This is a genomic window from Gordonia crocea (assembly GCF_009932435.1).
GTDB lineage: Bacteria > Actinomycetota > Actinomycetes > Mycobacteriales > Mycobacteriaceae > Gordonia > Gordonia crocea.
Genome location: NZ_BJOU01000001.1, coordinates 1,812,658 through 1,926,852, shown reverse-complemented (window position 1 = coordinate 1,926,852; position 114,195 = coordinate 1,812,658). Strand labels below are relative to the sequence as shown.

At 69.1% G+C, this 114,195-nt stretch carries 106 protein-coding genes, 2 tRNA genes, 3 rRNA genes and 1 pseudogene (2 of these 112 cut by a window edge); 35 read left to right on the top strand and 77 right to left on the bottom strand.

Features of this window, described 5'->3' with window-relative positions; genetic code table 11:
• The 6 genes from nbrcactino_RS09105 to nbrcactino_RS09080 form a co-directional block, all read left to right on the top strand.
• Positions 1–499: the end of an acyl-CoA dehydrogenase family protein gene (locus tag nbrcactino_RS09105; RefSeq protein WP_161927067.1), read on the top strand. It extends 710 nt beyond the left edge of the window; the window shows 499 of its 1,209 coding nt (coding positions 711–1,209); its start codon lies off the left edge, out of view; it ends in the stop codon at positions 497–499.
• A gap of 1 nt (position 500) precedes the next feature.
• Positions 501–1,760 carry an SfnB family sulfur acquisition oxidoreductase gene (locus nbrcactino_RS09100; RefSeq protein WP_161927066.1) on the top strand — a complete coding sequence of 420 codons (1,260 nt, stop codon included), beginning with the start codon at positions 501–503 and terminating at the stop codon, positions 1,758–1,760.
• A gap of 47 nt (positions 1,761–1,807) precedes the next feature.
• On the top strand, positions 1,808–2,998 hold the full coding sequence (locus nbrcactino_RS09095) for an LLM class flavin-dependent oxidoreductase (protein WP_161927065.1): 1,191 nt from the start codon (positions 1,808–1,810) through the stop codon (positions 2,996–2,998).
• Between the two features lie 29 nt (positions 2,999–3,027).
• A complete protein-coding gene (locus tag nbrcactino_RS09090; protein WP_161927064.1) occupies positions 3,028–3,534 on the top strand; it encodes a flavin reductase family protein in 507 nt (168 codons plus the stop codon).
• Positions 3,531–3,995: a hypothetical protein gene (locus nbrcactino_RS09085; RefSeq protein WP_161927063.1), complete on the top strand. Its 465-nt coding sequence runs from the start codon at positions 3,531–3,533 to the stop codon at positions 3,993–3,995. Before nbrcactino_RS09090 ends, nbrcactino_RS09085 begins: the two co-directional genes overlap by 4 nt.
• A gap of 91 nt (positions 3,996–4,086) precedes the next feature.
• Entirely contained in the window at positions 4,087–5,304 is a 1,218-nt protein-coding gene (locus tag nbrcactino_RS09080) for an oxygenase MpaB family protein (protein ID WP_161927062.1), read from the top strand.
• A gap of 6 nt (positions 5,305–5,310) precedes the next feature.
• On the opposite strand, the gene nbrcactino_RS09075 is transcribed toward nbrcactino_RS09080, so the two are convergent.
• Together nbrcactino_RS09075 and nbrcactino_RS09070 are read right to left on the bottom strand one after the other, a co-directional pair.
• Positions 5,311–5,745, bottom strand: a complete 435-nt coding sequence (locus nbrcactino_RS09075; protein WP_161927061.1) for a DUF1622 domain-containing protein — start codon at positions 5,743–5,745, stop codon at positions 5,311–5,313.
• 47 nt (positions 5,746–5,792) lie between these two features.
• Positions 5,793–6,068, bottom strand: a complete 276-nt coding sequence (locus tag nbrcactino_RS09070; protein WP_161927060.1) for a DUF2277 domain-containing protein — start codon at positions 6,066–6,068, stop codon at positions 5,793–5,795.
• A 64-nt stretch (positions 6,069–6,132) separates the two neighbouring features.
• Here nbrcactino_RS09070 and nbrcactino_RS09065 point away from each other — a divergent pair, with 64 nt between their 5' ends.
• A complete protein-coding gene (locus nbrcactino_RS09065) occupies positions 6,133–6,729 on the top strand; it encodes an ASCH domain-containing protein (protein ID WP_161927059.1) in 597 nt (198 codons plus the stop codon).
• Here nbrcactino_RS09065 and nbrcactino_RS09060 read toward each other — a convergent pair.
• Positions 6,726–7,817, bottom strand: a complete 1,092-nt coding sequence (locus nbrcactino_RS09060) for a PQQ-dependent sugar dehydrogenase (protein WP_186343325.1) — start codon at positions 7,815–7,817, stop codon at positions 6,726–6,728. The two genes, nbrcactino_RS09065 and nbrcactino_RS09060, sit on opposite strands and share 4 nt — an antisense overlap.
• Before the next feature lie 14 nt (positions 7,818–7,831).
• Positions 7,832–8,143, bottom strand: coding sequence for a 4a-hydroxytetrahydrobiopterin dehydratase (locus tag nbrcactino_RS09055; protein ID WP_161927058.1), 312 nt, complete (start codon positions 8,141–8,143; stop codon positions 7,832–7,834).
• A 108-nt stretch (positions 8,144–8,251) separates the two neighbouring features.
• Here nbrcactino_RS09055 and nbrcactino_RS09050 point away from each other — a divergent pair, with 108 nt between their 5' ends.
• Complete coding sequence (locus nbrcactino_RS09050) at positions 8,252–8,881, top strand: alpha-ketoglutarate-dependent dioxygenase AlkB (protein ID WP_161927057.1); 630 nt, start codon at positions 8,252–8,254, stop codon at positions 8,879–8,881.
• A gap of 9 nt (positions 8,882–8,890) precedes the next feature.
• On the opposite strand, the gene nbrcactino_RS09045 is transcribed toward nbrcactino_RS09050, so the two are convergent.
• The gene (locus tag nbrcactino_RS09045) at positions 8,891–9,265 is read right to left on the bottom strand and encodes a YidH family protein (RefSeq protein WP_161927056.1); all 375 of its coding nucleotides are present in this window, start codon (positions 9,263–9,265) and stop codon (positions 8,891–8,893) included.
• Positions 9,266–9,410: 145 nt separating this feature from the next.
• Here nbrcactino_RS09045 and nbrcactino_RS09040 point away from each other — a divergent pair, with 145 nt between their 5' ends.
• The 3 genes from nbrcactino_RS09040 (at position 9,411) to nbrcactino_RS09030 (ending at position 13,845) form a co-directional block, all read left to right on the top strand.
• The gene (locus nbrcactino_RS09040; RefSeq protein WP_161927055.1) at positions 9,411–11,243 is read left to right on the top strand and encodes an alkyl/aryl-sulfatase; all 1,833 of its coding nucleotides are present in this window, start codon (positions 9,411–9,413) and stop codon (positions 11,241–11,243) included.
• Between the two features lie 68 nt (positions 11,244–11,311).
• On the top strand, positions 11,312–12,130 hold the full coding sequence (locus tag nbrcactino_RS09035) for a mycofactocin-coupled SDR family oxidoreductase (RefSeq protein ID WP_161927054.1): 819 nt from the start codon (positions 11,312–11,314) through the stop codon (positions 12,128–12,130).
• 236 nt (positions 12,131–12,366) lie between these two features.
• On the top strand, positions 12,367–13,845 hold the full coding sequence (locus tag nbrcactino_RS09030; RefSeq protein WP_161927053.1) for a catalase: 1,479 nt from the start codon (positions 12,367–12,369) through the stop codon (positions 13,843–13,845).
• Positions 13,846–13,872: 27 nt separating this feature from the next.
• On the opposite strand, the gene nbrcactino_RS09025 is transcribed toward nbrcactino_RS09030, so the two are convergent.
• Positions 13,873–14,220 carry an MFS transporter gene (locus tag nbrcactino_RS09025; protein ID WP_186343376.1) on the bottom strand — a complete coding sequence of 116 codons (348 nt, stop codon included), beginning with the start codon at positions 14,218–14,220 and terminating at the stop codon, positions 13,873–13,875.
• Between the two features lie 68 nt (positions 14,221–14,288).
• Here nbrcactino_RS09025 and nbrcactino_RS18560 point away from each other — a divergent pair, with 68 nt between their 5' ends.
• Positions 14,289–14,570 carry a Rossmann-fold NAD(P)-binding domain-containing protein gene (locus tag nbrcactino_RS18560; protein ID WP_443093402.1) on the top strand — a complete coding sequence of 94 codons (282 nt, stop codon included), beginning with the start codon at positions 14,289–14,291 and terminating at the stop codon, positions 14,568–14,570.
• A gap of 206 nt (positions 14,571–14,776) precedes the next feature.
• Here the strand turns inward: nbrcactino_RS18560 and nbrcactino_RS09015 are convergent.
• From nbrcactino_RS09015 to nbrcactino_RS08800, 44 genes are all read right to left on the bottom strand, one after another.
• Positions 14,777–14,850 (bottom strand) — tRNA-Pro (locus tag nbrcactino_RS09015).
• A 78-nt stretch (positions 14,851–14,928) separates the two neighbouring features.
• Complete coding sequence (locus nbrcactino_RS09010; protein WP_161927051.1) at positions 14,929–15,741, bottom strand: SDR family NAD(P)-dependent oxidoreductase; 813 nt, start codon at positions 15,739–15,741, stop codon at positions 14,929–14,931.
• Between the two features lie 16 nt (positions 15,742–15,757).
• Positions 15,758–16,561, bottom strand: coding sequence for a heme ABC transporter ATP-binding protein (locus nbrcactino_RS09005; protein ID WP_161927050.1), 804 nt, complete (start codon positions 16,559–16,561; stop codon positions 15,758–15,760).
• The gene (locus nbrcactino_RS09000) at positions 16,558–17,622 is read right to left on the bottom strand and encodes a FecCD family ABC transporter permease (RefSeq protein ID WP_371864517.1); all 1,065 of its coding nucleotides are present in this window, start codon (positions 17,620–17,622) and stop codon (positions 16,558–16,560) included. Before nbrcactino_RS09000 ends, nbrcactino_RS09005 begins: the two co-directional genes overlap by 4 nt.
• Positions 17,619–18,662 carry a heme/hemin ABC transporter substrate-binding protein gene (locus nbrcactino_RS08995; protein WP_161927048.1) on the bottom strand — a complete coding sequence of 348 codons (1,044 nt, stop codon included), beginning with the start codon at positions 18,660–18,662 and terminating at the stop codon, positions 17,619–17,621. The genes nbrcactino_RS09000 and nbrcactino_RS08995 overlap by 4 nt, the downstream gene beginning before the upstream one ends.
• 19 nt (positions 18,663–18,681) lie before the next feature.
• The gene (locus tag nbrcactino_RS08990; protein ID WP_161927047.1) at positions 18,682–19,164 is read right to left on the bottom strand and encodes an MTB12 C-terminal domain-containing protein; all 483 of its coding nucleotides are present in this window, start codon (positions 19,162–19,164) and stop codon (positions 18,682–18,684) included.
• Positions 19,165–19,223: 59 nt separating this feature from the next.
• The gene (gene der / locus nbrcactino_RS08985) at positions 19,224–20,663 is read right to left on the bottom strand and encodes a ribosome biogenesis GTPase Der (RefSeq protein ID WP_161927046.1); all 1,440 of its coding nucleotides are present in this window, start codon (positions 20,661–20,663) and stop codon (positions 19,224–19,226) included.
• Positions 20,660–21,346, bottom strand: coding sequence for a (d)CMP kinase (gene cmk / locus nbrcactino_RS08980; protein ID WP_161927045.1), 687 nt, complete (start codon positions 21,344–21,346; stop codon positions 20,660–20,662). Before cmk ends, der begins: the two co-directional genes overlap by 4 nt.
• Complete coding sequence (locus tag nbrcactino_RS08975; protein WP_161927044.1) at positions 21,343–22,416, bottom strand: pseudouridine synthase; 1,074 nt, start codon at positions 22,414–22,416, stop codon at positions 21,343–21,345. Before nbrcactino_RS08975 ends, cmk begins: the two co-directional genes overlap by 4 nt.
• Before the next feature lie 5 nt (positions 22,417–22,421).
• Positions 22,422–23,123: an SMC-Scp complex subunit ScpB gene (gene scpB / locus nbrcactino_RS08970; RefSeq protein WP_161927043.1), complete on the bottom strand. Its 702-nt coding sequence runs from the start codon at positions 23,121–23,123 to the stop codon at positions 22,422–22,424.
• Positions 23,120–23,965: a segregation and condensation protein A gene (locus nbrcactino_RS08965; protein ID WP_161927042.1), complete on the bottom strand. Its 846-nt coding sequence runs from the start codon at positions 23,963–23,965 to the stop codon at positions 23,120–23,122. The genes scpB and nbrcactino_RS08965 overlap by 4 nt, the downstream gene beginning before the upstream one ends.
• Positions 23,962–24,858, bottom strand: coding sequence for a ParA family protein (locus nbrcactino_RS08960; protein WP_161927676.1), 897 nt, complete (start codon positions 24,856–24,858; stop codon positions 23,962–23,964). The genes nbrcactino_RS08965 and nbrcactino_RS08960 overlap by 4 nt, the downstream gene beginning before the upstream one ends.
• Before the next feature lie 74 nt (positions 24,859–24,932).
• Positions 24,933–25,838, bottom strand: coding sequence for a site-specific tyrosine recombinase XerD (gene xerD, locus nbrcactino_RS08955; RefSeq protein ID WP_161927041.1), 906 nt, complete (start codon positions 25,836–25,838; stop codon positions 24,933–24,935).
• A 26-nt stretch (positions 25,839–25,864) separates the two neighbouring features.
• Positions 25,865–26,503 (bottom strand): NUDIX domain-containing protein, encoded by a 639-nt coding sequence (locus nbrcactino_RS08950; RefSeq protein WP_161927040.1) that lies wholly within the window; start codon positions 26,501–26,503, stop codon positions 25,865–25,867.
• 5 nt (positions 26,504–26,508) lie between these two features.
• Complete coding sequence (gene pyrG / locus nbrcactino_RS08945) at positions 26,509–28,230, bottom strand: CTP synthase (protein ID WP_161927039.1); 1,722 nt, start codon at positions 28,228–28,230, stop codon at positions 26,509–26,511.
• Positions 28,231–28,345: 115 nt separating this feature from the next.
• Entirely contained in the window at positions 28,346–29,263 is a 918-nt protein-coding gene (locus nbrcactino_RS08940) for a copper transporter (protein ID WP_161927038.1), read from the bottom strand.
• Between the two features lie 16 nt (positions 29,264–29,279).
• A complete protein-coding gene (steA, locus tag nbrcactino_RS08935; RefSeq protein WP_161927037.1) occupies positions 29,280–30,464 on the bottom strand; it encodes a putative cytokinetic ring protein SteA in 1,185 nt (394 codons plus the stop codon).
• A 162-nt stretch (positions 30,465–30,626) separates the two neighbouring features.
• Positions 30,627–31,460 (bottom strand): YsnF/AvaK domain-containing protein, encoded by an 834-nt coding sequence (locus tag nbrcactino_RS08930; protein ID WP_161927036.1) that lies wholly within the window; start codon positions 31,458–31,460, stop codon positions 30,627–30,629.
• Positions 31,461–31,569: 109 nt separating this feature from the next.
• Positions 31,570–32,064 (bottom strand): YsnF/AvaK domain-containing protein, encoded by a 495-nt coding sequence (locus nbrcactino_RS08925; RefSeq protein WP_161927035.1) that lies wholly within the window; start codon positions 32,062–32,064, stop codon positions 31,570–31,572.
• Between the two features lie 90 nt (positions 32,065–32,154).
• Positions 32,155–33,933, bottom strand: coding sequence for a DNA repair protein RecN (gene recN, locus nbrcactino_RS08920; RefSeq protein ID WP_161927034.1), 1,779 nt, complete (start codon positions 33,931–33,933; stop codon positions 32,155–32,157).
• Positions 33,934–34,923: an NAD kinase gene (locus nbrcactino_RS08915; protein ID WP_228460748.1), complete on the bottom strand. Its 990-nt coding sequence runs from the start codon at positions 34,921–34,923 to the stop codon at positions 33,934–33,936.
• Positions 34,924–34,978: 55 nt separating this feature from the next.
• Positions 34,979–35,872: a TlyA family RNA methyltransferase gene (locus nbrcactino_RS08910; protein WP_161927033.1), complete on the bottom strand. Its 894-nt coding sequence runs from the start codon at positions 35,870–35,872 to the stop codon at positions 34,979–34,981.
• Positions 35,873–35,875: 3 nt separating this feature from the next.
• Positions 35,876–36,148 carry a hypothetical protein gene (locus nbrcactino_RS08905; protein ID WP_161927032.1) on the bottom strand — a complete coding sequence of 91 codons (273 nt, stop codon included), beginning with the start codon at positions 36,146–36,148 and terminating at the stop codon, positions 35,876–35,878.
• A gap of 11 nt (positions 36,149–36,159) precedes the next feature.
• Complete coding sequence (locus tag nbrcactino_RS08900) at positions 36,160–38,274, bottom strand: HAD-IIA family hydrolase (RefSeq protein WP_161927031.1); 2,115 nt, start codon at positions 38,272–38,274, stop codon at positions 36,160–36,162.
• Positions 38,275–38,387: 113 nt separating this feature from the next.
• Positions 38,388–38,504 (bottom strand): 5S ribosomal RNA (gene rrf / locus nbrcactino_RS08895).
• Between the two features lie 95 nt (positions 38,505–38,599).
• Positions 38,600–41,730: ribosomal RNA gene (locus nbrcactino_RS08890) — 23S ribosomal RNA — on the bottom strand.
• A 383-nt stretch (positions 41,731–42,113) separates the two neighbouring features.
• Positions 42,114–43,634 (bottom strand): 16S ribosomal RNA (locus tag nbrcactino_RS08885).
• The 16S, 23S and 5S rRNA genes sit together here, the layout of an rRNA operon.
• A 445-nt stretch (positions 43,635–44,079) precedes the next feature.
• Complete coding sequence (gene tyrS / locus nbrcactino_RS08880; protein WP_161927030.1) at positions 44,080–45,357, bottom strand: tyrosine--tRNA ligase; 1,278 nt, start codon at positions 45,355–45,357, stop codon at positions 44,080–44,082.
• Positions 45,354–45,572, bottom strand: coding sequence for a Trm112 family protein (locus tag nbrcactino_RS08875; RefSeq protein ID WP_161927029.1), 219 nt, complete (start codon positions 45,570–45,572; stop codon positions 45,354–45,356). Before nbrcactino_RS08875 ends, tyrS begins: the two co-directional genes overlap by 4 nt.
• Before the next feature lie 68 nt (positions 45,573–45,640).
• Positions 45,641–48,634, bottom strand: coding sequence for an AMP-binding protein (locus nbrcactino_RS08870; protein WP_371864516.1), 2,994 nt, complete (start codon positions 48,632–48,634; stop codon positions 45,641–45,643).
• A gap of 88 nt (positions 48,635–48,722) precedes the next feature.
• Positions 48,723–50,162, bottom strand: coding sequence for an argininosuccinate lyase (argH, locus tag nbrcactino_RS08865; protein WP_161927028.1), 1,440 nt, complete (start codon positions 50,160–50,162; stop codon positions 48,723–48,725).
• Complete coding sequence (locus tag nbrcactino_RS08860) at positions 50,159–51,358, bottom strand: argininosuccinate synthase (RefSeq protein ID WP_161927027.1); 1,200 nt, start codon at positions 51,356–51,358, stop codon at positions 50,159–50,161. Before nbrcactino_RS08860 ends, argH begins: the two co-directional genes overlap by 4 nt.
• Before the next feature lie 78 nt (positions 51,359–51,436).
• On the bottom strand, positions 51,437–51,907 hold the full coding sequence (locus nbrcactino_RS08855; protein ID WP_161927026.1) for an arginine repressor: 471 nt from the start codon (positions 51,905–51,907) through the stop codon (positions 51,437–51,439).
• On the bottom strand, positions 51,904–52,839 hold the full coding sequence (gene argF, locus nbrcactino_RS08850) for an ornithine carbamoyltransferase (protein WP_161927025.1): 936 nt from the start codon (positions 52,837–52,839) through the stop codon (positions 51,904–51,906). The genes nbrcactino_RS08855 and argF overlap by 4 nt, the downstream gene beginning before the upstream one ends.
• Positions 52,836–54,059, bottom strand: a complete 1,224-nt coding sequence (locus nbrcactino_RS08845) for an acetylornithine transaminase (RefSeq protein ID WP_161927024.1) — start codon at positions 54,057–54,059, stop codon at positions 52,836–52,838. The genes argF and nbrcactino_RS08845 overlap by 4 nt, the downstream gene beginning before the upstream one ends.
• The gene (argB, locus tag nbrcactino_RS08840; RefSeq protein WP_161927023.1) at positions 54,056–54,961 is read right to left on the bottom strand and encodes an acetylglutamate kinase; all 906 of its coding nucleotides are present in this window, start codon (positions 54,959–54,961) and stop codon (positions 54,056–54,058) included. The genes nbrcactino_RS08845 and argB overlap by 4 nt, the downstream gene beginning before the upstream one ends.
• Positions 54,958–56,175 (bottom strand): bifunctional glutamate N-acetyltransferase/amino-acid acetyltransferase ArgJ, encoded by a 1,218-nt coding sequence (gene argJ, locus nbrcactino_RS08835; protein ID WP_161927022.1) that lies wholly within the window; start codon positions 56,173–56,175, stop codon positions 54,958–54,960. The genes argB and argJ overlap by 4 nt, the downstream gene beginning before the upstream one ends.
• Positions 56,172–57,209, bottom strand: a complete 1,038-nt coding sequence (gene argC, locus nbrcactino_RS08830; protein ID WP_161927021.1) for an N-acetyl-gamma-glutamyl-phosphate reductase — start codon at positions 57,207–57,209, stop codon at positions 56,172–56,174. The genes argJ and argC overlap by 4 nt, the downstream gene beginning before the upstream one ends.
• A 14-nt stretch (positions 57,210–57,223) precedes the next feature.
• Positions 57,224–58,561, bottom strand: coding sequence for a methyltransferase family protein (locus nbrcactino_RS08825; RefSeq protein WP_161927020.1), 1,338 nt, complete (start codon positions 58,559–58,561; stop codon positions 57,224–57,226).
• A gap of 3 nt (positions 58,562–58,564) precedes the next feature.
• Positions 58,565–59,551: a hypothetical protein gene (locus tag nbrcactino_RS08820; RefSeq protein WP_161927019.1), complete on the bottom strand. Its 987-nt coding sequence runs from the start codon at positions 59,549–59,551 to the stop codon at positions 58,565–58,567.
• Positions 59,552–59,560: 9 nt separating this feature from the next.
• Positions 59,561–60,691: a metallophosphoesterase gene (locus tag nbrcactino_RS08815; protein ID WP_161927018.1), complete on the bottom strand. Its 1,131-nt coding sequence runs from the start codon at positions 60,689–60,691 to the stop codon at positions 59,561–59,563.
• A 7-nt stretch (positions 60,692–60,698) separates the two neighbouring features.
• Positions 60,699–63,179: a phenylalanine--tRNA ligase subunit beta gene (gene pheT, locus nbrcactino_RS08810; protein ID WP_161927017.1), complete on the bottom strand. Its 2,481-nt coding sequence runs from the start codon at positions 63,177–63,179 to the stop codon at positions 60,699–60,701.
• Positions 63,180–63,237: 58 nt separating this feature from the next.
• Positions 63,238–64,302 carry a phenylalanine--tRNA ligase subunit alpha gene (gene pheS / locus nbrcactino_RS08805; RefSeq protein ID WP_186343324.1) on the bottom strand — a complete coding sequence of 355 codons (1,065 nt, stop codon included), beginning with the start codon at positions 64,300–64,302 and terminating at the stop codon, positions 63,238–63,240.
• A gap of 11 nt (positions 64,303–64,313) precedes the next feature.
• The gene (locus tag nbrcactino_RS08800) at positions 64,314–65,684 is read right to left on the bottom strand and encodes an acyltransferase family protein (protein WP_161927016.1); all 1,371 of its coding nucleotides are present in this window, start codon (positions 65,682–65,684) and stop codon (positions 64,314–64,316) included.
• 140 nt (positions 65,685–65,824) lie between these two features.
• Here nbrcactino_RS08800 and nbrcactino_RS08795 point away from each other — a divergent pair, with 140 nt between their 5' ends.
• From nbrcactino_RS08795 to nbrcactino_RS08775, 5 genes are all read left to right on the top strand, one after another.
• The gene (locus nbrcactino_RS08795) at positions 65,825–67,438 is read left to right on the top strand and encodes a sigma-54-dependent Fis family transcriptional regulator (protein WP_161927015.1); all 1,614 of its coding nucleotides are present in this window, start codon (positions 65,825–65,827) and stop codon (positions 67,436–67,438) included.
• Positions 67,439–67,589: 151 nt separating this feature from the next.
• A complete protein-coding gene (locus nbrcactino_RS08790; RefSeq protein ID WP_161927014.1) occupies positions 67,590–69,089 on the top strand; it encodes an aldehyde dehydrogenase family protein in 1,500 nt (499 codons plus the stop codon).
• Positions 69,090–69,139: 50 nt separating this feature from the next.
• On the top strand, positions 69,140–70,255 hold the full coding sequence (locus nbrcactino_RS08785; RefSeq protein WP_161927013.1) for an NDMA-dependent alcohol dehydrogenase: 1,116 nt from the start codon (positions 69,140–69,142) through the stop codon (positions 70,253–70,255).
• Positions 70,256–70,357: 102 nt separating this feature from the next.
• Positions 70,358–71,215: a hypothetical protein gene (locus tag nbrcactino_RS08780; protein WP_161927012.1), complete on the top strand. Its 858-nt coding sequence runs from the start codon at positions 70,358–70,360 to the stop codon at positions 71,213–71,215.
• Between the two features lie 134 nt (positions 71,216–71,349).
• Positions 71,350–73,098 carry an HNH endonuclease signature motif containing protein gene (locus tag nbrcactino_RS08775; protein WP_161927011.1) on the top strand — a complete coding sequence of 583 codons (1,749 nt, stop codon included), beginning with the start codon at positions 71,350–71,352 and terminating at the stop codon, positions 73,096–73,098.
• Between the two features lie 19 nt (positions 73,099–73,117).
• Here nbrcactino_RS08775 and nbrcactino_RS08770 read toward each other — a convergent pair whose 3' ends face one another.
• The 4 genes from nbrcactino_RS08770 to infC form a co-directional block, all read right to left on the bottom strand.
• Positions 73,118–73,909 (bottom strand): TrmH family RNA methyltransferase, encoded by a 792-nt coding sequence (locus nbrcactino_RS08770; RefSeq protein ID WP_161927010.1) that lies wholly within the window; start codon positions 73,907–73,909, stop codon positions 73,118–73,120.
• Positions 73,910–73,938: 29 nt separating this feature from the next.
• Positions 73,939–74,319 carry a 50S ribosomal protein L20 gene (gene rplT / locus nbrcactino_RS08765; protein ID WP_161927009.1) on the bottom strand — a complete coding sequence of 127 codons (381 nt, stop codon included), beginning with the start codon at positions 74,317–74,319 and terminating at the stop codon, positions 73,939–73,941.
• Between the two features lie 66 nt (positions 74,320–74,385).
• Positions 74,386–74,586, bottom strand: a complete 201-nt coding sequence (rpmI, locus tag nbrcactino_RS08760; protein WP_161927008.1) for a 50S ribosomal protein L35 — start codon at positions 74,584–74,586, stop codon at positions 74,386–74,388.
• A gap of 85 nt (positions 74,587–74,671) precedes the next feature.
• A complete protein-coding gene (infC, locus tag nbrcactino_RS08755; protein ID WP_161927007.1) occupies positions 74,672–75,316 on the bottom strand; it encodes a translation initiation factor IF-3 in 645 nt (214 codons plus the stop codon).
• 230 nt (positions 75,317–75,546) lie between these two features.
• Here infC and nbrcactino_RS08750 point away from each other — a divergent pair, with 230 nt between their 5' ends.
• Positions 75,547–75,900: a DUF1844 domain-containing protein gene (locus tag nbrcactino_RS08750; protein ID WP_161927006.1), complete on the top strand. Its 354-nt coding sequence runs from the start codon at positions 75,547–75,549 to the stop codon at positions 75,898–75,900.
• A 24-nt stretch (positions 75,901–75,924) separates the two neighbouring features.
• On the opposite strand, the gene nbrcactino_RS08745 is transcribed toward nbrcactino_RS08750, so the two are convergent.
• The gene (locus nbrcactino_RS08745; protein WP_161927005.1) at positions 75,925–76,722 is read right to left on the bottom strand and encodes a class I SAM-dependent methyltransferase; all 798 of its coding nucleotides are present in this window, start codon (positions 76,720–76,722) and stop codon (positions 75,925–75,927) included.
• A gap of 28 nt (positions 76,723–76,750) precedes the next feature.
• On the opposite strand from nbrcactino_RS08745, the gene nbrcactino_RS08740 reads away from it, so the two are divergent.
• Positions 76,751–76,957, top strand: a complete 207-nt coding sequence (locus tag nbrcactino_RS08740) for a hypothetical protein (protein WP_161927004.1) — start codon at positions 76,751–76,753, stop codon at positions 76,955–76,957.
• A gap of 25 nt (positions 76,958–76,982) precedes the next feature.
• Here nbrcactino_RS08740 and uvrA read toward each other — a convergent pair whose 3' ends face one another.
• A complete protein-coding gene (uvrA, locus tag nbrcactino_RS08735; RefSeq protein WP_161927003.1) occupies positions 76,983–79,862 on the bottom strand; it encodes an excinuclease ABC subunit UvrA in 2,880 nt (959 codons plus the stop codon).
• A gap of 98 nt (positions 79,863–79,960) precedes the next feature.
• Between uvrA and nbrcactino_RS08730 the strand changes: the two genes are divergently transcribed.
• The gene (locus tag nbrcactino_RS08730) at positions 79,961–80,662 is read left to right on the top strand and encodes an MBL fold metallo-hydrolase (protein WP_161927002.1); all 702 of its coding nucleotides are present in this window, start codon (positions 79,961–79,963) and stop codon (positions 80,660–80,662) included.
• A gap of 77 nt (positions 80,663–80,739) precedes the next feature.
• Positions 80,740–83,037 carry an ATP-binding domain-containing protein gene (locus nbrcactino_RS08725; protein WP_161927001.1) on the top strand — a complete coding sequence of 766 codons (2,298 nt, stop codon included), beginning with the start codon at positions 80,740–80,742 and terminating at the stop codon, positions 83,035–83,037.
• Here nbrcactino_RS08725 and nbrcactino_RS08720 read toward each other — a convergent pair.
• The 3 genes from nbrcactino_RS08720 to uvrB form a co-directional block, all read right to left on the bottom strand.
• Positions 83,034–83,516, bottom strand: coding sequence for a hypothetical protein (locus tag nbrcactino_RS08720; RefSeq protein ID WP_161927000.1), 483 nt, complete (start codon positions 83,514–83,516; stop codon positions 83,034–83,036). The genes nbrcactino_RS08725 and nbrcactino_RS08720 overlap by 4 nt on opposite strands.
• 50 nt (positions 83,517–83,566) lie before the next feature.
• A complete protein-coding gene (locus tag nbrcactino_RS08715) occupies positions 83,567–84,013 on the bottom strand; it encodes a universal stress protein (RefSeq protein WP_161926999.1) in 447 nt (148 codons plus the stop codon).
• 172 nt (positions 84,014–84,185) lie between these two features.
• The gene (gene uvrB / locus nbrcactino_RS08710; RefSeq protein WP_161926998.1) at positions 84,186–86,336 is read right to left on the bottom strand and encodes an excinuclease ABC subunit UvrB; all 2,151 of its coding nucleotides are present in this window, start codon (positions 86,334–86,336) and stop codon (positions 84,186–84,188) included.
• A 52-nt stretch (positions 86,337–86,388) separates the two neighbouring features.
• On the opposite strand from uvrB, the gene nbrcactino_RS08705 reads away from it, so the two are divergent.
• Positions 86,389–86,931, top strand: coding sequence for a ribonuclease FAU-1 family protein (locus nbrcactino_RS08705; RefSeq protein ID WP_161926997.1), 543 nt, complete (start codon positions 86,389–86,391; stop codon positions 86,929–86,931).
• Entirely contained in the window at positions 86,928–87,515 is a 588-nt protein-coding gene (locus tag nbrcactino_RS08700) for a TetR/AcrR family transcriptional regulator (RefSeq protein ID WP_161926996.1), read from the top strand. Before nbrcactino_RS08705 ends, nbrcactino_RS08700 begins: the two co-directional genes overlap by 4 nt.
• Here the strand turns inward: nbrcactino_RS08700 and coaE are convergent.
• On the bottom strand, positions 87,487–88,410 hold the full coding sequence (coaE, locus tag nbrcactino_RS08695) for a dephospho-CoA kinase (protein ID WP_161926995.1): 924 nt from the start codon (positions 88,408–88,410) through the stop codon (positions 87,487–87,489). The genes nbrcactino_RS08700 and coaE overlap by 29 nt on opposite strands.
• A 192-nt stretch (positions 88,411–88,602) precedes the next feature.
• On the opposite strand from coaE, the gene nbrcactino_RS08690 reads away from it, so the two are divergent.
• A complete protein-coding gene (locus tag nbrcactino_RS08690; protein WP_161926994.1) occupies positions 88,603–89,460 on the top strand; it encodes an SDR family oxidoreductase in 858 nt (285 codons plus the stop codon).
• Positions 89,461–89,485: 25 nt separating this feature from the next.
• Here the strand turns inward: nbrcactino_RS08690 and nbrcactino_RS08685 are convergent, their stop codons facing one another.
• From nbrcactino_RS08685 to rpsA, 3 genes are all read right to left on the bottom strand, one after another.
• Positions 89,486–90,082: an isochorismatase family protein gene (locus tag nbrcactino_RS08685; protein WP_161926993.1), complete on the bottom strand. Its 597-nt coding sequence runs from the start codon at positions 90,080–90,082 to the stop codon at positions 89,486–89,488.
• 118 nt (positions 90,083–90,200) lie between these two features.
• Positions 90,201–90,692 (bottom strand): ferritin, encoded by a 492-nt coding sequence (locus nbrcactino_RS08680; RefSeq protein WP_161926992.1) that lies wholly within the window; start codon positions 90,690–90,692, stop codon positions 90,201–90,203.
• Between the two features lie 149 nt (positions 90,693–90,841).
• Positions 90,842–92,302 (bottom strand): 30S ribosomal protein S1, encoded by a 1,461-nt coding sequence (gene rpsA / locus nbrcactino_RS08675; protein ID WP_161926991.1) that lies wholly within the window; start codon positions 92,300–92,302, stop codon positions 90,842–90,844.
• A 211-nt stretch (positions 92,303–92,513) separates the two neighbouring features.
• On the opposite strand from rpsA, the gene nbrcactino_RS08670 reads away from it, so the two are divergent.
• The 3 genes from nbrcactino_RS08670 to nbrcactino_RS08660 are packed head-to-tail and all read left to right on the top strand — an operon-like array spanning position 92,514 to position 94,302.
• A complete protein-coding gene (locus tag nbrcactino_RS08670) occupies positions 92,514–93,035 on the top strand; it encodes a 2'-5' RNA ligase family protein (RefSeq protein ID WP_161926990.1) in 522 nt (173 codons plus the stop codon).
• Positions 93,035–93,475 (top strand): hypothetical protein, encoded by a 441-nt coding sequence (locus nbrcactino_RS08665; RefSeq protein ID WP_161926989.1) that lies wholly within the window; start codon positions 93,035–93,037, stop codon positions 93,473–93,475. The genes nbrcactino_RS08670 and nbrcactino_RS08665 overlap by 1 nt, the downstream gene beginning before the upstream one ends.
• The gene (locus nbrcactino_RS08660; protein ID WP_161926988.1) at positions 93,472–94,302 is read left to right on the top strand and encodes a class I SAM-dependent methyltransferase; all 831 of its coding nucleotides are present in this window, start codon (positions 93,472–93,474) and stop codon (positions 94,300–94,302) included. Before nbrcactino_RS08665 ends, nbrcactino_RS08660 begins: the two co-directional genes overlap by 4 nt.
• A 15-nt stretch (positions 94,303–94,317) precedes the next feature.
• Here the strand turns inward: nbrcactino_RS08660 and nbrcactino_RS08655 are convergent, their stop codons facing one another.
• From nbrcactino_RS08655 to nbrcactino_RS08625, 7 genes are all read right to left on the bottom strand, one after another.
• Positions 94,318–95,379, bottom strand: a complete 1,062-nt coding sequence (locus nbrcactino_RS08655) for an isocitrate/isopropylmalate dehydrogenase family protein (protein WP_161926987.1) — start codon at positions 95,377–95,379, stop codon at positions 94,318–94,320.
• An 88-nt stretch (positions 95,380–95,467) separates the two neighbouring features.
• Complete coding sequence (locus nbrcactino_RS08650) at positions 95,468–96,220, bottom strand: amino acid ABC transporter ATP-binding protein (RefSeq protein ID WP_161927672.1); 753 nt, start codon at positions 96,218–96,220, stop codon at positions 95,468–95,470.
• 5 nt (positions 96,221–96,225) lie between these two features.
• Positions 96,226–97,116, bottom strand: coding sequence for an amino acid ABC transporter permease (locus nbrcactino_RS08645; RefSeq protein ID WP_371864514.1), 891 nt, complete (start codon positions 97,114–97,116; stop codon positions 96,226–96,228).
• 4 nt (positions 97,117–97,120) lie between these two features.
• Positions 97,121–98,002: an ABC transporter substrate-binding protein gene (locus nbrcactino_RS08640; protein WP_161926986.1), complete on the bottom strand. Its 882-nt coding sequence runs from the start codon at positions 98,000–98,002 to the stop codon at positions 97,121–97,123.
• 1 nt (position 98,003) lies between these two features.
• Positions 98,004–100,754 (bottom strand): DNA polymerase I, encoded by a 2,751-nt coding sequence (polA, locus tag nbrcactino_RS08635; RefSeq protein WP_161926985.1) that lies wholly within the window; start codon positions 100,752–100,754, stop codon positions 98,004–98,006.
• A 72-nt stretch (positions 100,755–100,826) separates the two neighbouring features.
• Entirely contained in the window at positions 100,827–102,134 is a 1,308-nt protein-coding gene (locus nbrcactino_RS08630; protein WP_161926984.1) for a branched-chain amino acid ABC transporter substrate-binding protein, read from the bottom strand.
• A 15-nt stretch (positions 102,135–102,149) separates the two neighbouring features.
• Positions 102,150–102,740, bottom strand: coding sequence for an ANTAR domain-containing response regulator (locus nbrcactino_RS08625; RefSeq protein WP_228460745.1), 591 nt, complete (start codon positions 102,738–102,740; stop codon positions 102,150–102,152).
• Positions 102,741–102,835: 95 nt separating this feature from the next.
• Here nbrcactino_RS08625 and nbrcactino_RS08620 point away from each other — a divergent pair.
• From nbrcactino_RS08620 to nbrcactino_RS08595, 6 genes are all read left to right on the top strand, one after another.
• A tRNA-Leu gene (locus nbrcactino_RS08620) sits at positions 102,836–102,912 on the top strand.
• A gap of 318 nt (positions 102,913–103,230) precedes the next feature.
• Positions 103,231–104,004: an enoyl-CoA hydratase gene (locus nbrcactino_RS08615; RefSeq protein ID WP_161926982.1), complete on the top strand. Its 774-nt coding sequence runs from the start codon at positions 103,231–103,233 to the stop codon at positions 104,002–104,004.
• 64 nt (positions 104,005–104,068) lie between these two features.
• On the top strand, positions 104,069–104,680 hold the full coding sequence (locus nbrcactino_RS08610) for a hypothetical protein (protein ID WP_161926981.1): 612 nt from the start codon (positions 104,069–104,071) through the stop codon (positions 104,678–104,680).
• A gap of 71 nt (positions 104,681–104,751) precedes the next feature.
• Complete coding sequence (locus nbrcactino_RS08605; RefSeq protein ID WP_186343323.1) at positions 104,752–105,030, top strand: hypothetical protein; 279 nt, start codon at positions 104,752–104,754, stop codon at positions 105,028–105,030.
• 1 nt (position 105,031) lies between these two features.
• On the top strand, positions 105,032–106,723 hold the full coding sequence (locus nbrcactino_RS08600; RefSeq protein ID WP_161926980.1) for a cytochrome c biogenesis protein CcdA: 1,692 nt from the start codon (positions 105,032–105,034) through the stop codon (positions 106,721–106,723).
• Positions 106,724–106,832: 109 nt separating this feature from the next.
• Positions 106,833–107,414 carry a YdcF family protein gene (locus tag nbrcactino_RS08595; protein WP_161926979.1) on the top strand — a complete coding sequence of 194 codons (582 nt, stop codon included), beginning with the start codon at positions 106,833–106,835 and terminating at the stop codon, positions 107,412–107,414.
• 39 nt (positions 107,415–107,453) lie between these two features.
• On the opposite strand, the gene nbrcactino_RS08590 is transcribed toward nbrcactino_RS08595, so the two are convergent.
• Together nbrcactino_RS08590 and nbrcactino_RS18355 are read right to left on the bottom strand one after the other, a co-directional pair.
• Positions 107,454–108,641 (bottom strand): AMP-binding protein, encoded by a 1,188-nt coding sequence (locus nbrcactino_RS08590; RefSeq protein ID WP_161926978.1) that lies wholly within the window; start codon positions 108,639–108,641, stop codon positions 107,454–107,456.
• Positions 108,642–108,673: 32 nt separating this feature from the next.
• A pseudogene (locus nbrcactino_RS18355) lies at positions 108,674–108,907 on the bottom strand (AMP-binding protein); the annotation flags it as partial.
• Between nbrcactino_RS18355 and nbrcactino_RS08580 the strand changes: the two are divergent.
• Positions 108,898–109,749 (top strand): extracellular catalytic domain type 1 short-chain-length polyhydroxyalkanoate depolymerase, encoded by an 852-nt coding sequence (locus nbrcactino_RS08580; protein ID WP_161926976.1) that lies wholly within the window; start codon positions 108,898–108,900, stop codon positions 109,747–109,749. The pseudogene nbrcactino_RS18355 and the gene nbrcactino_RS08580 overlap by 10 nt on opposite strands.
• 59 nt (positions 109,750–109,808) lie before the next feature.
• Positions 109,809–110,966: a hypothetical protein gene (locus nbrcactino_RS08575; protein ID WP_228460744.1), complete on the top strand. Its 1,158-nt coding sequence runs from the start codon at positions 109,809–109,811 to the stop codon at positions 110,964–110,966.
• A 3-nt stretch (positions 110,967–110,969) separates the two neighbouring features.
• Here the strand turns inward: nbrcactino_RS08575 and nbrcactino_RS08570 are convergent, their stop codons facing one another.
• From nbrcactino_RS08570 to nbrcactino_RS08550, 5 genes are all read right to left on the bottom strand, one after another.
• Positions 110,970–111,434: a hypothetical protein gene (locus nbrcactino_RS08570; RefSeq protein ID WP_228460743.1), complete on the bottom strand. Its 465-nt coding sequence runs from the start codon at positions 111,432–111,434 to the stop codon at positions 110,970–110,972.
• Positions 111,435–111,477: 43 nt separating this feature from the next.
• Complete coding sequence (locus tag nbrcactino_RS08565) at positions 111,478–112,260, bottom strand: ABC transporter permease (RefSeq protein WP_161926974.1); 783 nt, start codon at positions 112,258–112,260, stop codon at positions 111,478–111,480.
• Positions 112,257–112,991, bottom strand: coding sequence for an ABC transporter ATP-binding protein (locus nbrcactino_RS08560; RefSeq protein ID WP_161926973.1), 735 nt, complete (start codon positions 112,989–112,991; stop codon positions 112,257–112,259). The genes nbrcactino_RS08565 and nbrcactino_RS08560 overlap by 4 nt, the downstream gene beginning before the upstream one ends.
• Entirely contained in the window at positions 112,988–113,458 is a 471-nt protein-coding gene (locus nbrcactino_RS08555; RefSeq protein ID WP_161926972.1) for an MTB12 C-terminal domain-containing protein, read from the bottom strand. Before nbrcactino_RS08555 ends, nbrcactino_RS08560 begins: the two co-directional genes overlap by 4 nt.
• A gap of 102 nt (positions 113,459–113,560) precedes the next feature.
• Positions 113,561–114,195, bottom strand: the final stretch of a protein-coding gene (locus nbrcactino_RS08550; RefSeq protein WP_161926971.1) for an AMP-dependent synthetase/ligase. The gene runs 1,192 nt beyond the window's last position; the window shows 635 of its 1,827 coding nt (coding positions 1,193–1,827); its start codon lies off the right edge, out of view; its stop codon occupies positions 113,561–113,563.

Here is a 114,195-nt window from a genome sequence, read left to right as displayed (position 1 = left end):
GCACTGGCAGCTGGCGTTCGTGAACTTCTACATCGGCACCGCGCAGGGCGCCCTGGAAGAGGCCTTGGACTGGACCAAGCTCAACGCCAGCGCGTGGGAGACCTCGGGTCTCGAGGTGGCCACCGACGACCCCTACATCCTGGAGTTGGTCGGCGAACTGACCGCGCAGACGACCGCTGCCGCCTTGCTGGCCGACCGGGCCGGCGACGCCCTGCAGGCGGCGTTGGACTTCGGCCCCGAGCTGACGGCCGAGCAGCGGGCGGAGACGGCGGTGGCCATCGCCGAGGCGAAGTACCTGACGACGAAGGTGTCGCTCGAGGTGGCCTCGCGGCTGTTCGAGATCCAGGGGGCGCGCGCCACGACCAGTGCCTACGGCTTCGACCGGCACTGGCGCAACCTGCGCACCCACACAGTCCACGACCCGGTTGCCTACAAGGCCCGCGAGGTCGGCGACTGGGAGCTGAACCGCCGCGCACCGCAGTTCTCGCTGTACAGCTGAGATGACCGAGCTGACCAGCGCGGGCGCCCCGTCGGAGACGCGGCGGATCGCCGACGACGCCGAGGCGCTCGAGGTCGCCAGGTCGCTCGCACCCGCCTTCGCGGCGGGTGCGGGCGACCGCGACGCCCTCCGGGTCCACCCGCATGACAGGGTGGCGGCCCTGTCGGATTCCGGCCTGTTGGCAATCACCGTTCCGGCGGAGTTCGGCGGTGCCGACGTCGGCCTGGAGACGCTGGCCCGCGTGGTGGCCATCATCGCCGCCGCCGACCCGTCCCTGGCCCAAATCCCGCAGAGCCACTTCACGTTCCTCGAAGCCCTCCGGCGCGGCGGTTCCCCCGACCTGGCCCGACGCATCTACCCGCGCATCCTCGACGGTGCCCGGTTGGCCAACGCCCAGACCGAGCGGTCCGGGAAGACCGTGGCCGAGGACTCGACGACGCTGCGCGACACCGGCGACGGCCTACTCCTGTCCGGGGTGAAGTACTACTGCACCGGGGCACTGCACGCCGACATCCTCGCCGTCCGCGCCGTCGACCACACCGGTGGCTCGTCGACGGGGCAACCGGCGCGCAAGGTCATCGCCTACGTCCCGGCCGACGCGCCCGGGGTGACCATCGTCGACGACTGGGACGGCTTCGGCCAGCGCACGACGGGCAGCGGAACGGTCAGTTTCGACCGGGTCGCGGTCAAGCCGACCCACGTCCTCGACTTCACCGCACTGCTCGCCGAGCCGGGAACCTATGGTGCCCGCGCCCAGCTGGTCCATTCGGCGATCGACACCGGTATCGCCCGCGGGGTCCTCGACGCCGCCGCCGTGGCGGTCGCCGGGGCGCGGCCGTGGTTCGAGTCCGAGGTCGGTGCGGCCGCCGACGATCCGTATCTGATCGCCCGCGGCGGCGAGGTCGAACTCGCCGTGCGCGGCGCCGAGGCGTTGCTGCTGACCGCGGCGCGGCGGATCGAAGAGGCCGACGGCGGGCTCGCCGAGCCGGGGATCGACGACGAGGCGTTCCGCAGCCGCGTCGCCGAGGCCTCTCTGGCCACCGCCGCGGCCAAGGTCGCCGCCGGCCGGGCGGCCCGCCAGGCGTCGTCGGACCTGTTCGACTTCGGCGGCACCCGCGCGGCGTCGGAGAAGGCGAATCTGTCCCGGTTCTGGCGTGACGCGCGCACCCACACATTGCACGATCCGGAGCGGTGGAAACTCCACCACCTCGGCCGCTGGGCCCTGGGCCGGCACCGGCCGCCGTGGCACACCTCGCTGTGAGCCCGGCCCCTCCCCATCCGCTACCAACCGAAAGCACCCACGCACCGATGTCAGTCAAACTGCACTGGTTCCTCCCGACCTACGGGGACTCCCGGTCGATCGTCGGCGGTGGACACGGCGTCCCCACCGAGTCGGCGGGCGGACTCCGCGACGCCACCGTCGGGTACCTCTCCTCCATCGCCCGGGCGGCCGAGGACTTCGGCTTCGACGCGGCGCTGACCCCGGCCGGGCCGTGGTGCGAGGACGCGTGGATCACCACGGCGATGGTGGCGCGCGAGACCGAGCGCCTGGGCTTTCTGCTGGCCCTGCAGCCCGGTTTGATCAGCCCCACGTTGGCCGCCCAGATGACCGGGACCTTCACCAAGCACGCGCCGGGGCGGTTGCTGATCAACATCGTCACCGGTGGCGAGGCCGCCACCCAGCGCGCCTACGGCGACTCGCTGGACAAGGCGGCCCGCTATGCGCGCACCGACGAGTTCCTCGACGTCATCACCGCCCTGTGGCGCGGCGAGACGGTGAACCATCGCGGCGAGCACCTGCAGATCGAGGGGGCCTCGATCCCAACGCTGCCGGTGCCCGCGCCGCCGATCTACTTCGGCGGCTCGTCGGCACCGGCCGGGCCGGTCGCGGCCCGCCACGCCGACGTCTACCTCACCTGGGGCGAACCACACGCCGCGGTCGCCGCGAAACTCGAGTGGATCCGCGGTCTCGCGGCGGCCCAGGGACGGACGGTGCGATTCGGTATCCGCCTGCACGTCATCGCCCGCGACACCGCCGAGGCCGCGTGGGCCGAGGCCGCCCGGCTGCTGTCCGACCTCGACGAGGATGTTGTCCGGTCCGCGCAGGAGGGGCTCGCCCGCAGTGAGTCGAGCGGGCAGGCCGCCATGCGCGAGCTCCATGCGGCCCACCGCGCCGACGGGAGCTGGCGCGATCCGCGCTCGCTGGAGATCGCCCCCAACCTGTGGGCCGGGGTGGGTCTCGTACGGGGCGGCGCCGGCACCGCCCTGGTCGGCAGCCATCGCGAGGTCGCCGACGCGATCGAGTCCTACGCCGCGCTCGGGATCGACGAGTTCGTGCTGTCGGGCTATCCGCACCTCGAGGAACTGTTCTGGTTCGGCGAAGGCGTGATCCCCCAACTCATCGCGCGCGGGGTCTTCGACGGCGGCCCGACCCACACCGACGACCCGCGCCTGGGTGCGGGCCTGCATTCGCCGTTTGTCCCGACAGCGGCGAGCTGACAAGCGTGACCACCGAGAAAGGAAACCCCGTGTCTGCACCCACCGTTGCCCGTACCGACCCGTCCCAGTTGCGCCGGGCCTTCGCGCACTTCCCCTCCGGCCTTGTCGCCGTGGCCGCCCTCGGCCCCGACGGCCCCGTGGGGCTCCTCGTCTCCTCGTTCACGTCGGTGTCGCTGGACCCGCCGCTGGCCTCGGTCAACATCGGCCGCTCGTCGTCGACACTGCCCCACCTGCAACGCCAAACCCATTGGGGAATCAGTGTTCTCGGCCGCGACCAGGTCGGCGTGGCAGACAACTTCCGACGCCCGTCCGACGAGCGCTTTGCCGATCTCGGCTGGAGCTCGACCATCGACGGGGCGGTGCACCTGCACGGCGCCGCCGCCGGGTTCACCACCAAGCTCGACCGGCTGATCCCGGCCGGCGACCACTCGATCGCCCTGCTCGAGGTCCTCGACCACTTCGCCGCCGACGACGCGACGCCCCTGGTCTTCCACCGCAGCCGAATCCGCCAGATCGACAGCGAGGGCGCGGCATGAGCGCGGCGGCCGGATCGGTCGCCGGGCTGCGCATCGCCGTCGAGTTCCCCGGCGATCCCCGCGAGTGGGTGGAGCTCACCCCCGATGCCCCCGGGCAGACCGAGCGGTTCCGCGCCCCGACGCTGCGGGACGCGGCGGCCCGGACGGCCCGATCGACCCACGCCTCTTTCGTCGACCTCGACGTGTTCCTCGCCGAGTCGGTGCCCGACGCCTTCGCCGGGCTGGCCGCGCGGCGCCCGGGCTGGTCGCCCGGGACGCGCACCGAATCGCTGGTCCACGCCGGCACCCCGTCGACGCTGGCCGGGTTGTTGTTCGACATCTGGACCGCCCGGGTCGCCGACGGCGTCGTCCTGCGCTCCGACGACCCGTTGGCCCTCTCGCGCCAGATCGTCGGCGACGTGCTCCCGCTGCTGAGCGCCCGCGGCCTCCCCGCCCAGACCCGCTCCACCGCGGTCGCCTGACCTGCGCGAGAGGGGGTCTGCGGCCGCCCTGAACCCCGAGCACCGCGCGACCCGGCCCGGCGACCACGGGCACGTACTACGGTCGGTAGTCATGGTCGAGTTGACGGTTTCCCCCGCCCATCAGCGGCTGCGCGACCGCGTCGCGCGGTTCACCGGCGTCGACCTGCTGCCCGAGGACGCGGTCCAACGCGTCTTCGCCCGCGATCACACCCGCGGCGACCCGGTGGCCGAACGGTTCGTCGCCGAGACCTACCACGGCGAGCTCGGCCCAGACCGGTCCCGGGAACTGCTCGACCACGCGTTGCGGGTCGGCATCGCCAACGTGCCCGACGCACCCGAGTCGATGCGGGAGCTGTTCGCCGATTTTGAGACCGTCCCCGACTGGGTCGACCCCGACCTCGTCGAGACGGGGGCGGCGGTGTGGCGCCGGTGGGGCTACAGCCTGGGCGCGGTCGGCAACGCCGGGACCATGGACACCTACACCGAGGGATCGTTGGCCGTCCCGCTCTCGCTGTCGGGCGGGTATGCCGGGGCCAGTGCGCTGCACCGGTATCTGGAAACCACCCGCTGGTGGCTCGAGGTCTGCCGGCCCGGCGCGGCGCTCACCCCCGGGTCGACCGCCCGCGAGGTGTCGCTGAAGGTCCGGGTGATGCACGTGTCGGTGCGCGCCCGGGTCGCCGAACACCCCGAATGGGACGCAGCGGCCCACGGACTGCCGATCAGCCAGAGCGAGATGATGCTCACGCTGCTCGGCGGCAGCGTCGGTCCGGCCGTCGGGCTGTTCGCGCTGGGCTTCCTGACCTCCCCCGCCGAAATGCGCGCGGTCCTGCATTTCAACCGCTACCTCGGGCACCTCGTCGGCTGCCAGGTCGACGACATGTTCCCGACCACCGTGGCCGACGGCCTGCGGCTGCTCTACTACTTCGACGCCACGCGCAAGCACGACTCGGGTCCGCTGGGCCCCGAACTCGTCGAGGCGTTCGTCCCCTCTTTCGAACCCGGTCCGCAGGTGCGCGGCCGGGCACGACTGCGCGCGCTCTACCACCTGCACCTGCAGGCCGGCTACACCCGGCTGTTCATGCTGCCGTGGAACCGGCGGCACTACCGGTTGCCCAGCGGTCTGCCCGGATTGGCCCTCCTCGTCGGCCGCGCACCGTTCGTCGCCGTGGTCGAGACGGCCCGGCGCCTGTCCCCCGCACTCGACCGGCATTGGCAACGCCACCAGATGCGGCGGTGGCGGCGCTGGCACGCGTGGCACCTCGGGCAACGCGAGGAACGGTTCGACGCGGCGCGCGAGTTGCGCCGCTGACGCCGCTCAGTCCCGACCGGCGTCGGGGGTCTTCGCCACGTTGGGCCGGCCGCGCTCCCGTTCCTGCGCGACCGCGGCGGTGAGGACCGCGGCCCCCGATTGCGTGAGGACCCGCTTCCACGGCAACGTCCCGTCGATCTCGATCTGGATCGACATGCTCAGCACGGTTCGCAACAAAACGATGACCGCGAGGACACCCACGTTTTCCAGCGACGGTTCGGAGGTGATGGTGCGGATGAGGTCGGCGGCCACCAGGATCTCCAGGCCGAGCAGGATGGCGCCGCCCAGCGACGTCCGCAACAGCGCGAAGCTGCCGCCTTGACCGCGCAACAGCCGCACCGCGGCCAACGCGAAGGCGACGATGAATCCCACCACCATGGCGATGACACCGGTGATCTCGAATCCGTCGGCCACACCGTCGAAGATCTGGTGCATCGTCATCCCCGGATCCTATCCGGAGTCCGACGATTCGGACAGCGGATCGGCCGTCAGCCGGCGTAACGCCCGGATGCGACCGCGCGGGCCCGCTTCTTGGCCGCCTCCTCCTCGCGGTTTTTCGGCGGCGCGTGGGTCACCAGGTCGTCCAGCAAATGCTGTGTCGTATGGGCGATCTCGGCCACGGCCGCGTCGAACGCCGCCTGGTTCGCCTTGGAGGGTTTCGTCGTCCCGGCCACTTTCCGGACGTACTGGAGCGCGGCTGCATGGACCTCGTCGGAGGTCGCCGGCGGGTCAAAGTTGTGCAGGGTGTGGATGTTGCGGCACATAACCCGACGCTACGCCGGGACGACAGTGGCGACAACGCTTCGCCGCGGTGTCACAATCACAACCGTGCTCATCAAGAACGCCATTGCCAGCGGGATTCGGGCGGGCACGGTACGGGCCCAGTACCGGTGCTGGGACGCGCCGCGGGTCACGGTGGGCGCGACACAACTGACCGCGGCCGGCTTGGTGCGCGTCACCGGTGTGTCTCTCGTCGACGACCTGGACCGCCTCACCGACCCGGAGGCCCGCGCGGCGGGGATGGCCGATGCCCCGACCCTGCGGGCGGCACTGCGCAAGAGCACCCGGGGCGCACGCGTCTACCGCATCGACCTCGAGTGGGCGGGCGAAGACCCCCGCGCCGTCTTGCGCGAGCAGATACCCGACGACGAGCAATGCGCATCCCTGTACCAACGGTTGTCGCGTCTGGACCGCCGACCGTCGGGCGAGTGGACCCGCGAGGTCCTCGAATGGATCCGCGATCATCCGCACGTGGTGTCCACCAGGCTGGCCGAGGAGCGCGCCACCGACCGGGCCGCACTCAAGACCGACATCCGCAAGTTGAAGGCGCTCGGCCTCACCATCAGCCACGACGTCGGCTACGAGCTGTCGCCGCGCGGCATCGCCTATCTCGCCTGGCTGGACTCGCGCCACGGTACCGACTAGCCCAGGGAAATCCCGATGATGCGGTCGTCGCCGGCCCCGGGGCTGCCGCGCCCGTCGGTGTTGTTGGTCAGCACCCACACCTGTCCGTCCGGTGCGAGGACGACATCGCGCAGGCGGCCGAACTCGCCGGCGTGGAGTTCGGCGACCCAGCGCGGTCGGGTCAGCGAAACCGTCCGCAGCCGCTCACCCCGCAGGTTGGCGATGACCACCTCACCGCCGACGACGGCAATACCGCTGGGACTCGCGTCCTCCGGCGGCCACGTCTGGAGCGGGTCGGTGAACCCGTCGCGGCGCCCCACCCCCTCCACCGACGGCCAGCCGTAGTTGCGCCCGGGTTCGATGCGGTTCAACTCGTCGGCCCGGTCGGCGCCGAACTCGGAGGCGTACATCGTGCCGTCGGGCGCCCACGCGATTCCCTGCACGTTCCGATGGCCCAGCGTGTACACCACCGAACCGCCGAACGGGTTGTCCGCCGGCGCTTCCCCGCTCGGCGTCATCCGGAGGATCTTGCCGGCCAACGAGTCCGGGTCCTGTGCCGACCGTGGTCGTCCGGCGTCGCCGGTCGTCGCATACAGCATCCCGTCGGGACCAAAGGCGATCCGCCCGCCGTTGTGGGTGGCCGCCGCCGGGATCCCGCTCAACACGGTCCGCATCCGGCCGAGGGACAGGTGGCCGGGTGCACCGACGAGGCGGAAGGCCACGATCCGGTTCTGCGTGCCCGCCGTGTGGTAGGCGAACAGTTCCCGGTTGTGCACGGCGATACCGAGCAGTCCACCCTCCCCGGTGCCGTGCACCCCCGGCACGGTGCCGACCACGCGGGTGTGCCCGTCGACGAGCTCCAGCACCCGTGCGGTGTCGCGCTCGCTGATCAAAGCCGTGCGTCCGGCGAAGGCGATGGACCACGGCGCGGCCAACCCCATCGCGACCACCCGGTACTGTGCCGCCGGCGGCGACGAGGGTTCGACCTGCCCCGTCACGTCCGGCGGCGGGGCGTCGGTGGCGCAGCCGCCCATCACCAGGATGCAGACGAGCACGAGCCCGACGCCGAACCTGGCCAGAACTGCCGACGACCCACTCACCCCTCCCATTGTGCTCGGTCCGCTCAGTTGGCACCGATACCCAGCTCGCGGGCGATCTGGTCGATGGCGGCGGCCAACGCCGTGTCCGCGTCGGTCAGCCCGCCCACGGCGTGCGTGGTCACCGCCAATGCCACCGTGCCGTAGCGCAATCCGATATCGGGATGGTGGTCGGCGGCCTCGGCGGCCGCGACGATGCGGGTGACGAATTCCAGGCCGCGCACCATCGTGCCGGTCCGGTACCGGGCGACCAGGGAATCATCGACCACCCGCCACGGCGCGGGTACCGCCTGTTCCGCCGCCGCCGCGCTGAGCGGTCTGTAGTGGTGCTCGACCATTGCCGTCCTCCGTTCGCCGCCTCACCAGATCTGCCATTAGCCATCATGACCGAGGGACACACCGGCGTCGATCGCCCATATGTTCGATTCGCGGCGTAGGCTTGCCCTATGACGACGGCAGGGTTCCAAGACACGCTCTTCGGCGCGACGGCCGACGAACCGACCCTGGGCGGGCTCGACACCACCCGCCGCGTGCCGCTCGACGACACCGCCTGGGTGGACCTGCGCCCGGGGTGGCTGACGGGTTCGGCGGCGGTGTTCGACCACCTGCTCGCCGCGGTCGCGTGGCGCCAGGAGACGCGCCGGATGTACGACCGCGTCGTCGCGGTCCCGCGCCTGGTCGCGCACTACACCGAGGGCGACCCGCTCCCCGATCCGCTCGTGACGCAAATGCGCGACGCGCTGAGCTCCCACTACGCCGCGGACCTGCCCGACGGGTTCGCCACGGCCGGACTGTGCTGTTACCGCGACGGCAACGACAGCGTCGCCTGGCACGGCGACCGCATCGGCCGCGGGCGCCACGCCGACACCCTGGTGGCGATCGTTTCCCTGGGGACGCCCCGCTCGCTGCTGCTGCGCCCGCGAGGCGGCGGCACCTCACGGCGGTTCCCGCTGGGGTCGGGCGACCTGCTCGTGATGGGCGGGTCCTGCCAGCGCACCTGGGACCACTGCGTTCCCAAGGAGGCCGCCGCGGCAACCCGCATCAGCATCCAGTTCCGGCCGCCCGGGGTCTGGTAGTCCGGGGCGCTACTGCCAGACGACGAACCCGAGCGCGATGGCGACGAGCACCGCCACCAGCACCATGATGGCCACCGGGCCGGGCATCGGTTCCCCCGCGGCCAGGGCCCGGGTCACCCGCCGCCACCGCACCACCCCGACGACGGCGGCCGCGGCACCGACCAGGACGAGCGCGGTCCCGATGACGACCCGGACGCGCGCGCTCTCGAACGGGTCGAAGATGTGCAGGACCGCCACGCCCGAGGCGATGAACCCCATCGCGGTGCGCAGCCACGCGAGCATCGTCCGCTCGGCGGCGAGGGTGAACCGCGCGTCGACGGCCCCCGGGAGAAGCGCCGCGGAACCATCGTCGCCGGTGTCGGATCCGGTTTCGGAGTGACCCATAGCGCTCAGCATGACACGGCCGGGCGGGCGATTGCCCCGCAAACGGATACCAGTCTCGGCCAACCGCTTCGGGCGCCCGTCGGGCTGTGCGACGCTGAGACTGCCCCGCCCCGATCGATCGAGACGAAGCCAAGGAGCACCGGCCATGTCAACGCCCCCCGTCTACCCCTTCGACGACGAGCAGGACTTCACCGACGCCGACCGCGGACTCATCGCCACCCTCGACGTCGGCGCGATCACCGATGCCACCGGCCGGCCGGTCTGGGATCTGCAGGCCTACGACTTCCTCGACGCCGCCGCCCCCGGCACGGTCAACCCCAGCCTGTGGCGCCAGTCGCAGCTGTGCGCCAAACACGGCCTCTACGAGGTCACCGAGTCCATCTATCAGATCCGCGGCTTCGACCTCTCCAACATGACCGTGATCGAGGGCGAGCGCGGCATCATCGTCATCGACCCGCTGATCAGCACCGAAACCGCCGCGGCCTCCCTGGCGCTCTACCGCGAGCACCGCGGGGACCGCCCGGTCACGGCCGTCATCTACACCCACTGCCACGTCGACCACTTCGGCGGCGTCAAGGGCGTCACATCGCAGGAGGCCGTGGATGCCGGCGAGGTGGCGATCATCGCGCCGCAGGGCTTCATGGAGCCGGCCATCGCCGAGAACCTGTATGCCGGAACGGCGATGAGCCGGCGGGCCACCTACATGTACGGCACGATGCTCCCGAAGAACGCCCGGGGCGGGGTCGGCGCGGGCCTGGGCCAGACCACCTCGACCGGCACGGTCACCCTGATCCCACCGACCGTCGATATCACCGAGACCGGCCAAGAACTGACCGTCGACGGGGTGCGCATCGTCTTCCAACTGGCGCCGGGCACCGAGGCACCGGCCGAGATGCACTTCCACTTCCCCGACCTGCGCGCCCTGTGCATCGCCGAGAACGCCACCCACACGCTGCACAACCTCGTGACGCTGCGCGGCGCGGTCGTCCGTGACCCCCACGCCTGGGCCCAGTACCTCGGCGAGGCGATCGCCCTGTTCGGCGAGCAGACCGACGTCGTGTTCGCCTCGCACCACTGGCCCACCTGGGGACGGGAACGGGCGTTGGGCTTCCTGCAGACGCAGCGCGAGATGTACGCCTACCTGCACGACCAGACGCTGCGGATGCTCAACCGCGGCTTCACCGGGATCGAGATCGCCGAGCAGTTCCAGATGCCGCCGAACCTCGACGCGGCCTGGAATACCCACGGCTACTACGGGTCGGTCAGCCACAACGTCAAGGCGATCTACCAGCGCTATCTCGGGTGGTTCGACGGCAATCCGGCCCGCCTGTGGCAGCACCCGCCGGAGGCCGCGGCCAAGCGGTACGTGGAGTTCATGGGCGGCGCCGACGAGGTGGTCCGCAAGGCGCGGGTGTGCTTCGAGGAGGGCGACTACCGCTGGGCCGCACAGGTTCTCGACCACGTCGTCTTTGCCGACCCCGAGCACGAGGCGGGCCGCGCACTGCTCGCCGACACCCTCGAGCAGCTCGGCTTCGCCGCGGAGAACGGCACCTGGCGCAACTTCTACCTGTCCGGGGCCATGGAACTGCGCAGCGGGAACTTCGGCACCGCAACCGATTCCAGCGGCACCGACATCGTCTCCCGGCTGGAACCGGAGATGTTCCTCGACGCGCTCGCGATCCAGATCGATGCCCCGCGCGTGTGGGACCTCGACGTGACCGTGCGCTGGGTCTTCGGGGCCAAGCGCCTCCTCACCCGTCTGCACAACGGGGTACTGCTGCGCGACGCGGATCGGCCCGACGCCGCCGCCGACGCCACGATCTCGGTCCCCGAGGGCGCACTGATCCACCTAGTGACCGGCGACATGGCCGCAGCCGCGCAAGCCGGGCTCACCGTCGAGGGCGACGCCGAGGTGCTGGCCCAGGTCCTGGGCGGCACCCAGCCCCCGGACCCGAACTTCAACATCGTCACGCCCTGACCCCATCGATCACCCACGACATCAACCACCGACGCCATCAACCAACCGACGACAAGGGGGGAGAAAGAATGACCGGACGACTCGACGGACAGGTGGCACTGGTCACCGGCGCGGCACGAGGACAGGGACGCGCGCACTGCGTGCGGCTGGCAAGCAAAGGCGCCGACATCATCGCCGTCGACATCGCCGGTCCGCTGCCGGCGGACGTGCCCTACGAGTCGGCGACGCCGGCGGACCTCGCCGAGACCCAACGCCTCGTCGCAGAGACCGGCGCCACCATCATCACCGCACAAACCGACGTCCGCGACCTCGACGCCCTCAAGCGGGTCGTCGACGACGGAGTGGCCCGGCTCGGCAAGCTGACCATCGCCGTCGCGAACGCCGGCATCTGCATCCCGGTGATCTGGGACCAGACGACTCCCGAACTCTTCGACGACGTGATCGGCACCAACGTGCGCGGGGTGTGGAACACCGTCATGGCCTCGGCGCACCACATCATCGACGCCGGCGGCGGCTCGATCATCCTGATCAGCTCCTACGCGGGCAAGAAGGTCCAGCCGTTCATGGTCCCGTACACCACCAGCAAGCACGCCGTCACCGGCATGACCCGGGCGTTCGCCGCCGAACTCGGCCAATACAACGTGCGCGTCAACAGCGTGCACCCCGGTGGCGTCGCGACGCCGATGGGCGGTGGGGACATGGTCGCCGCCCTCGAACGCACCGGCGCCAGCAACCCGAAGCTCAATGCGATGGGCACCACCTTCACCGACCTGCCCTATACCGAGCCGGAGGTGGTCGCCAACGTCGTCGCCTTCCTCGCCTCCGACGAGTCGACGTTCATGACCGCCGAACACATCAGTGTCGACGGCGGCGCCCAGTACTTCTGAGACGGCTGCCCGCGTCCTGCGGGGCCTCCGACCGCAGCGTGCCGACGGTCCGATCGTTTCGGTCGACCCGAGCCGAGGTGGGTCTTTCAGGGCTAGGGTTGGAAATATCGGGCCTCCGCGGTGGTCATTCACTTCCCCGCCGTCCGAATCACCGTGCGCGTCAGCCCGCGCCCGGCGCTGTGAGGCCCGGTTGCCCCGCCGGCCCGCGGGGATGACAACTTCAGGAGGAGACGGTCATGTCCGATTTCGACCCCACCAGTGATCACGATTCGACTCTCCCGTCCACAACGGAATCGGGTGCCCGCCGCGAGAACGACGCCCACTCGCTGAGCGTCGGAGCCAACGGCCCGCTTCTGCTGCACGACGTCGCCCTGGTCGAGAAACTCGCCCGGTTCGACCGGGAGCGCATCCCCGAGCGCAGCCCGCATGCCAAGGGATCCGGCGCCTTCGGCGAACTGGAGATCACCGGAGACCTCTCCGCTTACACCAAGGCCAAGGTGTTCCAGCCGGGAACGAAGACTCCGATGCTGGCCCGGTTCTCCACCGTCGCAGGCGAACTCGGGTCGCCGGACACCTGGCGCGATGTGCGCGGCTTCGCCTTGCGGTTTTACACCCAGGACGGCAACTTCGACATCGTCGGCAACAACACCCCGGTCTTCTTCGTCCGCGATCCGATGAAGTTCGCCGACTTCATCCACTCCCAGAAGAGGCTGCCCGATTCGGGCCTGCGCGACAACAACATGCAGTGGGACTTCTGGACGCTCTCGCCGGAGTCGGCCCACCAGGTCTCCTACCTGATGGGTGATCGCGGTCTGCCCAGGACGTGGCGCCACATGAACGGCTACTCGTCGCACACGTACATGTGGGTGAACGAGGCCGGCGACAGGTCGTGGGTGAAGTACCACTTCCTCACCGATCAGGGGGTGGAGAACATGACCAACGACGAAGCGGCGGCGATGGTCGCCGCAGACACCGACTTCCACCGCCGCGACCTGTTCGACTCGATCAAGAGCGGCGACTTCCCGTCCTGGAGCGTCGAAGTTCAGATCATGCCGTATGCGGAGGCCAAGGACTACCGGTTCAACCCCTTTGACCTCACCAAGACGTGGTCGAAGAAGGACTATCCGCGCATTCCGCTTGGGAAGTTCACCTTGAATCAGAATCCGGTGAACCACTACGCGCAGATCGAGCAGGCCGCTTTCAGCCCATCCAACACTGTCCCTGGAACCGGGGTGTCGCCGGACAAGATGCTTCTGGGCCGTGTGTTCTCCTACCCCGACGCCCAGCGAAACCGCTTGGGCACCAATTTCAACCAGCTACCGGTGAACCGCCCCGTCGTAGCGATCAATTCGTATGACAAGGAAGGGGCGATGCAGTTCACGCACAGCGGTGACGCCCCGGTGTACGCGCCGAACTCCTACGGTCGCGCCTTCCAAGACGCCCAGGGCGCGGTCGACAACGGCTGGGAGGCCGACGGTGAACTGGTGCGGACGGCCTACTCGCTGCACTCCGAGGACGATGATTTCGGGCAGGCCCACACCTTGGTGCGCGACGTATACAACGACGAGCAGCGGGCGCGGCTGGTGGAGACCGTCACCGGCAGCCTGCTCGGCGGGGTCGTCGAACCGGTGCTGTCCCGGGTGTTCGACTATTGGCGCAGCATCGACAAGGAAGTCGGCGACAGCATCGAGAAGGCCTATCGAGAGCAGGCCTGACCCCCACCGGGCCGCGACAGTTTTCCTCTATCCCTGCCCCCTGGCGCTGGGGACCGACGCGGCGATCAGTGCCGCGACGACCGATACCCCGCACCCGATGAGCAGGCTGACGATGAACGCGGCCTCGGTGGGAATGTCGTGCCCGCCGATCGAATGCGTCATCGACGCCACGATCCCGCCGACCGCCGCGGCCGCCACACTGGTGCCCAGCGAGCGCATCAATGAGTTGAAGCCGTTGGATGCGGCCTTCTCGTGCGCGGGGACGATCGCCATGATCAGTGCGGGCATGGCACCGAAAGCGAACCCCGTGCCCGCGCTGGAGATCACGCTCGCGGCCACCATCATCCATAGATTCCCGGTGGACACCGCTGCCACGGCATAGCCGAGAGGACGCGGTTCGCGAGAGCGGGGTCGCGTTCACGTTCATTCGAGCGGCCGGATTCATGTCCAACGTGCTGAGCTGGGCGCACCCCATCCGCAGTGAAGGCATTCTGCGCTCCTCGACAAGCGACGGCACGATCGCGTTCATCCACCCTGACGACATCGCCACCGTCTCGGCAACTGCGCTGATGACCCGCAGCTACGACGGAGAGGCACTGGTCATCACCGGACCACAAGCCTTGTCGTACCGAGAGATGGCGGACATGGTCGGCGCGGCGATCGGCAAAACCATCGACTACGAGGAAATCTCCGACCAGGAGGCCTGCTTGGGCGCCGACAACTAGGGAGGGGAAGGCCCGTACACCGACGCGCTCGTGGACATCTGGCGTGCCGTGCGGAAAGGTCGACTCGACACCGTGACCAACGAAGTAACACGAGTCACCGGGCAGCCACCGACCACCTTTGCCCAATGGGTTGCCGAGAACGTCGACTGCTTTCGGTAGCGTGGGCACAAACGACGATGACCAGCACATAAGTACTGGTCATTACGTCGGGCTGACAGGATTTGAACCTGCGACCACTTGACCCCCAGTCAAGTGCGCTACCAAACTGCGCCACAGCCCGTGGCTCCTCGCGGAGCACCCCGCAAGGCGGAGCGAAGATTACCCTAACGCACCGGGCCGCCAGATTCCCAATCGGCTCCTACTCCCGCTCGCGGTAGACCATCCGGGCCACCTGCAGATACGAGAGTCGTTCGGCCAAGCGGGTACTGACCCGGCCGACAGCGGCGTAGAACTTGGCGTCCTTGCCGATCACCACGCTCATCCGTCCGCCCAGCGCGGCGTCGACGATCTTGTCCGCGGCCTTCTCCGCCGGCATCGCAAAGGCCCGGGCCAACGCCTCGGGGGCGCCCAGTGTCTGCGAACTCTGGCGCACCAGATCGGTCCACACCGTCCCGGGTGACACGGTGGTCACCGTGACGCGGGACTTCGCATTGCGCAGGTCCTGGGCCAGCCCGTAGCCGAACTGGGCGACCGCCGCCTTCGACGCGCCGTATAGCGCGGCACCGGGCACCGGGACCATCGCGGCGAGGCTGGAGGTGATCACCACGACGCCGGCGTCGCGCTGCTCCAGCAGCGGGAGGAAGGCGCGTGTCATCGCGACGGTGCCGTAGAAGTTGACGTCGAGGATCTGCTTCATGCGGTCCTCGGCGATCCCCGCGGCCTTCTCGAAGTGCTGGGCGATACCCGCGATGTTGAACAAGCCGTCGACCTGGCCGTGCCGCTCGACGACGGCCGCCGGCAGCCGGTTCACCGCATCGGCGTCGGCGACGTCGAGCCGGTGGATGCTCAACCGCTCCCCTGCGCCGGCGTCGGCGGCCAGCCGCGCCAGCGCGACCTCGTCGAGGTCGGCGGCGGCCACCGTCGCACCCCGTTGCAGCAGCGCCAGGACCACGGCCTTGCCGATCCCGTTGCCGCCGCCGGTCACCACGAAGACGTTGTCCTCGACCTGCATCTGTCCTCCAGTCCGGTTACCCGTTGGTGTCGTTTCGGTGCCCGGATCGCTCCGGGAGGATCACGTGGCGCCCCTCGACGTCGTGGGCCCGCATCGGCAGCCCGTAGACCCGGCTGAGCAGGTCGTCGGTCAGGGTCTCCCGGGGCGGCCCCACCGCAACGATCCGACCGGATCCACCGGCATCGGGGGCGAGCACGGCGACCCGGTCGCTGTAGGCGGCGGCCAGGTTCAGGTCGTGGACGACGACGAGTGCGGCGGCCCCGGCCTTGACTTGGTCGGCGACGATCGCCATGACCTGCTCCTGGTAGTGCGGGTCCATCGCCGCGGTCGGCTCGTCGAGCAGCAGGATGGGTGTCCCCTGCGCCAGGACGCGGGCCAGGGCGACGCGGCCGCGCTCACCGCCGGAGAGGCTGCCGAAGCTGCGGCGGGCGAAGCCGGCCACGTCGCACGCCGCCATCGCCTCGGCCACGGCGGCCTCGTCGTCGCGGCTGTGCTCGGTCCGCGCCCACGCGTGCCGGGCCATCTGGACCACCTCGGCACAGGTGAAGGTGAAGCCGATGGTGTGCTCCTGCGGGAGGACCGCGCGCCGACGGGCCTGTTCGATCTTCGACAGGCCGCCGATCGGGTCGCCGAGCAGCTCGACGGTGCCCGAGGCGGCGTCCACGGTGCCCGCGATCGTTGACACGAGTGTCGATTTGCCCGCACCGTTGGGCCCGACCAGACACACCAGCTCGCCGGCTTCCAGGTCCAGCGACACCTCGGCCAGCACCGTCCGGTCCCCGCGGGAGACGGTGACCCCCGCCACCGACAACGCCGTCACAGCCAGCCCCCGCGCTTCATCTCGCGGCGCAGCAGCAGCAGAAAGACCGGCCCGCCCACCAAACTCGTGACCAGGCCGATCGGCAGCTCGCCGTAGGGGACGACGGTGCGCGCCGCCAAATCCGCCGCGGTCAACAGGCAGGCGCCGGCAATGGCGCTCGCCGGGATCAGGACCGCGTGGCGCGGTCCGACGACCAGCCGCATAAAGTGCGGCACCACCAACCCGACGAACAGGATGATGCCGCAGAAACTCACCGCCGCGGCCGTCAACAGGGCGACGACGACCACCGCCGCCCGCCGCAGCTTCTCGACGTCGACGCCGAGATGCCCGGCGGTGTACTCCCCCAACGCCAACAGGTCGATCCGGCGGGCCATGGCCATCGACACCGCCAGGCCGACCACCACCAGCACCGCGACCAGCAGGACCTGGTCCATCGTCGCGCGGTTGAGGCTGCCCATCTGCCAGAACACGATCTGGTCGCGCGCGGCGGGCGTTGCCCGGTAGGTGAAGAAGGCGATCAGACCGCCGGCGAAGGCGTTGACCGCGATGCCGGTGAGGATGAGGCTGACCACCTGGGTGCGCCCGGCCGACCGCGACGCGAGGTAGACGAACGCGGTGGTGACCAGGCCGGCGGCGAAGGCTCCCCCGGCCACAAAATATCCGGCGGCGCCGAGCCCGCCGAGCGCGATCACCCCGGATGCGCCGGCGGCGGCGCCGGAGGAGACGCCGATGACGCCGGGCTCGGCGAGCGGATTGGCGAAGATGCCCTGCAACACCGCGCCGGCGCAGCCGAGCGCCGCGCCGACCGCCAGCGCCAGGTAGACCCGCGGGATGCGCACCTGCCACAGCGTGTCCTCGCCGACCTGGTCGGGCAGCGGACCGATGGGAATGCTGATGTGGTGCAGCAGCGATCCGACGACCTGCGCCACCGGCACCGGGTTCTGCCCGGTCGCCATCGCATACAGCGCCACCGCCACGGTGACGGCGGTCGCCACCGCCAGCGCGACGCCCGCCCGTACCCGCCGGATCTCCCCGGCCGCCTGTGTGGTCGCCACGGTCAACCCCGGTACAGCGCGGTCGCCAGCGCCAGGGCCACCGTTCCGGTGCGGGGTCCGAAACTGAGCAGCTGTCCGTCGGACATGTCGATCACCGAACGGGTCCGCCCGGCCGGCGTCTGCGCGACACCGGGAACGCGCAGGAGCCCGTCGATGCCGCCGACCGAGGCCAACCCGTCGGTCATCATCAGCAAGACGTCGGGGGCCGCTTTGATCAGCCCCTCGGCGGTCAGCGAGGTGTAGGCATCGGTCAGTCCGGCGGCGGTGCCCGCGTCCTGCGCGCCGAGGAACTCGATCAACTCCGACGCGCCCGAGCCGGGCCCGCCCAGAATCATCAGACCGGTGCCCCGGGCATAGAGGAACGCCACTTTCGGCTTGGGTTTGAGGTGCGGGACCATCGCCTTGGCGCGCGCAATCTGCGCCTCGGTCTGCGCCACCAGCCTCTCACCGGCCGCCCGCACCCCGAGCGCGGCCGCGGTGGCCCGCAACTGGGCGGCGGTGTTGTCGATCGTCCGGGCGGGATCGCCGAGGACGACGGGGATCCGGGCCGCGCGCAGCCGCACCGCCAGCGTGGCGACGGACGGGATCGACGCGTCGGCGAGGACTACGGTGGGCCGCAAAGCCAGCAGCGCCTCCAGGTTGGCATTCGTGCCATCCGGTGTCAGTACCGGGATGTGTTCGGCCGCAGGGAATTTCGTCGCGATATCGCGGCCGACGAGGTTACCGCCCAACCCCAGGGCGAACACCGTAGTCCCGTAGGTGCCGAACCGGTCCAGCGCGACGATCCGGCTGACGTCGGTGACCGTCACGTTGGGCCCGTCGGCCGATGGCACCGTCGTCGGGAGTTGCGGCGACGGGTCGGCGGTGACCGCAACGGGGTTTTCGGGCACCGTGGCGGTCCGCGGCCCGGTCGGCACGACCGACACCGCCGGAGCACCCCCGCCGACGTCGAGAGGCGTCGTCGAGCAGCCGCCGACCACCATCAGGGCTGCGACCATCAGGGCGCAGGCCATCGGGGCGGCGGCCGCTCGGCGCACGGTCCTCATCGACAAGTGATGGCGGCGATCAGTGGTGTGAATGCGCCGCGCCCATGCCGACGAGGGCCTCGGCCGACTCCGCCGACAGCTTCCAGGTGCCGTTGACCTGGTTGAAGGTGTAGGGAACGGTCACCGGTCCCGGCGCATGCGGGCTGGCGACCTCGACCTGGGCCACCGCCTTGTCGGCACCCTGCGCCGCCACCGACTTCACGGTGAACTTGTCCGGCGTGTACCCGCCGCGCGACGCACTCTGCGCGAACCCGTGCACCTTCTCGCCCCACGAGGCATCCGTCGAATCCACCAGCGCGGCCGCGGCCTGCGGCGTGGTGGCCGGGTCGAGGAGGGTGCGCAGGATCTCCTGTGCCTTAGCGCTCTCCAGGCCCTGGGTCTGCACCACCGAAGGGGTGGTACCGGCCGTGTCGGAGGCCTCCTCGGAGTTGCTGCACCCGACGGCACCGAACAGGGCGACGGCGGCCAGGGCGGTCACGGCACCGGCAAAGCGAAGGTTCATGGGGTCTTCCTTTCGTCTCACCGGATGTCGTGCGACACCGGCTAAGGCCATCCTAAACTTCAGCGTTTGCGACGCTGCTCCCGCTTGTCGCGAACCCGCACGTTGATCCGCACCGGGGAGCCGTGGAACCCGAATTGCTCCCGCAGCCGCCGCTCCAGGAAGCGGCGGTACCCGGCCTCGAGGAAACCGGTGGTGAACAGGACGAACGTGGGCGGGCGCGTCGCCGCCTGGGTGGCGAACATGATGCGGGGCTGACGGCCGCCGCGCACCGGCGGCGGGTTGGCCGCGACGACGTCCTTGATCCAGTTGTTGAGCTGGCCGGTGCTGATCCGCTTGTCCCAGGAGTCCAGCGCCGATTCCAGCGCGGGGACGAGCTTGGCCACCGACCGGCCGGTCATCGCCGAGATGTTGACCCGGCTGGCCCACAGCACCCGGCTCAACTCGCGATCGATCTCCTTGTCCAGCAGGTAGCGACGGTCCTCGTCGACCAGGTCCCACTTGTTGAACGCGATCACCAGCGCACGCCCGGTCTCCACCACCAGGCTCAACACCCGCAGGTCCTGTTCGGTCAGGGTCTCCGAAGCATCGATCAGCAGGATGGCGACCTCGGCGGCCTCCAGCGCCGAGCGGGTGCGCAGCGAGGCGTAGTACTCGTGACCCGACGCGGTGCGCACCTTGCGGCGCAATCCCGCGGTGTCGACGAACAGCCACGGCTTCCCGTCGAGTTCGATCAACTCGTCGACCGGGTCGACCGTGGTTCCGGCCACGTTGTCCACCACCGAGCGCTCTTGCCCGGCCAGCTTGTTCAGCAGCGAGCTCTTGCCGACGTTCGGCTTGCCGACCAGTGCGACGCGGCGCGGCGCATCCGACGGCGCCACGACGCGGGTGCGTTCGGGCAACACCTTGAGCACCTCGTCGAGCAGGTCGCCGGCGCCGCGGCCGTGGGCGGCCGACACCGGGTGCGGTTCGCCCAGGCCCAACGACCACAGGGCGGCCGCGTCGGCCTCGGCCCGCTCGCTGTCGACCTTGTTGGCCGCCAGCAGGACCGGCACGTCGGCGCGGCGCAGCACCCGGGCGACGGCCTCGTCGGTGGCGGTCGGCCCGACGGTGGCGTCGACGACCAGCACGATCGCGTCCACGGCGGTCATCGCGCGCTCCGCCTGATCGGCGACCGCCTGCTGCAGCCCCTTGGCGTCGGGTTCCCAGCCGCCGGTGTCGACCACCATGAACGGGCGGCCCGACCAGCTCGCCTGGTAGGAGACCCGGTCCCGGGTCACCCCCGGCAGGTCTTCGACCACGGCCTCGCGGCGACCGAGGAACCGGTTCACCAGCGTCGACTTGCCGACGTTGGGCCGCCCGACGATGGCCACCGACGGCAGTACCGCGCTCGCATCGTCGGCCCCGCCGTCGCCCGCCGCGTCGACGAGCTCCCAGTCGGATTCGTCGGTCCACACCCCGTCGCCCGGGAGCGAGTCCGTCCCGAGAATCTCGTCGCTCACCGTCGCACCCCGATCCGTTGGTCCACCATGTCGATCAACCCCGCCAACACCTGTTCCAGGGTGAGTCCGCTCGTATCCAGCTCGACCGCGTCATCGGCGCGGCGCAGCGGCGACGCGGCCCTCGTCGAATCGAGGTGGTCGCGCCGGTTGACGCTGGCCAGCACCTCGTCGAGGTCGCTGTCGCGCCCGGCCGCCACGTTCTGCCGGTGCCGCCGCAGGGCGCGCTCCTCCGGCGTGGCGGTCAGAAAGACTTTCAGAGCCGCGTCGGGGAACACGACCGTGCCGATGTCGCGGCCCTCGACGACCACGAAGCGGCCCTGTGCCACGCGGCGCTGCAATTCGACCATCTGCTCGCGCACCCGCGCATTGGCGGCCACCGCCGACACCGTGTTGGTCACCTCGTCGCCGCGGATCGCGGTGGAGACGTCCTCGCCGTCGAGGATCACGATGGCGCCGTCGGGCCCGTCGTGCAGATCGATCGCAAGGGTTCCGACGAGGTCGGCGACCGCATCGTCGTCGTCGGGCGCGACTTCGCCCCGCAACACCGCCAGGCTGGCCGCGCGATACATCGCGCCGGTGTCGAGGTATTGCGCCCCGACCCGCTGCGCCAACTGGCGCGACACCGTGGACTTTCCGGTGCCCGCGGGTCCGTCGATGGCGACGACCTGCGTCTGGCCGGTCACAGTCCGACCGCCTGGTAGAGCGCACCGATTTCGTCTCGGCCGAGGACCCGCAGCGAACCGGGCCGCTGGTCGCCGAGGTGGATCGGGCCGACGTCGGTGCGGACCAGCCGGGTCACCGGGTGCCCGAGGTGGTCCAGGAGTCGGCGGACGATGCGGTTGCGGCCCTCGTGCAGCGTGATCCGCAGGACCGAGGCCCCGTCCCACACCTGCAGGGGGACGAATTCGTCGACGGTCACCGGCCCGTCGTCGAGGGTGATCCCGGCGCGCACGTGGCGCGACAGCGAGCGCGGCACCTCGCCGCGCACGGTCGCCAGGTAGGTCTTGGGCACCTCGAACGACGGGTGCATCAGCCGGTGGGCGAGGTCGCCGTCGTTGGTCAACAGCAACAGGCCCTCGGTCTCGGCGTCGAGCCGGCCGACGTGGAACAGGCGCTGCCCGGCCATGACGCGCTCGGCCACCAGGTCGCCGACGCAGGGCCGCCCCTGGTCGTCGGCCATCGTAGAGTGGTAGCCGTTGGGCTTGTTGAGCGCAAGGTAGGTCATGTCCTCGTCGACGAGGACGCGGATCCCGTCGACGCGCACGATCACCTGGCGGGGGTCGACGCGCATCCCCTGCTCGGTGACGACGACGCCGTCCACGCTCACCCGGCCGGCCGCGATCATCTCCTCGGCGCCGCGGCGCGAGGCGACCCCGGCCGACGCGAGGACCTTCTGCAACCGGGTGCCCGACGGGTTGTACGGGTCCGAGGCGCGGTGGTCGGCGCCGATGAACTCGCCCTCGGCGCGCAGCTCGACGTCGCCGCGCTGCCGTTTGGCGGGTTTGGCGTTGTTGAGGCGGACCTTGCCCGTCTCGGCGTCGACCCGGGCGCGCTGCCGGGGCTTGCCGGCCGTCTTGCCGTGCGCCTTCTTCGGTGCGCCCTTCTTCGGTGCGCCCTTGCCGGGACCGCCCTTTCCGGAGCCGCCCTTGCCCTGGGCGCCGTTCCCGGCGGAGTGTTTCCCGGCGGTGCCACCGTCTTGGGTGCCGCGTGTTCGTCGGGATCCCGGTGTGCCGTCTCGGCTAGCGGATGCCATAGTCCTCAGTCCTGCTCGTCGTCGCGTGCCGCCGCTGTTGCCGCGGCCGCCGCATCATCCGATTCTGCCTGGCCAGCGTCCAGTTTGGCGAATCGCGGATCGGATGTGAGTTCCTCGGAGAGGTCCTCGATGAGGTCGACGTCGGGCAGCAGCGGCCCCAGGTCGGGCAGCTCCCCCAGCGACGCGAGTCCGAGCCGCTCCAAGAACAATTCGGTGGTGCCGTACATCGTCGCCGAGGTCTGCGGGTCGGTGCCGGCCTCGTTGATGAGGCCGCGGGCGACCAGGGTGCGGATGACGCCGTCGACGTTGACCCCGCGGATCGCCGAGACGCGGGCCCGGGTGACCGGCTGCCGATAGGCGATGACGGCGAGCGTCTCCAGGGCGGCCCGGGTCAGTTTCGTGCGGGCGCCGTCGAGGAGCAGCCGCTCGACGTAGGGCGCGAACTCCGCCCGCGTGTAGAAGCGCCAGCCGTCGGCGGTGAGCCGCAGGTCGATCCCGCTGCCCGCGGCGGTGAGGTCGTCGGACATCACCGTCAGCATCGTTTTGACCCGCAACCGGTCCTGGTCGGTTGCGGTCGCCAACTCCTCCACCGAGACCGGGGTGTCCACCACGAGCAGGACGGCCTCGAGCGCGGACCGCAGCTCGGCGTCGTCGAGGTGGATCGCATCCTCGGAATCGAGGGTCGTCTGGGTCGAGTCGTCGCTCATCCGTATTCCTCCGCTCGGTCCATGGTCAAGTCCTCGGCGTCGCGGTCGCCGGTCCAGTTCACGGTGAGCACCCCCAGGGCCTCCTCCTGCTCGAACCCGACGGCCCGCTCGCGGTACAACTCCAGCAGGCCGAGGAACCGTGCGACGACCTCCAGCCCGTTGGCGCACTCGGCGACAAGCTCGCCGAAGGTCATCGTGCCGCCCGGCGCGGTGCGCAGCAGCACGGTCAGCCGCTTGGCCTGTTCGGGCACCGACACCTTCGGGATGTGCAGGTGGTCGAGTCCGACGGTGGGCACCGGTTTGGGCGTCAGGGCGATCGCCGCGACCTCGGCGAATCCCCTCGCGTCCACCCCGAGCGTGACCTCGGGCAGCAACTCGGCGAACTGGTCTTCCAGCGCGACCGCACGCGGATACCGCTGCAGCGCCGTCGCCTCGAGTTCGGCGAACAAGGCGGCCGCCTGCTTGTAGGCCCGGTATTGCAGCAGCCGCGCGAACAGCAGGTCGCGGGCCTCCAGCAGGGCGAGGTCCTCCGGGTCGTCGACCTCGCCGGACGGCAGCAGCCGCGCCGCCTTCAGGTCGAGCAGGGTGGCCGCGACGACGAGGAACTCCGTCGTCTGCTCCAGGTCCATCGCCTCGCCCATGGCCTTGGTGTAGGCGATGAAGTCGTCGGTCACCGCGTGCAGGGCGACCTCGGTGACGTCGAGGCGGTGCTGGCTGATCAACGACAACAACAGGTCGAACGGGCCCTCGAAGTTGTCCAACGAGACCCGGAACCCGGGTTCTCCCCCGGCCTCGGGAGTCTCCTGCGAATCCTGCGCCGTCGGCTCGGTGGGCGCAGTCATCGAGCCCCGGCGCCGCGGGCGATGATCTCGGCTGCGACGTCGCGGTAGGCGTTGGCGCCGGCCGACTTCGGCGCCCACGAGATGATCGGCTCCCCGGCCACACTCGTCTCCGGGAAGCGGACGGTCCGGTTGATCGCGGTGTCGAACACGACGTCGCCGAAGACCTCGACCACGCGCGCCATCACCTCGCGCGAGTGCACGGTGCGGGGGTCGAACATGGTGGCCAGGATCCCGCCGATCTCCAGCCGCGGGTTCAACCGGTCGCGGACCTTGTCGATGGTGTCGGTGAGCAGCGCGAGCCCGCGGAGGCTGAAATACTCGCACTCCATCGGGATGAGCACCGAATCCGAGCAGGCCAGGGCGTTCACGGTCAGCAAACCCAGCGACGGCTGGCAGTCGATCAGGATGTAGTCGTAGCGGTCCACGACAGGGTGCAGCGCCCGTCCCAGCGTCTGCTCCCGGCCCACCTCGTTGACCAGTTGGATCTCCGCGGCCGACAGGTCGATGTTGCTGGGCAGCAGGTCCATTCCCTCGACGCGGGTGCGCTGCAGGACGTCGTCGATCGAGGCGATCGGCGGCACCAGCAGGTTGTGCACGGTCTGCTCGAGTTCGTGGTGGGCAACGCCGAGGCCGGCCGACAGCGCCCCCTGGGGGTCGAGGTCGACCAGCAGGACCCGGCGACCGTATTCGGCGAGCGCCGCGCCGATGTTGATCGTCGACGTGGTCTTGCCCACGCCGCCCTTCTGGTTGCAGACCGCGACGATGCTGGCCGGGCCGTGCGAGGACAGCGGTGCCGGCTGCAGGATCGGCCGCACCGGTCGACCGGTGGGGCCCACCTCCCCAGGGTCGGCGTTCTCGGCCTCATCGTCGACGCCGGAATCACTCACCGACATCGTGTACTTGTCGTCGGGCGCCGGCGTGCTCACAGGCCGTGACTCCTCTCGTCCACTCGCTGATTGTGTCCACCCTAGCGGGCGCGGGGGTGTGCCGTGGCGTAGACCTCGCGCATGGTCGAGACCGTTACCAGGGTGTAGACCTGCGTCGTGGTCACCGAGGCGTGCCCCAGGAGTTCTTGGACGACGCGGACATCGGCACCACCGTCGAGCAGGTGCGTGGCGAAGCTGTGCCGGAGCGTGTGTGGCGACACCGTCGCGGTGATCCCCGCGCGGTGTGCGGCGTCGGCCAGGATCTGCCAGGCGCTCTGCCGCGACAAGCGGCCGCCGCGGGCGTTGAGAAACACCGCCGGCCCGCTGCGCGCCGATGCCAGCGCGGGCCGGGCCCGCACCAGATAGGCCTCGACGGCGTCGACGGCGGGGCCGCCGATCGGGACCAGCCGCTGCTTGCCGCCTTTGCCGCGCAGCAATACCGTGCGGTGCTCGAGGTCGAGGTCGTCGACGTCGAGCGAGACGACCTCGGTGATGCGCGCCCCGCAGCTGTAGAGCAATTCCAGTAGGGCCCGGTCGCGCAACCCGCGCGGCTCGTCGCCGCCCACACAGGCCAGGATCGCCCCGACCTCGTCGACCGACAAGGCTTTGGGCAGCCGCTGGGCGGGCTTCGGCGGCCGCACGGCGCGCGCCGGGTCGTCGGCGGCCATCCCCTCGGCGACGGCGAACTTGTGTAGTCCCCGCGTCGCGACGAGGGTCCGGGCGATCGAACTCTCCGCCAGCGGCTCGCGGGCCTCGCCCCCGTCGGTTTCCGGCGAGCGCAGGGCGACGAGGAAGTCCCGGACGTGCCCCTCCTCGACCCGGCCGAGATCCTCGATCCCGCGGGCGAGGAGGAACTCCCGGTAGCGCCGCAGGTCGCGGCGGTAAGAGGCGACGGTGTTGGCCGCCACGCCGCGCTCGACCACCAGGTGGTCGAGGTAGCGGTCCACCTGCTCGTCGAGGGCGGGCGGGGTGGTCAGTCGCGCTCACCCCGCGCGGCTTTGCGCCGGTCAAAGGCCCGGGGCCGATCGGTCCACGGTGCGTCGACCGGTCGTGCCGTCGCGGTACCGTCGACGACGCGCGTGGCGGCGAGGATCCCGGCCACCGCCGTCGCGTTCACGATGTCGCCGCGCAGCGCCATCGCCGCTGCCTCGTCGAGGGCCACCCATGACCAGCGCAGGTCGGCCTCCTCGTCGGCGCGCTCGGCCGCCGGCAACGCGCGCAGGCCGCGGGCCAGGTAGACCCGCAGCGCCTCGTCGGTGAAGCCGGGAGACACCGCCAGGTCCACGAGGACCTCCCACCGATCGGCCGCCAGGTCGACTTCTTCGGCGAGCTCGCGCGCAGCCGCGTCGACCGGGTCCTCCCCCGGCGCGTCGAGCAATCCTGCGGGCAGCTCCCACAACCGCCTGCCCAGCGGGTGCCGGTACTGCTCGATCAGCGCGATGCGCCCCTGGTCGTCGAGTGCCACGACCGCGACGGCGCCGTCGTGCTCGACGACCTCGCGCTGCTTGACGCCACCGCCGGGCATCTGCACGTCGTCGACGCGCAGCGCCAAGATCGCGCCGTCATAGCGAACCGCAGATCCGGCGACGGTGAACTCGTGCCCGCCCGACATCGCGGCTACTCCGCGGCGACGGGAGCGGCGTCGTCGTCGCGGCGCGGGATCTCCACCGGCAGCCGCTCGGCGGCCTTGTACTCGATGGCCGCTTCGATCAAGCCGCTGAACAGCGGATGGGGACGCGTCGGGCGCGACTTGAGCTCCGGGTGCGCCTGCGTGGCGACGAGGAACGGGTGCTGCTCGCGCGGGTACTCGACGAACTCCACCAGGCGGCCGTCCGGCGACGTGCCGGAGAACACCAGGCCCGCCTCGGCGATCTTGTCGCGGTAGGCGTTGTTCACCTCGAACCGGTGGCGGTGGCGCTCGGTGACCTCGGTGGTGCCGTAGGCGCGGGCCACCTGGGTACCCTCGCCGAGGACCGCGGGATAGGAACCCAGGCGCATGGTGCCGCCCAAGTCCGCCTCGCCGGCCACCGCCTGCTCCTGGTCGGCCATCACCGAGATGACCGGGTGGGTGGACTCGGGTTCGAATTCCGCGGAGTTCGCGTCGTCGAAGCCGACCGAGCGGGCCGCCTCGATGACGACGCACTGCAGGCCCAGGCACAGCCCGAGCAGCGGGATGCCGCGGCGCCGCGCGTAGCGGATGGCGCCGACCTTGCCCTCGATGCCGCGGATGCCGAAGCCGCCGGGGACGACGATCGCATCCACGTCGCCGAGTTCGGCCTGCGCCCCGGCGTCGGTCGCGCACAGGTCGGACTGGACCCAGACGATCTCGGTGCGGGCCCGGTGGGCGAACCCGCCCGCCCGGATGGCCTCGGTCACCGACAGGTAGGCGTCGGGCAGGTCGACATACTTGCCCACCAGCGCGACCCGCACGGTTTCCCGCGGCTCGTGCACGCGGCGCAGGAGTTCGCCCCACACCGACCAGTCCACGTCGCGGAACGGCAGGCCCAGCTTGCGCACGACATAGGCGTCGAGGCTCTCGGCGTGCAGGACCTTGGGGATGTCGTAGATGCTCGGGGCATCCGGGGTCGAGATGACGCCCTCGATGTCGACGTCGCACATCAGCGCGATCTTCTGCTTCAACGATTCCGGGACGTCCCGGTCGCAGCGCAGGATCAGCGCGTCGGGCTGGATGCCGACGTTGCGCAGCGCGGCCACCGAGTGCTGCGTCGGCTTGGTCTTCAGCTCGCCCGACGGCGCCAGGTACGGCACCAGCGACACGTGGAGGAAGAAGACGTTGTCACGGCCGACGTCGTGGCGGATCTGGCGCGCCGCCTCGATGAACGGCTGCGACTCGATGTCGCCGACCGTGCCGCCGATCTCGGTGATGACGACATCCGGCCGGATCCCGTCGTCGCCCGGTTCGCGCATGTCCAGGACACGGCGCTTGATCTCGTCGGTGATGTGCGGGATGACCTGGACGGTCTGGCCCAGGTACTCGCCGCGCCGCTCCTTGGCGATCACCGTCGAATAGACCTGCCCGGTCGTGACGTTGGCCGCCTGGGACAGGTTCACGTCGAGGAACCGCTCGTAATGGCCCACGTCGAGGTCGGTCTCGGCGCCGTCCTCGGTGACGAAGACCTCACCGTGCTGGAACGGGTCCATCGTGCCCGGGTCGACGTTGAGATAGGGGTCGAGCTTCTGCATCGTGACGTGCAGGCCGCGTGCGGTCAGCAACTGTCCGAGGCTCGACGCGGTCAGCCCCTTGCCCAGCGAGGAAGCAACACCGCCGGTGACGAAGATGTGTTTGGTGCCGGCACTGCCGTGGCGCAAAGGTCGCAAGCGGACTCTCCCGATTTGGTATCCAATCGGGGGTGAAAACCCCCGTTACCTACGGGACTTCACGGTAACACTTCTCGATCGAAAAACCCGCATCACGCGGCCGACACGTCGGTGCTCAGGCTTCGGGTGTGATGGCCGTCGCGCCGGCGCCGATACCGAAGGCCGCCGGCTTGCCCGTGGTCGCCTGGCGCAGCGCCAGGACGGTGGTGATCCGGCCGATCGGCTGATTGACGTTGTCGACGGTGGCCACCGAGTTGGACAACGACGGATCGGAGCGCACGATTGCGATGGGCGATCCGCCCTTCGTCGAACCGGTGCGCCCGGCCAGCACGCCGCCGAAGCCCCGTGCCGCGAAGGTGGCCGCAAAGCGGCCGACCAGCTGCCCCTGCGCGCCGGAGTCGGCGGGGAATGCCCCGCCGGTCACCACGACGACGAGTTGGCCGGGTGAGACGGCCCGATCGGTGTAGTTGATGAAGCCCGCCTCGCGCAGCGATTGCAGGGCGGCGTCGACTTCGGTCGCCGAGACCTTCCCGCGTGTCGGCCCGGTCTGCAGCAGCAGGCCCAGCAGGTCGCCCAGCCGCCCGCCCGAGTCGGTCAGCTCCGGCCGCAGGTTGCGCCCCGGCGGGATCGACTGATCGATGATCGACCGCAGCTTCTCACTCTCGCGGTCGCGCAGCAGGGCGGTGGTCAATCCGAGTTGCCCGCCGAAAGCGGCACCGGCGGCCGACAAGGACTCCTTGACCGCGGTCACGTCGTCGTCGGCGGCGTTGGGCGCGGTGACCACCACGACCTTGCGCCCCTTCAGCTGGTCGTGCAGCAGCCGCGGGGCAACCGCGTGCGCGAAGCCGTCCGAGGCGTTGCGCGCGGCGTTCGCCTCGTCGAGTTGGTCGTTGAGGTCGCCGATCTTGTCGCGGCTGGTGCCGGTCAGCGAGTTGACCTTGTCGCCGATGAAGCCGGTTCCCAGGAACAGGCCGAGGACCAGCGCCGCGAAGACGGCGACCAGGGAGATGGCGTGGTGGCGCAGCGAGATCACTTACGGGCGCCCCGGGTCATCCGACGAGCCCGGCGACCCAGTCCGCCAACCGGTGCCATTGCTCGACGAGGAAGTCCACGACGACGGCACCGCTGTCGGAGAGCAGCAGCGCGGCGATCACCGCCACCAGGGCGGCGAGGACGAGTAGCGCGATGCCGACGCCGGAGCCGCGGGTGCGGTAGAGCGAGGAGACCGCGCGCGCGTCGACGAGCTTGGGCCCGACCTTGAGGCGGGTCAAGAACATCGCGGGGTTGCTCTCCGGATGGGACCGGTCGAAGAAGTCGTCGAGCCCGCCGCCGTAACCCACCGTCACGATCAGGTCGGCGCCGTGGTGGTCGGCGAGCAGCAGCGCCAGATCGGTGGCCGCGCCGGCCGCCGGGAACGTGATGGCACCGACGCCCAGGTCTTGGATGCGGGTGAGACCGGCCGCGTGGCCGTCGGTGTCGGCCGGCAAGACCAGTTGGGCACCGCACCGCAGGGTGTCACGACTGATGTCGTCGGGGTCGCCGACGATGAGGGCGGGCCGGTGCCCCGCCTTCACCAGGGCGTCGGCGCCGGTGCCGACACCGATCATGATCGGCGAGTACTCGCGGATGAACGGCTTGAGCGCGCGCAACTGAGCGGCGTTGTCGGGCCCACCCGCGACGATGACGACGTGCGTCCCGTCGAGGTCGACGTCGACGTCGGGCACGCCGACTCCGTCGATGAGCAACGGCGACTCGCTGCGCAGGTATTCGATGGCGTTGCCGGAGAAGGCTTCCAGATGGTCGACGACACCGGCCTTGGCATCGATCATCTGGTCGGCGACATCGGTCTCGGTGAGTTCGTCGCCCAGGCCGACGCGGCGCTCGCCGATGTAGAGCCGGTCGTCGTGGATGCGGACCTTCACCCCGTCGCGCACCTTCTTGAAGACGTCGGCGCCGACGTTGTCCAGCAGCGTGATCCCGGCGGCGACCAGCACCTCGGGGCCCAGGTTGGGGAATCGCCCGGTGATCGACGGTGACGCGTTCACCACCGCCTCCACCTCCGCTTTCACCAGCGCGTCGGCGGTGACCCGGTCCAGGTCGATCTCGTCGAGGATGACCACGTCACCCGGACCGACGCGGCCGAGCAACCGCTTCGTGTCCTTGTCGATCCTGGCGATTCCGGTAGTGCCAGGCAGGTGTGCGTGGGAACGGGTGAGCGCGGCAGGCATCTTCATAGGGGTCATCATGGGCGGTGTGCCGGGGCAAAGCACGAAGGCGCGCCGTAACATCAACCACTTTTGTCACACCAATCGCATCCGTACCAGGCGTCGACGACACGACAAAGCCCCGTTCCGCCGGTGGCGGAACGGGGCTTTGTTGCGATGGTGACGGCCGGACTAGGTGGTCGCGTCGCCGTAGGGCTGTTCGTCGAACTCGAGCTCCTCGCGCCGCGTCTGACCGGTGACGCGCTGCGTCCGGGTCTGGCGCTCCTTGCCGAATTCGACCTGGCCGATCCGGCGGACCCGCTTGCCGACCTCGACCTCTTCGCCGCGCAGCTCGATCTCGAACACGCCTTCCTCGAAGGCGTAGTTCGGGTCGACGACGTCGTCGTTGAGCTCCGTGCGGTTGACGGTGAGCTTCTCCTCGAAGACGTCGACGTCGAGCGAGGCGTTGTCGACCACGACCTTCTTGTGCACCTTGACCACACCGGTGGGCACCTCGCGCTTGGCCGCGACCAGGTCTTCGGCGTGCAGCGCCACGGTACGGGCGGCCTCGGCGGCCGGCACGGCGGCCGCGGGCACCGCAGCGGCCGGCACGGCGGCCGCGGGCACCGCAGCGGCCGGCACCGGCTCGGCGTCGGGGGGCTCGGTCGTCGCTTCCGCGGCGGCGGGCTCGGGTGCCGTCTCGGCAGCCGGAACCGGCTCGGGGGTGGGCTCGGGAACGGCCTCTGCGGCCGGCGCCTCGGCGGCCGGCTCGGCCACCGGAGCAGGACCGCCGACGGCGACCCATTCGCCCTCGGCGACCTGGGCGGCAGTCAGGTCGAGGCGGATGAAGTCCGGCTCGAAGGCCGCGACACCGCTCTCCGCGAGCAGCATGTTGGCCGCGGTGTTGTGGATATCGACCACCAAGTCGGCACCCTGGGTATCGGCGACGGTACCGACCTCGGCGCCGTCGCGGGAAACCACCGGGGTCCCCACCTTGATGTCATATCCGGCGAAAGTGACAATCATTTCGCATTCCCTCCGTTAAGTCGTCTAACCGCTTTGTCCGTCGTTGCATGCATCATGTCAGGTTGATCCACGATGACGCAGCCTGTCTTGTCGATATTCCGTCGAATCGCTACGCGTCATCCGCGGGGTCCGTCTTGACCGGCCCCGGCGAGCCTCCTGTGTCGATCGGGATCTCGGTGCGCACCCGGTGATGGGGGTCGACCTGCACGACATCGACCCGCTGCCGCCGCACCTCGCCGTCCACCACCACGTTCTTGGTCTTGCGGAGCCGGGTGACGCGCACTTCCTCGCGTACGACCAACCGCTTCACGACGACGATCTCTTCTTCGACGACCGGTACGACGAAGGTGTCCCCGTCCCAATACGGTGTCGGCACCTCGTCGACCTCGCGGTCCTCGACCGGCACCCGGTCGACCTCGACGAATTCCCGGCTCACCGGAACCGAGATCTCCTCGTTCTCGGTGACGACCGACGTCCGGACCTGTGCGATTCCGGTGACCACTTCACGGGTCTGCGCGGTCAAATATTCCTGGTGCAGACCGACGGTCATCTTCCCCGGCTGCGGAGAATCCGGGTTCTCTGCAGTATCTCGCGTCACATCCATAACGAACAGACTAACGCTGAACGGCGAGATTTGTGGAGTCGGCGTATGTATTCTGCCCTCGAAGGGTTACCGATCTGGAATACGACGGCGTCACTGCTCGCGGTCGGATTGTGCCATTGAGAGCAATTCTTCGGCATGCGCCCGACCGGTCTCGGTATTGCCCATACCGGCCAGCATTCGGGCCAACTCGCCGACCCGCTCGTCGCCGCTCAACGTCGCCACGGTGCTCGTCCGGCCGCCTTCCTCCTTGCCGATGACCACGTGGTGATCGGCGAAGGCCGCCACCTGCGGCAGGTGCGTGACGACGATGACCTGGTGGTTGCGCGCGAGGCGTGCCAACCGGCGGCCGATCTCCACCGCCGCGCGCCCGCCGACCCCGGCGTCGACCTCGTCGAACACCATCACCGATCCCCCGTCCGGCGAGGCGAGGACGACCTCGAGGGCGAGCATCACCCGCGACAACTCGCCACCGGAGGCGGACTTCGCGATCGGCAGCGGCGCGGCATCGGCGTGCGGGACGAGGGCGAACTCGACGATATCGGCGCCGTGGGCCCCGACGTGGCACCGGCGACCGGCCACGGTCACGGTTCGGCGCTGGGCCGGTGAAACCGCGGGCGCGACACCGTCGCCGCGCTCGGTCTCGTCGTCGCACACGTCGGGAACAACCGTGACCCGCAGTGCGGCATCACCCATGGCCAATCCGCCCAGTTCCTCGGTGACACGCGCGGCCAGCTTCTCCGCGGCCTGCACGCGCAGGTCGCGCAGCGCCCCGGCGCGGGCCACGACCTCATCGGCCGCCGCATCCACCGATGCGGCCAGCTCGTCGATCGACTCGGCCGGATGATCGATCTCGGCCAACCGCTCGCGCGCCTGCTCCCACCACTGCCGCACCCCGTCGATGTCCGGGGCGTACTTGCGGGTCAGGGTCTTGAGCTCGCCCTGGCGGACGAGCAGTTGGTCCAACTCGGCAGCGTCCTCAGGCAGAGCGCCGAGGATGTCGGAGAGATCGGACGCCAGGTCGGTCACCACGGCCAGCGCCTCCTGCACGCGCGGCACCAACTCCTCGAGCCCGGCATCCCCCGAGGAACCCAGCAGGGTCCGCACCTGGCCGAGGTCGCTGATCACCCCGGCGCCGCCCTCGCCGTCGCCGGACAGCAGGGCGTGACCCTGTGCGCCGGCCGCCCGGACTGTTTCCAAATCGGTCAGCCGCTTGATCGTCGCGGTCAGCGCATCGTCCTCCCCCGGCTGCGGGTCCACCGCATCGAGTTCGCGGACCGCGAACCGCAGCCGGTCGGCCTCCTGCGCCAGCTCGAAGACATTGGCCCGGCGCTGCGCCAACTCGTCGGCGAGCTGGATCCAGCGCGACCTCGCGCCGCGGTAGGCCGCCAGCTCCGCATCGACCGCGGCCCCGGCGAACCGGTCGAGCGCGGCCCGCTGCTGGTCGGGGCGCAACAACCGCAGCTGATCGTTCTGCCCGTGGATGGTCAGCATCGAGGTGGTGACCTGGCCCAGCACGCCCACCGGTACCGACCGACCGCCGAGATGCGCGCGGGAACGCCCATCGGAACCCACCGTGCGCATCGCGATCAGCGACTCGTCGTCGTCGGCCTCGGCGCCCGTCGATTCCAGCACCTCGGCGATCACCGGCGACTCGTCGGAGATGCGGAACCGCCCTTCCACCACTGCCTTGGCGTGCCCGGTGCGCACCCGGCTGGCATCTGCCCGCCCGCCGGAGAGCAGGTGCAGGCTGGTCACGACCATCGTCTTACCCGCACCGGTCTCACCGGTCAGGACGGTGAAGCCCGGGCCGAACTCGGCGGAGGCGTTTTCCAGGACGCCCAGGCCGCTGATCGACAACTCCTCCAGCATCTATGCATCCCCCCTGTGCCGTCCGCGGGATGTGCGCCGTCCGCGCCAACCGGTGACCGGCAGGCTGAACTTGGTCACCAGGCGGTCCGCGAAGGGCTCGGCGTCGATCCGGACCCACTTGACCGACTGGTGGCTGCGTACCGCTTCGACGCGGGCCCCCGGCGGCAGCGGGAAGACCCGGCGACCATCGCTGATCGCAAGTGCCGGGTAGGGCGACTCGACCTCGACAGCCACGCGGGAATGCGGGGAGGTGACCATTGGGCGGGCGAACAGCGCGTGGGCGTTGCTGGGTACGACGAGGATCGCCTCCAGGTCCGGCCACATCACCGGGCCGCCGGCGGAGAACGCGTAGGCGGTGGAGCCGGTGGGGGTGGCGATCATGAGGCCGTCGGCTCCGAACGCCGACACCGGGCGCCCATCGACCTCCGTGATGAGCTCGAGCACGCCACGGTGTTGGTCGTTCTGCACGACCACCTCGTTCAGCGCCCATGTCCGCCCGATCGTCGTCCCGTCGGGACCGATAATCGTGACGTCGAGGGTCATCCGCGGCTCGATCGTGTACCGCCCCTCGATCAAGCGGGACATCACTTCCTCGATGGAACCGGCCTCTGCCTCGGCGAGAAAGCCGATATGGCCCAGATTGATACCGATGGCCGGGACCGCCGCCGGATAGGCCAGTTCAGCCGCCCGCAGGAACGTGCCGTCGCCCCCGAGGGCGATCACCACCTCGCATCCCCGGGCCGCGGCATCGTCGGCGTCGACGCGCGTCACCGTGGCACCGACCGCGCGGAGCCGGTCGAGATCGACTTCGGCGCGCGCAACCGGGTCGCGGACGTCGGTGTCGACGATCCGCAGGCTGACCCCGCCCTGCGCACAGCGCCGGGCGATCGCGTCGAGGGCAGCGGTGAGCTCGTCGCGTCCGGTGTGCGTGACGACGACGAATGTCCGGCCGCCCGACTCCGGCCCGATCCCCAACTCTGCGCTGCTCACAACCCGTGCTCGCTTCCTGTTCTGCCCCGGCGCGTCGGTCTGCCGGGTCCCGGGTCTACTGGGGCCCCGACGCGACGACGCGGTCGATCAGGTCGGCGACGGCCGCCCGATCGAACCCGCTATCGATGTCCACCAGGGTATCGGGGTCCGCCGACAGATCCACCGGCAACCGCTCCGCGCGTGCCCCCAATTCCTCGTCGTCGCATTCGCGGGTCAGCCACAAGAAGTACTCGACGTTGCCCGAGGGGCCGGGCAGGGGCGAGGCACCCGCGTCGCGCAAGCGGAGTCCGAGTGCGGCCGCCCAGGTCGCGACCGCCAGGACCGCTTCCGCGCGCAACGCCGGCGAACGGACGACGCCGCCCGCGCCGACGCGGTCTTTGCCGACTTCGAATTGGGGCTTGACCATCGGCACCAGGTCGCCGCCGCGGCGAGTGCACCTCGCCAGCGCCGGCAGCACCAGCCGCAGCGAGATGAAGGAGAGGTCGGAGACGGTCAGATCTACCGGTCCCCCGATCTGCTCGGGGGTCAGCGACCGCACGTTCGTGCGGTCGAAGACGGCGACTCGCTCGTCGGAGCGCAACCGCCACACGAGCTGGCCGTAGCCCACATCGACCGCCGCAACGCTCGCTGCACCGTTGGCCAGCAACACGTCGGTGAATCCCCCGGTGGAGGCGCCGGCGTCGAGACAGCGGCGGCCCTCGACCGACAACCCGGCGGGACCGAATGCGTCCAGCGCGCCGATGAGCTTGTGGGCACCACGCGACGCCCACTGTTCGGTCACCGCCTTGACGACGATCGGCGTGTCTTTCGCGACGTTGGTCGCCGGCTTCGCCGCCGGGGTGCCGTTGACCAGCACCTCACCAGCCGCGATGAGCGCACTCGCGTGCTCGCGCGACCGCGCCAGCCCGCGTCGGACGAGTTCGGCGTCGAGCCGTGCCCGCGGTGCCATCGGTCAGGCGTGGTCGATGGCGGCCAACGCGTCGGCCAGCACGCGGTGGGCGCGTTCGAGCAGGTCGGCTTGGCGGTCGAGCGCGGCCAGACCGGCGGTCGACACCGCGGATCCGTCCTCGGCGTCGGCGATCGCCACGTTCACCTGGTCGAGCTTGTCGAGCATCTCGCTGATGGCATCGGCCACCTGCGCCGGCGACACGGTGGCAGCGTCCCCGGCCGCAGCCAGGTGCTGGCCCGGTTTCGGGGCGCCCGGCGTCGGGCCTGGATTCGTCATGATGCCCTAGGCTATCCGACGCCCAGATCGCGCAACAGCGCGGACAGGGCAGCATTGTCCGAGGTCACCACGATCCGGTCGGCCTGCTCTGGTGACAGACCGCGGTCCCAGGCGGCCGCGACGATCGCCGGGATGGCCGACGCGGGAGCACCGTCGGTGGTGAGTGCGGTGACGGTCACCCGGGTACCGGCGCCCGACACGGCCCACGGGTGGTTGCCGGCGATGACGCTGTCGGTGGCCGGCGCATGCAGCGCGGACAGATCGGGCGCGATATGGGTGGGGCGCAGCGCCGGCGCAGCCACCATGGCGTCGCGCAGCGAACTGACCCCGGTGAGCACCATCAGGCTGTCGGCATCGACCACGTTGGCGCCCTCGATATCGGTGTCGAGGCGATCGCCGACGACGAGCGGCTTCGACGCCGACGCGCTCTCGATCGCATCGTTCATCAACGGCGCTGCGGGTTTGCCGGCGACCAGGGGCGTCGCTTTGGTCGCCGAGGCGACCGCGGCGACCATCGAGCCGTTCCCCACCAGCATGCCCCGCTCGTTGGGCAGCGTGGCATCCACGTTCGTCGCCACCCACAGGGCGCCCGCCGCTACCGCGAGGGCCGCTTCGGACAGCGCCGCCCAGTCGGTCAGCGGAGAATGGCCCTGGATGACGGCCTGCGGTTTGTCATCCGCCGACCGCGTCGGGACGAGCCCGACTTCCTCGATCTCGGCGGCCAATCCGTCCGTACCGACCACCAGCACGGTCGTCCCGGGGGGAACCTGCTTCGCGACGAGCCGCGCGCCGGCCTGGGCGCTGGTGACCACCTGATCGGGAGTCGCGTCAAATCCAATCTCGCGCAGGTGATCGGCCACCTCGCCCGGACGGCGGCTCGCGTTGTTCGTCACATACCGGACGCCGGCGGCCGGCAAATCGGCAATAGCCGCGACCGCGCCGGGAATCGGCGAATGCCCGGCGAAGACCGTGCCGTCGAGATCCAGCAGAATCGCGTCGTAGCCGGCAGCCAATGAGGGCCCAGTCGACGGAATCGAGGGCCCACTCGACGGAATCGAGGGCCCACTCGACGGAATCGAGGGCCCACTCGACGGAATCGAGGGCCCACTCGACGGAATCGAGGGCCCACTCGACGGAATCGAGGGCCCACTCGGCGGAATCGAGGGTCCACTCGGCGGAATCGAGGGTCCACTCGGCGGGATTGAGGGCCCACTCGGCGAGATCGAGGGCCCACTCGGCGAGGCGTCGGGGTCGGAAAGCTCGACGACGCGGAGTTCGGCATCGGTGAGGTCGTCGACGTCGGCGGCGGCGGTGTTCATGAACCAAATCACCGCGTCATCGCGACGGCCGGCGGCCAACAGGGCCTCGGCATAGGCGTAAAACAGCCGGGTCGCCTCCGGTCCGGTCTGCCCGGGCGTGAGATCGGCGGTCTGCAGCGTGACGACGGCCTTGTCGGCCTCGCCCAGATCCAGCCGCGCACCGGCCTCCACCAGCAGCATCTCGAGACGCTCCTCGGCGGGCAGGCGCCGCGCGTCGTCGCCGCGGGCAATCTCCAGCGCCCGGTCGGGACGGCCGAGTCCGCGCTCGCAGTCGGCGATCAACGGGAGCAGTGAACCACCACCGAGGATGCGCCGCGCGGCACGCAGTTCGCTCAGAGCCTCTTGCCACTCTTCGGCCCGGTAGGCCGCGATGCCAGCGGTCTCGCGAACGACACCGATCCGACTGGCCCGGCTTCGGGCGGCACGGGCATGTTCAAGGGCGAGGAGCGGGTCTTCCTCCGCCAACCGACCGACCATGACCAGGTGGCGCGCGACCGCGTCGGCAGCCGCCTTGTCCAGGGTGGTGAGGTCGCGGCGCACCGACGGGTCCAGATCGGCCGGCTCGACGTCATCGGGCAATACCGGTTCCCCGGGCAGCGGCTTGGCGCCACCGCCGGTCGGCCTACCGGACTGCGCACGACGGTCCCCGTCGGAACGCGGACGCCCGGCACCGGGCCGACCGCCGGAGCGGTTGCCACCCGAACGGCTTCCGCCCGAACGGTTTGCCCCCGAACGGTTACCTGCCCCGCCGCGTCGGTCGCCACGCGGACGGTCACCGCGGTCGGACCTGGAATCCCCTGCGCTCATTCTCGATTATCCATTCGTCGCCGATTGCCCCGACTACTTTACCGGCCGCAGCCGGCCGGGTCGCCAAATGATTCAGGCCCCACACTTTCGCGTGGGGCCTGAATCCAAATTGTGTTCGGCGGTGTCCTACTCTCCCACACTGATTAAGGTGCAGTACCATTGGCGCTGGAGGGCTTAGCTTCCGGGTTCGGAATGGGGCCGGGCGTTTCCCCTCCGCTATTGCCGCCGTAACTCTATGAAACTGTGTGCTGCCCACACGTGTGTGGGTGGCAGTGTTGTTTCAGAGTTGCATAGTGGATGCGTGAACTTCTTGTTGGTGAAGTGTTGTTGTAAGTCCTCGGCCGATTAGTACCAGTCACCTGAACACATTGCTGTGCTTACAGTTCTGGCCTATCAACCCCATGGTCTGTGGGGGGCCTTACCCCTGCTAGAGGGTGAGAAACCTCATCTTGGAACAGGCTTCCCGCTTAGATGCTTTCAGCGGTTATCCCTTCCGAACGTAGCTAACCAGCGGTGCTCCTGGTGGAACAACTGGCACACCAGAGGTTCGTCCGTCCCGGTCCTCTCGTACTAGGGACAGGTTTCCTCAAGTTTCTTACGCGCGCGGCGGATAGAGACCGAACTGTCTCACGACGTTCTAAACCCAGCTCGCGTGCCGCTTTAATGGGCGAACAGCCCAACCCTTGGGACCTACTCCAGCCCCAGGATGCGACGAGCCGACATCGAGGTGCCAAACCATCCCGTCGATATGGACTCTTGGGGAAGATCAGCCTGTTATCCCCGGGGTACCTTTTATCCGTTGAGCGACACCGCTTCCACTTGCCGGTGCCGGATCACTAGTCCCGACTTTCGTCCCTGCTCGACATGTACGTCTCACAGTCAAGCTCCCTTGTGCACTTACACTCAACACCTGATTGCCAACCAGGCTGAGGGAACCTTTGGGCGCCTCCGTTACTTTTTGGGAGGCAACCGCCCCAGTTAAACTACCCACCAGGCACTGTCCCTGAACCAGATCATGGTCCGAGGTTAGAGGTCCAATACGATCAGAGTGGTATTTCAACAATGACTCCACCCACACTGGCGTGCGAGTTTCACAGTCTCCCACCTATCCTACACAAACCGAACCGAACACCAATACCAAGCTATAGTGAAGGTCCCGGGGTCTTTTCGTCCTGCCGCGCGTAACGAGCATCTTTACTCGTACTGCAATTTCGCCGAGTCTGTGGTTGAGACAGCAGAGAAGTCGTTACGCCATTCGTGCAGGTCGGAACTTACCCGACAAGGAATTTCGCTACCTTAGGATGGTTATAGTTACCACCGCCGTTTACTGGGGCTTAAATTCTCAGCTTCGCCACACAAGGTGGCTAACCGGTCCTCTTAACCTTCCAGCACCGGGCAGGCGTCAGTCCGTATACATCGTCTTACGACTTCGCACGGACCTGTGTTTTTAGTAAACAGTCGCTTCTCTCTGGTCTCTGCGACCACCCCCAGCTCACGGCGCAAGGCCGGTCACCGGGCGTGGTCCCCCTTCTCCCGAAGTTACGGGGGCATTTTGCCGAGTTCCTTAACCACAGTTCTCTCGATCGCCTTAGTATTCTCTACCTGACCACCTGTGTCGGTTTGGGGTACGGGCCGTGTACCAGCTCGCTAGAGGCTTTTCTCGGCAGCATAGGATCATGGATTTCGCCTCAACGGCTACGCATCACCTCTCAGGATATGTGGGACACGGATTTGCCTATGTCCCTCCCTACAGGCTTACACCAGCACTACCATCGACTGGCTCCACTACCTTCCTGCGTCACCCCATCGCTTGACTACTACAACCGAGGTCCCATGCAGCACCCGCCGGCCACCCGAAGGTGGTCCATAGGGATTTGGATGGTTAGTACAATTGATTCGCCATTGGGCGCGGATACACGGGTACGGGAATATCAACCCGTTGTCCATCGACTACGCCTGTCGGCCTCGCCTTAGGTCCCGACTCACCCTGGGCGGATTAACCTGGCCCAGGAACCCTTGGTCATTCGGCGGCAGAGTTTCTCACTCTGCTTTCGCTACTCATGCCTGCATTCTCACTCCCACACCCTCCACAACTGGATCACTCCGCTGCTTCCACGGATGCAGGACGCTCCCCTACCCACCCACACCACTGGACCAACCCCCGCAGGGGAAGGCCGATGTCTTGTGTGAGTGCCGCGGCTTCGGCGGTGTACTTGAGCCCCGCTACATTGTCGGCGCAGGACCACTTGACCAGTGAGCTATTACGCACTCTTTCAAGGGTGGCTGCTTCTAAGCCAACCTCCTGGTTGTCTAAGCGATCCCACATCCTTTTCCACTTAGTACACGCTTAGGGGCCTTAGCCGGCGATCTGGGCTGTTTCCCTCTCGACTACGAACCTTATCGCCCGCAGTCTCACTGCCCCGCTCTCACTTACCGGCATTCGGAGTTTGGCTGACGTCAGTAACCTAGTAGGGCCCATCGGCCATCCAGTAGCTCTACCTCCGGTAAGAAACACGGGACGCTGCACCTAAATGCATTTCGGGGAGAACCAGCTATCACGGAGTTTGATTGGCCTTTCACCCCTACCCACAGCTCATCCCCTCCATTTTCAACTGAAGTGGGTTCGGGCCTCCACGACGTCTTACCGTCGCTTCACCCTGGCCATGGGTAGATCACTCCGCTTCGGGTCCAGACCCAGCGACTCAAACGCCCTATTCAGACTCGCTTTCGCTACGGCTACCCCACACGGGTTAACCTTGCCACTGAGCACTGACTCGCAGGCTCATTCTTCAAAAGGCACGCCATCACCCACCCCACAAGGGGCGCAGGCTCTGACGGATTGTAAGCGTCCGGTTTCAGGTACTATTTCACTCCCCTCCCGGGGTACTTTTCACCTTTCCCTCACGGTACTTGTCCGCTATCGGTCACCAGGAAGTATTCAGGCTTACCGGGTGGTCCCGGCAGATTCACAGCAGATTTCACGGGCCCGCTGCTACTTGGGAATCATTCCAAACGAGGCCACACACTTTCAGCTACCGGACTCTCACCGTCTACGGCAGACCATTCCAGGCCACTTCGCCTAGCATGCGACTTTCTCACTCGTCTCCAGCACGGCAGCACCAGACAGAACAACCCCACAACACCACACGCACAACCCCTGCCGAGTATCACATGCGCATGGTTTAGCCTCCTCCGCTTTCGCTCGCCACTACTCACGGAATCACAATTGTTTTCTCTTCCTATGGGTACTGAGATGTTTCACTTCCCCACGTTCCCTCCACACCGCCTATACATTCAGCGGCGGGTAACACGACATCACTCGTGCTGGGTTTCCCCATTCGGACACCCTCGGATCACAGCTCGGTTGACAGCTCCCCGAGGCTTATCGCAGCCTCCCACGTCCTTCATCGGCTCCTGGTACCAAGGCATCCACCGAACGCCCTTACACACTTACAACAACACCTACACCCACACCCACACGCACAAAACGCGTGGCCACGAATGTAGACGCGTGCAAAAAATGTTTACAAAAACCATTAGAAATTGCAGATCTATAAAAATATAGATGCTCGCATCCACTATGCAATTCTCAAACAACACACACCAACCAACCCCACACCCCCACAAGGGCGGTAGCCGGCCAACATCAGAAAAAACACACACCCCCCACAAAGAGGAGTAAACCGTGTGTTCCCTCAGAACCCCGATAGTGTGCAACAGAAAACCACCACCCACCAGCACCAGCCGGCAGACAATGACCGTTTGACGTTTCACCCATGAACATCAACCCCGCCGAACCACACTCGGGCCCGAAACAGGACATGTTGATAGCTCCTTAGAAAGGAGGTGATCCAGCCGCACCTTCCGGTACGGCTACCTTGTTACGACTTCGTCCCAATCGCCGATCCCACCTTCGACAGCTCCCTCCACAAGGGTTAGGCCACCGGCTTCGGGTGTTACCGACTTTCATGACGTGACGGGCGGTGTGTACAAGGCCCGGGAACGTATTCACCGCAGCGTTGCTGATCTGCGATTACTAGCGACTCCGACTTCATGGGGTCGAGTTGCAGACCCCAATCCGAACTGAGACGCGCTTTAAGGGATTCGCTCCACCTCACGGTATCGCAGCCCTCTGTACGCGCCATTGTAGCATGTGTGAAGCCCTGGACATAAGGGGCATGATGACTTGACGTCATCCCCACCTTCCTCCGAGTTGACCCCGGCAGTCTCCTGCAAGTCCCCGGCATAACCCGCTGGCAATACAGGACAAGGGTTGCGCTCGTTGCGGGACTTAACCCAACATCTCACGACACGAGCTGACGACAGCCATGCACCACCTGTACACCAACCACAAGGGAACAACTATCTCTAGCTGCGTCTGGTGTATGTCAAACCCAGGTAAGGTTCTTCGCGTTGCATCGAATTAATCCACATGCTCCGCCGCTTGTGCGGGCCCCCGTCAATTCCTTTGAGTTTTAGCCTTGCGGCCGTACTCCCCAGGCGGGGTACTTAATGCGTTAGCTACGGCACGGATCCCGTGAAAAGGAACCCACACCTAGTACCCACCGTTTACGGCGTGGACTACCAGGGTATCTAATCCTGTTCGCTCCCCACGCTTTCGCTCCTCAGCGTCAGTAACTACCCAGAGACCCGCCTTCGCCACCGGTGTTCCTCCTGATATCTGCGCATTTCACCGCTACACCAGGAATTCCAGTCTCCCCTGTAGTACTCAAGTCTGCCCGTATCGCCTGCACGCCTACAGTTAAGCTGCAGAATTTCACAGACGACGCGACAAACCGCCTACGAGCTCTTTACGCCCAGTAATTCCGGACAACGCTTGCACCCTACGTATTACCGCGGCTGCTGGCACGTAGTTGGCCGGTGCTTCTTCTCCAGGTACCGTCACTTACGCTTCGTCCCTGGCGAAAGAGGTTTACAACCCGAAGGCCGTCATCCCTCACGCGGCGTCGCTGCATCAGGCTTGCGCCCATTGTGCAATATTCCCCACTGCTGCCTCCCGTAGGAGTCTGGGCCGTGTCTCAGTCCCAGTGTGGCCGATCACCCTCTCAGGTCGGCTACCCGTCGTCGCCTTGGTAGGCCATTACCCCACCAACAAGCTGATAGGCCGCGGGCCCATCCCAAACCGCAAAAGCTTTCCACCACAAGACATGCATCCTGAGGTCATATCCGGTATTAGACCCAGTTTCCCAGGCTTATCCCAAAGTTTGGGGCAGATCACCCACGTGTTACTCACCCGTTCGCCACTCGAGTACCCAGCAAGCTGGGCCTTTCCGTTCGACTTGCATGTGTTAAGCACGCCGCCAGCGTTCGTCCTGAGCCAGGATCAAACTCTCCATGAAAAAACAAAGAAAACAACCAACCACCAACAGGCAGCCGGCCATCCTCAGAACAATCCTCACAGAGGCAAAAACCCCAGCAAAAACAATCCAAAAAACAAACTGGCATCCAAAAAACAAGACACCAAAAAAATTGGCATCAAACAATCTGTCACACACTATCGAGTTCTCAAAGAACACACACCCCGCGGCGTGACCGTTAAGTCCGTTTCACGAAGCTTCCCCAGGGCGCAGTCGAAGACTGCAACCTTGTTCTCAGGGTTTGCGCCGCTTGATCCGTTTCCCGTGTTCGGCAATCGGTCGTTGCGACTCGGATCACCTACTGTACCAGGCGCGGTGGCGCTCTTCAAATCGCGGTTGCGATCCGAAGTTTGCTGCTCGCTGCGGTGCGCTGATTAAGTTACACACGTCCCCGACCCAATAGCAAATCGGCTGGTCAGGGCGATTTTCAGTCGCCGATGCGCGCGCCGGCAAACGACTTCTTGCCGCGCCGCAACACCAACCAGCGGCCGTGCAACAGGTCGTCGGCCGCCGGCACCCAGGCATCGTCGGCGATCTTGGTGTTGTTCACGTAGGCACCCCCCTCCCCGATCGTGCGGCGGGCGGCCTTGTTCGAGTCGACCAACCCGCTGTCCACGAGGAGCTCGACGATGGTCGGCGCCGCCCCCGGCGGGTATGTCGCGATGGTCGTCTCGCCCAGGGCGGAAGCAACCGTGGGCTCGTCCAGGCCCGCCAGCTCGGCGCGGCCGAACAGCGCGGCGCTGGCCTGCTCGACCGCGGTCGTCTGGTTGGCCCCGTGGATCATGGTGGTCATCTCGGCGGCGAGTCGCTTCTGCGCCAGCCGCAGGTGCGGCTTCTCCTCGGTGGCCGCGGCGAGTTCGTCTATCTCCTCGCGGCCCAGGAAGGTGAACCACTTCAGGTAGCGCACGACGTCGGCGTCGGCGGTGTTCACGAAGTACTGGTACCAGGCGTAGGGCGGCGTCAGCGCCGGATCGAGCCACAGACTTCCGCCGCCGGTCGACTTGCCGAACTTCTTGCCGTCCGACGAGGTGACCAGCGGAACGGTGAGCGCATGCAGCGCGGTGCCGTCCAGACGCCGCGCGAGGTCCACGCCGCCCACGATGTTGCCCCACTGATCGGAGCCGCCGATCTGCAGCGTGCACCCGTAGCGGCGGTTGAGTTCGACGAAGTCGTTGGACTGCAGGAGCAGGTAGCTGAACTCGGTGTAGCTGATCCCGTCGCTCTCCAACCGGCGTTTGACGGTCTCGCGGGCGAGCATCACGTTCACCGAGAAGTGTTTGCCGATGTCGCGGAGGAAGGTCAGCGCGCTGAGCTCGCCGGTCCACTCCATGTTGTTGACGATGACCGCCGCATTCGGCGCCCCGGCATCGCGGTGGACGAAGCGGCTGAGTTGGTCACCGATGCGGTCGGCCCACTCGGCGACGGTGTCGGTGGTGTTCATGGTCCGCTCGCCCACGTCGCGCGGATCGCCGATCAAGCCGGTGGCCCCGCCGGCCAGGACGATCGGCCGGTGCCCGGCCTCCTGGAATCGCCGCAGGGTCAGCAGCGGCACCAGGTGCCCGGCGTGCAGACTGGCCGCCGTCGGGTCGAAGCCGGCGTAGAGCGTGACCGATCCGGCGTTGAGGTGGTCCCGGAGTTCGTCCAGGTCGGTCGACGCGGCGATCAGGCCCCGCCATTCGAGCTCGTCGACGATGTCGGTGTTCACTGCTGCGCACCGCCGGTGAGCGTGGCGTGCTCATCGGCACCGACCGCCCGAGCCTCACTCGCCAGCATCACCGGGATCCCGTCGGCGTCGATCCGGTACGCGACGCGCAGCCGGGGGTTGTAGAGCTCATCCCCGGCGTCGAGCAGCGGTCCGTGATCGGTCGGGCAGACGAGCCGCTCCCGGACCACCGGGTCGATTTCCGCAGCGCGAGACATGGATGGGCCTTTCCTCGAACGGTTGATCCCGACGTCGCGTGCCGGCGTCGGCACCAGCAACTCTAGTGCTACGACCAGCCGAGCTCGGTGGCCACCGCCTTGGTGAAGCGCCGGTAGCGCCCCTCCTCGTCGCGATACCAGACGCGCGGCCCCGGCTTGGGCACGCCCTTGGCGGCCAGACCACTGCTCAGCGGTCGGTAGGACTCGCTGAGGTCGATCGATCCCACGATGGTGATCAGGTGCGGGCGCTCGGCCGCGGACAGGCCGCCCAACGCGCCGCGCAGCGTCGACACCGTGATCGAGTCGGCAGCACCGTCGCGCACGGTGAGCGCCGCCACCGCGAGGTCGACCCCGCCGTCGCCGTCCCCACCGTCGCCGTCCCCGCCGACGTGGACCCGGTACACGGTGACCAGGTCGACGCCACGGACCAGCGACAGCGCCTGCTCGATCGGCGGCCGGAAGACCGGGCCGCCCGGCGAGGCGATCACCGAGCCGACGGCCCCCATGTACCAGAGGTCGCCGTCGGAGTCGGTCCGGAACAGGTGGTTGGAGAGCTCCCAGCGGTCGTGCGAGCCGAACACGTCCGACAGCACCGGGCCGTTGGTGGCGAACCGGTGTCGCGCGCTCGACATCAGCACGCCGACCTCGTCGACGCCGGCCTCGGCGATGAAACCGTCGTCGCCGACCCGCAGGATCTCCCAGTCACCGTCCACCGCGGCGATCTTGACCGCCGAGGTCTCCGGCAACGGCCGACCCATCGCGCCGAGCTTGGCGCCGGACACGTTGGACAGGATCGCCGACCCGTCGGCGGTGGCGAAGAACTCGAGCACGTGGGCGCGCGGGAACGAGTCCAGCACGTCGGCCCACAGTCCGGCCGGCATGCCCGACCCCATGAACAGGCGGATCGGGTTGTGCTGGTTGATCTCGAAATCGGGCGAGCGCACCACGTCGGCCATCATCGTCCACGTGTAGGAGACGACGGTGACGCCGTAGCGCAGTACCTCGGTGCTGAACGTTTTTGCGTCCACGCCGTTGGACAGGGCGATGCGCGACCGGCCGACGAGCGTCGCCCCCAGCGTGGTCAACAGACCCGACGGGTGGCTCAGCGGCGGCAGGCAGTACACCGTGTCGTTCGCGGTCAGGCCGGCCGCCGAGGCGGCGCCGAACGCCGAGATCGCGAACCGGTGGTTGGTCACCGGCCACGGGGTCAGCTCGAAGGTCGCTCCCCGCGTGAAGAGGATGAAGGCCAGGTCGCCGGCCAGCCCGGGGTCGGGGCGGTACCAGCTCGGCAGCGGTACTGCGTCGGGATCGATCTGCTCCATGTCGACGACGGTCTCCCCGTCGGCCGCCTCGATCACGCGGGAATCACCGCTGCCACCACCCAGGACCAGGACCCGGTTGGAGTGCTCGCGGGCGATGTCGAGATGGTTCGGATCGGTGATGATCACGCGTGCCTCGGTCATCTTGACCCCGACGGAGATGTCGAGGTCGGGGGTCAGCAGCACCCCGACCGAACCCAACCGCGACAGTGCCGCGACGACCACCAGGGCGCTGGGCCGGGTGTCCATCAGGACACCGACCCGCTGGCCCGGGCGAATCCCGCAGGAGATCAGGCCGGCCACCACGTTGTCGATACGGGTGTTGACCTGCTCGTGGGTCAGCACCCGGTTCTCGAAGAGGAAGAGTTCCTTCTCGCGCGCCCGGCGGTTGTTCTCCGACATGAGCTTGCCCAGCGAGATCCGGGTGCTCGGCTGGATCTGGCCCAGGCGGAACAGGCGAGGGACGGTGCGCACCGACTCCGCGGCGATCGCCCGCGAGGTGCGCTGCATCGACACCGCGGAGTCCACCAGGTCGCGGCCGATCCCGACACTGGCGTCGGCCACCGCGTTGAGCCCGTGCTGGACCCGCGAGGCCATGGTGACCCCGGTGCCCGAACCGGCCGGATTCTCCGACATGGGCTCGACGTCGTCGGGCATCGGCCCCAGCTTCTCGCACCACCGGATCCACTCGGCGGTGGTGGGCCAGGTCTGGTTCCCCGACACCGACCCGACGACGAGCCCGAAGTGGCCCACCGGCAGCCGGTACTCGTACACGTCGGCCTTCGGCGCGGCGCGCACGATCCCGCGCACGGCGGCGGGTTGGCCGATGTCGTCGGCCGTACCGACGAAGGCCAGCACCGGGCAGGTGATCTCGGCCAGGGTCACCAGATCGCCGTTGATGACGAACCCGCCCGACATCATGCGGTTGTGCGAGACGAACTGGCGCAGCAACTCGGCGATGGCCGGGCCCGACCAGGCCACCCAGCCGTCGTCCTCGAGGAAGCGGCGCTGGTCCTCGCGCGGCAACAGCGCGTCGCGGTCGTGCAGTTGCCGCAGGAAGTCCAGGCGGCTGCGCGCGGTCTTGACCGGATCCAGCATCTGGAATCCGGTGCGGGCGAGCCAGCCCGGGATCGAGATGTGCGGGAAGACCTTGTCGGCGAGGAACTCCGCGCCGGGCGCGGCCAGGCCGGCGGGCAGCCCGAGCGGGAGCGCGGCGAGGACGTCGACTGGCGAGCCGAACGTGATGACGCTGGCGATGCCCTTGGACCGGCGCAGCGCCGCGCACTGGTAGACGAACATGCCGCCCTGCGAATAGCCGGCGAGGTGGACATCGCAGCCGGTCGTCTCCCGGACGATGTCCACGATGCGGGACAGGGCGACGATGTGGTCGGCGAGAGTGCGCTCCTTGCCGCCCTCCTCGCGATCGGGCGAACCGAAGTCGACCACCCACGGGATGATGCCGTGCCGGTGGAGCACCGACACCGCGCCCTTCTCCTCGGTGACGTCGTAGATGTTCGCCGACACCATCATCGGGTGCACCAGGATCACATGGGCGCCCGCACCCTCGTCGTCGGGGAAGTAGCGCCGCAGGCGGAACATCTTCTCGGTCTCGACGACCTGGAACGGTGCCGGTTCGGTACCGGTGTCGAAGCCGCCGAAGCGCAGCACCTCCAGACCGTTCTGCGCCGTCGCCAGCACTCGGTTGACCGCTCCGCCGATCCCCCTGGCCAGATCCACGTCCACGCTCCCCTGTCTTTCTGTTGGTTGCGGCGTGCCCCGACTTCACGCGCTCATTGCCGTCGGCACCACCGGACGGCGGTGCCCGTCAACTCTATGGCCAGCGCTGCCGATGCGTGGCCAGATCCGATTGCACACCGGCCAACTGGGTGGCCACCGCCGTCGACGCGGTGCCGCCGTGGGCGTTGCGGGACTCGATCGAACCGCGCACGGTGAGGACTTCGCGCACCTCCCCGGTCAGCGCCGGGTCGATTGCGGCCAACGTCTCGTCGTCGAGTTCGTCGAGTCCGACCCCGGCCGCCTCGGCGGCGCGCACACAGGCCCCGGCCGCCTCGTGGGCCACCCGAAACGGCACCCCGCGCCGCACCAGCCACTCGGCGATGTCGGTGGCCAGCGTGAACCCGGCCGGCGCGAGTTGCGCCATCCGGTCGGCGTGGAAGGTCAGCGTGCCGACCATACCGGCGATGGCCGGCAGCAACAGGTCGAGCTGCGCCACGGAGTCGAAGACCGGCTCCTTGTCCTCCTGCAGATCGCGGTTGTAGGCCAGCGGCTGTGCCTTGAGGGTGGCCAGCAGCCCGGTCAGGTTGCCGATGAGCCGCCCGCTCTTGCCACGGGTCAGCTCGGCGACGTCGGGGTTCTTCTTCTGCGGCATGATCGAGCTGCCGGTGGACCACGCGTCGGCGAGGGTCACGTAGCCGAACTCCGGCGTGCTCCAGGCGATGACCTCTTCGGCCAGCCGCGACAGGTCGACGACGATCATCGCGAACACCCAGGCGGCCTCGGCCGCGAAGTCCCGCGACGAGGTCGCATCGATCGAGTTCGCCATCGGCCCGTCGAACCCGAGGTCGGCGGCGATCGCCGCGGGGTCCAGACCGAGCGAGGACCCGGCCAGTGCACCGGAGCCATACGGCGACACCGCGGTGCGCCGGTCGGCGTCGGCGATCCGCTCCAGGTCGCGCAGCAACGGGTGCACGTGGGCGAGCAGCTGGTGGCTCAACAGCACCGGCTGTGCGGCCTGCAGGTGGGTCTTGCCCGGCATGGCGACGTCGGGATGTGCCTGCGCCTGGTCGACGAGCGCCTGCGCGACGTCGAGGACCCCGGCGGCGACGCGGCGGTAGGCCGCGCGCAACCACATCCGGAACAGGGTGGCGACCTGGTCGTTGCGCGACCGGCCGGCCCGCAGCCGCCCGCCCAGCTCGGTTCCCACCTTCTCGATGAGACCGCGTTCGAGCGCCCCGTGGACGTCCTCGTCGGACTCGGCCGGACCGAAGGTGCAGTCGGCGACATCGGCCGCCAACGCGTCGAGCCCGGCGAGCATGGCGGTCAGGTCGTCGTCGGTGAGCAGGCCGGCGCGGTTGAGGACGCGCGCGTGTGCCCGTGACGCCTCGATGTCGAAGGGGGCCAGGACCCAGTCGAAATGGGTGGACTTGCTCAGCGCCGCCATCGCCGCCGCGGGTCCGTCGGCGAAGCGGCCGCCCCACAGTGCACCGGTGTTGGTCGCCGACCCCTTCTCGCCGCCCTGCTCACCGCTCACAGGCCGAGGTCCCGCTTTGCGGCGATCTTCGACGACAGGCCGTGCAGCTGGACGAAGCCCTTGGCGTTGGACTGGTCGAAGGTGTCGCCCTCGTCGTAGGTGGCCAGGTTGAAGTCGTACAGCGATTCCGCCGAGCGGCGGCCGTTGACGATGATCGACCCGGCGTGCAGCACGAGTCGGATCTCGCCGGAGACGTGCTCCTGGGTGTGGTCGACGAAGGTGTCGAGGGCCCGCTTGAGGGGCGAGTACCAGAGGCCGTCGTAGACGAGCTCGGCCCACTTCTGGTCGATGTGGCGCTTGTAGCGGCCCAGCTCGCGCTCCAGCGTGACGTGCTCGAGCTCCTCGTGCGCGGTGATGAGGACCATTGCGCCCGGGGCCTCGTAGATCTCGCGGCTCTTGATGCCGACGAGGCGGTCCTCGACCACGTCGAGACGGCCCACGCCCTGGGCGCCGGCGCGGCGGTTGAGTTCCTCGATCGCCTGCAGCACCGAGACCGGCTTGCCGTCGATGGCCACCGGACGTCCCTTGTCGAAGGTGAGGATCAACTCGTCGGGCGCGTTGAAGTTGATCGTCGGATCCTCGGTGTAGTCGTAGACGTCCTTGGTCGGCGCGTTCCACAGGTCTTCGAGGAAGCCCGTCTCCACCGCGCGTCCCCACACGTTCTGGTCGATCGAGAACGGCGAGCGCTTGGTGACGTTGATCGGGATGGCGTTCTCCTCGGCGAACGCGATGGCCTTCTCGCGGGTCCAGGCGTAGTCGCGGACCGGGGCGAGGACCTCGAGCTCGGGGGCCAGGGTGTTGAACCCGACCTCGAACCGGACCTGGTCGTTGCCCTTGCCGGTGCAGCCGTGGGCGACGACGGTGCCGCCGTGGTCGCGGGCGGCCTGCACGAGGTGCTTGACGATCAGCGGGCGGCTGATGGCCGAGACCAGCGGGTAACGGTCCATGTAGAGGCCGTTCGAGGTGATCGTCGGCAGGCAGTACTCGTCGGCGAATTCGTCGCGGGCGTCGACGACGACCGCCTCCACCGCGCCACAGTCGATCGCGCGCTGGCGCACGACCTCCATGTCCTCACCGCCCTGACCGAGGTCGATCGCGACGGCGACGACCTCTTTGCCGGTTTCCTTGCCGATCCAGCTGATCGCGACGGAGGTGTCGAGGCCTCCGGAATATGCCAGGATGACGCGTTCGGCCATGGGGTTTGTGCTCCTCGATATCGTTTGTTGTCGGTCTCTATTGTGGCGGCTGGCGCAGCCGCCGGTGTCGCCGGGTCGTCAGACCAGGTTCGCCAGATGTTTGGCCAGTTCAGCACCGGTCATCGGTTCCCGGGCGAGAACGAAGATGGTGTCGTCGCCGGCGATGGTGCCGACGACCTCGGGCAGGGCGGCCCGGTCCAGCGCGCTCGCGAGGTAGCCGGCCGCCCCGGGCGGCGTGCGCAACACCGCCGTCTGCCCCGAGGAGTCCGTGCCCACGAGCATTTCGCCGAGCATCCGCGCCAACCGGTCGGTACCGCCGACGACGCCGCGCACCGGCGAACCGTCCTCGGGGACGACGTAGGTCCACGCTCCCCCGTCGGCCCCGCGCAGCTTGACCGCGCCGAGCTCCTCCAGGTCGCGCGACAGCGTGGCCTGGGTGACGTCGACCCCGGAATCGGCGAGGATCTGTGCCAACTCGGTCTGGGAGCCGACGGCCCGGTTCGCCAGGATGGTGACGATGCGGGCGTGGCGGGCGGCCCGGGTGGTCACGACGGGCCGTCCTGGTGCGCGAGCAACCACGCCACCAGCGCCTTCTGCGCGTGCAGCCGGTTCTCGGCCTCGTCGAAGACGACGCTGGCCGGACCGTCCATGACCGAGTCGGTGATCTCGTCGCCGCGGTGGGCCGGCAGGCAGTGCAGGACGATGGCGCCGGGGGCCGCCTGCGCCAGCAGCTCGTCGTTGATCTGGTACGGGCGGAAGGGCGCGGACCGGTCTTTGCCGTCGTCTTCCTGCCCCATCGAGACCCAGGTGTCGGTGACCAGCACGTCGGCGCCGCGCACCGCGTCGACCGGGTCGGTGATCACGGTGGCCGAACCACCGGTGAGTGCGGCGCGCTCGGTGCTCGCGGCCACCACGTCCGGGTCGGGGGTGAACCCGGCCGGCCCGCTGACCCGCACGTGCATCCCGGCGGTCACCCCGCCCAGCATCAGCGAGTGCGCCATGTTGTTGGCACCGTCACCCAGGTAGGTCATGGTGAGCCCGGCGGCGGTGCCCTTGTGCTCGATGATCGTCTGCAGGTCGGCGAGGACCTGGCAGGGGTGGAAGCTGTCCGACAGCGCGTTGACCACCGGGACCGACGAGAACTGCGCAAGCTCGTCGAGGCGCTCCTGGCCGAAGGTCCGCCACACGATCGCGTCGACGAACCGCGACAGGACGCGGGCGGTGTCGGCGAGGGTCTCGTCGCGCCCCATCTGCGTCGAACTCGTGTCGACGACGACGGCGTGGCCGCCGAGCTGGGCGATGCCCACGTCGAAGGAGAACCGGGTGCGGGTCGAGTTCTTGTCGAAGAGCACTGCGACGCCGCGGGGCCCGGCCAGCGGCCGGTGCGCGAACGGCTCGGCCTTCATTTGCGCCGCCAGCGCCAACACCTGGGCCTGCTCGTCGGGGGTGAGGTCGTCGTCGCGCAGGAAATGGCGGGTCATGACTGTCCGTTCTGGTCGTCGGATCCCGACGCCGCGTCGAGAATGGCGGGCAGGGCGTCGATGAAGCCGGCCGCCTGCTCCTCGGTGAGGATCAGCGGCGGCGCGAGGCGCAGTACGTCGGGGGCGGGGGCGTTGATGAGGAACCCGGCCTCGCGGGCGGCGGCCTCGGTCTCCTTGGCGACCTCGGCGCGCAGCGCCACCCCCAGCAGCAGGCCGGAGCCGCGGACATGGTCGACCAGCGGGTGGCCCAGGCCTTCGATACCGGCGGCGAGCGTCTTGCCCACCGCGGCGACGTGGTCGACGAGCCCGTCCCGCTCGATCGTCTCGAGCACGGCCAGTGCCGCGGCGACGCTCATCGGGTTGCCGCCGAAGGTGGTGCCGTGCATCCCGGGCGCGAACAGGTCGGCCGCCGCGGGCCCGGCAATCACCGCGCCGATCGGGAAGCCGCCGCCCAGCCCCTTCGCCAACGTCATCACATCCGGCACCACGCCGGCGCTCTGGTGGGCGAAGAAGGATCCGGTCCGGGCGATGCCGGTCTGCACCTCGTCCAGGATCAGCAGTGCCCCCCGCTCGGCGGTGATCCGCCGGGCGTGGGCGAGGTAGTCGGCCGGGGGCACGACGACGCCGCTCTCGCCGAGGATCGGTTCGAGGATCACCGCGGCGGTGTTCTCGCCGACGGCGGCGTCCAGGGCGTCGGCGTCGCCGTAGGGGACGAACCGGACGCCGGGCGGCATCGGCTCGAACGGGGCCCGCTTGGCCGGCTGCCCGGTCATCGCCAGCGCACCCATCGTCCGGCCGTGGAAGGCCTTCTCCGCCGCCACGATCTCGCCCCGACCGGTCAGCCGGGCGAGTTTGAAGGCGGCCTCGTTGGCCTCGGTCCCCGAGTTGCAGAAGAAGGCCCGGGAGCCGTCGACGCCGAAGCGGGCGAGCAGCTTCTCGGCCAGCTCGACCACCGGCGGGGCGATGTACAGGTTCGACACGTGTCCGAGCGTCGCCATCTGCTCGGTCACCGCCGCGGCGATCGCCGGGTGCGCATGACCGAGGGCGTTGACGGCGATGCCGCCGAGCAGGTCGAGGTACTCCCGTCCGTCGGCGTCGGTGACGACCGCGCCGGACCCGCGGGTCAACGCGAGCGCCGGGGTGCCGTAATTGTTCATCAGGGCCGCCGACCAGCGCTGCTGCCAGGCCGCGGTGGTCGGTGCCGGTGCGTCGTCGGTCATGGCTTCTCCTCGTTGGTGTCGACGGTGGTCCCGAGCGATTCCTCGCCATGTGATTCCTCGCCGTCGCGGGCGAGGAGCCGGGCCAGGACGGCATGCGGTTCGCGGCCGTCGATGACGTGTGCCGCGCTGACCCCGCCGCGCACGGCGCGCAGGCAGGCCTCCATCTTCGGGATCATCCCGGAGTCGAGTCGCGGCAACAGTTCCGCGAGGGCGTCGGCTCCGATGTGGGCGGTCAGCGACGACCGGTCGGGCCAATCGGTGTAGAGCCCGGGTACGTCGGTGAGCATCACCAGCCGCGCGGCGCCCAGCGCCTCGGCGAGGGCGCCGGCCGCGGTGTCGGCGTTGATGTTGTGGGCGACCCCGTCCCGGTCGGGGGCGATGGTCGAGACCACCGGGATGCGTCCGGCGGCGATGAGATCGTCGATCGCCGAGGTGTTGACCGCGGTGATGTCGCCGACCAGACCGATGTCGGTCTCCTCCCCCTCGACGACGACGGTCCGCCGGGTGGCGGTGAACAGATGGGCGTCCTCGCCGGTGATGCCGACCGCGTAGGGGCCGTGGGCGTTGATCAGGCCGACCAACTCCCGTCCGACCTGGCCGAACAAGACCATCCGCACGATGTCCATCACCTCGGGGGTGGTGACCCGGAACCCGCCGCGGAATTCGCCTTCCAGCCCGACGCGCGACAGCATCGCCGAGATCTGCGGACCGCCGCCGTGGACCACCACCGGGTGGATCCCGCACGCGCGCAGCAGCACCATGTCGTCGGCGAAGGCCCGCTTGAGGTCGTCGTCGACCATGGCGTTGCCGCCGTACTTCACCACCACGGTCGAGCCGTGCAGTTCTTGGAGGGCGGGCAGCGCCTCGGCGAGGAGCCGGGCCCGTTCGAATGCGGCACTCATGACGAGTAGGCCGAATTCTCTTCGACATAGGCGTGCGACAGATCGGTGGTGCGGATCGCGGCGGTACCCACGCCGAGGCCCAGGTCGACCACCAGGTGGATGTCGGTACCGGAGAGGTCGACCTCCCGCGCGCCGGGAACACCGACCCCGTTGCGGCACACCTGTGCGCCGTTGAAGGAGACGGCGATCCGGTCCGGATCGAGGTCGATCGGCGCGATGCCGATGGCGGCCATGATCCGACCCCAGTTCGGATCGGACCCGAACAGCGCCGTCTTGACCAGGGAGTCACGCGCGATGGTTCGCGCCCCGACGAGGGCCTGGTCGTCGTCGACCGCGCCGGTCACCTCGACGACGACGCGTTTGGTGACGCCCTCGGCGTCGGCCATCAGCTGGGCCGCCAAGTCGTCGCAGGCGGCCAGGACCGCGGCGTCGAGATCGTCCTGCTCGACGCGGATCTGGCTGGCCCCCGACGACAGCAGCAGCACGGTGTCGTTGGTGGAGGTCGCCCCGTCGACGTCGAGCCGGTCGAAGGTCTTGGCGGTGGCCCGCCGCAGGGCCAGGTCGAGTTGGTCGGCGTCGACCAGCGCATCGGTGGTCAGGACGACGAGCATGGTCGCGAGTGCGGGGGCGAGCATGCCGGCACCCTTGGCCATCCCGCCGACGTTCCACCCATCGCGGTGGTGCACGGCGGCCTGTTTGGGCACGGTGTCGGTGGTCATGATGGCGTAGGCCGCGTCGGTGCCGCCGGAGAGTCCGCCGGCCATCTCGTGCACGATCTCGGTCACGCCGGGCAACAGTTTGTCCATCGGGAGCCGGTCGCCGATCAGCCCGGTCGAGCAGACCGCCACCTCGATCGCCCCGGTCTCGGTGCCCCAGTTGGACAGCGCTTGGGCAACGGCCTCCGCCGTCCGATGGGTGTCGGCGAAGCCGTCCGGTCCGGTGCAGGCGTTGGCCCCGCCGGAGTTGAGGATGACGGTGCGCAGGCGCCGCGACTGGAGCACCTGTTGGCTCCACAGCACCGGCGCGGCCTTCACCTTGTTGGTGGTGAACACGCCCGCCGCGGAGTAATCGGGCCCCTCGTTGAACACCAGCGCGAGGTCCAGGTTGCCGTTCGCCTTGATCCCGGCGGCGATGCCGGCGGCCCGGAAGCCCAGCGGCGCGGTCACGCCCTGGGTCCGCCAGAGCCGGAAGGCGGCCTCGTCGGTCTGCGTCATGGTGCGACTCCCACGGTGGTCAGTCCCTCGGTCTCACCGAAACCGAGTGCGAGGTTCATGGATTGGACGGCGGCACCGCCGGTGCCCTTGGTCAGGTTGTCGACGGCGCCGACGGCGACGAGCGTGCCCGCCCGCTCGTCGACGGTCACCGACAACTGCACCGCGTTGGAACCGATCGCCGACGAGGTGGCCGGCAAGACGCCCTCGGGCAGGAGGTGGACGAACGGCTCGTCGGCATAGTGCTTCTCATACGCCGCCCGGATCTCGTCGCCGGTGGCGTTGATCCGCGCGGTGCAGGTGGCGAGGATGCCGCGCGACATGGGCGCCAGCACCGGGGTGAACGACACCGTGACCGGCGACTGGGCGGCCTCCGAGAGGGCCTGGGCGATCTCCGGGGTGTGCCGGTGTGCGCCGCCGACCGCGTAGGCCCGGGCCGAGCCGATGACCTCCGAGGCGAGCAGGTCCACCTTCAGCGACCGGCCGGCACCGGATGTGCCGCTGACGGCGACGACGGTGACATGCGGTTCGACGAGGTTGGCCGCCAAGGCAGGCAGCAGCGAGAGGATCGACACCGTCGGGTAGCACCCGGGCACGGCGATCCGACTGGCCGATTCCAGCTTTTCCCGGTTCCCGGGCAGTTCGGGCAGCCCATAGGGCCAGGTGCCGGCGTGGTCGCCGCCGTAGTAGGTCTCCCACTCCCGGGCGTCGTTGAGCCGGAAGTCCGCGCCGCAGTCGATGATCAGCGTCGACGGCGGCAGCGCGTCGGCGATCGTCGCCGAGGTGCCGTGCGGCAGCCCCAGGAAGACCACGTCGTGGCCGGCCAGGATCTCCGGGGTCGTCTCGTCCAGCACGCGGTCGGCCAGCGGGAGCAGGTGGGGGTGGTGCGCGCGCAGTTCGGTGCCGGCGTTGCCGCCGGCGGTCAGCGCCCCGATGGTCACCTCCCCGGTCGCCACGCGCGGATGTCCCAACAACAGGCGCAGAATCTCGCCGCCGGCGTACCCTGAGGCCCCGGCGACCGCTACGGAAATCGTCATAGAATCATTATGCACTACTGCGCAACTTCATTCATTGATGGGGTGTGACCATCCTCATTCCGACCGGCCGGTAGGTCGCGCGGCCCGCCGCCGCAGGCGTCGACGAGCAGTTGCAGCACGCGGGAAATCCCCGGTGTCGCGATGACCCATCCGACGACGGCCCACGCGAGATTCACCCGCGCCAAGACCTCGCCGACCGCACGCACACCGTCGCAGGAGAACTCCGGCGCCGCCGATTCGTAGCGGATGCGGCGCAGGTCGGCGGGGTGGTCCTCGGCGGCACACACGGCCAGCCCGACCGGGGAGCGCCGTACGATCCACGCCGCCAGGTCACTGCACGGATCGCACCCGCGGGCCAGATACACCCGGGCGGGTGCGGTGACCGCGGCCGGGCGCCACCGCGGGATCCAGTCACGCACCTGCCCGCGGTACGCCGTCCACTCCCGGCCGAACCGGCCGCCCAGCGCATCGGCCTCGACCCACGCCGCCATCCCCGACGAGAAGGCCGCGGCCACCCCCGCCGCGACGAGCAGCAGCGGTTGCGCGGTGACGACGGCCGTCACGACGATGAGCAGCGTCCCGCACAGCTGCATCGGGTTGGCGACGTAGGCGTACGGCCCCGTCGTCACCAGGTGGTCCGGCGGGTCCCACGGCCACGGCGTGCCGCCCGCGCGGTAGAACTCGATGACCGCCGCCAGGGCGATGACGGCGATCAGCCCGCCGATCTGGATCGCCACCGAGTCCAGCGTCCCGCCCACGTGCACCGGCGCCGGATCGGCCCACCGCGCCACCGGGCCGCGTTGCCCCGCCGCGCGTCCGAGAACCGGGATCGCCGCGAAGAGCACCGCGGTGAAGAGGAGCACCTGCATCCCGACCCGCACGCCCAGCGCGCGGCGGCGGACCGTCAGACCGGCCAGCACCGCACCGGGGACCAGGCAGGTGGACACCGCAAGCAGCTCGCCCCACCACCAGTCCGCGCGCAACACCACCGCCGGGGCCAGCGCCGACATGCCGTAGACGTCGACCAGGACGAGGGCGACGAGCGAATACGGGAGTGGGAGCCACCGCGCGCCGAGGACCGGGATCATCGACCAGGCCACCGCCCAGGCGACGAGCAGGTCGACCGGGACGCCGACCACCGCGGGCCCGCCGTCGGCGAAACGCCACCAGCCCGCCGACACCGCCACAGCGTTGACCCCCGCCAGACCGATCAGGTTCCACACCAGGGCGAGAACCGCGGCCCCGCGCCGCCGTGGATCGGTGACGAGCAGCCACAGCACCCCCGCCGCGATCACCGGAACGACGACGATGAGCGGGCGAAGGACCGCCACGTCGATCTCGGGGACGGCCATCGCCTACCCGTCGGCCCCGCGCAGGTCGATCGCCCGGATGAGATAGTCCGCTGTTCTGGCCGTCACCACGCGCTCGATCGGCCCGAAGTACCACGACGGCGACAACAGCCTGGTGTAGTGCAGCCGCCAGCTGATTTGCGAGCGCGCCGCGTCGACGGGGTGCCAGTCGACCTCGATCCGGTCCCAGCGCAGCCACGAGGAGATGGGCGACGAATCCGAGACGGGCACGAACACCACGGAATCGCCGGTCCGCCGGATCACCTTCAGGACCAGCGCCGAGTGCCCGGTCCCCCAATGGTGTTGGGCGGTGGGTCCGCCGCGGTGGTGCGCGCCGTCGAAGGCGATGGCGCGGACCGCACCCGGGTCCAGTCCGCCGTCGTCGTCCAGGGGCGTCGGGAATCCGATCGCGAGGATCCCGGTGCGCGCCACGTCGTGAAACCGCATCGGGCGGGCCAGCGCCGACGCCACCTGGTCGGCGGGCAGGTCCACGACCCGCGTCGCGGTCGACACCGCGGCGCCGTCGAAGGCCAGCGCAGGAGTCGTGCCCTCCAGCGCCATCAGGGCCAGTACCGCGGGGACGGCGAAGGCGAAGCCGGGCGTCCCGCGCCCCCGGCGTCCGTTGTCGATGGCCCACGCCACGACATAGACGAAGAAGTAGAAGATCGGCGCGGCCAGCAACACGCAACACGCGCCCTCGCCCAAGACCGGGATGGACAGCAGCAGCAGGATGGTCGTGACCTTCATCGCCACGCCCGTCGCCCGTTTCGGCGGCGCGGTGAGCGCGAGAATGATCGCCAGCACCACCGGGATGCCGACGTAGAGCGCCGCGGACTGGTTCAGTCCGTCGTCCTTGAGCCAGTGGTACAGCAGGAATCCCACACCGAAGGCAAGGAGGAACCCGACGACCAGCCACTGGCGACCGGTCGGGCGGTACGGTCCCGACTCCACGTCGTCGGGCAATCCATCACTCGGCGGCGGTGTCGTCGTCACCGGGCGACTCTATCCCGTCCGCAAGGTGAGGAGCGCGACCTGGGGCGGCGCGCCCACCCGGACCGGCGGACCCCAGGCCCCCGCGCCGCGCGAAGTGAAGACGAGGACGCCGTCGACGGTGCCGAAGCCGGCGACGACCGGCTGTTGGAGGCGGACCGCATAGCCGAATGGCCAAATCTGGCCGCCGTGGGTGTGGCCGGACAACTGCAGCCCGACTCCCCGTCCGGCGGCGTCGCGGGCCTGGATCGGCTGGTGCGCGAGCAGGATGAGGGCTCGGGCCGGGTCCCGCCCGGCCAGCGCCTTGGCCACATCCGGTTGATACGGGGCGGGGGCGGTGGCGTCGTAGACGCCGGCCAGGTCGACGACCGCATCGCCGCGGCGCAGTTCGACGCGCTCGTTGCGCAGCGGACGCACGCCGAGGGTCTCCCAAAACGCGAGCCAGGAACCGCCGTCGCCGGAGTAGTACTCGTGGTTGCCGCTGACGCCGTAGACGCCCATCGGTGCTCGCAGTCCGCGCAGCGGTTCGAGATCGGAGCCGACGTGGGCGACGGTCCCGTCGGCGAGGTCGCCGCCGAGGATCACGATGTCGGGCCGTGCGGCGTTCACCTGGTCGACGACGCGGCGGGTGAAGCCGGCGCCGCGGGCCGGCCCGACGTGCAGGTCGGTGACCATGGCGACGCGCATCCCGTCGAAGGCGGCGGGCAACCGATCGACGGTGGCGGTGTCCTCGGTGACCGCCGGGCGTGCGGCGGCGACCAACCCGTATCCGACGGTGACCGCAGTCACGACCACGAGCACCGGGCTGAGCAGCACGACCGTCCGGCGCGGGCCGTTCGCCGGACCGCGCAGCAGGCGCAGCACCAGGCCGATGAGCCCGATCGCCAGCGTCCCGAGGACCAGGTAGTAGACCACCGCCCACCAGGTGAAGCCCAGATAGCCGATGGGCCGCGCCCACGCCGGGTCGAGCAGGCGGCCGACGAGCAACGCGGCCACGCCGAGGGCCGATCCGGCGACGAGCACCGTGTCGACCACCCGTGCCCACCGGCCCGACAGCCCGGTCGCGACGACCAGTCGCCGGTGCAGCCAATACGCCGACAACGCGACGAAGGCGATGCCGACGAGCGCGGCGACGACGATCATGGGCCGCTCAGCGCAGCCGGGCGCCGACGGCCCCGGCGGCGTGCTCGACGGCGGCGAGTTTCGCCGCGCTCGCCTCGTCCTCGGTCAGGGTGCGGTCGGCGGCGCGGAACCGCAGCGCGAAGGCCAGCGACTTGTTCCCCTGCCCGACCTGGTCGCCGGTGTAGACGTCGAACAGCTCGAGCGATTCGAGCAGTTCGCCGGCGCCGTCGCGCAGCGCGGCGGCGACGTCGGCGGCCGGCACCGTCTCGGCGACCACCACGGCCACATCCTGCAGCACCGCCGGGAACGCCGACAGGCTCGGTGCCGGCAGCGTCACGGTCAGCGGCAATGCGTCGATCGACAGTTCCAGGGCGCAGGTGCGCTTGGGCAGGTTGGCCCGGTCGCACACCGCCGGGTGCAGTTCGCCGGCCCAACCGACGGTGGTCTGCTCCCCCGCCTCGTCGGTCACGACGACCCGCGCACAGCGACCCGGGTGCCACGGCAGATGCTCATCGGCGACCAGCTCGACGTCGACCCCGGCGCCGCGGGCGGTCGAGCGGACCGCCGCAAAGGCGTCCCCGGCCTCGACGGCCCGGCCCGGCCCCCACGGCCCGGCCGGTTCGGCCAGCCCGGTGAGGACGGCCGCCACGTGGACCGGTTGGTCGGGCAGACTCGCGTCGATGCGGGCCAAATCCGCCGGGTCGGGACGCCGCGTCACGTCCAGCGCCTCGACGACCTCGGTGTTGCCGGTGGGCAGCACCACCTGGCCGATGGTGAACAGGGCCAGGTCGCGCTGTCCGCGCGCCAGGTTCCGGCTCACCATTTCGAGCAGTCCGGGAAGCAGCGTGGTGTTGAGCTCCGGGCGGTCGGACTCCAGCGGGTTGAGCACCGAGACGGTGGCGCGGCGCGGATCGTCGTCGGGCAGGCCCCAGGTGTCGAACACCCCGGCGGGCATGAACGGGTACGGCAGCACCTCGACGAAGCCGTCGAGGGCCAGGGTCTTCCCGATGCTGCGGCGGCGCCGCTGCTGCGGGGTGAGTCCGCGCCCGCCCGGGGCGCGGGGCACCACGGCGGGGATGTCCTCCAGGCCCTCGAGCCGCAGCACCTCCTCCACCAGGTCGGCCGACTGCCGCAGGTCCGGACGCCACGACGGCGGGGTGACGGTGAGCCGCTCACCATTCTCGACGACCTCGCACCCCACTTCGCGCAACCGCTTCGCCGAGGTTCCGGCCGGGTAGTCGATGCCGGCGGTCCGGTCGGGGGCGTCCGCCGCGAAGTCGATCGGCGCCGCCGGTTGAACGGGCAGCCGCTCGTCGGTCCACGCCGATTCGGCGGTGCCGCCGGCGATGTCGACGATGAGCTGTGCGGCCCGGGCGGCGGCGACGGCGGTGGTCTCCGGGTCGACGGTGCGCTCGAACCGCTTGGCGGCCTCCGAGCTGAGCTTGTGGCGCTTACCGGTGCGGAACACCCGGACCGGGTCGAAGGTGGCCGATTCCAGCAGGACACGCGTCGTCTCGTCGCCGACCTCGGTCGACGCGCCGCCCATCACCCCCGCCAGCGCGATGGCGCCGGAGTCGTCGGCGATGACGACGTCCTCGGGATCGAGGGCCCGCTCCGCACCGTCGAGGGTCACCAGCTTCTCGTCGGAGTGCGCGGTGCGGACCGCGATCCCCCCGCGCACCCGGTCGGCGTCGAAGGCGTGCAGCGGTTGGCCCAGTTCGATCATCACGTAGTTCGTCACATCGACGACGGCCGAGATCGGCCGGATGCCGGCGATCAACAGGCGCTTGCGCAGCCACCACGGCGACGCGGCCGTCGGGTCCACCCCGGTGATCACCGTTGCGGTGTAGCGGGTCGCACCGGTCGCCGGGTCGATCGACACCGGCCACCCGCCGTCGCCGGCGGTTCCCGGGTCGATGTCGGCACCGGGCTCGCGGAAGCCGACGCCGACGCTGCCGGCGAGTTCGCGGCCCAGGCCGCGGACGGAGAACGCGTAGCCGCGGTCCGGCGTGACGTTCACCTCGATGGCGGTGTCGGGCAGGCCGAGCACGGTGCGTGCGTCGTCGCCGGGGGCCGCCGATCCGGCCGGCAGGACGAGGATGCCGGTGTGGTCGTCGCCGACGCCGAGTTCGGTGACCGAGCAGATCATGCCGTCGGAGGTCTTGCCGTAGGTCTTGCGCGTGGCGATCTGGAATCCACCCGGCAGGGTGGTGCCGGGCAGCGCCACGACGACGAGGTCGCCCTCGGTGAAGTTGCGTGCGCCACAGACGATGTCGCGCGGCGCGTCCTCGCCGACGGCGACGCGGCAGAAGCGGATCGGCTTCTTGAACTCGGTGAGCTCTTCGATGGATTCGACGCGCCCGACGACGAGCGGACCGACGATGTCGCCGAACGGCTCGACGTCTTCGATCTCGAAGCCCACGCGGACGAAGGCCGCGTCGATCTCCTCGGCGGTACGGGCGGTGTCGCTGTCGAGTACCTCGGTCAGCCAGGACTGTGGGACGCGCACGGTGGTTTGCTGCTTTCGGTCGGGTGAGGGATCGGGTCTGCTGGGCGCGCTCGGCCGCTCAGGCGGCGGGCCCGAACGGCTGGGTGAAGCGGATGTCGCCTTCCACCATGTCGCGCATGTCCGAGATGTCGTTGCGGAACTGCAGGGTGCGTTCGAGCCCCATTCCGAACGCGAAACCGCTGTAGACGTCGGGGTCGATACCGCTGGCGCGCAACACATTCGGGTTCACCATGCCGCACCCGCCCCACTCGACCCAGCCCGCGCCGCCCTTCTTGCCGGGGAACCAGACGTCGACCTCGGCGGAGGGCTCGGTGAACGGGAAGTACGACGGCCGCATACGCGTGGTGGTGTCCGGCCCGAACAGCGCCCGGGCCAACGTCTCCAGCGCCCCGCGCAGGTGGGCCAGGGTCAGGCCGCGATCGATCGCCAACCCCTCCACCTGGTGGAACACCGGGGTGTGGGTGGCGTCGAGTTCGTCGGTGCGGAACGTGCGCCCGGGGCAGGCGATGTAGATCGGCAGCTCGCGGTTCAGCATCGCGCGCACCTGGACCGGCGAGGTGTGGGTGCGCAACACCTGTCGTGAACCGTTCGGCGCCACGTAGAAGGTGTCCTGCATGGATCGGGCCGGGTGGTCGGGCAAGAAGTTGAGGGCGTCGAAGTTGTAGTGCTCGGCCTCGACCTCGGGGCCCTCGCCGATCTCCCAGCCCATGCCGACGAAGACGTCGGCGATCTGCTCGGCGATGACGGTGATCGGGTGGCGCGCCCCGGCCCGGCGGCGTCCGGTGGGCAGGGTGACGTCGATGGACTCGGCGACGAGGACGGCCGCGTCGCGCGCCGCCTCCAGTTCGGCGGTCCGCGACGCCAACGCCTCGGTCACCCGGGTGCGTGCGGCGTTCACCGCTTTGCCCGCGGCGGCGCGCTGGTCGCCGGGCAGACTGCCCAAGGCACGGCGGGCCAGTGAGGTGGCCGCCTTCTCGCCGAGGTGCGCGGTCTTCGCCGCGGCCAGCGCCTCGAGGTCGGCGGCGTCGCCAAACGCCGCGATCGCCGCGTCGGCGGCACTGTCGAGCGCTGCGGGCTCCAGTGCGGAGGGGTCGATGCCGGTGTCGTCATTCGCGTTGGCCACGAACGTCAAGACTAGTCGATGGGTGACCGCCGTTGACCTGCGGGTTGACCGGTCCCGACGCTGATCGCGCGGGCGGCGCCCGCACCCGCGACGACGACGGCCAATGCGGACGCCCCGACCAGCATTCCGTCGCGCGCGAACATCAGCAGTGCGAAGCCGGTGATAACCAGGAGCAGGAACACCGCCCGGTCGCGCCACCGGTTCCCGACGGTGGCCGGCAGTCGGACCGGCCGCTCGTCGTCCCACCACGGCAAGGGGCGGTTCTCCAGCGGGGACAGGAGACCGGCGACGGGCACCAGCAGGGCCACCAGCAGCACGGTTTGCACCCCGACGATCACCAGGTGGCCGGTGGACTCCAGGTGGTCGCGGGTGAAGCCCAGCAGCGCACCGGCGCCGATGAGGATGCCCAGCAACGGGAGGTGCCACAGGTACAGCGTCATCGCTGCGCGGTTGCCCAGGGCGGTCCACCACCAGACCCGCGGGCGCCGGGCCCACCGGCCCAGCGCGCCGGCGGCGGCGATGGCGAGCAGGCACAGCACGATCGCGTGTCCGGCGAGCAGCACGCTGGGCGGACTCATATTCGACAGCCGCTGCCCGGGCACGGTCACCATCGAGACGTCATAGGGTCCGGCGACGACCATCCCGGTGTTGACGGCCAGCATCAGTACGGCGCCCACCGCCGCGACCCGCGGTGCGACGAGGCGCTTGGCGTACCCGATCCCAAGGACCGCCGGGACCATCCACGCAGTGGCGAAGGTGATCATCGTCCACCGCGGCGCGGCACCGTCGGCCCCCAGTCGGGCGGCGTCGGCCACCGCCGTGGCGCCGTAGCAGACCGCCACCCCGATCAGGATGTGGATCGGCCGCGACATCCGTTGCAGCAGGGCGACGGTCGCCAGGATCACCAGGTAGGCGCCCAGGAACCAGAGGAGCTGGACGCCGAGGCGGCCGATGACGTCGACCGCGGCCGGGCAGCCGACCCACGCGGCGATACCCAGTGCCGCACCGACAACAACGAGGTACCAGAACACCGGGCGCAACAGCCGTTGCGCGCGGCGCAGCAGCCAGTGCCCGGGCCGGGTGTCGGGCCGCCACCCGTAGGTGGCCGCCGCGGCACCGGCGAAGAAGAACAGCGGCAGCACCTGGAACAACCAGGTGGCCAGTTGCAGGATCGGGTGGTCGCCGAGGAGGTTGCCCAGGATGAGCCGGTCCCCACCGGCCGGCGGTGCCGCGACGGTCAGCATGATCGAGTGTCCGGCGACGACGACGAGCAGGCTGGCCAGCCGCAGGACGTCGACGGCACGGTCGCGCGCGGTGCCGGCAAGGCGGTCCAGTTCGGTCGCGTCGAGGGCGCGCGGAGACTCCGACAAGGGTTTGGTCATGTCCTCCAGTGTCGGTCGCCCGCGGCGCCCCGGCGTCGGGAGAACTACTCAACGACGACGTGGCGTGGAGAGGTGGGGCCCTCCCATGCCACGGTGATCTGTGCCACAGTGGTGGCGGGTGAAGGAGGACAGCGTCGGCAATGTCGAAGTCGCAACCGGGCCGCACCGTCATCGAAGCGTCGTGGCGCCGTTCGCAGATGTCGGGGTTGGCCCCCGACGACCGCCCCGATGTCGCCGTCACCGATACCGGTGCCGCGGACCCCCTCCTCGACGCCGCCCGGCCGGTGCTGCAACGCGCGGCCGACGAACTGACCGATACCGGGACCGCGCTCCTGCTCGTCGACCACGAATGCCAGTTGGTTTCCCGCGTCGCCTCCGGTGTGGCGATTGAACGCACCCTCCTCGGGTTGGGCGCCACCACCGGAGCCGTGTTCGCCGAGGACGTGGTGGGCACCACCGCGCTCGGCACCCCGGCCGAGATCCGCAGCGGTGTCACTGTCAACGGGACCGAGCACTACCTCGAGCAGTTCAAGAAGCTCAGTTGCTTCGGCCGCCCGATCGTCCACCCCGCCACCAGGCGCCTGGCCGGGATCATCTGTCTGACCGAGATCAGCCCGACGTCCAACCCGCTCTCGGCACCCTTCGTCAACCGGCTCGTCGCCGGGATCGAAGACCGACTACTCGACCGGTCGCGGGCCGAGCACCGCGCCGTGATCGAAGCCTTCAGCCGGGCCGCCCCGCGTCGCGACGCCGCCGTGGCCGCCATCGGTGACGACCTGCAGCTCACCAACTCGCTCGCCGCCGCCCTGCTCAGTCCGGCCGACTTCGGCACGCTGGGCATGCTGGTCTCCGAACACGGCACCCGGGCCGACCCGGTGTTGACGCTGAGTTCCGGCGTCACCGTCCGCGTCGTCGTCGAGCGGGTCCCCGGCGTCGGCCGGGCGGCGATCTTCCGATTGCATCCGACCCCGTCGGCCACGCCGTTTCGGGCGGTGCCGATACCCACGCCGCGGTCTTCCCCCGCGGCGACCGCCATCACCGGTGAGCCGGGCACCGGGCGCAGCCGGGCGGCCCGCGCCCAGGCCGGTCCCCACGTGCTCGCCGATGTGTCCGACGGGATGCTGACCGGGAACCGCCTCGACCTCGTCGCCTTGCTCGCCCGGGTCCGAGAGGAATCGGCAACCCTCGTCGTCGACGATGCCGACATGCTCGACGACTCGTCGGTGCACCTCCTGCGCAAGGCGATCACGAACTCCTCGCCCGATACCCCGCCGCTGGTCGTGGTCACCGGCCCGGTGTCCACGGCCCGGCCGGCGATCAAGGCCCTTGTCGCCGCCTGCCCCCGCCGCACCGATCTGCCGCCGCTGCGACAGCGGTCCGGCGACATCGTCGCGCTGGCCCACGACTTCCTCGCCCAGACCGACCCCCGGTTGGAGCTGTCCGCCGCGGCGGCCGATGCCCTCGCGTCCGCCGAGTGGCCGGGAAACCTCGCCGAACTCGCCGTCGTCGCGCACGCGGCAGCCGCCGCCACCACGGCCCGGGCGAGCCGGTTGGTGGATCTCGACGATCTCCCACCGCAGTACCGCGCCGTCACCCGCGCCGCCCGGCTCGGCGGCCTCGAGCAGGCGGAACGGCAGGCGATCATCGACGCCCTCGAAGCGTCGGACAACAACAAAGTCCGCGCCGCCAAGGCCCTCGGGGTCAGCCGGACCACCCTGTACACCCGGATCCGGGCCCTCGGAATCCGCGGCTGACCTGCGCCGACATCCCCGAGGGGCCGGTGTCGGTCCCGGTGTTCAACCAGGTGTTCAGTTTCTGGACACTTCGCCCGCCGCGACACATGCGAGAAATGACATGAGCCCGCCAACGTGGCGCAGCTCACACCGTCACTCGCATGGAGGAACCATGACCACCGCTGTGGACCCCGTACTACTCCCAGCCGTCGCCGACTTCGTCGCCCGCGACCGTTCGATGCTGATCGGCGGCGCCTGGGTCGCCGCCGAGTCCGGACGCACCTTCGACACCTTCGACCCGGCGACGGGGCGGCGCATCACCAGCGTCCCGCACGGTGGCGCCGCGGATGTGGACAAGGCCGTGCGGGCCGCCCGCATCGCCTACGAGGAGGGCCCGTGGTCGCGGATGAAACCCAACGAGCGGGAACGACTCCTCTGGCGCGTCGGCGACTTGCTCAGCGAACGCGCCGAGGTGTTCGGTCAACTCGAAGCCCTCGACAACGGCAAGGCCGCCACCATCGCCACCGCGGTCGACACCGGCTGGTCGGCGGACGTCTGGCGGTACAACGCGGGTCTGGCCACCAAGATCGGCGGCAGCACCGTGAACGTCTCCATGCCGTTCGCGCCGGGCGGCCAGTTCCACGCGTACACGCTGCGCGAGCCGTTGGGCGTCTGCGGCCAGATCGTCCCGTGGAACTTCCCGCTCCTCATGGCCACCTGGAAGCTGGCCCCGGCGTTGGCCGCCGGCAATACCGTCGTCCTCAAGCCCGCCGAGCAGACGCCGCTGACCGCACTGCTCCTCGGCGAGCTCTTCGAAGAAGCGGGATTCCCGCCGGGCGTGGTCAACATCGTCACCGGCTTCGGTGACGCGGGCGCCGCCCTGGCCGCCCATGACGACGTCGACAAGGTCGCATTCACCGGGTCCACCGAGGTCGGCAAGCTCATCGTCGACGCCGCAAAGGGCAATCTGAAGAAGGTCTCGCTGGAATTGGGCGGCAAAAGCCCCAACATCGTCTTCGCCGACGCCGACATCGAGTCCGCCGTCGCCGGTTCGGTGGCCGCCTGGATGTTCAACCACGGCCAGTGCTGCGTCGCCGGTACCCGCCTCTTCGTCGAGCGGCCCATCTTCGACGAGTTCACCCAGGCCGTCGCCGACGCCGCGGCGCAGGCCAAGATGGGCCCCGGCCTCGACCCGGCCACCGAACTCGGGCCGCTGGTGTCGCAGGAGCAGTTCGACCGCGTCAGCGGCTACATCCAACAGGGCCTCGCCGACGGCGCACGCGCGCTCACCGGCGGCAAGCGCTGGGGCGACGAGGGCTACTTCATCGAGCCGACGGTGTTCGTCGACGTCGCGCCCAACTTCTCCATCGTCGAGGAGGAGATCTTCGGCCCCGTCGTGGCGGCACTCCCCTTCGACGACGCCGACCAGGTGGTCGCCGCCGCCAACGACTCGATCTACGGGCTCGCCGCCGGGATTTGGACGAAGGACATCTCCAAGGCACACCGAACCGCGGCCCGACTCAAGGCCGGTTCGGTGTGGGTGAACCAGTACAACGGCTTCGACACCGCGCTGCCCTTCGGCGGATACAAGCAGTCGGGTTGGGGCCGCGAGCTCGGCGATTCCGCGCTGGACCTCTACACCCAGACCAAGGCCGTCAACGTCGCACTCTGACCGGTCGCACTCTGACCACCGAACAACACCCCACCAATAGGAGAATCACCATGAAAACCACCGCAGCAGTACTGCTGGAGCCTGGCAAGCCGTTCGAGATCATGGAACTCGACCTCGACAGTCCCGGCCCGGGCGAGGTGCTGATCAAGTACACGGCCGCCGGCCTGTGCCACTCGGACCTCCACCTGACCGACGGCGACCTGCCGCCGCGCTATCCCATCGTCGGGGGCCACGAGGGCTCGGGCATCATCGAGGAAGTCGGCGCCGGCGTCACCAAGGTCAAGCCCGGCGACCACGTCGTCTGCAGCTTCATCCCCAACTGCGGGACCTGTCGATACTGCTCCACCGGACGACAGAACCTCTGCGACATGGGTGCGACGATCCTCGAGGGGTCCTTCCCCGACGGGACGTTCCGCTTCCACTCGGGCGGTCAGGACTTCGGCGCGATGTGCATGCTCGGCACGTTCTCCGAACGGGCCACCATCAGCCAGCACTCGGTGGTGAAGGTCGACGACTGGCTTCCGCTGGAGAAGGCGGTCCTAGTGGGCTGTGGCGTGCCGTCGGGATGGGGAACGGCCGTCAACGCGGGCAACCTTCGCGCCGGCGACACCGCCGTCATCTACGGAATCGGCGGCCTGGGCATCAACGCGGTGCAGGGCGCCGTCGCCGCCGGCTGCAAGTACGTGGTCGTCGTCGACCCGATCGCGATGAAGCGCGACGCGGCCATCAAGTTCGGCGCCACCCACGCCTTCGCCACCGCCGAGGAGGCCCAGGCCAAGGTCACCGAACTCACCTGGGGCCAGGGCGCCGATGCGGCTCTCATCCTGGTGGGCACCGTCGACGAGGAGGTCGTCTCGGCGGCCACCGCGGTCATCGGCAAGGGCGGATCGGTGGTCATCACCGGGCTGGCCGACCCGACGAAGCTGACCGTCCACGTCTCCGGGTGTGACCTCACCCTCAACGAGAAGACGATCAAGGGATCGCTGTTCGGCTCGTCCAACCCGCAATACGACATCGTCCGCCTCCTGCGGCTGTACGACGCGGGCGAGCTGAAGCTCGACGAACTGGTCACCAAGGAGTACTCGCTGGAAGAGGTGAACCAGGGCTACCAGGATCTGCGCGACGGGAAGAACATCCGCGGCGTGATCCGCCACAGCACGAACTGACCCGTTTTCACCGCCCCACACTCCCGCGGGCCTGCGATTCCCTTGCAGGCCCGCGGGTTTCCACGTTCCCGGACCGGGTTCGGGCCGATACGATCGGTCCCCATGCGACTGATCACCGACCCCGACCGCGTCGAGGCCGCCGGCGGCGCCCTGCTGCGCCGGGTCGGCGAATGGGCGACGGTCGGCGGAGTAGCCGGCACTGGATTCGAGGCCTACGCCCGGATCCTGCACCCCGTCGAGGTCACCGACGAGCACGGCGCCACTCGCCGGTCGCCCTGGCGCGAGGTCGCCGCCGTCACCGGCGCCCAGATGCACCCGCAGGTGCAGTGGTGGGCCGTCGCGGGCGCGACGCCGGACCAGGCGACTGATTGCTACACGACCACGCTGGCCAACGGCTGGCAGGTCGACGTCGACCTCGAGGGGCGGATGGATCCGGCGATGATGGCCGAGCTGACGACGCTGCTCGCCGACCACGCAGATCCGGCAACCGACGTGTTCGCCGCCATCTGGGCCGGCTGGGGCGAGCTGCACGGCCCGGCTGCGCTCTACCTGGTCGCCTCCGACGGACCGGCCGAAGAACAACCCGGACCGTCGTCGGTGGACGACACGCGACTCCTCGATCCCGGCGTCCGCCGGGCAACCGGCAACGGGCCCTTCCTCGCGTGGCCCGGACGGGAGATGGTCGTCTTCGCCACCTCTCTCGCCGAGCTCGGCGACCCCGAATACGGATACCGGAACGGAATCGCCTGGGACCGCCGCTTCGGCCCAGGACCGGTACCCGCCCTGGTCTGGCCGCGCGGGGATGCCTGGGTGGTGGCCACCGAGATCGACTGGGCGTGGACCTTGGTCGGCGGGTCGCGATCACTCGTCGACGCGGTTCTGGCCGATGCCCGCTTCGAGTCCTTCGAGGTGGCCGAGTCCGATGCACTGACCTTCGCCTCGGATACCCTCAACGGCTGAGAGAATCGGCGCCGACCAGACGGGCGACTTGCGGCTCTGCTCCCAATGCGTTCTGGACACAACCCCGCGCACGCATGCGTCTTACCTGCAGATTTCCTCTTGCGCTCGAATGGGTGTTCGAGTAGCATGGAGGCATGACCACCCTCGCAGCGATCGCCAAGCCCGGCGCCGGATCCGATCTGCCGATCGATCTGGCCGGGGCCGTTGACGCCGCCGAACGGGAAGCGGCGATGGCGCCACTGGTCTTCACCGACGACACTGATGATCCGGGCCCCGATCATGCCGACACCCACCTGAACAACCCGGATTCCGGCCTGTGGCAGGACCGCGCCCACACCCTGGACGCCGCAATGGCCGTCACCGTCGGCGAACCCGCCTGGACCATCGACGTGTTGGGTGATGCCGCAAAAGCCGCCGCCATGATCGCCTGGGCCGAATACCGGGAGATCGGTGCGATGCACACCTATCTCGCGACGTTCGGGAAGCCAGAGCCGTCGGCACGAGGAGTTCGGATGCTCGACATCGAGATGCAGTGCGCCGCCCGGATCGCGATGAGCCAGGGCCTGTCGCAGCGCCAAGCCGAGAAGTGGCTGTCGGAGGCGATCGCGATGCGTGACCGCCTGCCGCAGGTGGGCCGCCAGTTGCGCGATTCTGCGATCACGCCGCGGCAGTTCCGACTGATCGTGTCACGCACCGAGTTGATCGATGACCAGGATTGGGCACCGCAGGTCGACGTCGCGATCGCCGCGGTCTTGGCCCGTCGCAGCGGGGCCGGAGTGTGGTCGACCAAACGGCTGTCCGACATGGTCGATCGGATCATCTTCCGCCACGACCCCGACTCGGTACGGCGCCGGCGGGAGAAGGCCAAAGAGAATCGGACCGCTTGGATCCTTTCCGGCAGTGACGGGATGGCCACCGTCGGGGCGACGATGACCACCGAGAACGCCGTGATCGCCTACTCCGCGGTGATCACGCTGGCCAACCTCGTCTGCCCCGCCGACACGCGTTCTCCGGATGCCCGCAGCAGCGACGCCCTCTTCGCATTGCTGTCGGGAACGGCATTCGAATGCGACTGCGGCCGGCCTGATTGCCCCGCGACCATCCCCGAACCCGATGCGCTCGCCGCCTGGCTGCGCGGCCGCGAAGATGCGGCCGTCGCCAAAGGACGCGTGCTGGTGCATGTCATCGCCGACCAGGCCACCGTCGACGGCCGAAATGATGAACCCGCTTTTATGGACGGGCACGGCGTCATTTCCGCTGCCCACCTGCGTGATCTCCTCACCCGCGGCGATAGCACGGTCCGCCTCCTCAACCCAGAAACTGCGGACGTCTCACTGCCGACATACCGGCCCTCCGACGCCTACCGCCCCTCCACCGCACTGGACACGTTCGTCCGCTCCCGCGACGGCTACTGCACCATGCCCGGGTGCGACCAACCGGCCTGGCGCTGCGACGTCGACCACGTCACCGAATACGACCATGACAACCCGAGCACGGGTGGACAAACCACTCCCGACGGCTTGGCTGCCAAGTGCCGCATGCATCACAACCTCAAGACCTTCGCCGCTGACTGGCTCGACGATCAGTACCGCGACCCCGCTGGCCGCCTCGTCAGCGAAGTCGTCTCGCCCGAAGGCATACGGTTCTCCGGCCCGGCCGAGACGAACCAAGACCTGTTCCCCGCATTGGCAACCATCACCTGGCGTGACCCGTTATCACCCCCACAAGGACCGCCACCGGAAAGTCGACCCAAACGGGGCCGCAACCGCCTCCGCGCCAAACACGCTCGACGACGATCCGAACGCGAAGCCAACCGAAAACAACGCCTCGCCAACGAACAAGCCGGCAGCAACAAGCAAGCCGACAGCGACCCGCCGTTCTGACCGGCCTCGGTGCTGTGGCTCAGCCCTGCGCGGTGGAGCTCGCGTACAGACAAATGGCGGCAGCGGTGGCCAGATTCAGGCTTTCCGCGCGCCCTTTGATGGGAATGGACACCCGATGGTCCGCGGCCGCCACGATCTCGTCGGGCAGTCCGTGGGCCTCGTTGCCGAACAGCCAGGCGGTCGGCTTCGCCAGGATCGATGCCGCGCCGGGCAATGCGACGTCACCGTCGGCGGTGGTCGCCAACAAGGCGAGGCCGGCGCCGCGCAGCGCATCCAGGCCGTCGGCGGCATTGCGCTCCCGCGCAATCGGCAGGTGGAAGACACTGCCGGCGCTGGCCCGAACGCATTTGCCGTTGTGCGGGTCGACCGCGTCGCCGAGAACGACGACGCCGTCGGCCCCCATGGCGTCGGCGCAGCGGATGATCGTGCCGAGATTGCCCGGCTCGCGCGGTTCGACGGCGACGGCGAGCAGGCGCGGCCGATCGGCGAGTACCTCGGCCACCGAAGTGTCGAGCAGGGAACAGACGGCGAAGACACCGGGTGGTGTGGTCGCGTCGGCAAGCTTGTCGACGGCCCGCTCGGTCAGCCACAGGACGTCGAGGCCCCGGCTTTCGGCCAGTGCCACCACTTCGTGGTGGCGCGGCGCCGCATCCTCGCCGACGAGGACGATCTGCGCGCGGCCGGTTTCGATCGCCGCGGTGACCGCGTTGGCCCCTTCGATGAGGAACCGCCGCTGGTCGCGGCGCTCGGCGGCGCGGTGCAGCTTCGCAAACGACACAACCCGCGACGAACGTTCGGTCAGAACATCCATCGCGGGTTGGTCGGCTGAATGCGACGCGATCAGGCGGCCGGCGCGTTCACGTCGTCGGGCAGCGCCTTGCGGGCCACCTCGACGAGGCCGGTGAAGGCCTGCGGGTCGCTGACGGCGATCTCGGCGAGCACCTTGCGGTCAACCTCGACACCGGCAATCTTGAGGCCCTGGATGAAGCGGTTGTAGGTGATGTCGTTGGCGCGGGCCGCGGCGTTGATGCGCGAGATCCACAGCTTGCGGAACTCGCCCTTGCGCGCACGACGGTCACGGTAGGCGTAGGTCATCGAGTGGAGCTGCTGCTCCTTGGCCTTGCGGTACAGGCGCGACCGCTGTCCGCGGTAGCCCTTCGACGCCTCCAGGGTCGTCCGGCGCTTCTTCTGGGCGTTGACCGCCCTCTTCACGCGTGCCATGTCTGAATCCTCTTTACTTCGGTCTGGTTGTTCGGTCTGGCTTACTCAGCCGTCGGCGGGCTGGGACTAGCCGTTGCCGTTGAGCAGTCGCTTCAGGCGCGGCGCATCCGCGTCCGAAACCACGGCGGTGCCGTCGAGGCGGCGCTTGCGGTGGCTCGACTTGTGCTCGAGGAGGTGGCGCTTGTTCGCCTTCTGGCGCATGATCTTGCCGCTCCCGGTCACCTTGAATCGCTTCGCGGTGCCCTTGTGGGTCTTTGCCTTTGGCATTGGTACTTCCTGTTCGTCGACCGGGCTTGCGCCCGGAATCATCGGCTCAGCGCGGGGACTGAGCCGTGGTGGTCGGTGAGTCGGCCTATTCCGATTCCGGCGTCGGCTCCGCTTGCGCGCGCCGTCCGGAGTCCTGTGCGGCCTTGGCCCGGGTCTTGGCTCCCTTGTGCGGGGCCAGGACCATCGTCATGTTGCGGCCGTCCTGCTTCGCCGAGGTCTCGACGAAGCCGTATTCGGCGACATCGTTGCCCAAGCGCTGCAGCAGACGGAAACCGAGCTCGGGACGCGACTGCTCGCGACCGCGGAACATGATCGTGACCTTGACCTTCGATCCGGCTTCCAGGAAGCGGATGACGTGACCCTTCTTGGTCTCGTAGTCGTGGTCGTCGATCTTCGGGCGGAGCTTCTGCTCCTTGATGACGGTCATCTGCTGGTTGCGACGCGACTCGCGCTGCTTCTGCGCGGCTTCATACTTGAACTTGCCGTAGTCCATGATCTTGCAGACCGGCGGCCGGGCGTCCGGCGCCACCTCCACGAGATCGAGGTCGGCCTCGTATGCGAGCCGAAGCGCATCCTCAACGCGCACGATGCCCACCTGCTCCGAATTGGGCCCGACAAGTCGGACCTCCGGTACGCGGATGCGCTCGTTGATGCGAGTCTCAGTGCTGATGGGGCCTCCTAGGTAGGTGTCGTTGGCTGACGACCGCGTTCGATGAACGGGACCAGACACAGGGGGCCACCTCAACAAAAAAGCCCTTCGGGGTTCGCTGACGCGATCCCGAGGGGCTCCGATGCCGACCAACACGGCACGCCCGGACGTAAACCCATCCGGGGTGTGTGTCGGACCGTGAAACTGCAGGTCGGGCCCGATTCGGGCCGCTGCGCCGCACGGTGGGAGCGGAACTCCACTTTGCCTGCCCCGGTCACCCGAGGCGGTCGCACTATGACAGTCTAACAGTTATGACCGATGACTCCTATTCGACGCCGACCGACGATGCCCAGGTCAACCCCGATGTCCGGGACCTGGGCGACATTCCCGCGATCGAGGTCATCACCCGCTGCATCGTCATGTTGATGAGTTCGGCCGCGGAGAAGCTCGGCCTCGCCGAGGGCTCCTCCCCCGACGACGTCGACCTCGACGAGGCGCGCAAGCTCATCACCGCGCTCGCCGGCCTGTTCGACGCGTCGCGCCGCGACCTCGGGCTGCACGCCAACCCGATCCGCGACGGCGTCAAGGGCCTGCAGGCCGCGTTCCGCGAGGCCAGCGCCTACCCCGACGAGCCCGGCGAAGGGCCCGGCGAAAAGCTCGTGTGACGGCCCCGGGTCACCACCCCGGGACTACCGCCCCAGGACTGCCACCGCCGTGTGCCCATCGTCGGGATAGGCGGCGTGCTCGGTGACGACGGTGATCGAGCACCCGTGGTCGACGGCGATCTCCGCAGCCGTGTCGGCCTGGTCGCGGTGCAACTCGATGAGCAGCGTGCCGCCCGGTTCAAGCCAGGTGACCGCTTCGGCGATGAGATAGCCCACCTCGTCGAGGCCGCCCGCCCCACCGGAGTGGGTCCGCAGCGGCTCGTGGTCGCGGGCCTCGGCGGGCATCAGGTCCAGTTCATCGACCGGGACGTACGGCGGAACCGCAGCGATCGCCGACACCCGTCCGCGCAACTCGGCCGGCACACCGGCCAGCCCGATCCCCCGGCACACCGTGGCCGCGAGCCCGAGGTTGCGCCGGGCATAGTCCAGTGCCACCGGATCGACATCGGTGGCGACGACGACGGCGCCGGGATAATCGCGGGCGACGACGGCGGCGATCGGCGCAACCCCGCAATAGGGTTCGACGAACACCGCACCTGGCCGATATCGGGCCACCGCCTCGCCGGCCACGGCCGCGACCAATCGCGTGCGTTGGCGCGGGATGAAGACGCCGGGCCCGACCGCGAGCTCCACACCGGCGAATTTCACGACGCCGACGACGTGTTCCAGCGGTTCGCCGGCGATCCGGCGGCCCACCCACCGGGCCAGCTCCTCGGCGCCCGAGGCCCGGTCGCGCAGGATCGCGGCCTCCTCCTCGGCGAACACGCACCCCGCCGCGCGCAACTCGTCGACCAGCGCGTCGGTGTCGTCGTCCACAGACATCGACCCTAGTCGCGCCTACAGTGGGGACATGACCGGCAGCGAGCCCAACGACAGCGGGACCCCGACCTTCGACGAGGTGCGCGAGAAGATCGAGAAGCGCGCCGCCACCGCGATCGGCTCCCGCGAACTGGCCGAGGAGTCGGCCGAGGGCCGGACCGTCGAGGAGCAGTTCGAGGACCGCGCCGAGGCGGCCCGTCGCAAGCTCGACGAGATCCGCAAGTCGATGGGCGACTGACCCCTCTCGATCCGTCCCGACGCCGCTATCCCGCGTCGGCGACCCGCTCGGGTTCGAGGACCTCGGCCAGGAACCGTCCGGTGTGGCTCTGCGGGTTTGCGGCGATCTCCTCGGGGGTCCCGGTCGCCACGACCGTGCCGCCGCCATCGCCCCCTTCCGGCCCCATGTCGATGATCCAGTCGGCCGACTTGATCACGTCGAGGTTGTGCTCGATCACGATGACCGTGTTGCCCTTCTCGACGAGCCCGTTGATCACGCCGAGCAGTTTGCGGATGTCCTCGAAGTGCAGGCCCGTGGTCGGCTCGTCGAGGATGTACGCGGTCCGGCCGGTCGAGCGCTTCTGCAGTTCGGCGGCCAGCTTCACCCGCTGCGCCTCACCACCGGACAGGGTCGGCGCCGGCTGGCCCAGCCGGACATAGCCGAGTCCCACGTCGACGAGCGTCTTGAGGTAGCGGTGGATCGAGGTGACCGGCTCGAAAAACCCGGCGGCCTCCTCGATCGGCATGTCGAGCACCTCGGCGATCGTCTTGCCCTTGTAATGCACCTCGAGGGTCTCGCGGTTGTACCGCGCACCGTGGCAGACCTCGCACGGGACGTAGACGTCCGGCAGGAAGTTCATCTCGATCTTGATGGTGCCCTCACCGGTGCACGCCTCGCACCGGCCGCCCTTCACGTTGAACGAGAAGCGGCCCGGCTGGTAGCCGCGGACCTTGGCCTCGGTCGTCGCGGCGAACAGCGTGCGGATCTTGTCGAAGACGCCGGTGTAGGTCGCCGGGTTGGACCGCGGGGTGCGACCGATCGGCGACTGGTCGACCTGGACGAGCTTGTCGAGGTTCTCCAACCCCTTGACGCGCTTGTGCCGCCCGGGGACGTGGCGCGCCCCGTTGAGCTTGTTGGCCAAGACGGTGGCCAGGATGTCGTTGACCAGGGTCGACTTGCCGGACCCGGACACTCCGGTGACCGCGGTGAGCACGCCCACCGGGAAGGACACGTCGATGCCGTGGAGGTTGTGTTCCGTGGCGCCGACGACGGTGAGCTGCTTGCGCTTGCTGACCGGCCGCCGGATCTCCGGGACCGGGAGCGTCTCGCGCCCGGACAGGTAGGCGCCGGTGATCGACTCGGTGTTGGCCAGCAGCCCCTCGTAGGAGCCGCTGTGCACGACGTGGCCGCCGTGCTCACCCGCGCGCGGGCCGATGTCGACGATCCAGTCCGCGGCGCGAATCGTGTCCTCGTCGTGCTCGACGACGATCAGCGTGTTCCCCAGGTCACGCAGCCGGATCAGGGTGTCGATGAGGCGCCGGTTGTCGCGCTGGTGCAGGCCGATCGACGGCTCGTCGAGCACGTAGAGCACCCCGGCCAACCCGGATCCGATCTGGGTGGCCAACCGGATGCGCTGGGCCTCCCCGCCCGAGAGCGAGCCCGCGGCCCGCGACAGCGACAGGTATTCGAGCCCGACGTCGAGCAGGAAGCGGATCCGGGCCTGGACCTCCTTGAGCACCCGGCCGGCGATCGCCTCTTCGCGGGCGCCGAGCGTGAGGCCGGCCAGGTAGTCGGCACAGGCCGCCACCGACAGGGAACTCACCTCGGCGATCGACTTGGGGCCGAACTCCTCGGAGTCCAGGGTCACCGCGAGGATCTCCGGGCGCAGGCGCGCGCCGCCACAGGCCGAGCACGGCACATCGCGCATGTATCCCTCGTAGCGCTCCTTCATCGCGTCGGACTCGGTCTGCTCCGAGCGCCGCGACAGGAAGGCCATCACGCCCTCGAACTCGGTGTAGTAGGACCGGGTGCGGCCGTAGCGGTTGCGGAACCGCACGTGGACCTGGTGGTCGCTGCCGTTGAGGATCGCCTTGCGGACCGCCGCGGGAAGCTTGTTCCACGGCATGTCCAGGTCGAAGCCCATTTGATCGGCCAGCCCGGAGAGCAGCCGCAGGAAGTAGTCGGCGTTGTGGCCACTCGACCACGGCGCGATCGCCCCCTCGGAAAGGCTCAGGTCGGGGTCGGGGACCACGAGCTCCTCGTCGATGACCTTGCTCACGCCGAGGCCGTCGCACGCCGGGCAGGCGCCATAGGGCGAGTTGAACGAGAACGACCGGGGTTCGAGGTCGTCGATGGCGATGATGTGGCCGTTCGGGCAGGCCATCTTCTCCGAGAAGCGCCGCTCCCGGTTGGCGTCGGTCTCGTCGACGTCGACGAAATCGAGGACGAGGATGCCGTCGGCCAGCCGCAGCGCGGTCTCGACCGAGTCGGTGAGCCGCTGCTTGGCCGTCGCCTTGACCGCGAGACGGTCGACAACGACGTCGATGTCGTGGCGCTCCTGCTTCTTCAACGTCGGCGGCTCGGTGAGCGGGTAGACCCGGCCGTCGATCCGGGCGCGGGCAAAGCCCTGCGTCTGCAGGTCGGCGAACAGGTCCACGAACTCGCCCTTGCGGGAACGCACCACCGGGGCCAGCACCTGGAACCGGGTGCCCTCCTCCATCGCCAGCACCTGGTCGACGATCTGCTGCGGCGACTGCTTGGCGATCTTCTCGCCGCACTGCGCGCAGTGGGCGGTCCCGGCCCGCGCGTAGAGCAGGCGCAGGTAGTCGTACACCTCGGTGATGGTGCCGACGGTCGACCGCGGGTTGCGGTTGGTGGACTTCTGGTCGATCGACACCGCCGGGGACAGGCCTTCGATGAAGTCGACGTCGGGTTTGTCCATCTGGCCCAGGAACTGCCGCGCATACGCCGACAGCGATTCGACGTAACGGCGCTGCCCCTCGGCGAAGATCGTGTCGAAGGCCAACGACGACTTCCCCGAGCCGGACAGCCCGGTGAAGACGATCAGCGAGTCCCGCGGCAGGTCGACGTCGATCCCGCGCAGGTTGTGCTCACGCGCTCCGCGCACGATCAAACGGTCAACCACAGCAATGCTTTCCTCACGTTTCGGCACCGATCATGTCGGCCGTATCCGATTCTATGCCGCCGGTCTGACAAGGCGCCCGACGCAGCTAACGTGGAGGCATGACTGCGCTGCGCCCCGTCGACGACACCTACACCGGCACCGTCGCCGGTCCCCTCAGCCCGATGCGCCGGACCACCGCCCACGCGACGATCATCAAGATGTCGGTCGGCCCCATGGACAACAACACCTACGTGGTGACCTGTTCGGAGACCGGGGACCAACTGTTGATCGACGCCGCCAACGACGCGCCGCAGATCCTCGCCCTCCTCGACAGCCTGCCCGGCACCCTGCGGGCGATCCTGACCACCCACTCCCACCCCGACCACTGGCAGGCATTGGCGGAGGTGGCCGCCGCGACCGGCGTGCCGACCCTCGCCGGCCGTGCCGATGCGCCCGGACTCCCCGTCGCGCCCGACCGGCTCCTCGACGACGGCGACGAGGTCGTCGTCGGCAATCTCATCCTGACTGCGATCCACCTGGCCGGGCACACCGAGGGCTCCATCGCACTGGCCCTGCGCGATGCCGGCGACGACGCCGGCGGCCCCCTGTCGGTCCAACTCTTCACCGGCGACTGCCTCTTTCCCGGCGGCGTCGGAAAGACCTGGCAGCCGGGTGATTTCGACCGCCTTCTCGCCGACGTGACCGGCAAGCTCTTCGACGTGTACCCCGACGACACCGCGGTCTACCCGGGCCACGGCTCGGACACCACCCTCGGCGCCGAGCGGCCGCACCTGTCGGAGTGGGCCGAGCGCGGCTGGTAACCGTCCCGCACCCTTTCCCACCCCGCGGAGTCGGCGCCCCCGCGGGCACGGGATCAGCCGCGTACACTGGATCAACTGTGAATCCCGATCCACGCATAGCCGACGAGCAGACCCACCTGGATGCCGTCTACGGCCGCATCGACCGGATGCGGGCCACCACCAACCGCCGGCTGCGCGAAACCCTCGCCGAGGCCGGCGACACCCCGCAGGCACTGTCGGAGCGCGAGTCGTACGAGCGCCTTTACGTCGACGACCTGGCGAAACTCGATGCCGCCGAGCACAACCTGTACTTCGGGCGGCTCGAGGTCGATCCCGATGATGACGACGACGGCGCCGAGACGAGGCGGATCGGCCGTATCGGCGTACTCGACGACGATGACGAGGACACCACCCTCCTGTTGGACTGGCGGGCGCCGTTGTCGCGGCCGTTCTATCTGGCCACCCCGGCCGACCCCGACGGGGTCCGGGTCCGGCGCCACATCCGCACGTCCAACCGCGCCGTGCGCACGGTGACCGACGAGGTCCTCGACGGATCGGCCGTCTCCGATCCCGCCGAGGGCACCGCTGGCGGGGTGACCCTCGGCGACGTGGTCAACGAATCGGCCCTCGTCGCGGCGCTCAACGCGGCGCGCACCGGGGAGATGGCCGACATCGTCGAGACCATCCAGCGGGAGCAGGACCTCATCATCCGGTCGCCGCACCGCGGTGTGACGGTGGTCCAGGGCGGCCCCGGTACCGGCAAGACGGCGGTCGCCCTGCACCGCGCCGCCTACCTGCTCTACACGCACCGCGACCTGCTCGCCCGCAGCGGCGTGCTCATCCTCGGACCCAACACCGACTTCCTCCGCTACATCTCGCAGGTCCTCCCCTCCCTCGGGGAGACCGGGGTGTTGCTGAGCACCATCGGCAATCTGCTGCCCGGGCTGGACACCGCCGTCGTCGACCCGCCGGCCGCCGCCGTCCTCAAGGGCTCGACCGACATCCTGACCGTGCTCAAGCGCCACGCCCGCAGCTATCAATCGCTACCGAAACAGCCGGTCACCGTGCGTTTCGACGGCTATCCCCTGGCCATCGACTCGGCCCTGGTCAAAACCGCACGCGCCAAGGCGCGCAGCACGCGACGGGCGCACAACCAGGCCCAGCGGGAGTTCCTGCGGTCCGCGCTGCACGGACTCGCCGCCGCCTACGCCTCGCGCATCGGCTCGTCGCTGCTCGACGGTTCGCAAATGCTGTCCGGTGCCGAGATCGCCGACATCCGCGACGAGATGCGCGACGACGAGGACCTGGTCCAGGCCGTTCTCGCGTTCTGGCCGCGACTCGAACCCAAACGCGTCCTCAGCGACCTGCTGACCTCGGCGACGGCGATCCGCGGTGCCACCCCGGGTTGGAGCGAGGCGGACCGCGCCGCCCTGCTGCGCCCGGCGCACGCCCCGTTCACCGTCGGCGACGTGCCGTTGCTCGACGAGATCGCCGAGTTGATCGGCGCGGGCACCGACGACGACGAGGCGGCCGCGCAGGCCCAGTGGCGCAAGCAGTTGTCCGAGGCGCAGGAGGCACTCGACATCCTGACCGGCTCGGCGCCGCAGGACATCGAGGATGAGATCGATCCCGAGATCCTGATGGCCTACGACCTGATCGACGCCGAACAACTCGCCCAACGCCAGCGGATCACCACCCACCGGACGACGGCCGAGCGCGCCTATGAGGACCGCACCTGGACCTTCGGCCACGTGATCGTCGATGAGGCCCAAGAACTTTCGGCAATGGCCTGGCGCATGGTGATGCGGCGCATCCCGAATCGGTGGATGACCGTCATCGGCGACACCGCCCAGACGTCGAACCCTGCGGGGGCGAGCTCCTGGTCGGCGGTGTTCGAACCGTACGTCGAAAAGCGGTGGCGGCTCCACGAACTCACCGTGAACTACCGAACCCCCGCCGAGATCATGCGCTACGCGGCACGACTGCTAGAGCGTCTCGACCCGGCCCTGACCCCGCCGACCTCGTTGCGCAGCAACGGGATCGAACCAACCGCGGTGCACGCCGAGGGGCCTGCGGCGCACACCGCCGTCGATCTCGCGATCGCCTGCGACTGGCCCGGGTTGACCGGGGTCATCGTCACCGACGACGACTACGACGCCGCGGTGGCCGCGCTCGGCGACCGGACCGGTGTCGTGGTGCACACTGTGACCGGTTGCAAGGGACTGGAATTCGACACGACCGTCGTCGTTGAACCGGCGGCGATCGTCGCCGCCTCCGAGCGCGGCCTCAACGACCTGTACGTTGCGCTCACCCGCGCCACCCAGCGCCTCGTCGTCGTCGCAGGAAACGAAATGCCACCCGAGTTGGCGGACCTACCCGGATGGCATTCGAGCTAGAGCGACTGGCAACCCAGGGGAAGCCAGGCCGGACCGTCTGACCGGATGCTCGCCAACTCGTCAGCCCAGACCGTTCCGCTCAGCTTCTCGAGGGCCACGTCGAGAAGGGGGGTGACCGGAATCAGATACTGCCACGGCCACGATCGCGCAGGTCGCAAACCGACCCCACCTGCTAGGTCGACAGCCGTTGGAAGGCAAACCCATTGCCCGTCCACGGCCCTTCTCATGCCTTCACCGAGGTACTTAGTAAATACTTCACGGAGCGCGAGTGCTCGCTCTTCGTCTTGGGTGAAGTAGCGTTCGGCGGCCCGCAGGGATTGGCTGTCCCACACGTCTCCGCTTCTCAGCCCCAAGGTGCCATGGGCAAGCGTCGACACTTCTGCGTCTAACTTCTCGGTCCAAGCTTCTAGTAGACGAAGGTCTTGAGCTTCGACGTACGCCGGCACGACATCCCAGTCTGTGCTGTCGAAATGCGGCATCTTCGTCGATCCCCTCCGCGCCACTCCAGCAACCGTAACGGACCCCGCTGTTACGTCGTGTGGACGATGAGCACGTCGACCGCGGCCTTGCGCGCGGCGTCGGCCGGAACCGAACCGAGCAGGCGGCCCGACAGCGTGTTGAGGCCCTTGTTGCCGACGACCAGCAGGTCGGCCTTGACGTCGACGACCAGCTGCAGCAATGCGTCGACGGGGGCACCCTTGACCGGGCGCTGCTGGATCAGCTTGGCGCCGGCGGCACCGGCGCGCTCCTTGGCGGTGCGCAGGATCTCCTCGGTCGGCGCCGAGCCGTGAACCTGGTAGGCCTCTTCCTTGAGGACGTCGGACATCGCGCCGATGTCGCGTCCCTCATTGGGGAAGTAGGCACACGCAATCACGAGGGTGGCCGTCTCCCCGGCCAATGCCCCAGCGCGTTCCACCGCCTTCATCGAGGACTCCGACCCGTCGGTGCCCACTACCACGGTGTTGTATGCAGCCATTGACCATTCCCTCCAGATTTCGCGCGATGTCGCGAATGTGTGTTCTGCGCATCCAGGCTAGTTCCCGCCACGGTTACCCGTCCGGTAATCGTAATGCTCAGCACAGTTGCGGTAATCACCCTATCGGATTCTGCGTCGGGAACATCTCATTCCCTCCATTTGGCGCCCAGTGCTATTGGATGCCCGCGGCGTCCATGCCGCGCAGTTCCTTCTTCAGGTCGGCGATCTCATCGCGCAGCCGCCCCGCGAGCTCGAACTGCAAGTCGCGCGCCGCCGACATCATCTGGTCGGTGAGCTGGGCAATCAGGTCGGCCAGCTCGGCCCGAGGCATCGTTGAGGTGTCCCGGCGTTCGATGACCCCGGCGCTCGTGGAGCCCTTCGGGTTGTCGCCCTGGGCGCGACGGCCACGGGTGGCGTTGCGGCCCGACCCGCCGACCTCGTCGTCGGCCTCCTTGTAAACCTGGTCGAGGATATCGGCGATCTTCTTCCGCAACGGCTGCGGATCGATTCCCGCCGCCTCGTTGTAGGCGATCTGTTTCTCGCGCCGGCGCTCGGTTTCCTCGATGGCATTCTGCATCGAGTCGGTCACCTTGTCGGCATACATGTGGACCTCGCCGGAGACGTTGCGCGCCGCGCGGCCGATGGTCTGGATCAACGACGTGGTGCTGCGCAGGAAGCCCTCCTTGTCCGCGTCGAGGATCGCGACCAGCGACACCTCGGGCAGGTCCAGGCCCTCGCGCAGCAGGTTGATGCCGACGAGGACGTCGAACTCGCCCAGGCGCAGTTGGCGCAGCAGTTCGACGCGGCGCAGGGTGTCGACCTCCGAGTGCAGGTACCGCACCCGGATCCCCAACTCCAGCAGGTAGTCGGTGAGATCCTCGGCCATCTTCTTGGTCAGCGTCGTGACCAGGACGCGCTCGTCGCGGTCGGTGCGCTCGCGGATCTCGTGGATGAGGTCGTCGATCTGTCCCTTGGTCGGTTTGACCACGACCTTGGGGTCCAGCAGGCCGGTCGGCCGGATCACCTGCTCGACGAATTCGCCGTCGGTCTGCCCCAACTCGTAGGGACCCGGGGTCGCCGACAGGTAGACGGTCTGGCCGATCCGGTCGACGAACTCGTCCCAGGTCAGCGGGCGGTTGTCCACCGCGGAGGGCAGCCGGAAGCCGTAGTCGACCAGGTTGCGCTTGCGGGACATGTCCCCCTCGTACATGCCGCCGATCTGCGGCACGGTCACGTGCGACTCGTCGATGACCAGCAGGAAGTCGTCGGGGAAATAGTCGATCAGCGTGGCCGGTGCCGAGCCGGCACCGCGGCCGTCGATGTGGCGCGAATAGTTCTCGATGCCCGAGCAGAACCCGACCTGCCGCATCATCTCCAGGTCATAGGTCGTCCGCATCCGCAACCGCTGGGCCTCGAGCAGTTTGCCCTTGTTCTCCAGCTCGGTCAGCCGCTGCTCGAGTTCCTCCTCGATCCCCTTCATCGCGCGCTCCATCCGCTCCGGCCCGGCCACGTAATGGGTGGCCGGGAAGATGCGGACGGTGTCGACCTGTCGGATCACGTCACCGGTGAGCGGGTGCAGGTAGTAGAGCGCCTCCACCTCGTCGCCGAAAAACTCGATCCGGATCGCCAGTTCCTCATAGGACGGGATGATTTCGACGGTGTCCCCGCGGACGCGGAAGCTGCCGCGGGTGAAGGACATGTCGTTGCGCGTGTACTGGACGTCGACGAGCAGGCGCAACAGGGCGTCCCGGTCGATCTCCTCGCCCACCGCCATCTCCACCGAGCGGTCCAGATAGGACTGCGGGGTGCCCAAGCCGTAGATGCACGACACCGACGCCACCACGACGACGTCGCGCCGGGACAGCAGACTCGACGTCGCCGAGTGCCGCAGGCGCTCCACGTCGTCGTTGATCGACGAGTCCTTCTCGATGTAGGTGTCGGTCTGGGCGATGTACGCCTCGGGTTGGTAATAGTCGTAATAGGAGACGAAATACTCCACCGCATTGTTGGGCAACATCTCGCGCAACTCGTTGGCGAGCTGGGCGGCCAGTGTCTTGTTGGGCGCCATGACCAGCGTCGGACGCTGGACCCGCTCGATCAGCCAGGCCGTCGTCGCCGACTTGCCGGTACCGGTGGCGCCGAGCAGGACGATGTCGCGCTCCCCCGCCGTGATCCGGCGTTCCAGGTCGTCGATCGCGGCCGGCTGGTCACCGGCGGGTTCGTACTCGCTGACGACCTCGAAACGCCCGTCGGCCCGCTCGATCTCTCCGATCGGGCGGAACTCGGAATGCGCGAGGACCGGTTTCTCTGCGGGGAACGCCATGTCTCCCAGGATAGAACCGGCGTCGGACATCGCCGGACGCTAGTTTGAACCCATGACAACCGCCGCCCATCCGACCAAGACCGAGGTCTTCGACGTCGCGGCCATGACCAACACCGATCCCAAGGGCTTCATCCGCGATGTCGACGAGTACCGGGTGACCGATTTCGGGCTCTACATGTCACGGCCGTCGGACCATGCCCGCTTCTATTGGCTTCAGAGTTGGCTGCTCCCCGACCTCGGGCTGCGGGCCAACATCTTCCACTTCACCGACCCGGACTACCGGCCCGGCCAGCGCCTCTACCTCGACGTCGGCGAGTTCCACCGACCCGACGCGCAGGGCCGCTGGCACGCGACCGACTGGTACCTCGACCTCGTCGACGTCGTCGGCCGGCCGCTGGAGCTGATCGACATCGACGAGGTCTTCGACGCCCATACCACGGGCTACCTCTCGACCGCCCACTGCGAGCGCGCCGTGCAGATCGCCGCGCGGGCCCTCGTCGGCGCGGCCGAGCACGACCACGATGTGCAGGCCTGGCTGGATTCGGCGGTCGGCGCCCCGGTGACCTGGCTGCCCGAGCCGCCGGTGCGCCCATGACCGCACCCCGTCCCCGGCCGGGCGGCCGCAGCGCGCGGGTGCGGCGCGCCGTCCTCGACGCGACACTCGGACTCGTCCTCGACCACGGCATCGGGGCGCTGACCGTGGCAGCGGTCGCCAACCGGGCCGGCGTGGCGGAGACCACGGTGTACCGGCGGTGGCCGTCGACGACCGACCTCGTCGCCGACGCGGTGGCCGACGTGGCCGAGCGGGACAATCCGCTGCCCGACACCGGAACCTTTGCGGGCGACCTCGATCAACTCGCCCGGCAGATCGCCGCCCTGCTGTCGCGGCCCGGCATGGGCCGACTACTCGGCGCCACCGCGGCCATGTCGTCGGATCCGAACATGGCCGCGGCGCGCGAGAAGTATTGGCGCATGCGCTTTGCCGCCAGTGCGCCGGTGGTCGACCGCGCGATCGCGCGCGGCGAAATCCCGGCGGGCACCGCCTCCTACGACGTCCTCGAGGCGCTGGCCGCCCCCCTGTACCTGCGGGTGCTGGTGACCGACCAGCCACTCGACGAGGCGTTCGTGCGCCGATGCGTCGCGCACACCCTCACGGTGTTCCGCCCACCACAACACTGACGGCGGCGGGGCGCCCCGGATCCGCCGACGCGAAGGATCCCGGACCGTCGGACGGGAAGCCGCCGGCACGCAGGAGGTCGGGCAATTCGGCCGCCGCGGCGGCGTCTTTGGCGGTGACCTGCACCGACACCACCGGGTCGGCCCCAGCACCAGTGTCCGAGGTCACCGCCACCGCGGTGGCCCGTTCCCCCGCGATGGCCCACAGCCGGTTGGTCACCCGGGTCCCCACCGATCCGGGATTCGGGTCGGCCGCGACCAGGGTCGGGTTGGGCTTCGCCGGAATCCCGGAGCGCACGTTGACCTCGTAGGGAACCAGGCGACGGTCCCACAGGGCGATCGCCTTCTCGACCAGGTGCTCGGGTTCGCCGGAGTTGTCCAGCCAGGCGTCGGCGACCGCCCGCCGCTGTTCCTCGGTCGCCTGCGCCGCGATCCGGGCCCGGGCATCGCCCTCGTCGAGGCCGCGCGAGGTCACCAGCCGGTGCACCCGCACTTCCACGTCGGCGTTCACGACGACCACGGCGTGGAAGAACGGCGCGGTGTGGTTCTCCACCAGCAGCGGGATGTCTTGCACCACAATCGCATCCGCCGGCGCCGCGTCGAGCAGTTCGGAGGTCCGGGCCCCGATCAGCGGATGGGTGATGGAGTTCAGCGTCGCGCGCGACTCGTCGTCGGCGAATGCCTTCGCCGCGAGCGCCGCGCGGTCCAACTCCCCGTCGTCGCCGATGATGCCGTCGCCGAACGCCTGCGCCAGCGCGGCCAGTCCCGGGGTTCCGGCGGCCACCACCTCCCGCGCGATCTTGTCCGCATCGATCAGGTAGGCGTCCCGATCGGCGAATACCTTCGCCACCGTCGACTTGCCCGCACCCATTCCGCCTGTCAGTCCGACTCGAATCACGTCACCAGTGTGGCAAACGCGTGACGTTCGTCCTACTCCCACCCGCCCCCACCCGACCCGGCGCCCACGTCAGACGCGGCCGACCATGGTCGTCGAGCACAAGCCGGGTGGCCGTTTGTGGTCACCGTGCCCCTGTTCACCGAGCGCCCGCCGCCCTAGGGTCGAGGTATCCCCCAACCGAAAGGCCTACCGATGTCTGCTCCCCTGATCACCGATCCCGGCCCCGGCGCCTTCGACTCCCGCACGGTGGTCATGTCGGGCGGTAGCCGCGGAATCGGACTCGCCATCGCAGTCGCGCTGGCGCAGCGGGGTGCCAATATCGTGTTGCTGGCCAAGACCGACACTCCCGACCCGCGCCTGGACGGGACCATCCACACCGCGGTCGACACCATCCGCGCGACCGGCGCCGAGGCGATCGGCGTGGTCGGTGACCTGCGCAACGACGACGACGTGGCCCGCTTGGCCGCCACCGCCGTCGACGCGTTCGGCGGCATCGACATCGTCGTCAACAATGCCAGCGCCCTCGCCCCGACCCCCACCGCCGAGCTGGAGATGAAGCGCTACGACCTCATCCAGCAGATCAACGCGCGCGGCACCTTCTCCCTGACGAAGGCGTGTCTCCCGCAGCTCACCGCATCAGAGCACGCCCGCGTCATCACGCTGTCGCCGCCGATCAACCTGTCCCCCGACTGGCTGGGCCGCTTCCCGGCGTACATGGTCTCCAAGTACGGGATGTCGTTGCTGACCCTGGGTTTTGCCGCCGAGTGGGCCGACCGCGGGATCGCCTGCAATTGTCTGTGGCCCGAAACCACGATCGCGACGGCGGCGGTGCGCAATCTGCTGGGCGGCGACGAGGCGGCCAGCCACTCCCGCGAGCCCGAGATCATGGGCGACGCGGCCGCCGTCCTCGCGGCCAAGCCGGTCGACGTGACCGGGCAGTGCTTCATCGACGCCGACCTTGTCCGCGAGGCCGGCGTGACCGACCTCTCGGTCTATGGCGGGGAAGAGCCGATCGAGTACGACTTCTTCCTGGACCCGCCGACTTCCTGAGCTCTGACCGCGCTGCCGGACGGCGCTATCGAACGAGGACGCCGGCCGCGGGAAAGCCGTCGGCGTAAAGCTCGGCTACGTCCGGCGCACGGATCCCCACTGCAAAATCGGTGAGGACCGTCGTCCGCAGGCCCGCCTGGGCGGCGTGGAGCGCGGTCTCCTTGACGCAATAGTCGGTGGCGATCCCGGCGACGTCGACGTCGGTGATGCCGTGCGCGCGCAGGCGGTCGATCAGCGGCTCGTCGTCGTCGGTGACGCCCTCGAACCCGGAGTACGCGGCGGCGTAGTGGCCCTTGAACACCTCGATGACCGGGACCGTGTCGATGCCGCGCACGGCGTCGGCGAGTTCGTCGACGATGCGGGCGCCATCGGATTCGGCGACACAGTGCACCGGCCAGGAGACGCGGAAGTCCGGTTCTTCCCCCGGCGCCGCGAAGTGCTCGCCGGGGTCGATGTGCCAGTCTTGCGTCGTGACCACCACGTCGTAGGCGGAGAGGAACTCCTCGTCGCGCAGGGCCGCAGCGAGGCTGTGCGCGACGTCCAGGCCGCCGGCGACCGCCAACGCCCCGCCTTCACAGAAGTCGTATTGGACGTCGACCAGAATCAGCGCGCGTCGTGCCATGGCTCGAGTCTATCGCCGCCGATCCGACGGCAATCGGCCGCAAACGTGCGGCGGCCCGCCGCGCTCCCGTGGCGGGAGCTGCGGCGGGCCGTCGGTCCTGAGGGCTATTTCAGGGGGTTCAGGCGCTCGCGCCGAGTTCGGCGTCGAGTCGCAGGACGCCGGAGCCGTCCTCGTTCACGAGGCGGGCCCGGCCGAGGATCTCGCTGACCGTCGCCTCTTCCTCGATCTGCTCGTTGACGAACCAGTCGAGCAGCGAGCGCGAGTCGATGTCGTTGGCCTCGTTGGCCGCGCTGTAGAGGTCTCGGATGGCCTGCGAGACGTCCTTCTCGGCCTCCAGTGCGACGTCGAAGGTCTCGGTCACGCTCGTCACCTTGACCTTCGGGGTCTTGATGTCGCCGATGATCGGGTGGTTGTCCCGGTCGGTGAGGTGCTTGATGAGCTTGTCCGCATGGGTCAGCTCCTCGTCGGCGTGGCTCTTGAGCCACTTGGAGATTCCCGGCAGGTTCATGAGCTCCAGCTCGATCGCCAGCTGGCGGTAGAGCATCGCGGATTCGAACTCTTTGGTGATCTGCTTGATGAATGCTTTCTCAAGGCTGGCTGTCATCTTCATGTCCCCGAGTGTAGAGCGACAAAATGCCCTCTACCAGCAAGTATTGCCTTCGCTTAGGCATGTTTGGCTAAGCTAAAACGCCACCGAAGGCCAGATAAAAACAACTCCCCGGCCCATCCGGACCGGGGAGTTGTTGGTGCTCAGACTGCTCAGGCGTTGCCGGCGAGCTTCTCGCGCAGTGCGGCGAGCTGCTCGTCGCTGGCCAGCGAGCCACCGGCGCTCGGCGCCGACGAACCCGACTTGGCGTCGTCGGTCGACGAGGAGTAGTCGCTCGGGGCGTTCTCCGCCTCGGCGGCGGCCTTCGCGAACTTCTCCATCTGGGCGGTGTGCATCTTGTGGCGGCGCTCGGCCTCGGCGTAACGCGCCTCCCAGGCCTTCTGCTGCTCCTCGAAGCCCTCGAGCCACTCGTTGGTGTCGGCGTCGAAGCCCTCGGGGAAGATGTAGTTGCCCTGCTCGTCGTAGCTGTCGGCCATGCCGTACTTCGACGGGTCGAACTCCTCGGTGTAGTCCTCGTTGGCCTGCTTGAGGCTCAGCGAGATCCGACGGCGCTCGAGGTCGATGTCGATGACCTTGACCAGCGCGTCGTCACCGACGGCGACAACCTGATCCGGCACCTCGACGTGGCGCTCGGCCAGCTCGGAGATGTGGACCAGACCCTCGATGCCCTCCTCGACGCGGACGAACGCGCCGAACGGAACCAGCTTGGTGACCTTGCCCGGCACGATCTGACCGATCGCGTGGGTGCGGGCGAACTGGCGCCACGGGTCTTCCTGGGTCGCCTTGAGCGACAGCGAGACGCGCTCGCGGTCCAGATCGACGTCGAGGACCTCGACGGTGACCTCGTCGCCCACGGTGACGACCTCGTTCGGGTGGTCGATGTGCTTCCAGGACAACTCCGACACGTGGACCAGGCCGTCGACGCCGCCGAGATCGACGAAGGCGCCGAAGTTGACGATCGAGGACACGACGCCCTTGCGGACCTGCCCCTTCTGGAGCTGGTGCAGGAACTCGCTGCGCACCTCGGACTGGGTCTGCTCGAGCCACGCACGGCGCGACAGGACCACGTTGTTGCGGTTCTTGTCGAGCTCGATGATCTTGGCCTCGATCTCCTTGCCGATGTACGGCTGCAGATCGCGGACGCGGCGCATCTCGACCAGCGATGCCGGCAGGAAGCCGCGCAGGCCGATGTCGAGGATCAGGCCGCCCTTGACGACCTCGATGACGGTGCCCTTGACGGCCTCGTCCTTCTCCTTGAGCTCCTCGATGGTGCCCCAGGCGCGCTCGTACTGGGCGCGCTTCTTGGACAGGATCAGGCGGCCTTCCTTGTCCTCCTTGGTGAGAACGAGGGCCTCGACCTCATCACCGACGTTGACGACCTCGCTGGGGTCGACATCGTGCTTGATGGAGAGCTCGCGGGACGGGATGACACCTTCGGTCTTGTAACCGATGTCAAGCAGGACCTCGTCGCGGTCGACCTTGACGATCGTCCCCTCGACGATGTCGCCATCGTTGAAGTACTTGATCGTGGAATCGATGGCGGCGAGAAAATCCTCGGCCGAGCCGATGTCGTTGACGGCTACTTGCGGCGAGGAGATAGTGGGGGACGACATGTGTTGGGTTGCTCCGGACAGGTATCTAGATGGGACAGGTTCTGGGTGCGGTCATCCAGCGGGAAAAGTGCTGGTCAACAATGTGGTCACCGCATCGTGACGATGCGGTGGCCATACGCCCTTACAACACTACGCCAGGCCGCCTGTCCTGCACAAATGCACGCCGAGACGCCTGACGGCCCCCGAACGAGCCCCGACGAATGAGGAGACCGTGGTCCACTCCCTGGAATTGATCTTCGACGACGACGGGGACGCCGCGGTCATCGGGGAGATCGGCCGACTCGCCGGAGCGGGGTTGCGCAACCCGCACCGCGGCCAGCGGCCGCACACCACCCTCGTCGCCGCGCGGGGCATCGGCGCCGGCGCGCTGGGGGCACTCGGCCCCGTGGCCCAACGGCTGCCGCTCACCCTCCGACTCGGCGCCCCGCTCGTCTTCTCCGGTGGCGGTGGGTTCACCCTGGCCCGGTCGGTGGTCCCGTCGACCGAGCTTCTCGGCATCCACGCCACCGTCGCCCGCCTCGCCGCCGAGCACGTCGAGGAGGAGTTCGCCCATTCGCGCCCCGGGGCGTGGACGCCCCATGTCACCCTGGCCCGCCGGCTCGACCCGGCCCAGGTGGGCGAGGCGGTCGCCCTCCTGCGCGAGCGGGACGACCTCACCGTCGTCGCGGCCGGGATCCGGCAGTGGGACGGCGAAACGCCGACCGAGACCGTGCTCCCCGGGCGGGCCTGCTGATGGCTCACCGGATCGACTACGGGCGCTTGGTCGCGGGCGGAATCGGCCTGGTGGTCCTCGGCATGTTCGTCGTGGGGTACGGCATCGTCGTCTGGCACTCGCCGACCTCCTGCGGCGGGGCGACGATGTCCGCCGGGGACCGGTGCGCGGTGACCGAAGTGGACGGGAAGCACCGCGAAAGCCTCCTGAATGAGTCCACCTACGCCACCCAGACCATTCCACTGCCCGATGGAAACGACTGGGACACCCTCAAACCTCGCGACAAGATCCATACGACCACGGTGTGGGACACGATTCTCGATGCGAAGAATGCGCGGACCTTCGACGAACAGCGGGCCGCCACCATCGGCAATGCCCGCGTGATGGTGGTCTGCGGTGCGCTGACCGTGGCGCTGGGTGCAACCATGGCCTGGTGGGCCCGACGACGGCGGTCGGCATGAGCGACGACAGCGGCGAGCACCGACCGCCCCGCGTGTTGGGCCCGGTGGATTCGACGACCAGCGACCTGGCCAATCGCGGCTGGTGGGATGCCGACGCCGACGACTACCACGACGAGCACGGCGCCTTCCTCGGCGTCGAACGCCCGGGCGGCGACTTCGTGTGGTGCCCGGAGAACCTGCGCGAGGAGGATGCCGGGCTGCTCGGCGACCTGACCGGCCGGGTCATCCTCGAGATCGGGTGCGGCTCCGCGCCCTGCTCGCGGTGGCTGGCGGCGCACGGCGCCCGTCCCGTCGGCATCGACTTGTCGCGCGGGATGCTCGCCCACGGTCTGGCCGCGATGGCCGCGGACGAGTCGCGGGTGCCCCTGGTCCAGGCGACTGCGGAGTACCTGCCCTTTGCCGATGAATCCTTCGACCTCGCGTGCTCGGCCTTCGGCGCGGTGCCCTTCGTCGCCGATTCGGCCCGGGTGATGGCCGAGGTGGCGCGCGTCCTGCGACCCGGCGGCCGCTGGGTCTTTGCCGTGAACCACCCGATGCGCTGGATGTTCCCCGACGACCCCGGGCCGGCCGGGCTCACCGTCACCGTCCCCTATTTCAACCGCACCCCGTACGCCGAGCGCGACGAGACCGGCGCGGTCACCTACGTGGAGCACCACCGGACCATGGGCGACCGGATCCGCGAGATCCGCGCCGCCGGGCTCGTCCTCGACGACGTCGTCGAACCGGAGTGGCCCGACGGCTTCGAGCAGGAGTGGGGGCAGTGGTCGCCGCTGCGGGGTGCCTACTTCCCCGGCACCGCGATCTTCTGCTGCCGCAAACCCGGCTGACGAGCCGTTCGACGCCTACCCACCGAGGCGCGCGAGCACCGCTCGCCCGAACGCCGTGGTGCCCAGCGAGCCACCCAGATCGGCCGTCGACTCACCGGCCGCCAGGGTGTCCGACAGCGCCGCGCGGATCCGGCCGGCGATGGCCGCGCCGCGCGCGTCGGCGGTGCGTTGCCCCCACCAGTCGAACAGCATCGCCGTCGACTCGATCAGCGCCACCGGGTTGGCCAGGTCGCGCCCCGCGATGTCGGGCGCGGCACCGTGTGCGGCCTGCGCCATCGCCTTGGTGTCCGAGGCATTGATCGACGCGGCCAACCCGAGCGAGCCGGCCAGCTCGGCGGCCAGGTCCGAGAGGATGTCGCCGAACAGGTTCTCGGTCACCACCACGTCGAAGTCGCCGTGTCGGACCATCAGCGCCGCCATCGCATCAACGTGCTGCTCGTCGACGGCGACGTCCGGGTAGTCGCGCGCCACCGCAAGGCAGGCGTCGCGGAACAGCCCGGTGGTCAGGGTGAGCACATTCGCCTTGTGTACCACCGTGACTCGGCGCCGCCGGCGCAGGGCGTGCTCGAAGGCGACCCGCGCGATGCGCTCCGACGCCGCCCGGGTGATCACACCGACGGCGAGCGCCACATCGGGGGTCGGCATGAACTCGCCACCGCCGACGGCCATGTTCCGGTCCGCGTAGAGGCCCTCGCTGTTCTCGCGCACGATGAGCAGATCCGCGTCGGGGGTCACCGCCGGCACGCCCGGATAGGCGCGCGACGGCCGAAGGTTGGCATAGAGCCCGTACCGCTTGCGGATGATGGCGCCCGGGGTGAGCCCGGTGCGGAACTGTGCCGGATAGCCCGCCGAGTCGTGTGGCCCGAGGATCCAGCAGTCCAGGTCGTCGAGCGCCTCGAGGGTCGCCGCCGGCAGCGGGTCGCCGGCGCTCTCGATAGCCGAACGACCAATCGCCAGGGGAACCCACTCGACGTCCAGCCCGGCCTGCTGCGCGGCCGACGAGGCGATCGCCACGGCGACCGGCACGATCTCGGGCCCGATCCCGTCCCCGTCGATGACCCCGATACGCGTCGCCATCAGTCCTTCCTCCCGCAGAGATTCGCAGATCCCGACGCTACTTCATCGGGATGTGGCAAAACGTGCGGGATGTGCCGCGTCTCGCCGTTCACAGCAGCTTCGCCAGGAATGCCTGGGTCCGTTCGTGCTGCGGATTGGCGAGCATCTCGCGCGGATTGCCGCGCTCCACCACCCGCCCGTCGTCCATGAAGACCAGTTGGTCGGCCACTTCGCGCGCGAACCCCATCTCGTGGGTGACCACGAGCATCGTCATCCCGTCGGCGGCGAGGCGGCGCATGACCGCCAGCACGTCGCCGACGAGTTCGGGGTCCAGGGCCGAGGTCGGCTCGTCGAACAGCATCAGCTTGGGCTCCATGGCGAGGGCCCGGGCGATCGCCACCCGCTGTTGCTGTCCGCCGGACAACTGGGACGGATAGTGGTCGGCACGATCGGCCAGACCCACCTGGTCGAGGAGGTCGCGGGCCTGCTCGACCGCCTCGGCCCGGGGCTTGCCGGCGACGAGAATCGGGGCCTCGACGATGTTCTCCAGCGCGGTGCGGTGCGGAAACAGGTTGAAATGCTGGAAGACCATCCCGATGTCGCGGCGCTGCCGGGCCGCCTGCTTCGGGCTCAATTCGTAGAGCTTGTCGCCGCGCTCGCGGTAGCCCATCAGTTCACCGTCGACGTAGAGACGGCCGGAGTTGATCCGCTCGAGGTGGTTCACGCACCGCAGAAACGTCGACTTGCCCGAGCCGGACGGCCCGATGAGGCAGGCGACCTCGCCGCGGGCGACCTCCAGCGACACCCCGTTCAACACGTGCAACGCACCGAAGGACTTGCCGACCGACTGGGCCGCCACCATCGGGGTCATCGGGCCTCCCCCGAGCGGCCGACGCCCTTGCTGAAATGCTTCTCCACGTAGTGCTGGCCGACCATCAACACACTGGTCACCGCCAGATACCAGGTCGACGCGACCAGGAGCATCGGGATGGGCTGGAAATTCACCCCGGAGATGTCGCGGGTCCGGCCGTACAGCTCGAGGGTGAACGGCACCGCGGCCACCAGGCTCGTCGTCTTGAGCATGCTGATCACCTCGTTGCCCGTGGGCGGGATGATCACCCGCATCGCCTGCGGCAGGACGGTGCGGCGCATCGTCTGCGTCCACGACATCCCCAACGCCGTCGACGCCTCGGTCTGTCCCTCGCCCACCGAGGCGATGCCGGCGCGGACGATCTCGGCCATGTAGGCGACCTCGTTGAGGCCCAGGCCGATCACCGCGAAGAAGAAGGCCGCGTTGAGCGCCTGGATGTCGATGTGCGCGAACTGGGTGACGAACGGGATCCCGATGTCGATCCGTTTGTAGATCGAGCCGAACAACCCCCAGAACACCAGTTGGACGTAGACCGGTGTCCCGCGGAACACCCAGATGTAGACCCAGGCGCAGTAGCGCAGCACCGGGTTGTCGGTCAGCCTCATCACCGCCAGCGCCACGCCGAGCACGACGGCGATGGCCATCGCCAGCACGGTCAGGCCCAGCGTGTACCCGACGCCGGCCAGCACCCGGGTGTCGAACAGATAGGCCGCGTAGGTGTGCCAGCGGTAAGCCGGGTTGGTCGCCGCGCCGTAGACGAACAACCCGGCGAGGACGAGCACCACGACGGCGGCCAGCCACTGGCCCGGGTGGCGCAGCGGTACCGCGCGGATCGGCGCGGCGTCGTCGGTCGACGCCGGCGCACCGGGTTGGGCGGGTGACACCACGTGGCTACTCCTTCGCGCCGTTGACGACGGATTCCCGAATCATTCCAGCCGACAGACCCCAATGGGTGGCGATGGTCGAGTAGTACCCGTGCTCGATCAGGTACTGCATCGCCGCGCGCACCGCCTGGGCCACACCGCCCTTGGCGACCGCGATTCCGTAGGGAGCGGCGTCGTAGACCGGCCCGACCGCCTCGAGTTGGCCGTCGGTCTTCTTGACGGCATAGGCGGTGACCGGCGAGTCCGCCGACATCGCGTCGACCTGCCCGAGCAGCAGGGCGTTGACCGTCGCATCCTGGTTCTCGAACTTCACCTTCCGGATCGGTTCCTTGCCGGCCCGCACGCAGTCGGCCGACTTCGCCGGGATCTCCTGCGTGTCCTGGACCGTGGTGGACTTCACCCCGACGCGTCGACCACACGCGGTGGTCGGGGTGATGGTGGTCCCGGTGCGCCGCGCCCACAGGACCCCGGCGGAGAAGTAGGTGACGAAGTCGACCTGCTTCTCCCGCTCCAGCGTGTCGGTGAACGCCGACATCCCGAGGTGGAACGTCCCGGCCTGGATCGCCGGGATGATCTTCGCGAACTCCGATTCGGCCACCCGCAGCCGCAGCCCGAACACCTGGGCCAGGGCGGCGGCCAGGTCGATGTCGAAGCCGACGATCTGGCCGTCGCGGTTCTTGAACTCGTTCGGCTGGTAGGGCGGGTTGGTCCCGACGACCAGCACTCCCCCGGCCCGGATCGGCTCGGGGAGCAGGGCGGCAATCGCCGGCTGCTTCGCGACGTCGACGCTGATCGGCGCGGTGTCCAGCGCAGACTCGTCGTTCGTGCAGGCGGTCACCACCGCGACCGACATGGCGACCGCGAGGCATCCGAGCCGGCGCGCGAACATCTCAGTGCGCCGCGTCGTCCCAGGATCGGCCGACTCCCACCGAGACTTCCAGCGGCACCGACAGGCTGATGGCGCCGCCCATCTCCTCGCGGACGAGCTTCTCCACCGCGTCGCGCTCCCCGTGCGCGACTTCCAGCACCAATTCGTCGTGGACCTGCAACAGCATCCGGCTGCGCAGCCCCTCGGCGGCGAGGCGGCGGTGCACGTTGATCATGGCGACCTTGATGATGTCGGCGGCACTGCCTTGGATCGGGGCGTTGAGCGCCATCCGCTCGGCAGCCTGGCGGCGCTGCCAGTTGTCGCTGTTGAGGTCGGGCAGGTAGCGGCGGCGGCCGTAGACCGTCGCGGTGTACTCGTTGCGGCGCGCCACGTCGACGACGTTGTGCAGATAGTCGCGGACCCCGCCGAACCGCGCGAAGTAGGCCTCCATCTGCTCCTTGGCCTCCTCCCGGCTGATGCCCAGCTGCGCGGCCAACCCGAAGGCCGACAGCCCGTAGGCCAGGCCGTAGGACATCGCCTTGACGCGGTGGCGCATCTCCGGGGTGACCCCGTCGATGGGCACGCCGAAGGCGCGCGAACCGACGAAGTTGTGCAGGTCCTCACCGGTGTTGAAAGCCTCGATCAACCCCTCGTCCTCGGAGAGGTGGGCCATGATCCGCATCTCGATCTGGCTGTAGTCCGCGGTGAGCAGCGACTCGAACGGCGAATCGGCGCCGCCGCCACCGGTGACGACAAAGCCGCCGCGGATCTGACGGCCGGCCGGGGTGCGCACCGGGATGTTCTGCAGGTTCGGATCGGTCGAACTCAGGCGCCCGGTGGCGGCGATCGTCTGGTTGAAGGTGGTGTGGATGCGACCGTCCGGGGCGACGGATTTGAGCAGTCCCTCCACGGTCACCTTGAGCCGGGTCGCGTCGCGGTGGTCGAGCAGGTGCTCGAGGAACGGGTGGCCGGTCTTCTCGTACAGCCCCTGCAGCGCATCGGCGTCGGTGGTGTACCCGGTCTTCGTCTTCTTCGTCTTCGGCATCTCCAGCTTGTCGAAGAGGATCGTCTGCAGCTGCTTGGGCGAACCCAGGTTCACCTGCTCGCCGATCACGTCGTAGGCCGCCTCGGCGGCCGCGCGCACCCGCTCGGCGAACTCCGCCTCCAGCGTCTGCAGGTGGTCGGTGTCCACCGCGATCCCGGTGGCCTCGAGGTCGGCGAGCACGAACAGCAACGGCAATTCCACGTCGGCGAGCAGGTCACGGACGTGCAGTCGCTCGAGTTCCTCGTCGAAGGCGGTGGCCAACTCGGCGACGGCGCGGGCGGCGAGCATCAACTCATCCGCCCGCTTCGTATCGTCGGCGTCCCCGTCGAGCAGGGAGAGCTGCCCGCCGTCGGCCGAGGCGGTGTCGACCCGAAGTTCGCGCCGCAGGTAGCGGACGGCGAGGTCGTCGAGGTTGAAGCTCCGCTGACCGGGCCGGGCCAGGTAGGCCGCCAACGACGTGTCACTGCTCACCCCCGACAGCGCCCAGCCCCGTGCGCGCAGTGCGTGGAAGGCCCACTTCGCCTCGTGCAGCGCCTTGTCCGCCGACGGGTCGGCGAACCAGTCGGCCAGGGCCTGCTCGTCGTCGGGGGTCATCCCCGTCGGGTCGATGAAGGCGCTCACCTCGTCGGCCGCGGCGATCGCGACGGCCTCGACGTCGGAGTCGACGACGCGCTGCGGTCCGGCGACCATGACTCCGCTGCGCCCGGTGCGGGCGTGCTCGTCGAGCCAACCGCGGACGGCGCCGGGGGCCAGCCGCTCCCCGTCCAGGTCGAACCCGGACTCGGCCTCCGGCTCGGGTGAGGACAGTGTGGCGAAGAGGCGGTCGCGCAGCACCCGGAACTCGAGGTCGTCGAACAGTTTGTGGATCTGCTCACGGTCCCACCCGGCCAGCGCCAGGTCGTCGGGTCCGGCGTCGAGGTGGACGTCGCGGACCAGTTCGGTCAGTTCCCGGTTGGTGAGCACCGAGGACAGGTTGGCGCGCAACGAGTCCCCGACCTTGCCCCGGACGGATTCGACGTTGTCGACCAGGCCGGCCAGCGAGCCGTATTCGCGGATCCACTTGGCCGCGGTCTTCTCCCCGACACCGGGGATACCGGGCAGGTTGTCCGATGGGTCGCCGCGCAGTGCGGCGTAGTCGGGGTACTGCACCGGGGTGAGCCCGTACTTGCCCTCCACCTCCTCGGGGGTGAACCGGGTCAGCTCGGAGACCCCGCGCTTGGGGTACAGCACGGTCGTCGTCGGGTCGACCAGTTGCAGGGCGTCACGGTCGCCGGTGACGATCAGGACCCGGTACCCCTGGTCGCGGGCCTGGGTGGCGAGGGTGGCGATGACGTCGTCGGCCTCATACCCGTCGACCGCGAACACCGGGATCCCCATGGCGCCGAGCACCTCTTTGGTCAGGTCGACCTGGCCGCGGAACTCGTCGGGCGAGGAGTCGCGCTGCGCCTTGTACTCCGGGTACCGCTCCGAGCGGAAGGTCTTGCGCGACACGTCGAACGCCGCCGCGATGTGCGTCGGCTGCTCGTCGCGCAGCAGGTTGATCAGCATCGACGTGAAGCCGTACACGGCGTTGGTGGTCTGTCCCCCGGCCGTTTTGAAGTTCTCGGCCGGCAGCGCGAAGAAGGCGCGGTAGGCAAGCGAATGCCCGTCGAGCAGCATCAGGATCGGGCGCCCGTCTCCCGTCGGGTCGGCGGCGGCCTTCGATGCTGACTTCTGCGCTGGACTCACAACGACGAAGTCTAGTGTGGTCCGCCGACATCGCGGCGACCCGTTCCGAACGCGTGGTCGGTCGGCGGGCGCCTAGACGGGCCCGACGTGGGAGAGCCACACGGCGTTGCCGATGAGATCGCCGGTCGGGGCCCAGCGGTAGTGGCGCGACACCCCGTCGCCGGAGTACTTGGCGACGTAGTCGCGCAGCCGCGCGCGGGTCTGGTGTTTGGCCGCGATGCCGCGGATGACGATGGTGGCGAGGTCGTAGGCCTCCAGCGAGTACTGCGCCGGCGCCGTCCCGAACTTCTCGGTGAACGCCTTGGTGAACTCGGCCGGGTCGGGGGCGCACGAACACGACAGCAGGGCACCGTCGGCCCCGGACCCCGCGTAGGCGATGAACTCCGGACTGTTCGCCTCGTCGCCGGCGGCGAACAGCACCCCCGGCGCGGCCGCGCGCAGCGCGGTGAGGAATGCCCCGGCGTCACGCGCCGCGCCGGCGAAGTAGACCCCGTCGGCACCCTGTTTCACCACCGCGTCGACCGCGGCGGCGTAGTCGTGGTGCCCGCGGCGGACGTTCGCGGCACAGCCGGGCACGGCGACCGAACCCAGCCCCTGCGTGACCGTTTGGGCGAGGCCGGCGCCGCTGTCGGTGTCGTCGGCGATGACGCAGACCTTCTTGCGGTGCCGAGCGGTGACGAGGTGGCGGGCGATCGCCTCGCCCTGCACGTCGTCGTTGTTCACGCCGCGGAAGAACGACTTCCACCCCTTGTCGGTGAGCGTGGGCGCCGTAGCCGACGGGCTCAGCGCCGCCAGGCCGGCCTGGTTGTACACCGATCCCGCTGCGAGGGCGTCGGTGGAGGTGAGCGGCCCGATGACCGCGACGACGCTCGCGTTGGCCACCGTGCGCTTGGCCTGCTCGGCGGCCACCACCCCGTTGCCCTTGGAGTCGACGCGGATCAGCCCCAGGTGACAGCCCGGGTTCGCCGCGTTGAACCGGTCGACGGCGAGTTGTACGCCGTTGGCGATGGCGGCGCCGTCGATCCCGTCGCGGCTCGTCAGATCACCGGCGACGGCGACCGACAGGTTCCGACAGGTCGCCTTGCCGTCACCGGCGGGCTTGGCCGGATCGGCCGGTGCCGGAGCGTCGTAGCGCTGGCCGTCGATGTTGATCCGCCCGACGGTGCGGATCGCCATTCCGGTCTGCGATGGCGGTACCGAGGTCGGTGCGGCGGCCGAGCCGGGCTTGCTCGACGCGGTGTCCGATGCCGGTGACGTGGCGCCGGCCTTCGCGGCCGGCGACGTCGGCGCCGTGCCGTCGTCAGTCGCGCAGCCGGCGACCGCCACCACCGCCGCGACCACCATCGCCGCGGTTCCCGTAACGCGTGGGCCGATCCTCATCCCTCACCGCCTGTTTCAGGGCTTGACGTTGTCGATGACCACTTCGGCCACCTGTCTCATCGTGGTGCGCCGATCCATCGCCGCGCGCTGGATCCAGGCGAACGCCTCCGGTTCGGTCATCGCGTGCTGGCTCATCAGCAGACCCTTGGCGCGGTCGATGAGTTTGCGCGCCTCCAGGGTCTCCTGGACCGATTCGACCTCGGCCTCCAGCGCGGCCAACTCTCGGTACCGGCTGACCGCCACCTCGATCGCCGGGGCGAGGTCGGCCTTGGAGAACGGCTTGACCAGGTAGGCCATCGCGCCTGCGTCGCGGGCCTTCTCGATGAAGTCGCGCTGACTGAAGGCCGTCAGCATCACCACCGGCGCGAGGCGCTTCTGCGCGATCTCGGTGGCGGCGTCGATACCGTCGCGGACCGGCATCTTGATGTCCATGATGACCAGGTCGGGCCGCAGGCTCTCGGTGAGTTCGACGGCAACCTGCCCGTTCGGAGCCTCCCCGACGACGTCGTAGCCCTCTTCCCTCAGCATCTCGACCAGATCCATCCGGATCAGCGAGTCATCCTCGGCCACCAGGACCCGGCTGGGCGGTTGGACTTCGTCGGCCACAGGCATCCTTTCTCATCAGCACGAACCTCGGTGCTATGACCCTACCGGGCGCGGTTGGCACACGCGGGTAACCATCTACTAAACTCGGCACCCATGCCCTCGTAGCCCAATTGGCAGAGGCAACGGATTCAAAACCCGTCCAGTGTGAGTTCGAGTCTCACCGAGGGCACCATGACAACCTTGCCGGCCTCCGGCCGGAGTGCGCCCACTGAGTTCGAGTGACATCCCGGAGGGCGCACCATCACATTCCTGCCGGCCTCCGGTCGGTACGCCCGCTGAGTTCGAGTGACACCACACATCACTCCCCCAAGCAGGGGTTTCTCCTTCCGCACCGCTCGGCTGCACGGTTTGGCGATCAGAGTCACCGGAACCCTGGAAGACTGGTGCCGGATCTGGATCAAGGACACCGGCGTGACGCTGGCGACGGACGAGTCAGTCAAGACTGCCGTCGGTGGGTCGGTGAACGCCCCAACGCGGTAAGGAGTCCGTCATGGTGCACGGTATCGACGTCGAGGTCGACGCACCACTCGGCGTGATCACCCTGGCCGACCCGCGGCGGCGCAACCCGCTCTCGACGACGACGATGGCCGCCATCACCGACGCGCTGCGGCGCCTGGACGGCGACCGCGACGTCAGGGTGATCGTCATGCGCGCGCTCGGCCCGGCTTTCTCCGCCGGGCACGACCTCATCGAACTGGTCGACCGCACCCTCGACGACGAGCGCGCCGTCTTCGCCAGCTGTACCGAATTGATGACCGCCGTGCACGAGGCGCGACAGCCGGTGATCGCCGAGGTGTCCGGATTCGCCTTCGCCGCAGGCTGCCAGCTGGTCGCCACGTGCGACCTCGCCGTCGCCGGGACCTCGGCGCGGTTCAGCACCCCCGGGGTCAAGATCGGCCTGTTCTGCTCCACCCCGATGGTGGCCCTGACGCGGGCGATCGGCCGCAAACGGGCGATGCACATGCTCCTCACCGGCGACGTCATCGATGCCGCGACCGCGGCCGACTGGGGATTGGTCAACGACGTCGTCGACGATGACGGATTGGCCACTGCGGTACGCGAACTCGCCCTCCGGATCGCCGGGTCGAGCGCGTCCACCCTGGCCATCGGCAAGGCGGCGTTCTATCGCCAAATCGACCACACCGAGCCCGAGGCGTACGAGCTCATGGGCGAGACGATGGCCACGAACGCGATGACGTGCGACGCCCAGGAGGGCATTACCGCCTTCCTCGACAAGCGCGACCCGGTGTGGACAGATACCTGACAACCGCACCCGCTACCCTCGGGAGGCATGCCGCCGGAGGGGCGGCCGGAACGGGGTCTCCACCATGAGTTTTCGACGTCCAGGGCCGCGCATTGTCGTCGGCGCCGTATCCATTCTCAGTGCGCTGTCCGTCGTCGCGCCGGCGACCGCGGCGCCGCGCCCGGTGCCCGACGGCAAGTGTGTGATCAGCCAGACCAATCGGGATCGCACCATCGACTCGCTGATGAACCACTGCACCGGTCCACAGATTCTGAAGCTGTTCGGCGACGCGCCGTTGGGCAAGGCGCCGACCGGCCGCCAACCCTTGGCACTGCTGCCGGTGATGCACACCCGCGGGAAGCTCGCCCCGTACGAGCAGGCCCGGGCCTTCACACGGACGCAGAGCAGGTTCGGCAGCAGCCTGACCTTCACCAAAGGACCGCAGGGACAGCCCTGGGTCTACAAGGACTACACGTTCGGCCGCGACCTCGGCGCACCGGTCAAGCTGGGGCGCTCGAACTGGGACGGCAAGCCGGCCTGGACCGCCGACTTCCGGGCAGACTTCCTCGGCGTGCCCATCAGCATCCACGAGTACCGGCAATTGACGCCCCAGGTCTGGATCGCCCGCGACACCGGTGGCGTGGAGAAGAACCCGAAAGCCGCCAAGCACAGTGGCGGGGCGATGGCACTGGGCTGACCGTTGTGACTGTCGTCACATTCGGCGTAGTCTGGCAGGAGTCGGGGGACGACGCACACGGAGGTCCGATTATGACCATCCCATCAACCGCCCGACGCTCGGCACGCTGCCTGCTCGTCGGGGCCGCCGCCGCGGCCACGTTGATCACCGGTATCGGCGGACTCGGCGCACCCGATGCCGCCGCCGCTCCGAAGATGGGCACCCCCTGCGGGCCCAACAAGGTGATCACCACCATCGGGACCTGCGCACCGATCAACTCCTCATGCACCGGTTACGACATGATGCTCATCGGGCGGGTCGACCGCACCGGCCGCTGCGTCATCCCCGGCATGAACGGCACGACGTGGTGATGTGACGCTCCTCCTGGTCGGTTTCGTCGGCGGCCTCCTGGCGGGCATCTCGCCCTGCGTCCTGCCGGTGCTGCCGGTCGTGCTGATGGGCAGCGCCGCGGCGCCAGGGGACGAAGCGGCACCACCGAGTCGCGCCCGCGCGGTGGCGATCGTCGCCGGGATGACGCTGAGCTTCGCGCTCATCACCCTGTTCGGCACCCTGCTGCTGGCGGCACTGCACCTGCCCTCGTCGCTGCTGCGCTGGTTGGGGTTGGCCGCCCTCGTCCTCGTCGGCCTGGCCATGCTGTTCCCCTCGGTGGAACGCTTCCTCGAACGGGGTTTCGCACGGATCCCCCAACGCCAGGTCACCGAGAAGGGCTCGGGCACCCTCGGCGGCTTCTTGTTGGGCCTGGCCCTCGGCGCGGTCTTCGTGCCGTGCGCCGGACCGGTGCTGGCGGCGATCGCCGTCGCCGGGGCCACCGGCACGATCGGCACCGAGACGGTCCTGCTCACCGTCGCCTTCGCCGTCGGGGTCTCGATCCCCCTGCTGCTCGTCGCCCTGGCGGGTAACCGGATCGCCGAGCGCGTCCGCGGCCTGCAGCGACGCCAACGCCTGGTCCGCGGGGTGGCCGGCGTCCTGGTGATCGCGCTGGCCATCGCCCTGACCTTCGACGTCACCGGGGCGATTCAGCGCCGCATCCCCGACTACACGCGCGTGATCGCCGACCCGCTGAAGACCCGGATCGCCGTCCCCGCAGCGGCCGGCAACGGCTCGTTGCGAGCCTGCCAGGAATCGGCCTTCAACGGCGTCGACGAGGGGCTCGCCGATTGCGGCCGGGCACCGGAGTTCACCGGAATCTCCCAGTGGCTCAACGGATCTGCGATGCGGATGGCCGACTTGCGCGGCAAGGTCGTCCTCGTCGAGTTCTGGGCCTATTCGTGCATCAACTGTCAGCGATCACTCCCCCACACCCAGGCGTGGTGGAAGCGCTACGAGCCCTTCGGCCTGCGCGTCGTCGGCGTCCACACCCCCGAGTACGCCTTCGAGCGCGAAGCCGGCAACGTCGACGCCGGGGCCCGCAAACTCGGCCTGACCTTCCCGCTGGCCATCGACAACGGGTACGGCACGTGGAAGGCGTATCAGAACGTGGCGTGGCCGGCCGGCTACCTCGTCGACGCCACCGGGGTGATCCGCCACGTCAGCCTCGGCGAGGGCCGCTACGACCGCCACGAGGCCTATCTGCGCGTGTTGCTCACCGCCGCCAACCCCGGCGTCGACCTGCCCGCGCCGACCGACCTGCCCGATCAGACCCCCACCGACCGGCAGCGCACGCCGGAGACCTTCCTCGGCATCGACAAGCAGCAGGCCTATGGCGGCGGCGGTCCCTACAGCGCCGGAACCCACCCCTATTCCGACGACGAGCACCCGGCCCCCAACACCTTTCGACTCGCGGGCACCTGGACGCCCGGACCCGAGTCGCTGACCGCCGGCCCAGGGGCCCGGATCACCCTCGCCTACCGTGCGCGCGCCGTCTATCTCAACGTCGGCGGCACCGGCACGATCACGATCACCTCGGGCGGGACGACGAGAACCGTGCCGGTATCGGGACCGCCCAACATCAGAACCGTTGCCAGCCACCGCACTTCGGCGGCGGAAACCGTGACGATCGAGTTGTCCCCCGGTTTGAGCGCCTACTCGTTCACCTTCGGCTGACCGCCCGATCAGCGCGCCAGTCTCGAATCCGCCACGGACCGGTTGCACCCTCGACACAACCCGCGCTCATCACAGCGACCCGCAAGGTTGGCTCACTACACTCGCACCCATGCGCCTTCGACTCGCGATTACCGCTGCCCTCGTCACCGCCGCAGCCCTGGTCACGGGCTCGGCGACCACCCATGCCGCGCCGACGCCGAACCCGGCTGCCGGAAGTATGGACTTCGGCAGCTCCGGCACCGACCTCATCGGCCCGGAGAGCCTGTTCCTCTGGCAGAACCCCGGCGGACGCTACATCGTCGTCCTCGGTGCCAAGGTAGGAACCCTCGGACAGACGCCCCAGATCCTCGAGCAGCGCATGAGCAAGGCGGCCCGGCTCGGCCGCACCCACCCGTTCAACCGGATCATCGTCTCCGGCGGCGACACCTGGTGGCTACCGGTCTCCGAGGCCCAGTTCATGAACATCGGGTTGCTCAAGCGCGGAATCCCGGTGTGGCAGATGGTCAACGAGGGCCAGTCGCGCAGCACCGTGCAAAACGCCGCGAACACCGTTCGCATGCTCAAGGCGATGGGCGCAGACGGGGCGGTCATCGTCACCAACGGCTTCCACATGCAGCGGGCGATGAAGAACTTCCGCGACGCGGCGAAAGCGCAGAAGGCCCGCATCACCTTCGTGCCCGGCTACGCCTGATCGGGCGGCGCGGTCACCGCCGACTCAATCGCCACCGGCTCACTTGTCGAGTGCGATGGCCCGTCGGTGCAGCGCCTGCCGGTCGATCTTGCCGACGGCGTTGCGCGGCAGATCGCCGACGACGGTCCATTTCTCGGGAACCTTGTAGGCCGCGAGTTTCGAGCGGGCGAAGGCGGCCAGTTCGTCGATCGTCGTCGTGGCCCCGGGTTCGAACTCGACGAAGGCGTGCACGATGGCGCCGAGCCGCTCGTCGGGGCTGCCCACCACGCCGCTGAGCGACAGGTACCCGTCGGCATCGCGGCTGCCGAGGTCGCCGGTGCGCAGCCAGCCGTCGACGAAGGCCGCCGCCGTGTTCTCCGGGTCGTCCCAGTACCCGCTCATCACCGAGGCCGCACGGACCTGGATCTCGCCGGTCTTCCCGACCGCAGCCACCGAGTTGTCGCCCATGATCCGCAGGGTGACCCCGTGGCGCGGTGTGCCCACCGATCCGCGGCGGATCTCCCCGAACGGCGGGTTCATCGCGACGCCCTCGCATTCGGTCAGCCCGTAGGCCTGGTTCAGCTTGAGGTCGGTGACCGCGGCGAACTCGGTGTACAGCTCGGGTGAGATCTGGTCGCCGCCGCATTGGACCTCGCGCAGGAAGGTGAAGTCGACGTCTTTCGCCCCCGGCGCCCGCAACGCGTCGAGGAGTTGGGCGGGTAGGACCAGGGTGCGCGTCGGCCGGTGGGCGACGACCGCGTCGAGGAACAGCTGGGCCACCGATTCTTCGAGCAGGACCACCGTGCCACCGGCAAGCAGGGTCGGGAAGGTCACGCCGATCGACCCGCCGCCGTGGCAGATCGCGGTCGCGGCGAGCGAGACGTCGTCGGCGGTGAGTTCTTGGGTGATGCCGCGGCCGCGCGCCACGTCGAGCACCGAGGCATGGGTGTGGGTGACGCCCTTGGGTTTTCCGGTGCTGCCGGAGGTGTAGAGGATCATCGCCGGTTCGTCGTCGGCGACCGTCGGCAGCACGGTGTCGGCCGGTGCCGCCGCGACCACGGCCGCCCACGGGTTCGCCGCGTCGGCCGGCGCATCGCCGTAGACGTAGATCCCGGTCAGCGACGGCGCTTGCGGGCCGATGGCCTCGACGACGGGGAGCAGCGGGCCGTCGACGAGCAGGACCGAGGCGCCGCAATGGTTGACGGCGAAGACGACCTCGGCGGTTTGGAAACGGTGGTTGCAGGGCACCGCGACCGCGCCGACCAGGAAGCGGCCAGGTAGCACTCGACGAGTTCGGTCCGGTTGGCCATGAACAGCGCCACCCGGTCTCCGGGCGCCACTCCGCTGGCGAGAAGGGCCCGCGCGGAGGCCTCGCTGCGCCGGGCGAGCTCGCCGTAGCCGGTGCGCGCGTCCCGGAAGACGATGGCGGGCTTGTCCGGGGTGTCCCGGCATCCGGCGTCCAGCAGTGTGGTCAGCGACACGATCGTGACGCTACGCTTACCCGATGACCGCATGGGCGAGAACCGCTGCGACCGTGGTGCTCTCGCTGACCCTGGCCGCGTGCCTGGGCACCGCGCCGAGTTCCGCGGATAGCCGGTCCACCCATCACATCGGTGACCGGACCTACCGGCTCTACGAACCCGCCGGACTCACCAGCGCTCCCCTCGTCCTCGTCTTGCACGGCGGGTTCGGGACCGGACGGGCCGCGGAGCGCTCGTACGGGTGGGACGCCCAGGCACGGTCGGGCCGGTTCGCGGTGGCCTATCCCGACGGCACCGCCCGCGCCTGGAATGCCGGCACGTGTTGCGGGCGGCCGTCGCAGACCCGCGTCGACGACGTGGGGTTCCTGCGTCGAGTCGTCGACGACGTCGCCCGTCGGACATCGATCGACCGGCGCCGCGTCTTCGTCGCCGGGATGTCGAACGGCGCCATGATGGCGTTGCGCATGGTGTGCCAGACGTCAAAGTTCCGCGGCGCCGCGTCGGTGTCGGGAACACTCGTCACCGGCTGCGCCCGCCCCGCCTCGATCATCCAGATCCATGGCACGGCCGATCCGCGGGTGCCCTACCGCGGGGGCGTCGGGTCTGGGTCGGCCCGGGTCGACGGCGAGGCGATTCCCTCCGTCGATGCCCGTTTCCGCCGGCTCGCCCACTGTGCGCCCCCGACGCGGACCCGGCACGGCTCGGTGGCCGTCTCCTCGGCGCGGTGCCCCGGCGGCCGGGCGGTGACCCTCCTCAGCATCGACGGGATGGGGCACCACTGGCCCGGGCAAACCCAGCCGAGTCCGCTCAGCGGCCCGCCGTCGTCGGCGATCAACGCAACGGCCGTGATTTGGCGCTTCTTCGACCGGCTGTAACCGGACCCGGGGCAGCCGATCTGCGTGAATGATCGGCGACGCGGGCGCACGGTAGGTTGATGGCTGATCCGCCGCCCATCGGAGAAGCCGTCATGAATCCCGCGTCCGAAGTGTTGCCCGGTGTCCTGCGCACCCATCTCACCGCCACCCGGCAGATGACCAACGATCTGGCCACCGCCGAGTTCCGCAGCGGTCCGATGATCTGGGTCGCGCTGCTCCCCGGTCTCTGTATCGTCCCCATGCTTGTCATCGGTGCGGTAGTCGGGCTGATCATCACCGTCCCGATGCTGTGGCAGTACGACCTCGCACCGAGCGGAGAAATGATCGCCTCCCTCGCGATGCTGGTTGCGTCACCGGTGATCGGCGCGCTACTCATCATCGGTCTGCCGGTATTCGGGACCATCGCCCGACGACGCGGCTACTGGGGACGCGAATTACCGGAGGGCGCTCCCCTCTACGCCGACTTCGGAACCGAGTGGATCGGCTGCGGGTGGGACGGTACCTATCGGACCGTGATGATCGGCCAACTGCGGCGGATCCGCCGGATCAGCCGGGTCATGGTGCTGTCCGGCGGCGATGCCCCGCTGCTGATCCCCGAGGAGTTGGTTCCCGACCACATCAAAGCCGATCTCTTGTCGGGGCGGTGGCGCCAGACCATGGCCGTACCCGGATACCCAGCGGCGAGGCAAGCCGTCTATCCCGGACCCGGGGCGACGTCTCCGGCAGCAGAGGCACTGCACGTCGAGGGGGTTGCCGACGACGGGCTCGCGGACCGGTTGGCGCGCGCCTCCCGCGGAAGCCGGGCCGCGCGGACGGCAGTCGCCGTGATGGCCGTCGCGCCGTTGGTCGCCGTCGGGTTGGTGTGGCTGAGCGAAGGCGCACTGAGCTGGTTCACCATCCTGCCGGTGGTATCGGTTTTCGGCACCGGTGCCGCCGTTCTCGGCTACTACCTGCTCTACGGCAATGCCGCGAAACTGCGGGACATGACGCCGCCGGGCGCACCCATCGGCGCCGACTACGGTGCCGACTGGATCGGCGTCCGCCTCGGCACCTACGTGCAGACCGTGCAACGGCAGGAGATCAAACGCGTCGACGATGTCGACGGCGTCTTGGTGGTCACCCTGCGCGGGCTGCGGACCGGGATCCTCATCCCCGGCGAACTCGTGCCACCGCAGCAGCGGGCCGAGTTGCCCGGACTCGGCGAATCGGGGGCCTGACGGCTACCCCAGGGCGAAGATCGACGACGGGGCGCCGTACTTCTCGCTCCACCCCGTCCATGCCACATCGGTCGGCCCGACGGCACTGTCCACCCGCGCCCACCGCTGTCCGCGCTTGCGGAACAGCCCGGCATACATCGTCGACTTCCCGCCGTTGGCGGCGGCCTCGGCGAACGGGGTGCCGGCGTAGCTGAACCGGCTGCCGTCGGGGGCTTGCAGGGTCGCCGAGACGAATGCCCAGCTGCCACTGGCGTTGATCTTGGCCGCCCCCAACCGAACCGGCTTGTGCAGTTCGGACTTCGCGTCGGCGGTCGCCACGGCGAGCACGGCGGTGCCGGTGGCCGACTGTGGGGCCACCGGAGCGGCGGTCGAGGTGGCCGGTGCGGCGACGAGTGCGGCACCGAGGAGCACGGCAAAGGCCGCGACGAAGGCGCGGGCGAACGAATGGGGACGGGCGGTGGCGGTCATTCCCTCAACCTAGGAGTGTCCGCGGTACCGCACAAGGGGCGGGTCAGTCGGTCGCGACATCGCGCTGCTGCAGCCGCCACAGCCCGATGCCGAAGACGACCAGGACAATCGCGGCGAAATAGGCCATCGACCCGTTGGGTCCACCGAACGGACTGTCGGTCGTCGCGAACTGCCCGGCCCCGTACTCGGCGTTGCGGAACGGCGAGAATCGCATCGCCTGCGTGCCCACACCGCCCGGGATCAGTGGGATGAGGAACTCCGCGCCCCACTTCCACAGCACGATCATCAAGATCGCCACCCCCGGGCGCGGAATGATCATGGCAATGCCCTGGCCCAACAGGCAGATCAACAGGGTCAGCACCGGGACCCCGATCAAGACCCGCAGCCCGTCGGCGCTGAACGCGTCGACCCGTTCCCACACGTCGGGGAACACCCGCGGGATCACCACCATGACCACCAGGGTCGTCGTGAAGGCCACGGCCATCGCGATCACCCCGAAGGCCACCGCCTTGGCCACCGGCAGCATCCAGCGGCGCGGTTGGACGGCGAACTGGATCTCGGCGGTCTTGTCCTTGAACTCGCCGCAGTAGGAGGTCACCACGCCGGCCATCAGGATGAAAGTCGAAAAGACCATGATCCAGTAGCCGGAGTTGTTGGTGTCCATCCCACCCTGGCCGTTGTACTTGTTCATCCGGGCTGCCGCGGCCAGTCCGACGTTGATCAGGATCGGGATGATCAGGGCCAACGGGATCAGGGTGTTGACCATCGCGCTGCGCACCGACAGCTTCGCGAATTCGGCGGACACCGCCCGCCGCAACGCCGTCATCGGCCCGCTCCCGGGACGTATTCGGTGGTTGCCCGGGTGATCTGCAGGTAGGCCGACTCCAGCTTCCGTGGACCGCTCCCCTGTCCGACCACCGCGTCGCGGGTGTCGTCGGCCAACACGCGGCCGCGGCCCATGATCACGATCCGCGAAGCGGTGATTTCCACCTCCGCCAGGTTGTGCGAGCAGATGAGCAGCGTCTTGCCGCGGTCGGCCAGTCCGACGAGCAGGTCGCGCAACCAGAGGATGCCGTCGACGTCGAGCCCGTTGGCGGGTTCGTCGAGGACGAGCGCCGACGGGTCGCCCAGCAGTGCCGTGGCGATGCCGAGTCGCTGGGACATCCCCAGGGAGAAGCCGCCCACCGGCCGGTTGCGCACCGATTCCAGCCCGACCAGACCGAGCATCTCATCGACCTCGGCGACGGGGATCCCCGCCAACCTGGCCTGCCAGGAGAGGTGTTGGCGCGCGGTGTGTTTCGGGTTGCGCGCGAACGGGCTCAGCGAGAACCCGATCTCCCGCTTGAAGTCGGGGTACCCGGTGATCGATCGGCCGTTGACCGTGATGGCGCCGGCGTCGGGGGTGCTCAGCCCGGCGATCATCCGGATCACCGTCGTCTTGCCCGCACCGTTGGGTCCGAGCAGATAGGTGATCCCACCGGGACGGGCGGTGAATGTCGCGTCGTCGACCGCGATCTTGGGGCCGAATGCCTTGGTGACCCCGGATACCTCGATCAAACGAACTTCGCCGGCATGCCGTTGGTCTGGGCGTTGCGCTTCCAGTTGTACTTCCACAGGTCGCCCTCACGGACGTAGAAGTAGGTGAAGCTCTGCGCCGGGAAGCCGGCCATCGAGCCCTGGAACCGCGCCGACATGGTGTTGCCGGAGACGGTCACCGACACGACATCGCCCTGCATGGAGAAGAAGTCGTACTGGCGCGATTGGGCGAGCATCCGCTGCAGTTCACCGCGGTTGGCGGCACCGTTGACCGAGACCTCGAGCTTCGGGCCGATCGGCAGGCTCGGGTTCATGAACGCCGCGTACGACTTCTTCACCTCGAGCTTGGTCGGATTCGCCGACCGCATGTAGAGGTCGGCGACCTTCGCGTTGCGCACCGAGGGATCGGCGTGGACCGGCGCGGCCAACCCCACCGCCATCAGCACGGCGAACAACCCGGTAAGGCAGGCTTTGATCATGGTGGTCATGGAGAGTCCCCCTCGTGAGAAAACGGTCAACGATTCCGCTCGATCGTATTCACGCCAGATTTGGTTAGTCAAACCTAACTAATGTGCCGCCGATCACCCCGACTAGCGCAGGTCCACGACTCCCGCGCCGGCCGGGTCCGAGTAGAGGGCGACGATCTCGTCGGCATACTTCGTCGCGATCGGGTTGCGGCGCAGCTTCATCGTCGGGGTCAGTTCCACCCCGCCGGGCTCCCACGGTTCGGCGACGATCGTGAAGCGTTTGATCTGTTCGACGCGGGATAGTTTGGCGTTGCCAGCGACGACAGCGGCCTTCACCTCCGCGACAACCTTTGGGTGTGCCGAAATGGCGGCGAGATCGGCTTCGTCGAGGCCGTTCTGATGCGCCTTGACCGCCGCGATGTCGGGGTCGAGCACGACGAGCGCGGTGACGTAGGGCTTGGCGTCCCCGATGGCAACAATCTGACCGACGAGGGGCGACACAGCCTTGATGGCGTTCTCGATGTTGGTCGGCGCCAGGTTCTTGCCAGATTCGTTGATCAACAGCTCTTTCTTGCGGTCGACGATCGTGACGTTGCCGTCCGCGCCGATCTGCGCGATGTCGCCGGTGGCCAACCACCCGTCGGCGTCGATCGTCTCCGCCGTCTTTTCTGGCTGGTTGCGGTAGCCGGCCATCACGACCGGACCGCGGACGAAGAGTTCGCCGTCGTCGCCGAGTTTGACCTCCACGCCGCGCACCG

Bases quoted from the DNA above. Each gene is read 5' to 3' on its own strand.
- nbrcactino_RS09100 (WP_161927066.1), top strand. From the start codon at position 501: ATGACCGAGCTGACCAGCGCGGGCGCCCCGTCGGAGACGCGGCGGATC.
- nbrcactino_RS09095 (WP_161927065.1), top strand. From the start codon at position 1,808: ATGTCAGTCAAACTGCACTGGTTCCTCCCGACCTACGGGGACTCCCGG.
- nbrcactino_RS09085 (WP_161927063.1), top strand. From the start codon at position 3,531: ATGAGCGCGGCGGCCGGATCGGTCGCCGGGCTGCGCATCGCCGTCGAG.
- nbrcactino_RS09080 (WP_161927062.1), top strand. From the start codon at position 4,087: ATGGTCGAGTTGACGGTTTCCCCCGCCCATCAGCGGCTGCGCGACCGC.
- nbrcactino_RS09075 (WP_161927061.1), bottom strand. From the start codon at position 5,745: ATGACGATGCACCAGATCTTCGACGGTGTGGCCGACGGATTCGAGATC.
- nbrcactino_RS09070 (WP_161927060.1), bottom strand. From the start codon at position 6,068: ATGTGCCGCAACATCCACACCCTGCACAACTTTGACCCGCCGGCGACC.
- nbrcactino_RS09060 (WP_186343325.1), bottom strand. From the start codon at position 7,817: ATGGGAGGGGTGAGTGGGTCGTCGGCAGTTCTGGCCAGGTTCGGCGTC.
- nbrcactino_RS09055 (WP_161927058.1), bottom strand. From the start codon at position 8,143: ATGGTCGAGCACCACTACAGACCGCTCAGCGCGGCGGCGGCGGAACAG.
- nbrcactino_RS09050 (WP_161927057.1), top strand. From the start codon at position 8,252: ATGACGACGGCAGGGTTCCAAGACACGCTCTTCGGCGCGACGGCCGAC.
- nbrcactino_RS09045 (WP_161927056.1), bottom strand. From the start codon at position 9,265: ATGGGTCACTCCGAAACCGGATCCGACACCGGCGACGATGGTTCCGCG.
- nbrcactino_RS09040 (WP_161927055.1), top strand. From the start codon at position 9,411: ATGTCAACGCCCCCCGTCTACCCCTTCGACGACGAGCAGGACTTCACC.
- nbrcactino_RS09035 (WP_161927054.1), top strand. From the start codon at position 11,312: ATGACCGGACGACTCGACGGACAGGTGGCACTGGTCACCGGCGCGGCA.
- nbrcactino_RS09030 (WP_161927053.1), top strand. From the start codon at position 12,367: ATGTCCGATTTCGACCCCACCAGTGATCACGATTCGACTCTCCCGTCC.
- nbrcactino_RS18560 (WP_443093402.1), top strand. From the start codon at position 14,289: ATGTCCAACGTGCTGAGCTGGGCGCACCCCATCCGCAGTGAAGGCATT.
- nbrcactino_RS09010 (WP_161927051.1), bottom strand. From the start codon at position 15,741: ATGCAGGTCGAGGACAACGTCTTCGTGGTGACCGGCGGCGGCAACGGG.
- nbrcactino_RS08995 (WP_161927048.1), bottom strand. From the start codon at position 18,662: ATGAGGACCGTGCGCCGAGCGGCCGCCGCCCCGATGGCCTGCGCCCTG.
- nbrcactino_RS08990 (WP_161927047.1), bottom strand. From the start codon at position 19,164: ATGAACCTTCGCTTTGCCGGTGCCGTGACCGCCCTGGCCGCCGTCGCC.
- nbrcactino_RS08975 (WP_161927044.1), bottom strand. From the start codon at position 22,416: ATGGCATCCGCTAGCCGAGACGGCACACCGGGATCCCGACGAACACGC.
- scpB (WP_161927043.1), bottom strand. From the start codon at position 23,123: ATGAGCGACGACTCGACCCAGACGACCCTCGATTCCGAGGATGCGATC.
- nbrcactino_RS08965 (WP_161927042.1), bottom strand. From the start codon at position 23,965: ATGACTGCGCCCACCGAGCCGACGGCGCAGGATTCGCAGGAGACTCCC.
- nbrcactino_RS08960 (WP_161927676.1), bottom strand. From the start codon at position 24,858: ATGTCGGTGAGTGATTCCGGCGTCGACGATGAGGCCGAGAACGCCGAC.
- nbrcactino_RS08950 (WP_161927040.1), bottom strand. From the start codon at position 26,503: ATGTCGGGCGGGCACGAGTTCACCGTCGCCGGATCTGCGGTTCGCTAT.
- steA (WP_161927037.1), bottom strand. From the start codon at position 30,464: ATGAAGATGCCTGCCGCGCTCACCCGTTCCCACGCACACCTGCCTGGC.
- nbrcactino_RS08930 (WP_161927036.1), bottom strand. From the start codon at position 31,460: ATGATTGTCACTTTCGCCGGATATGACATCAAGGTGGGGACCCCGGTG.
- nbrcactino_RS08925 (WP_161927035.1), bottom strand. From the start codon at position 32,064: ATGGATGTGACGCGAGATACTGCAGAGAACCCGGATTCTCCGCAGCCG.
- recN (WP_161927034.1), bottom strand. From the start codon at position 33,933: ATGCTGGAGGAGTTGTCGATCAGCGGCCTGGGCGTCCTGGAAAACGCC.
- nbrcactino_RS08910 (WP_161927033.1), bottom strand. From the start codon at position 35,872: ATGGCACCGCGGGCACGGCTCGACGCCGAACTCGTCCGACGCGGGCTG.
- nbrcactino_RS08905 (WP_161927032.1), bottom strand. From the start codon at position 36,148: ATGACGAATCCAGGCCCGACGCCGGGCGCCCCGAAACCGGGCCAGCAC.
- nbrcactino_RS08900 (WP_161927031.1), bottom strand. From the start codon at position 38,274: ATGAGCGCAGGGGATTCCAGGTCCGACCGCGGTGACCGTCCGCGTGGC.
- nbrcactino_RS08875 (WP_161927029.1), bottom strand. From the start codon at position 45,572: ATGTCTCGCGCTGCGGAAATCGACCCGGTGGTCCGGGAGCGGCTCGTC.
- nbrcactino_RS08860 (WP_161927027.1), bottom strand. From the start codon at position 51,358: ATGGCCGAACGCGTCATCCTGGCATATTCCGGAGGCCTCGACACCTCC.
- argF (WP_161927025.1), bottom strand. From the start codon at position 52,839: ATGACCCGCCATTTCCTGCGCGACGACGACCTCACCCCCGACGAGCAG.
- nbrcactino_RS08845 (WP_161927024.1), bottom strand. From the start codon at position 54,059: ATGACCGACGACGCACCGGCACCGACCACCGCGGCCTGGCAGCAGCGC.
- argB (WP_161927023.1), bottom strand. From the start codon at position 54,961: ATGAGTGCCGCATTCGAACGGGCCCGGCTCCTCGCCGAGGCGCTGCCC.
- argJ (WP_161927022.1), bottom strand. From the start codon at position 56,175: ATGACGCAGACCGACGAGGCCGCCTTCCGGCTCTGGCGGACCCAGGGC.
- argC (WP_161927021.1), bottom strand. From the start codon at position 57,209: ATGACGATTTCCGTAGCGGTCGCCGGGGCCTCAGGGTACGCCGGCGGC.
- nbrcactino_RS08825 (WP_161927020.1), bottom strand. From the start codon at position 58,561: ATGGCCGTCCCCGAGATCGACGTGGCGGTCCTTCGCCCGCTCATCGTC.
- nbrcactino_RS08815 (WP_161927018.1), bottom strand. From the start codon at position 60,691: ATGATCGTCGTCGCCGCGCTCGTCGGCATCGCCTTCGTCGCGTTGTCG.
- nbrcactino_RS08800 (WP_161927016.1), bottom strand. From the start codon at position 65,684: ATGACCAAACCCTTGTCGGAGTCTCCGCGCGCCCTCGACGCGACCGAA.
- nbrcactino_RS08795 (WP_161927015.1), top strand. From the start codon at position 65,825: ATGTCGAAGTCGCAACCGGGCCGCACCGTCATCGAAGCGTCGTGGCGC.
- nbrcactino_RS08790 (WP_161927014.1), top strand. From the start codon at position 67,590: ATGACCACCGCTGTGGACCCCGTACTACTCCCAGCCGTCGCCGACTTC.
- nbrcactino_RS08785 (WP_161927013.1), top strand. From the start codon at position 69,140: ATGAAAACCACCGCAGCAGTACTGCTGGAGCCTGGCAAGCCGTTCGAG.
- nbrcactino_RS08780 (WP_161927012.1), top strand. From the start codon at position 70,358: ATGCGACTGATCACCGACCCCGACCGCGTCGAGGCCGCCGGCGGCGCC.
- nbrcactino_RS08775 (WP_161927011.1), top strand. From the start codon at position 71,350: ATGACCACCCTCGCAGCGATCGCCAAGCCCGGCGCCGGATCCGATCTG.
- nbrcactino_RS08770 (WP_161927010.1), bottom strand. From the start codon at position 73,909: ATGGATGTTCTGACCGAACGTTCGTCGCGGGTTGTGTCGTTTGCGAAG.
- rplT (WP_161927009.1), bottom strand. From the start codon at position 74,319: ATGGCACGCGTGAAGAGGGCGGTCAACGCCCAGAAGAAGCGCCGGACG.
- rpmI (WP_161927008.1), bottom strand. From the start codon at position 74,586: ATGCCAAAGGCAAAGACCCACAAGGGCACCGCGAAGCGATTCAAGGTG.
- nbrcactino_RS08750 (WP_161927006.1), top strand. From the start codon at position 75,547: ATGACCGATGACTCCTATTCGACGCCGACCGACGATGCCCAGGTCAAC.
- nbrcactino_RS08745 (WP_161927005.1), bottom strand. From the start codon at position 76,722: ATGTCTGTGGACGACGACACCGACGCGCTGGTCGACGAGTTGCGCGCG.
- nbrcactino_RS08740 (WP_161927004.1), top strand. From the start codon at position 76,751: ATGACCGGCAGCGAGCCCAACGACAGCGGGACCCCGACCTTCGACGAG.
- nbrcactino_RS08730 (WP_161927002.1), top strand. From the start codon at position 79,961: ATGACTGCGCTGCGCCCCGTCGACGACACCTACACCGGCACCGTCGCC.
- nbrcactino_RS08720 (WP_161927000.1), bottom strand. From the start codon at position 83,516: ATGCCGCATTTCGACAGCACAGACTGGGATGTCGTGCCGGCGTACGTC.
- nbrcactino_RS08715 (WP_161926999.1), bottom strand. From the start codon at position 84,013: ATGGCTGCATACAACACCGTGGTAGTGGGCACCGACGGGTCGGAGTCC.
- uvrB (WP_161926998.1), bottom strand. From the start codon at position 86,336: ATGGCGTTCCCCGCAGAGAAACCGGTCCTCGCGCATTCCGAGTTCCGC.
- nbrcactino_RS08705 (WP_161926997.1), top strand. From the start codon at position 86,389: ATGACAACCGCCGCCCATCCGACCAAGACCGAGGTCTTCGACGTCGCG.
- nbrcactino_RS08700 (WP_161926996.1), top strand. From the start codon at position 86,928: ATGACCGCACCCCGTCCCCGGCCGGGCGGCCGCAGCGCGCGGGTGCGG.
- nbrcactino_RS08690 (WP_161926994.1), top strand. From the start codon at position 88,603: ATGTCTGCTCCCCTGATCACCGATCCCGGCCCCGGCGCCTTCGACTCC.
- nbrcactino_RS08685 (WP_161926993.1), bottom strand. From the start codon at position 90,082: ATGGCACGACGCGCGCTGATTCTGGTCGACGTCCAATACGACTTCTGT.
- nbrcactino_RS08680 (WP_161926992.1), bottom strand. From the start codon at position 90,692: ATGAAGATGACAGCCAGCCTTGAGAAAGCATTCATCAAGCAGATCACC.
- rpsA (WP_161926991.1), bottom strand. From the start codon at position 92,302: ATGTCGTCCCCCACTATCTCCTCGCCGCAAGTAGCCGTCAACGACATC.
- nbrcactino_RS08665 (WP_161926989.1), top strand. From the start codon at position 93,035: ATGGCTCACCGGATCGACTACGGGCGCTTGGTCGCGGGCGGAATCGGC.
- nbrcactino_RS08660 (WP_161926988.1), top strand. From the start codon at position 93,472: ATGAGCGACGACAGCGGCGAGCACCGACCGCCCCGCGTGTTGGGCCCG.
- nbrcactino_RS08655 (WP_161926987.1), bottom strand. From the start codon at position 95,379: ATGGCGACGCGTATCGGGGTCATCGACGGGGACGGGATCGGGCCCGAG.
- nbrcactino_RS08650 (WP_161927672.1), bottom strand. From the start codon at position 96,220: ATGGTGGCGGCCCAGTCGGTCGGCAAGTCCTTCGGTGCGTTGCACGTG.
- nbrcactino_RS08640 (WP_161926986.1), bottom strand. From the start codon at position 98,002: ATGTTCGCGCGCCGGCTCGGATGCCTCGCGGTCGCCATGTCGGTCGCG.
- nbrcactino_RS08630 (WP_161926984.1), bottom strand. From the start codon at position 102,134: ATGAGGATCGGCCCACGCGTTACGGGAACCGCGGCGATGGTGGTCGCG.
- nbrcactino_RS08615 (WP_161926982.1), top strand. From the start codon at position 103,231: ATGGTGCACGGTATCGACGTCGAGGTCGACGCACCACTCGGCGTGATC.
- nbrcactino_RS08610 (WP_161926981.1), top strand. From the start codon at position 104,069: ATGAGTTTTCGACGTCCAGGGCCGCGCATTGTCGTCGGCGCCGTATCC.
- nbrcactino_RS08605 (WP_186343323.1), top strand. From the start codon at position 104,752: ATGACCATCCCATCAACCGCCCGACGCTCGGCACGCTGCCTGCTCGTC.
- nbrcactino_RS08595 (WP_161926979.1), top strand. From the start codon at position 106,833: ATGCGCCTTCGACTCGCGATTACCGCTGCCCTCGTCACCGCCGCAGCC.
- nbrcactino_RS08580 (WP_161926976.1), top strand. From the start codon at position 108,898: ATGACCGCATGGGCGAGAACCGCTGCGACCGTGGTGCTCTCGCTGACC.
- nbrcactino_RS08575 (WP_228460744.1), top strand. From the start codon at position 109,809: ATGGCTGATCCGCCGCCCATCGGAGAAGCCGTCATGAATCCCGCGTCC.
- nbrcactino_RS08570 (WP_228460743.1), bottom strand. From the start codon at position 111,434: ATGACCGCCACCGCCCGTCCCCATTCGTTCGCCCGCGCCTTCGTCGCG.
- nbrcactino_RS08565 (WP_161926974.1), bottom strand. From the start codon at position 112,260: ATGACGGCGTTGCGGCGGGCGGTGTCCGCCGAATTCGCGAAGCTGTCG.
- nbrcactino_RS08555 (WP_161926972.1), bottom strand. From the start codon at position 113,458: ATGACCACCATGATCAAAGCCTGCCTTACCGGGTTGTTCGCCGTGCTG.